General features: G+C 66.0%; 105 protein-coding genes, 5 tRNA genes and 2 pseudogenes (2 of these 112 cut by a window edge). 61 read left to right on the top strand and 51 right to left on the bottom strand.

Annotated features, from left to right (window positions below):
- From BDW16_RS09375 to BDW16_RS09335, 9 genes are all read left to right on the top strand, one after another.
- Positions 1 to 739, top strand: the 3' portion of a protein-coding gene (locus BDW16_RS09375) for an SDR family NAD(P)-dependent oxidoreductase (protein WP_066578905.1). Its footprint begins 14 nt before the window's first position; 739 of the gene's 753 nt are visible here — the last part of the coding sequence; its start codon lies beyond the left edge, outside the window; the stop codon is at positions 737 to 739.
- Between the two features lie 28 nt (positions 740 to 767).
- The gene (locus BDW16_RS09370; protein ID WP_066578903.1) at positions 768 to 1,643 is read left to right on the top strand and encodes a rhamnogalacturonan acetylesterase; all 876 of its coding nucleotides are present in this window, start codon (positions 768 to 770) and stop codon (positions 1,641 to 1,643) included.
- Between the two features lie 163 nt (positions 1,644 to 1,806).
- Positions 1,807 to 4,659, top strand: coding sequence for a TonB-dependent receptor (locus BDW16_RS09365; protein WP_083954316.1), 2,853 nt, complete (start codon positions 1,807 to 1,809; stop codon positions 4,657 to 4,659).
- Between the two features lie 95 nt (positions 4,660 to 4,754).
- Entirely contained in the window at positions 4,755 to 5,501 is a 747-nt protein-coding gene (locus BDW16_RS09360; RefSeq protein ID WP_066578898.1) for a FadR/GntR family transcriptional regulator, read from the top strand.
- 155 nt (positions 5,502 to 5,656) lie between these two features.
- The gene (locus BDW16_RS09355; protein ID WP_066578896.1) at positions 5,657 to 7,231 is read left to right on the top strand and encodes an aldehyde dehydrogenase (NADP(+)); all 1,575 of its coding nucleotides are present in this window, start codon (positions 5,657 to 5,659) and stop codon (positions 7,229 to 7,231) included.
- Positions 7,232 to 7,378: 147 nt separating this feature from the next.
- Positions 7,379 to 8,440 (top strand): fumarylacetoacetate hydrolase family protein, encoded by a 1,062-nt coding sequence (locus tag BDW16_RS09350; RefSeq protein ID WP_100362854.1) that lies wholly within the window; start codon positions 7,379 to 7,381, stop codon positions 8,438 to 8,440.
- Positions 8,441 to 8,442: 2 nt separating this feature from the next.
- Positions 8,443 to 9,222 (top strand): D-xylose 1-dehydrogenase, encoded by a 780-nt coding sequence (gene xylB / locus BDW16_RS09345; RefSeq protein WP_066578892.1) that lies wholly within the window; start codon positions 8,443 to 8,445, stop codon positions 9,220 to 9,222.
- Positions 9,222 to 10,109 carry an SMP-30/gluconolactonase/LRE family protein gene (locus tag BDW16_RS09340; RefSeq protein ID WP_066578889.1) on the top strand — a complete coding sequence of 296 codons (888 nt, stop codon included), beginning with the start codon at positions 9,222 to 9,224 and terminating at the stop codon, positions 10,107 to 10,109. Before xylB ends, BDW16_RS09340 begins: the two co-directional genes overlap by 1 nt.
- A complete protein-coding gene (locus BDW16_RS09335) occupies positions 10,106 to 10,939 on the top strand; it encodes an aldose 1-epimerase (protein WP_174532062.1) in 834 nt (277 codons plus the stop codon). Before BDW16_RS09340 ends, BDW16_RS09335 begins: the two co-directional genes overlap by 4 nt.
- Positions 10,940 to 10,994: 55 nt before the next feature.
- Here BDW16_RS09335 and BDW16_RS09330 read toward each other — a convergent pair whose 3' ends face one another.
- Together BDW16_RS09330 and BDW16_RS09325 are read right to left on the bottom strand one after the other, a co-directional pair.
- Positions 10,995 to 12,395: a sugar porter family MFS transporter gene (locus BDW16_RS09330; protein WP_066578888.1), complete on the bottom strand. Its 1,401-nt coding sequence runs from the start codon at positions 12,393 to 12,395 to the stop codon at positions 10,995 to 10,997.
- A 79-nt stretch (positions 12,396 to 12,474) separates the two neighbouring features.
- Positions 12,475 to 13,524 carry a LacI family DNA-binding transcriptional regulator gene (locus BDW16_RS09325; protein ID WP_066578885.1) on the bottom strand — a complete coding sequence of 350 codons (1,050 nt, stop codon included), beginning with the start codon at positions 13,522 to 13,524 and terminating at the stop codon, positions 12,475 to 12,477.
- Between the two features lie 134 nt (positions 13,525 to 13,658).
- Here BDW16_RS09325 and BDW16_RS09320 point away from each other — a divergent pair, with 134 nt between their 5' ends.
- The 5 genes from BDW16_RS09320 to BDW16_RS09300 are packed head-to-tail and all read left to right on the top strand — an operon-like array spanning position 13,659 to position 17,778.
- A complete protein-coding gene (locus tag BDW16_RS09320) occupies positions 13,659 to 14,777 on the top strand; it encodes a glycoside hydrolase family 130 protein (protein ID WP_066578884.1) in 1,119 nt (372 codons plus the stop codon).
- A gap of 40 nt (positions 14,778 to 14,817) precedes the next feature.
- A complete protein-coding gene (gene pdxH / locus BDW16_RS09315) occupies positions 14,818 to 15,396 on the top strand; it encodes a pyridoxamine 5'-phosphate oxidase (RefSeq protein WP_066579112.1) in 579 nt (192 codons plus the stop codon).
- On the top strand, positions 15,393 to 16,310 hold the full coding sequence (locus tag BDW16_RS09310; RefSeq protein WP_066578883.1) for a cation diffusion facilitator family transporter: 918 nt from the start codon (positions 15,393 to 15,395) through the stop codon (positions 16,308 to 16,310). The genes pdxH and BDW16_RS09310 overlap by 4 nt, the downstream gene beginning before the upstream one ends.
- 2 nt (positions 16,311 to 16,312) lie before the next feature.
- Positions 16,313 to 17,104 (top strand): PhzF family phenazine biosynthesis protein, encoded by a 792-nt coding sequence (locus tag BDW16_RS09305; protein WP_066578882.1) that lies wholly within the window; start codon positions 16,313 to 16,315, stop codon positions 17,102 to 17,104.
- Complete coding sequence (locus BDW16_RS09300) at positions 17,101 to 17,778, top strand: GNAT family N-acetyltransferase (RefSeq protein WP_241230559.1); 678 nt, start codon at positions 17,101 to 17,103, stop codon at positions 17,776 to 17,778. Before BDW16_RS09305 ends, BDW16_RS09300 begins: the two co-directional genes overlap by 4 nt.
- A gap of 322 nt (positions 17,779 to 18,100) precedes the next feature.
- On the opposite strand, the gene mnmA is transcribed toward BDW16_RS09300, so the two are convergent.
- A complete protein-coding gene (mnmA, locus tag BDW16_RS09295) occupies positions 18,101 to 19,210 on the bottom strand; it encodes a tRNA 2-thiouridine(34) synthase MnmA (protein WP_066578875.1) in 1,110 nt (369 codons plus the stop codon).
- Positions 19,211 to 19,319: 109 nt separating this feature from the next.
- Between mnmA and BDW16_RS09290 the strand changes: the two genes are divergently transcribed.
- The 3 genes from BDW16_RS09290 (at position 19,320) to BDW16_RS09280 (ending at position 20,374) form a co-directional block, all read left to right on the top strand.
- Positions 19,320 to 19,580 carry a hypothetical protein gene (locus BDW16_RS09290; protein ID WP_307695227.1) on the top strand — a complete coding sequence of 87 codons (261 nt, stop codon included), beginning with the start codon at positions 19,320 to 19,322 and terminating at the stop codon, positions 19,578 to 19,580.
- 100 nt (positions 19,581 to 19,680) lie between these two features.
- The gene (sciP, locus tag BDW16_RS09285) at positions 19,681 to 19,980 is read left to right on the top strand and encodes a CtrA inhibitor SciP (protein ID WP_066578869.1); all 300 of its coding nucleotides are present in this window, start codon (positions 19,681 to 19,683) and stop codon (positions 19,978 to 19,980) included.
- Between the two features lie 130 nt (positions 19,981 to 20,110).
- Positions 20,111 to 20,374, top strand: coding sequence for a GlsB/YeaQ/YmgE family stress response membrane protein (locus tag BDW16_RS09280; RefSeq protein WP_066578866.1), 264 nt, complete (start codon positions 20,111 to 20,113; stop codon positions 20,372 to 20,374).
- 102 nt (positions 20,375 to 20,476) lie between these two features.
- On the opposite strand, the gene BDW16_RS09275 is transcribed toward BDW16_RS09280, so the two are convergent.
- Together BDW16_RS09275 and BDW16_RS09270 are read right to left on the bottom strand one after the other, a co-directional pair.
- Positions 20,477 to 21,181 (bottom strand): SIMPL domain-containing protein, encoded by a 705-nt coding sequence (locus BDW16_RS09275; RefSeq protein WP_174532061.1) that lies wholly within the window; start codon positions 21,179 to 21,181, stop codon positions 20,477 to 20,479.
- Positions 21,182 to 21,280: 99 nt separating this feature from the next.
- On the bottom strand, positions 21,281 to 21,541 hold the full coding sequence (locus BDW16_RS09270; RefSeq protein WP_066578862.1) for a GlsB/YeaQ/YmgE family stress response membrane protein: 261 nt from the start codon (positions 21,539 to 21,541) through the stop codon (positions 21,281 to 21,283).
- A gap of 265 nt (positions 21,542 to 21,806) precedes the next feature.
- Between BDW16_RS09270 and BDW16_RS09265 the strand changes: the two genes are divergently transcribed.
- The 3 genes from BDW16_RS09265 (at position 21,807) to BDW16_RS09255 (ending at position 27,507) form a co-directional block, all read left to right on the top strand.
- Positions 21,807 to 23,015, top strand: coding sequence for an efflux RND transporter periplasmic adaptor subunit (locus tag BDW16_RS09265; RefSeq protein ID WP_066578859.1), 1,209 nt, complete (start codon positions 21,807 to 21,809; stop codon positions 23,013 to 23,015).
- Positions 23,016 to 23,036: 21 nt separating this feature from the next.
- Positions 23,037 to 26,171: an efflux RND transporter permease subunit gene (locus tag BDW16_RS09260; protein WP_066578857.1), complete on the top strand. Its 3,135-nt coding sequence runs from the start codon at positions 23,037 to 23,039 to the stop codon at positions 26,169 to 26,171.
- Between the two features lie 130 nt (positions 26,172 to 26,301).
- Complete coding sequence (locus BDW16_RS09255; protein WP_066579108.1) at positions 26,302 to 27,507, top strand: DUF445 domain-containing protein; 1,206 nt, start codon at positions 26,302 to 26,304, stop codon at positions 27,505 to 27,507.
- 8 nt (positions 27,508 to 27,515) lie between these two features.
- Here the strand turns inward: BDW16_RS09255 and BDW16_RS09250 are convergent, their stop codons facing one another.
- Positions 27,516 to 27,974, bottom strand: a complete 459-nt coding sequence (locus BDW16_RS09250) for an ASCH domain-containing protein (protein ID WP_157926337.1) — start codon at positions 27,972 to 27,974, stop codon at positions 27,516 to 27,518.
- Positions 27,975 to 28,580: 606 nt separating this feature from the next.
- Between BDW16_RS09250 and BDW16_RS09245 the strand changes: the two genes are divergently transcribed.
- Positions 28,581 to 28,907: a hypothetical protein gene (locus BDW16_RS09245; RefSeq protein ID WP_066578855.1), complete on the top strand. Its 327-nt coding sequence runs from the start codon at positions 28,581 to 28,583 to the stop codon at positions 28,905 to 28,907.
- Between the two features lie 25 nt (positions 28,908 to 28,932).
- Here the strand turns inward: BDW16_RS09245 and BDW16_RS09240 are convergent, their stop codons facing one another.
- Positions 28,933 to 29,607 carry an HAD family hydrolase gene (locus BDW16_RS09240; RefSeq protein ID WP_066578853.1) on the bottom strand — a complete coding sequence of 225 codons (675 nt, stop codon included), beginning with the start codon at positions 29,605 to 29,607 and terminating at the stop codon, positions 28,933 to 28,935.
- A gap of 97 nt (positions 29,608 to 29,704) precedes the next feature.
- On the opposite strand from BDW16_RS09240, the gene BDW16_RS09235 reads away from it, so the two are divergent.
- Genes BDW16_RS09235 through BDW16_RS09220 form a run of 4 tightly spaced genes read left to right on the top strand, consistent with a single transcriptional unit; the run spans position 29,705 to position 33,229 of the window.
- Entirely contained in the window at positions 29,705 to 30,811 is a 1,107-nt protein-coding gene (locus tag BDW16_RS09235) for an ABC transporter permease (RefSeq protein ID WP_066579105.1), read from the top strand.
- On the top strand, positions 30,811 to 31,632 hold the full coding sequence (locus BDW16_RS09230) for an ABC transporter ATP-binding protein (RefSeq protein ID WP_066579102.1): 822 nt from the start codon (positions 30,811 to 30,813) through the stop codon (positions 31,630 to 31,632). The genes BDW16_RS09235 and BDW16_RS09230 overlap by 1 nt, the downstream gene beginning before the upstream one ends.
- An 8-nt stretch (positions 31,633 to 31,640) precedes the next feature.
- Positions 31,641 to 32,612: an MlaD family protein gene (locus BDW16_RS09225; RefSeq protein WP_066578850.1), complete on the top strand. Its 972-nt coding sequence runs from the start codon at positions 31,641 to 31,643 to the stop codon at positions 32,610 to 32,612.
- A gap of 2 nt (positions 32,613 to 32,614) precedes the next feature.
- Positions 32,615 to 33,229, top strand: coding sequence for an ABC-type transport auxiliary lipoprotein family protein (locus BDW16_RS09220; RefSeq protein ID WP_066578844.1), 615 nt, complete (start codon positions 32,615 to 32,617; stop codon positions 33,227 to 33,229).
- Here BDW16_RS09220 and BDW16_RS09215 read toward each other — a convergent pair.
- Complete coding sequence (locus BDW16_RS09215) at positions 33,226 to 34,080, bottom strand: peptidylprolyl isomerase (RefSeq protein WP_066578841.1); 855 nt, start codon at positions 34,078 to 34,080, stop codon at positions 33,226 to 33,228. The two genes, BDW16_RS09220 and BDW16_RS09215, sit on opposite strands and share 4 nt — an antisense overlap.
- 86 nt (positions 34,081 to 34,166) lie before the next feature.
- On the opposite strand from BDW16_RS09215, the gene BDW16_RS09210 reads away from it, so the two are divergent.
- A tRNA-Ser gene (locus BDW16_RS09210) sits at positions 34,167 to 34,257 on the top strand.
- Positions 34,258 to 34,398: 141 nt separating this feature from the next.
- Entirely contained in the window at positions 34,399 to 35,424 is a 1,026-nt protein-coding gene (locus BDW16_RS09205; protein ID WP_083954323.1) for a tyrosine-type recombinase/integrase, read from the top strand.
- Here BDW16_RS09205 and BDW16_RS09200 read toward each other — a convergent pair.
- A complete protein-coding gene (locus BDW16_RS09200) occupies positions 35,367 to 37,454 on the bottom strand; it encodes a polynucleotide kinase-phosphatase (protein ID WP_066578838.1) in 2,088 nt (695 codons plus the stop codon). The two genes, BDW16_RS09205 and BDW16_RS09200, sit on opposite strands and share 58 nt — an antisense overlap.
- Positions 37,455 to 37,535: 81 nt before the next feature.
- Here BDW16_RS09200 and BDW16_RS21315 point away from each other — a divergent pair, with 81 nt between their 5' ends.
- Positions 37,536 to 37,703: a hypothetical protein gene (locus BDW16_RS21315; RefSeq protein ID WP_157081407.1), complete on the top strand. Its 168-nt coding sequence runs from the start codon at positions 37,536 to 37,538 to the stop codon at positions 37,701 to 37,703.
- A 141-nt stretch (positions 37,704 to 37,844) separates the two neighbouring features.
- Here BDW16_RS21315 and BDW16_RS21945 read toward each other — a convergent pair whose 3' ends face one another.
- Positions 37,845 to 38,054: a hypothetical protein gene (locus BDW16_RS21945; protein WP_066578836.1), complete on the bottom strand. Its 210-nt coding sequence runs from the start codon at positions 38,052 to 38,054 to the stop codon at positions 37,845 to 37,847.
- 449 nt (positions 38,055 to 38,503) lie between these two features.
- On the opposite strand from BDW16_RS21945, the gene BDW16_RS09190 reads away from it, so the two are divergent.
- The gene (locus BDW16_RS09190) at positions 38,504 to 40,150 is read left to right on the top strand and encodes a hypothetical protein (protein ID WP_066578833.1); all 1,647 of its coding nucleotides are present in this window, start codon (positions 38,504 to 38,506) and stop codon (positions 40,148 to 40,150) included.
- An 18-nt stretch (positions 40,151 to 40,168) separates the two neighbouring features.
- Here BDW16_RS09190 and BDW16_RS09185 read toward each other — a convergent pair.
- The 3 genes and pseudogenes from BDW16_RS09185 to BDW16_RS09180 all read right to left on the bottom strand — a co-directional run.
- Positions 40,169 to 40,779 (bottom strand): annotated as a pseudogene (locus tag BDW16_RS09185) (IS110 family transposase); the annotation flags it as partial.
- Between the two features lie 316 nt (positions 40,780 to 41,095).
- Positions 41,096 to 41,230, bottom strand: a complete 135-nt coding sequence (locus BDW16_RS21790; protein ID WP_255265776.1) for a hypothetical protein — start codon at positions 41,228 to 41,230, stop codon at positions 41,096 to 41,098.
- A gap of 6 nt (positions 41,231 to 41,236) precedes the next feature.
- Complete coding sequence (locus tag BDW16_RS09180) at positions 41,237 to 41,401, bottom strand: enolase C-terminal domain-like protein (protein ID WP_083954410.1); 165 nt, start codon at positions 41,399 to 41,401, stop codon at positions 41,237 to 41,239.
- Between the two features lie 329 nt (positions 41,402 to 41,730).
- Here BDW16_RS09180 and BDW16_RS09175 point away from each other — a divergent pair, with 329 nt between their 5' ends.
- Together BDW16_RS09175 and BDW16_RS09170 are read left to right on the top strand one after the other, a co-directional pair.
- On the top strand, positions 41,731 to 43,659 hold the full coding sequence (locus BDW16_RS09175) for a TonB-dependent receptor domain-containing protein (RefSeq protein ID WP_066580761.1): 1,929 nt from the start codon (positions 41,731 to 41,733) through the stop codon (positions 43,657 to 43,659).
- Between the two features lie 48 nt (positions 43,660 to 43,707).
- Positions 43,708 to 44,451, top strand: a complete 744-nt coding sequence (locus BDW16_RS09170; protein WP_066580763.1) for a LytTR family DNA-binding domain-containing protein — start codon at positions 43,708 to 43,710, stop codon at positions 44,449 to 44,451.
- A 1-nt stretch (position 44,452) separates the two neighbouring features.
- On the opposite strand, the gene BDW16_RS21310 is transcribed toward BDW16_RS09170, so the two are convergent.
- Positions 44,453 to 44,623, bottom strand: a complete 171-nt coding sequence (locus tag BDW16_RS21310) for a hypothetical protein (RefSeq protein WP_157081429.1) — start codon at positions 44,621 to 44,623, stop codon at positions 44,453 to 44,455.
- A 127-nt stretch (positions 44,624 to 44,750) separates the two neighbouring features.
- On the opposite strand from BDW16_RS21310, the gene BDW16_RS09160 reads away from it, so the two are divergent.
- The 7 genes from BDW16_RS09160 to BDW16_RS09130 all read left to right on the top strand — a co-directional run bounded on the left by BDW16_RS09160 (position 44,751) and on the right by BDW16_RS09130 (position 55,886).
- Entirely contained in the window at positions 44,751 to 47,126 is a 2,376-nt protein-coding gene (locus BDW16_RS09160; RefSeq protein ID WP_066580769.1) for a TonB-dependent receptor plug domain-containing protein, read from the top strand.
- Positions 47,123 to 48,448, top strand: coding sequence for a dicarboxylate/amino acid:cation symporter (locus BDW16_RS09155; protein WP_066580771.1), 1,326 nt, complete (start codon positions 47,123 to 47,125; stop codon positions 48,446 to 48,448). Before BDW16_RS09160 ends, BDW16_RS09155 begins: the two co-directional genes overlap by 4 nt.
- Positions 48,449 to 48,574: 126 nt before the next feature.
- The gene (locus BDW16_RS09150; RefSeq protein ID WP_066580773.1) at positions 48,575 to 49,186 is read left to right on the top strand and encodes a TetR/AcrR family transcriptional regulator; all 612 of its coding nucleotides are present in this window, start codon (positions 48,575 to 48,577) and stop codon (positions 49,184 to 49,186) included.
- Between the two features lie 335 nt (positions 49,187 to 49,521).
- Positions 49,522 to 49,929 carry a hypothetical protein gene (locus BDW16_RS09145; RefSeq protein WP_066580776.1) on the top strand — a complete coding sequence of 136 codons (408 nt, stop codon included), beginning with the start codon at positions 49,522 to 49,524 and terminating at the stop codon, positions 49,927 to 49,929.
- Entirely contained in the window at positions 49,926 to 51,200 is a 1,275-nt protein-coding gene (locus BDW16_RS09140; RefSeq protein ID WP_066580778.1) for an efflux RND transporter periplasmic adaptor subunit, read from the top strand. The genes BDW16_RS09145 and BDW16_RS09140 overlap by 4 nt, the downstream gene beginning before the upstream one ends.
- A 73-nt stretch (positions 51,201 to 51,273) precedes the next feature.
- A complete protein-coding gene (locus tag BDW16_RS09135; protein WP_066580780.1) occupies positions 51,274 to 54,447 on the top strand; it encodes an efflux RND transporter permease subunit in 3,174 nt (1,057 codons plus the stop codon).
- A 23-nt stretch (positions 54,448 to 54,470) separates the two neighbouring features.
- Complete coding sequence (locus tag BDW16_RS09130; RefSeq protein ID WP_174532074.1) at positions 54,471 to 55,886, top strand: efflux transporter outer membrane subunit; 1,416 nt, start codon at positions 54,471 to 54,473, stop codon at positions 55,884 to 55,886.
- 138 nt (positions 55,887 to 56,024) lie between these two features.
- Here BDW16_RS09130 and BDW16_RS09125 read toward each other — a convergent pair.
- Positions 56,025 to 56,099: transfer RNA gene (locus tag BDW16_RS09125), tRNA-Thr, on the bottom strand.
- Positions 56,100 to 56,202: 103 nt separating this feature from the next.
- Here BDW16_RS09125 and BDW16_RS21785 point away from each other — a divergent pair.
- Entirely contained in the window at positions 56,203 to 56,328 is a 126-nt protein-coding gene (locus BDW16_RS21785; protein WP_255265777.1) for a hypothetical protein, read from the top strand.
- A 61-nt stretch (positions 56,329 to 56,389) separates the two neighbouring features.
- Here the strand turns inward: BDW16_RS21785 and BDW16_RS09120 are convergent, their stop codons facing one another.
- Positions 56,390 to 58,192 carry an aminopeptidase P family protein gene (locus BDW16_RS09120; protein ID WP_066580781.1) on the bottom strand — a complete coding sequence of 601 codons (1,803 nt, stop codon included), beginning with the start codon at positions 58,190 to 58,192 and terminating at the stop codon, positions 56,390 to 56,392.
- Positions 58,193 to 58,435: 243 nt separating this feature from the next.
- On the opposite strand from BDW16_RS09120, the gene BDW16_RS09115 reads away from it, so the two are divergent.
- Complete coding sequence (locus BDW16_RS09115) at positions 58,436 to 59,083, top strand: L,D-transpeptidase family protein (RefSeq protein ID WP_241230561.1); 648 nt, start codon at positions 58,436 to 58,438, stop codon at positions 59,081 to 59,083.
- A 79-nt stretch (positions 59,084 to 59,162) separates the two neighbouring features.
- Positions 59,163 to 59,642, top strand: a complete 480-nt coding sequence (locus tag BDW16_RS09110; RefSeq protein WP_066580783.1) for a methylated-DNA--[protein]-cysteine S-methyltransferase — start codon at positions 59,163 to 59,165, stop codon at positions 59,640 to 59,642.
- 6 nt (positions 59,643 to 59,648) lie between these two features.
- On the opposite strand, the gene BDW16_RS09105 is transcribed toward BDW16_RS09110, so the two are convergent.
- Positions 59,649 to 61,904, bottom strand: coding sequence for a penicillin acylase family protein (locus BDW16_RS09105; RefSeq protein WP_066580786.1), 2,256 nt, complete (start codon positions 61,902 to 61,904; stop codon positions 59,649 to 59,651).
- Between the two features lie 112 nt (positions 61,905 to 62,016).
- On the opposite strand from BDW16_RS09105, the gene BDW16_RS09100 reads away from it, so the two are divergent.
- The 3 genes from BDW16_RS09100 to BDW16_RS09090 are packed head-to-tail and all read left to right on the top strand — an operon-like array spanning position 62,017 to position 64,959.
- Positions 62,017 to 64,083, top strand: a complete 2,067-nt coding sequence (locus BDW16_RS09100) for a S9 family peptidase (protein ID WP_066580788.1) — start codon at positions 62,017 to 62,019, stop codon at positions 64,081 to 64,083.
- Positions 64,084 to 64,085: 2 nt separating this feature from the next.
- A complete protein-coding gene (locus BDW16_RS09095; protein ID WP_066580790.1) occupies positions 64,086 to 64,706 on the top strand; it encodes a DJ-1/PfpI family protein in 621 nt (206 codons plus the stop codon).
- A gap of 52 nt (positions 64,707 to 64,758) precedes the next feature.
- The gene (locus BDW16_RS09090) at positions 64,759 to 64,959 is read left to right on the top strand and encodes a hypothetical protein (protein ID WP_066580792.1); all 201 of its coding nucleotides are present in this window, start codon (positions 64,759 to 64,761) and stop codon (positions 64,957 to 64,959) included.
- 79 nt (positions 64,960 to 65,038) lie between these two features.
- Here BDW16_RS09090 and BDW16_RS09085 read toward each other — a convergent pair whose 3' ends face one another.
- Positions 65,039 to 65,248, bottom strand: a complete 210-nt coding sequence (locus BDW16_RS09085; RefSeq protein WP_125958841.1) for a SecDF P1 head subdomain-containing protein — start codon at positions 65,246 to 65,248, stop codon at positions 65,039 to 65,041.
- On the opposite strand from BDW16_RS09085, the gene BDW16_RS09080 reads away from it, so the two are divergent.
- Positions 65,238 to 65,690, top strand: coding sequence for a hypothetical protein (locus BDW16_RS09080; protein ID WP_125958842.1), 453 nt, complete (start codon positions 65,238 to 65,240; stop codon positions 65,688 to 65,690). The genes BDW16_RS09085 and BDW16_RS09080 overlap by 11 nt on opposite strands.
- A 49-nt stretch (positions 65,691 to 65,739) precedes the next feature.
- Here the strand turns inward: BDW16_RS09080 and BDW16_RS09075 are convergent, their stop codons facing one another.
- Positions 65,740 to 65,949, bottom strand: coding sequence for a hypothetical protein (locus BDW16_RS09075; RefSeq protein WP_125958843.1), 210 nt, complete (start codon positions 65,947 to 65,949; stop codon positions 65,740 to 65,742).
- A gap of 210 nt (positions 65,950 to 66,159) precedes the next feature.
- On the opposite strand from BDW16_RS09075, the gene BDW16_RS21480 reads away from it, so the two are divergent.
- A complete protein-coding gene (locus BDW16_RS21480; protein WP_241230562.1) occupies positions 66,160 to 66,648 on the top strand; it encodes a thermonuclease family protein in 489 nt (162 codons plus the stop codon).
- 102 nt (positions 66,649 to 66,750) lie between these two features.
- Here the strand turns inward: BDW16_RS21480 and BDW16_RS09065 are convergent, their stop codons facing one another.
- From BDW16_RS09065 to BDW16_RS09050, 4 genes are all read right to left on the bottom strand, one after another.
- Positions 66,751 to 67,077 (bottom strand): hypothetical protein, encoded by a 327-nt coding sequence (locus BDW16_RS09065; protein WP_066580798.1) that lies wholly within the window; start codon positions 67,075 to 67,077, stop codon positions 66,751 to 66,753.
- A gap of 218 nt (positions 67,078 to 67,295) precedes the next feature.
- Positions 67,296 to 67,937, bottom strand: coding sequence for a dihydrofolate reductase family protein (locus BDW16_RS09060; RefSeq protein WP_066580800.1), 642 nt, complete (start codon positions 67,935 to 67,937; stop codon positions 67,296 to 67,298).
- 59 nt (positions 67,938 to 67,996) lie between these two features.
- Positions 67,997 to 69,523 (bottom strand): M20/M25/M40 family metallo-hydrolase, encoded by a 1,527-nt coding sequence (locus BDW16_RS09055; RefSeq protein ID WP_066580802.1) that lies wholly within the window; start codon positions 69,521 to 69,523, stop codon positions 67,997 to 67,999.
- 63 nt (positions 69,524 to 69,586) lie between these two features.
- Positions 69,587 to 69,928 carry a hypothetical protein gene (locus tag BDW16_RS09050; RefSeq protein ID WP_066580803.1) on the bottom strand — a complete coding sequence of 114 codons (342 nt, stop codon included), beginning with the start codon at positions 69,926 to 69,928 and terminating at the stop codon, positions 69,587 to 69,589.
- Between the two features lie 489 nt (positions 69,929 to 70,417).
- On the opposite strand from BDW16_RS09050, the gene BDW16_RS09045 reads away from it, so the two are divergent.
- From BDW16_RS09045 to BDW16_RS09025, 5 genes are read left to right on the top strand one after another with little or no spacing between them, the layout of a single operon-like run.
- The gene (locus BDW16_RS09045) at positions 70,418 to 72,364 is read left to right on the top strand and encodes a ribonucleoside-diphosphate reductase subunit alpha (protein WP_066580807.1); all 1,947 of its coding nucleotides are present in this window, start codon (positions 70,418 to 70,420) and stop codon (positions 72,362 to 72,364) included.
- A 60-nt stretch (positions 72,365 to 72,424) separates the two neighbouring features.
- Positions 72,425 to 72,736 (top strand): hypothetical protein, encoded by a 312-nt coding sequence (locus tag BDW16_RS09040; RefSeq protein WP_066580809.1) that lies wholly within the window; start codon positions 72,425 to 72,427, stop codon positions 72,734 to 72,736.
- Positions 72,733 to 72,918, top strand: a complete 186-nt coding sequence (locus BDW16_RS09035; protein ID WP_066580811.1) for a hypothetical protein — start codon at positions 72,733 to 72,735, stop codon at positions 72,916 to 72,918. The genes BDW16_RS09040 and BDW16_RS09035 overlap by 4 nt, the downstream gene beginning before the upstream one ends.
- 22 nt (positions 72,919 to 72,940) lie before the next feature.
- Complete coding sequence (locus BDW16_RS09030) at positions 72,941 to 73,993, top strand: ribonucleotide-diphosphate reductase subunit beta (RefSeq protein WP_066580813.1); 1,053 nt, start codon at positions 72,941 to 72,943, stop codon at positions 73,991 to 73,993.
- Positions 73,994 to 73,998: 5 nt separating this feature from the next.
- Positions 73,999 to 75,378 (top strand): ATP-binding protein, encoded by a 1,380-nt coding sequence (locus tag BDW16_RS09025; protein WP_083954414.1) that lies wholly within the window; start codon positions 73,999 to 74,001, stop codon positions 75,376 to 75,378.
- On the opposite strand, the gene BDW16_RS09020 is transcribed toward BDW16_RS09025, so the two are convergent.
- The 10 genes from BDW16_RS09020 to BDW16_RS08975 all read right to left on the bottom strand — a co-directional run bounded on the left by BDW16_RS09020 (position 75,335) and on the right by BDW16_RS08975 (position 83,832).
- Positions 75,335 to 75,649, bottom strand: a complete 315-nt coding sequence (locus BDW16_RS09020; protein ID WP_066580814.1) for a GIY-YIG nuclease family protein — start codon at positions 75,647 to 75,649, stop codon at positions 75,335 to 75,337. The genes BDW16_RS09025 and BDW16_RS09020 overlap by 44 nt on opposite strands.
- A 181-nt stretch (positions 75,650 to 75,830) precedes the next feature.
- Positions 75,831 to 76,163, bottom strand: coding sequence for a DUF1905 domain-containing protein (locus BDW16_RS09015; RefSeq protein ID WP_083954415.1), 333 nt, complete (start codon positions 76,161 to 76,163; stop codon positions 75,831 to 75,833).
- A gap of 62 nt (positions 76,164 to 76,225) precedes the next feature.
- Positions 76,226 to 76,627 (bottom strand): hypothetical protein, encoded by a 402-nt coding sequence (locus BDW16_RS09010; protein ID WP_066580815.1) that lies wholly within the window; start codon positions 76,625 to 76,627, stop codon positions 76,226 to 76,228.
- A 223-nt stretch (positions 76,628 to 76,850) separates the two neighbouring features.
- On the bottom strand, positions 76,851 to 78,458 hold the full coding sequence (locus BDW16_RS09005) for a phytoene desaturase family protein (protein ID WP_066580817.1): 1,608 nt from the start codon (positions 78,456 to 78,458) through the stop codon (positions 76,851 to 76,853).
- 9 nt (positions 78,459 to 78,467) lie between these two features.
- Positions 78,468 to 79,859, bottom strand: a complete 1,392-nt coding sequence (locus BDW16_RS09000) for a M20/M25/M40 family metallo-hydrolase (RefSeq protein ID WP_066580818.1) — start codon at positions 79,857 to 79,859, stop codon at positions 78,468 to 78,470.
- Positions 79,860 to 79,928: 69 nt separating this feature from the next.
- Positions 79,929 to 80,768, bottom strand: a complete 840-nt coding sequence (gene fghA, locus BDW16_RS08995) for an S-formylglutathione hydrolase (protein ID WP_066580820.1) — start codon at positions 80,766 to 80,768, stop codon at positions 79,929 to 79,931.
- Entirely contained in the window at positions 80,765 to 81,628 is an 864-nt protein-coding gene (gene purU, locus BDW16_RS08990) for a formyltetrahydrofolate deformylase (protein ID WP_237241243.1), read from the bottom strand. The genes fghA and purU overlap by 4 nt, the downstream gene beginning before the upstream one ends.
- Positions 81,625 to 82,008, bottom strand: coding sequence for a VOC family protein (locus BDW16_RS08985; protein ID WP_066580821.1), 384 nt, complete (start codon positions 82,006 to 82,008; stop codon positions 81,625 to 81,627). The genes purU and BDW16_RS08985 overlap by 4 nt, the downstream gene beginning before the upstream one ends.
- 18 nt (positions 82,009 to 82,026) lie before the next feature.
- On the bottom strand, positions 82,027 to 83,139 hold the full coding sequence (locus tag BDW16_RS08980) for an S-(hydroxymethyl)glutathione dehydrogenase/class III alcohol dehydrogenase (RefSeq protein WP_066580823.1): 1,113 nt from the start codon (positions 83,137 to 83,139) through the stop codon (positions 82,027 to 82,029).
- A 69-nt stretch (positions 83,140 to 83,208) separates the two neighbouring features.
- A complete protein-coding gene (locus tag BDW16_RS08975) occupies positions 83,209 to 83,832 on the bottom strand; it encodes a DNA-3-methyladenine glycosylase family protein (RefSeq protein WP_066580824.1) in 624 nt (207 codons plus the stop codon).
- A 78-nt stretch (positions 83,833 to 83,910) separates the two neighbouring features.
- On the opposite strand from BDW16_RS08975, the gene BDW16_RS08970 reads away from it, so the two are divergent.
- A complete protein-coding gene (locus BDW16_RS08970) occupies positions 83,911 to 84,228 on the top strand; it encodes a 2Fe-2S iron-sulfur cluster-binding protein (RefSeq protein WP_066580826.1) in 318 nt (105 codons plus the stop codon).
- Between the two features lie 653 nt (positions 84,229 to 84,881).
- Here BDW16_RS08970 and BDW16_RS08960 read toward each other — a convergent pair.
- Both BDW16_RS08960 and rlmB read right to left on the bottom strand, forming a co-directional pair.
- Complete coding sequence (locus BDW16_RS08960) at positions 84,882 to 85,649, bottom strand: hypothetical protein (protein ID WP_066580831.1); 768 nt, start codon at positions 85,647 to 85,649, stop codon at positions 84,882 to 84,884.
- 12 nt (positions 85,650 to 85,661) lie between these two features.
- A complete protein-coding gene (rlmB, locus tag BDW16_RS08955) occupies positions 85,662 to 86,420 on the bottom strand; it encodes a 23S rRNA (guanosine(2251)-2'-O)-methyltransferase RlmB (RefSeq protein WP_066580834.1) in 759 nt (252 codons plus the stop codon).
- Positions 86,421 to 86,514: 94 nt separating this feature from the next.
- Here rlmB and BDW16_RS08950 point away from each other — a divergent pair.
- Positions 86,515 to 86,600 (top strand) — tRNA-Tyr (locus BDW16_RS08950).
- A gap of 32 nt (positions 86,601 to 86,632) precedes the next feature.
- Positions 86,633 to 86,706: transfer RNA gene (locus tag BDW16_RS08945), tRNA-Gly, on the top strand.
- A gap of 26 nt (positions 86,707 to 86,732) precedes the next feature.
- Here BDW16_RS08945 and BDW16_RS08940 read toward each other — a convergent pair.
- The 3 genes from BDW16_RS08940 to gluQRS all read right to left on the bottom strand — a co-directional run bounded on the left by BDW16_RS08940 (position 86,733) and on the right by gluQRS (position 88,491).
- On the bottom strand, positions 86,733 to 87,302 hold the full coding sequence (locus tag BDW16_RS08940) for a cob(I)yrinic acid a,c-diamide adenosyltransferase (protein WP_066580835.1): 570 nt from the start codon (positions 87,300 to 87,302) through the stop codon (positions 86,733 to 86,735).
- Between the two features lie 105 nt (positions 87,303 to 87,407).
- Entirely contained in the window at positions 87,408 to 87,638 is a 231-nt protein-coding gene (locus tag BDW16_RS08935) for a twin transmembrane helix small protein (RefSeq protein ID WP_066580836.1), read from the bottom strand.
- Positions 87,639 to 87,648: 10 nt separating this feature from the next.
- A complete protein-coding gene (gene gluQRS, locus BDW16_RS08930; RefSeq protein WP_066580838.1) occupies positions 87,649 to 88,491 on the bottom strand; it encodes a tRNA glutamyl-Q(34) synthetase GluQRS in 843 nt (280 codons plus the stop codon).
- 98 nt (positions 88,492 to 88,589) lie between these two features.
- Here gluQRS and BDW16_RS08925 point away from each other — a divergent pair, with 98 nt between their 5' ends.
- From BDW16_RS08925 to BDW16_RS08910, 4 genes are all read left to right on the top strand, one after another.
- Entirely contained in the window at positions 88,590 to 89,156 is a 567-nt protein-coding gene (locus BDW16_RS08925; protein ID WP_066580840.1) for an HNH endonuclease, read from the top strand.
- A gap of 197 nt (positions 89,157 to 89,353) precedes the next feature.
- Positions 89,354 to 90,865: a serine hydrolase gene (locus tag BDW16_RS08920; protein ID WP_066580842.1), complete on the top strand. Its 1,512-nt coding sequence runs from the start codon at positions 89,354 to 89,356 to the stop codon at positions 90,863 to 90,865.
- Positions 90,866 to 90,928: 63 nt separating this feature from the next.
- The gene (locus tag BDW16_RS08915; protein WP_066580844.1) at positions 90,929 to 92,980 is read left to right on the top strand and encodes a S9 family peptidase; all 2,052 of its coding nucleotides are present in this window, start codon (positions 90,929 to 90,931) and stop codon (positions 92,978 to 92,980) included.
- Between the two features lie 84 nt (positions 92,981 to 93,064).
- The gene (locus tag BDW16_RS08910; protein WP_083954417.1) at positions 93,065 to 95,170 is read left to right on the top strand and encodes a transglycosylase domain-containing protein; all 2,106 of its coding nucleotides are present in this window, start codon (positions 93,065 to 93,067) and stop codon (positions 95,168 to 95,170) included.
- On the opposite strand, the gene BDW16_RS08905 is transcribed toward BDW16_RS08910, so the two are convergent.
- A complete protein-coding gene (locus tag BDW16_RS08905) occupies positions 95,167 to 96,042 on the bottom strand; it encodes a bifunctional helix-turn-helix transcriptional regulator/GNAT family N-acetyltransferase (protein WP_198585784.1) in 876 nt (291 codons plus the stop codon). The genes BDW16_RS08910 and BDW16_RS08905 overlap by 4 nt on opposite strands.
- A gap of 108 nt (positions 96,043 to 96,150) precedes the next feature.
- Between BDW16_RS08905 and BDW16_RS08900 the strand changes: the two genes are divergently transcribed.
- Positions 96,151 to 96,708, top strand: coding sequence for a hypothetical protein (locus BDW16_RS08900; protein WP_066580852.1), 558 nt, complete (start codon positions 96,151 to 96,153; stop codon positions 96,706 to 96,708).
- Positions 96,709 to 96,760: 52 nt separating this feature from the next.
- On the opposite strand, the gene BDW16_RS08895 is transcribed toward BDW16_RS08900, so the two are convergent.
- The 8 genes from BDW16_RS08895 to BDW16_RS08865 form a co-directional block, all read right to left on the bottom strand.
- Positions 96,761 to 97,429: a glutathione S-transferase family protein gene (locus BDW16_RS08895; protein WP_066580854.1), complete on the bottom strand. Its 669-nt coding sequence runs from the start codon at positions 97,427 to 97,429 to the stop codon at positions 96,761 to 96,763.
- A 54-nt stretch (positions 97,430 to 97,483) separates the two neighbouring features.
- Positions 97,484 to 98,278: a protein phosphatase 2C domain-containing protein gene (locus BDW16_RS08890; protein WP_066580856.1), complete on the bottom strand. Its 795-nt coding sequence runs from the start codon at positions 98,276 to 98,278 to the stop codon at positions 97,484 to 97,486.
- Positions 98,279 to 98,391: 113 nt separating this feature from the next.
- Positions 98,392 to 102,918 (bottom strand): glutamate synthase large subunit, encoded by a 4,527-nt coding sequence (gene gltB, locus BDW16_RS08885; RefSeq protein ID WP_066580858.1) that lies wholly within the window; start codon positions 102,916 to 102,918, stop codon positions 98,392 to 98,394.
- Positions 102,896 to 103,483 carry a DUF2059 domain-containing protein gene (locus tag BDW16_RS20990; RefSeq protein ID WP_066580859.1) on the bottom strand — a complete coding sequence of 196 codons (588 nt, stop codon included), beginning with the start codon at positions 103,481 to 103,483 and terminating at the stop codon, positions 102,896 to 102,898. Before BDW16_RS20990 ends, gltB begins: the two co-directional genes overlap by 23 nt.
- On the bottom strand, positions 103,480 to 104,112 hold the full coding sequence (locus tag BDW16_RS20985; RefSeq protein WP_066580860.1) for a DUF2059 domain-containing protein: 633 nt from the start codon (positions 104,110 to 104,112) through the stop codon (positions 103,480 to 103,482). Before BDW16_RS20985 ends, BDW16_RS20990 begins: the two co-directional genes overlap by 4 nt.
- The gene (locus BDW16_RS08875) at positions 104,112 to 105,578 is read right to left on the bottom strand and encodes an NAD(P)-dependent oxidoreductase (RefSeq protein ID WP_066580861.1); all 1,467 of its coding nucleotides are present in this window, start codon (positions 105,576 to 105,578) and stop codon (positions 104,112 to 104,114) included. Before BDW16_RS08875 ends, BDW16_RS20985 begins: the two co-directional genes overlap by 1 nt.
- Positions 105,579 to 105,720: 142 nt before the next feature.
- On the bottom strand, positions 105,721 to 106,521 hold the full coding sequence (locus BDW16_RS08870; RefSeq protein ID WP_066580862.1) for an undecaprenyl-diphosphate phosphatase: 801 nt from the start codon (positions 106,519 to 106,521) through the stop codon (positions 105,721 to 105,723).
- A gap of 58 nt (positions 106,522 to 106,579) precedes the next feature.
- Positions 106,580 to 107,512 (bottom strand): complex I NDUFA9 subunit family protein, encoded by a 933-nt coding sequence (locus BDW16_RS08865; RefSeq protein ID WP_066580864.1) that lies wholly within the window; start codon positions 107,510 to 107,512, stop codon positions 106,580 to 106,582.
- A gap of 134 nt (positions 107,513 to 107,646) precedes the next feature.
- Between BDW16_RS08865 and BDW16_RS08860 the strand changes: the two genes are divergently transcribed.
- Positions 107,647 to 107,733 (top strand) — tRNA-Leu (locus BDW16_RS08860).
- A gap of 48 nt (positions 107,734 to 107,781) precedes the next feature.
- Positions 107,782 to 108,204, top strand: a complete 423-nt coding sequence (locus BDW16_RS08855) for a hypothetical protein (protein WP_100362739.1) — start codon at positions 107,782 to 107,784, stop codon at positions 108,202 to 108,204.
- Positions 108,205 to 108,300: 96 nt separating this feature from the next.
- Here the strand turns inward: BDW16_RS08855 and BDW16_RS21940 are convergent.
- From BDW16_RS21940 to BDW16_RS21090, 4 genes and pseudogenes are all read right to left on the bottom strand, one after another.
- Positions 108,301 to 109,326: pseudogene (locus BDW16_RS21940) on the bottom strand (recombinase family protein); the annotation flags it as partial.
- 59 nt (positions 109,327 to 109,385) lie between these two features.
- Positions 109,386 to 109,559 (bottom strand): hypothetical protein, encoded by a 174-nt coding sequence (locus BDW16_RS21305; protein WP_157926336.1) that lies wholly within the window; start codon positions 109,557 to 109,559, stop codon positions 109,386 to 109,388.
- 46 nt (positions 109,560 to 109,605) lie between these two features.
- Positions 109,606 to 111,024 carry a hypothetical protein gene (locus BDW16_RS08835; RefSeq protein ID WP_100362737.1) on the bottom strand — a complete coding sequence of 473 codons (1,419 nt, stop codon included), beginning with the start codon at positions 111,022 to 111,024 and terminating at the stop codon, positions 109,606 to 109,608.
- Positions 111,021 to 111,301, bottom strand: partial view of a hypothetical protein gene (locus BDW16_RS21090; RefSeq protein ID WP_125958885.1) — the 3' portion only. 4 nt of this gene lie beyond the right edge of the window; only the last 281 of its 285 coding nucleotides appear in the window; its start codon lies beyond the right edge, outside the window; it ends in the stop codon at positions 111,021 to 111,023. The genes BDW16_RS08835 and BDW16_RS21090 overlap by 4 nt, the downstream gene beginning before the upstream one ends.

The following is a 111,301-nucleotide window of genomic DNA, read 5'->3' as shown; positions in this document are numbered from 1 at the left end:
CAAGGTCGCGATCGTCACCGGCGGTGGACGCGACATCGGCAAGTCGATCTCGCTGCGGCTCGCCGCCGAGGGCGCCAAGGTAGTCATCAACTATCGCAGCGACGAGGCGGCGGCCAAGGCGACGCTCGACGCGATCGAGGCAGCGGGCGGCACTGCGCTACTCGCGCGCGCCGACGTGACCAAGGCCGACGAGGTCGTCGCGCTGGTCAAGGCCGCGACCGACGCGTTCGGCGGCAAGGTCGATATCCTCGTCAATTGCGCGGGCGGCATGGTCGCCCGGAAAACGCTCGCCGAGATGGACGAAGCCTTCTTCGACACGGTGATGGACCTCAACCTCAAATCGGCCTTCCTCGTCACCAAGGCGGTGCTCCCGCACCTCGAAAGCGGCGCGGCGATCGTCAACATCGCCTCGCAGGCCGGGCGTGACGGCGGCGGGCCGGGCGCGAGCATCTATGCCGCGTCCAAGGGCGCGCTGATGACGCTGACGCGCAGCTGGGCGAAGGAGCTTGGGCCGCAGGGCATCCGCGTCAACGCGCTCAACCCGGGCCTGATCGGCACCAGCTTCCACGACATCTTCTCCAAGCCGGAAGGCCGCGCCGCGGTCGCCGGCAATACCCCGCTGCGCCGCGAGGGGCATCCGGACGAGGTCGCGGCCGCGGTCGCCTTCCTCGCCTCGGGCGACGCCTCGTTCCTCACCGGCACCAATGTCGACATCAATGGCGGGCTGTTCTTCTCGTAACGGCGGCACCGCGAACTGGGAGAGAGAGATGAAGAAACTCGCCATGGCGCTTGCCGTGCTGGCGCTGCCCGCTGCGGCGCAGGCACAGTCGGAGGCCCAGCCCGCGCTGGACAAGCGCGAAAAGCGCACCGATGCGGCACCGATCGATGCGTTCAAGGTCATCCTGGTCGGCGATTCGACCATGGCGCCGGGCAGCGGCTGGGCGTCGATGTTCTGCGCGATGCACGTGAAGTCGAGCATCGCCTGCCTCAACCTCGGCCGCGGCGGGCGCTCGACGCGCAGCTACCGCGCCGAGGGGTCGTGGACCATCGCGCTCAACGAGGCCAGGGTCGCAGGCTACAAGAAGACCTGGGTGCTGATCCAGTTCGGGCATAACGACCAATCGACCCGCGCCGAGCGCTGGACCGACCTCAACGGCGAGTTCGGCGCCAACCTGCGCCAGATGGTGGCCGATGTGCGCGCGGCGGGCGCGCACCCGGTGCTGGTGACCCCGTTGACGCGGCGCGAGTTCCGCGATGGCAAGCTCAACAACACGCTTGCCGCATGGGGGGATGAGGCGCGCAAGGTCGGCGCGGCGCTGCAGGTGCCGGTGATCGACCTCAATGCGCGCAGCGCCGCCGCGGTGCAGAAGCTGGGCGCAGCGGATTCGACGGCGCTCGCTCAGGTTCCGCCTTTGCCCGAAGAACTGGAGGCAGCGCGCAAGGGCACGACGCTCAAGCCCCGTCCCGCCGAGGAAGCGCGCGCACCCGCGGTCGAGCTGCCCAAGACCGGTCCGCGCGGCCAGCTGCGTCCCAAGTTCGACTATACCCATGTCGGCGAGGCCGGCGCGCGCGTGTTCGCCAAGATGGTAGCGCACGACCTGGCCACTGCCGCACCCGAGTTGCGCAGCCACCTGATGCCTTGATCAGGTGGCGAAAGGCGCGGGAGGGGCGTTCCTTGCCGGACCGGCCCTCCCGCTTCGCCGGTTTGTGGATATGCATACCAATTGGCAGGCCAATTGGATTGACAAATAGGCCGATCCACTTCTAGAGATTGGTCTATATAAAAGAATGGGGAGGATTTCCGTGATGGTTGCTGTCACTCGCTCGGGCCGGTTGCGCCATGCGTTGCTCGTCGGCGGATCGCTGCCGGTGCTGCTTCTGGCCGCTCCGGCAATGGCGCAGGACACGGCGCCCGCCGATGATGCGAGCGCGGCCGAGGACATCATCGTCACGGGGATCCGCGAGACGATCCAGACCTCGATCCAGGCTAAGCGCGATTCGGATACGATCGTGGATACGGTCTCGTCCAAGGAGATCGGCGAGCTTCCCGGCCAGTCGGTGGGTGAGGTGATCGCGACGATCACCGGCGCGACGATCGACCGCGCCAATTACGGTCCGACGGAAGTCTCGATCCGCGGGCTCGGTTCGGGCCTGAGCATGACGACGTTCAACGGGCGCGAGGCGACCAACGGGTCGGGCGATCGTGCGGTCAATTTCGGCCAGTTCCCGTCCGAGCTGTTCAACGCGATCAAGATCTACAAGACGCAGCAGGCGGACCTGATCGAGGGTGGCGTCGCCGGCCTGATCGAGATGGAAACGCGCAAGCCGCTCGATTACGGCCGCCGCAGCATCCAGGTCGAGGCCAAGGCCAATTTCAACCCCTATCAGGACAAGATCACCGGTGAGGGCGCGTGGGGATGGCGCGGCACTGCCAGCTATATCGACCAGTTCGAACTTGGGGGGCTGGGTGACGTCGGCATCTCGATCGGCGTTCAGCGCAACGACGTGAACGATCCGGTCGAGCGCTTCTACACCAGCACGACCTGGTACACCTGCAACGCGGCGGTCGTTTCGAGTTCCAACTGCACCGAAGTCACGCGCCAGCAGGGCAATGCCGGCACGCCCTTCTTCCATGCGTCCAATTCTTACCTCAATCGTCAGATGACGACGTCGGATCGTCGCGATGCGATCTTCGGTGCACTCCAGTGGCAGCCCAGCCCGACGATCGACATCAATCTCGACGCCCAATATTCGCGCCGCGACTATAGCGAGCGTCGCAACGATTTCGGCACGGCGGAGGGGCGTTACAATCTGCGCAACGTCGTGATCGGCGACAATAACCAGCTGTTGTCGGCCACTGGCTCGGCGACGATGCAGACCATTTCGGGCCTGTTCATGCGCGACGAGCGCTATCTGGGTCTGGGCGGCAATATCGAATGGAGCCCGTCGGATCGCCTGACGGTCAGCATCGACGGCGGCTATTCGCGGACGAAGCGCCTCGACATCACGCGGCAGGTGCGGCTGCGCACCGACCCGTTCAACATCTATGGCGTGCGTACCGCGATCAACAATCAGCGCATCCCCTATTCGGTCGACATGACCCAGGGCTATCTGCCGGTCTTTACCTATGACGCCCGGTTCAATCCGCGCGACCATGACGTGTTCAGCGACGATGCGCGCCTTACCCGGTCTCAGGACGGGCGCACCGACGAAATCTGGTCGCTGCGCGCCGACGCCAGCTACAAGCTCGACGGCTTCATCGAGCGGATTGCTGTTGGCGGGCGCTGGGCTAGCCGCAAATTCTTCGGCTACAGCAACGACGTCAATATCGACCAGACCGACCTGGCGGTCGACCGTCGCGTCAATCTCGCCTGCCGCACGCCCTTCCCGCAGACCGGCTTCCTCGCGGACGCCTCGTCGCCGTCGATCGGCAGCTACGCGACCTTCGACGTGCTGTGCCAGTTCCGCGAATATCTCGGCACCGAAGATCCGGGCAACAGCGGCAACCTGGACTCGGTCGACAATGCGCAGGTCACCGAGAAGACATGGGCCGGCTATATCATGGCGACCTATTCGGGCGAGCTGGGCAATATCCCGGTTCGCGGCAATTTCGGTGTGCGCGGCGTGCGCACCGAAGTGACCGCCGATGGCTTCCGGGCGGATCTCGACGTGATTACCCGCGCCGACGGAACGATCCAGCTGGTGGCGACCAACGACCTCACGCCGGTTCAGATCAAGTCGAGCTCGACGCGCTGGCTGCCCAGCTTCAACGCCATCTTCGACCTCAGCAACAAGATGCGCGTGCGCACCGGCGTCTATCGTGCGATGTCGCGCCCTGCCCCCAGCGCGCTCGGCGCTGGGCGTCGTATCGCGCTTGAGGCCGATCCCGGCACCGGCTTCACCTCGGTTACTGACGCGATCGACAACATCGCCGCGACGGGCAGCCCGCGGCTCAAGCCGACCATGTCGTGGAACGCCGATCTCGCGCTCGAATATTATGCGAACAAGGAAACGCTGCTCGCCGCGACGCTCTACTACAAGCGTTTCACCGGCGGTCTGATGCCGTTCATCACCGATGAGGAATTCAACATCGGCGGCACCAGCTACATGGTGCCAGTCACCCAGACGACCAACAGCGACGAGCAGAGCGACCTGTACGGGATCGAGGTGACCGCGACCAACCGCTTCACCTGGCTACCTGGCCCGCTCAAGGGGCTGGGCGCAAAGCTCAGCTACAATTACGCCTGGTCGGACTTCAAGACGCAGGACATCCGCTACGGCGATGTGATCGAATCCAACGGGACGGTGACCCCGGGCCTGATCCCTCCGGCCGGGCTCAGCGGCTATTCGAAGCATACGCTGTCGCTGCAGGGCTTTTATGAGGTCGGTCCTTTCTCGCTGCAGGGCATCTACCGCTATCGCTCGCGCTATTATCAGGCGTTCACCTCGAACAACACGCAGCTGCGCTATGTCGAGGGCACCGACACCTTCGACATGACCGCTTCGTTCCGGGTCAATCGCCAGGTCGATTTCCGGCTTCAGGCGCTCAACCTCTTCAACGAACCGCGGATCGAGTACATGCCGGTCGTCGGCAGCACGCGGAACGTCGAATTCTACGGACCGCAGTATTTCATGAGTGTCCGCGTCCGCCTGCGGTAAGCTGCGCCGTCCGGCCTTGCGGACCAATTGCCTATTCCAAATGGAAGGCGGCTAGGGCATTCGGAGGGCCGGACCGGATCGAACCGAGGAATTGCATGGCCGAACGCCGCCTGTTTCAGGAAGTCGCCGAGCGTATTGCCGCGATGATCGCGGGGGGCGCTTATCCCCCCGGATCGCGGCTGCCCGGCGAGCGCGAGATCGCCGAGCAGCTCGGCGTCAGCCGGGTCACGGTACGTGAGGCGGAAATCGCGTTGCAGGCGCGCGGACTGGTGACCATCAAGACCGGGTCGGGCGTCTACGTCACCGATGGCAAGACTGCGCGCGGCGACGAGCCGCCTGCGGTCAGCGCGTTCGAACTGACCGAGGCGCGATCGCTGTTCGAATCGGAAGCCGCGGCACTGGCGGCCTCGACGATCACGCCCGAAACGCTCGACCGGCTCGACGAACTGCTCGAGATCATGGGCCATGACGATGGCGACGATGCAAGATCGACCGAGGCGGATCAGGAGTTCCACCTGCTGATCGCGTCGGCATCGGGCAATCAGGCGATCATCCATGTCATCAAGTCGCTGTGGCGGATGCGCACCGACGTGCCGGAAGTGCGCACCACCTATGCCAGCGTCTGCCAGCATGACGGCCGCACCCGTCAGCAGGAGCATGCCGCGATCGTCGATGCACTGCGGGCCGGCGATCCGGGCGCGGCGCGGATCGCGATGCGTGCGCATTTCAACCGGCTGCTCGAAGCGATGCTCGACGCGACCGAGGAGCGCGAAATCTCCGAACTGCGGCGCAAGGCGGCAGAGAGTCGTGAGCGCTTCCTGATGAGCGCACGGCTGCGCTGACATCGCGAACATTGCCCGCGCGAACGCCGCGCGAATTGACCCTGTGCATTGGTAGCGCTACCAATCACATCCGTCCGGGTTGAAAATTCGTATGATGTTTGTAGATGGACGGGACTGCCGCATCGCGTCGCGGCCGCCGATCTACGGAGACGAGCATGGAACTGACGGGCGGACTCTTCATCGGCGGCGAACGCCGTCAATCTGATGCGCGCTTTCACGCCTATGATCCCGCCGCCGGCGCGGACATCGCCGATGCCGGCTTTGCCAGCGCCAGCGAGCAGGACGTCGCCGACGCCTGCGCGGCCGCCGAAGCCGCCTTCCTGCCCTATTCGACCAAGCCGCTCGAAGCGCGTGCGCGTTTCCTCGAAACGATCGCCGACGAGATCGAGGCACTGGGGGATGTGCTGATCGAGCGCGCCTGCCGTGAATCGGGCCTGCCCGCCGCGCGCATCACCGGCGAGCGCGGCCGTACGGTGGGCCAGCTGCGTCTGTTCGCAAAGGAAGTGCGCGATGGCGCCTGGCAGAAATTGCGCATCGACCATGCCGATCGGGAGCGTACGCCGCCCAGGCCCGACCTGCGCCTGCGCATGGTTCCGCTCGGCCCGGTCGCGGTGTTCGGCGCCTCCAACTTCCCGCTCGCCTTCTCGACCGCAGGCGGCGACACCGCCTCGGCATTCGCCGCGGGCTGCCCGGTGGTGGTCAAGGGCCATCGCGCGCACCCCGGCACCGCCGAGCTGATCGCGACGGCGATCATCCGCGCGGTCGAGACGTGCGGCATGCCGGCCGGCACGTTCGGTATGGTCAACGGCACGTCGCGCAAGGTGGGCGAGACGCTGGTCGCCGATCCGCGCATCCAGGCGGTGGGCTTCACCGGATCGCGCGGCGGCGGCGAAGCGCTGATGCGCATCGCCGCGGCGCGTCCGCGCCCGATTCCCGTCTATGCCGAGATGGCGGCGATCAACCCCGTCATCCTGATGCCCCAGGCATTGAAGGCACGCGGCCCGGCGCTGGCCGAGGCGTTCGTCGCCAGCCTGGCGATGGGCGCGGGCCAGTTCTGCACCAACCCCGGCCTCGTCATGGGTATCGATGGCCCCGAACTGGACGCGTTCGTCGCACGTGCCGGCGAGGTGCTGTCGGGACAGGCGGCGCAGGTGATGCTGACCGACGGCATCTGGGAAGCGTTCGAGAGCGGCAAGGCCAAGCTCGCGGGCAGTGCGTTCGTCACCAAGGTTGCCGAAGGTGTCGAGGCCGATGGCCCGAACCGCGGCCGGGCGGCGCTGTTCAGTGTCGCTGGCAAGGACTTCCTAGCCGATCCGGTACATCTGCACGAAGTGTTTGGCGTCTCCTCGGTCGTGGTGCGTTGCGCGAGCCTGGAAGAACTCAAGGCGGTTCTGGGCGAACTGGAAGGCCAGCTGACTGCGACGCTTCAGGTCGATGAAGGCGATTATCCAGAGGCGCAGGCTCTGCTGCCGGTGCTTGAGCGCACCGTCGGCCGCGTCATCGCCAATGGCTGGCCGACAGGCGTCGAGGTGACCCATGCGATGGTGCATGGCGGCCCCTATCCCTCGACCTCGGATCCGCGCAGCACCTCGGTCGGCACGCTGGCGATCGACCGCTTCCTGCGCCCGGTAAGCTATCAGGATTTGCCGGAGGCGTTGCTGCCTGCAGCGCTGCGCGAGAACGCGCAGGCCGGTACCGTCGCGCGGATCGACGGCAGCTGGACGATCTGAAGCTGCGCCCCTTGTGAGCGTGCAAGAGTGATGATAGCGCTATCATCACCCGTTTCCAAACGGGCGAAGGAGAGAGTTGTGCCTGAAGCTTTTGACGTGTCGGCGCTTCCCGAAGATGCCGGGCAGGCGACGCTTGCCGGCCGGGTGATGCTGGCCGAAGGGCCAGTTCCCGTGATCGTGCGCGAAGGCCGCGTCCATGACGTGTCGACGGTGGCCGCGACGACGGCGGATCTGTTCGACCTGCCCGATCCCGCGAGTGCGGCGGGCAAGTATCTCTGCGATGTGACGGACCTGACCATCGGCGGTGGCGCCTATGCGCTGCTGGCGCCGATCGATCTCCAATGCGTCAAGGCGTGCGGCGTGACCTTTGCGGTATCGGCGCTAGAGCGTGTGATCGAAGAACGGGCGCGGGGCGACGCGGGCCAGGCCGCGGCGATCCGAGCCGAACTGGAAGAGAAGATCGGCGGCGGCATCCGATCGGTGGTCCCGGGCAGCGCGGACGCCGCGAAGCTCAAGGCCGTGTTGATCGATGCGGGCATGTGGTCGCAATATCTGGAAGTCGCGATCGGCCCGGATGCCGAGGTCTTCACCAAGGCGCCGGTGCTGTCCTCGGTCGGCTGGGGCGCGGAGATCGGCATCCGTTCGGATTCGAGCTGGAACAACCCCGAGCCGGAAGTGGTGGTGATTGCCAATGCCGCGGGCAAGGTGATCGGTGCGACCCTTGGCAACGACGTCAACCTGCGCGACTTCGAGGGGCGCAGCGCGTTGCTGCTCGGCAAGGCCAAGGACAATAATGCAGCGTGCGCGATCGGGCCGTTCGTGCGGCTGTTCGACGCGCAGTTCGGCATCGACGACGTGCGCAATGCCGAGCTCGACCTGCTGATCGAGGGGCCGGAGGGCTATCGCCTCGAAGGGCATAGCTCGATGAACCAGATCAGCCGCGATCCGCTGGAACTGGTCCGCCAGACGCTGTCCGAGCATCAATATCCGGACGGGTTCGCACTGTTCCTGGGCACGCTGTTCGCACCCGTGCAGGATCGCGACGATCCCGGCCGCGGTTTCACGCACAAGATCGGCGACACGGTGCGCATCCGTTCGCGGAAGCTCGGCACGTTGACCAACCGCGTCACCACCTCGAAGGACGCGGCGCCCTGGACCTTCGGCATCCGAGAACTCTATCGCAGCATCGCAGCGCGGACGGCCGCCTGAACATGACCCAGCCGGCAGCAGCATCCGCCGCGGCGGTCTATCCGAGCCTCAAGGGCAAGCGGGTGCTTGTCACCGGCGGCGGTTCGGGGATCGGCGCGGGCATTGTCGAGGGGTTTGCTCGGCAGGGCGCGGACGTGACCTTCTTCGACATTGCCGGGGCGGAGTCGCAGCTGCTGGTCGAGCGGTTGAGCGCCGATGGGCACAAGGCGTGTTTCGAGCGCGTGGACCTGACCGATGTCGCGTCGCTCCAGGCGGTGATCGCTCGGCTGATCAAGGGGGCGGGCGGGTTCGATATCCTCGTCAACAACGCCGCCAATGACGATCGCCACGCGATCGACGAGATCACCGAAGCCTATTGGGACGAGCGGCTGAGCGTGAACCTCAAGCACATCTTCTTCTGTGCGCAGGCGGTGGTGCCGGCGATGCGCGCGAGGGGCGGCGGGGCGATCGTCAATCTCGGTTCGATCTCCTGGCATCTCGGGCTCAGCGACCTGGTTCTCTACCAGACGTGCAAGGCGGCGATCGAAGGACTGACCCGCAGCCTTGCCCGCGATCTGGGCCGCGACGGCATCCGCGCGACCTGCGTCATCCCGGGCAATGTCCGCACCCCCCGCCAGCTGAAATGGTATTCGCCCGAGGGCGAGGCGGAGATCGTTGCGGCGCAATGCCTTGACGGACGCCTCGCGCCCGAAGACGTTGCGGCGATGGTGCTGTTCCTCGCCTCAGACGATGCGCGTCTGGTGACCGGGCACAGCTATTTCGTGGACGCGGGCTGGCGCTGATGGGCGTCGTGCTGACCGCGCCGGAGCCGGTCTGGGCGCTCGGAGCGCCGTTGCTCGAGGGCCCGGTCTGGGTGCAGCGCGACGCGGCCTTGTGGTTCGTCGACATCAAGTCGCACAGGATCCACCGGTTCGATCCGGCGAGCGGAGAGAGGCGCAGCTGGGACGCGCCGGCGCAGGTCGGTTTCTGCCTGCCGGCTGCGAACGGCAAATTCGTCGCGGGGCTCCAGACCGGGCTTGCGATCTTCGATCCCGCCGATCGCAGTTTCACACCGCTGACGGACCCCGAGCCTGCCTTGCCTGGCAACCGGCTCAACGACGGCACCGTCGATCCGGCGGGGCGGCTGTGGTTCGGCACGATGGACGATGGCGAGAGTGAAGCGACCGGGCGCATCTATCGCCTTGGCGGCGATGGCCGTTGCGTCGCGGAGACGGCGGCGGTGAGCATCTCGAACGGCCCGGCGGTGAGCCCGGACGGGCGCACGCTCTATCATGTCGATACGCTGGGCGGCGTGATCCACTCGGCGGCGATCGGGGATGACGGGATTCTGGGGGACTCGCGCGTGTTCGCGACGATCCCGAACAGCGAAGGCTTTCCCGACGGCCCGGCGGTGGATGCCGAGGGCTGTGTGTGGATCGGTCTCTATAATGGCGCGGCGGTGCGGCGCTATTCGCCCGCGGGTGAGTTGCTGGACGTGGTCGCATTCCCGGTCGGCGCGATCACCAAGGTCGCGTTCGGCGGGCCTGACCTGCGTACCGTCTATGCCACCACCGCCAGCAAACATCTCGACGCGGATGGTCGCGCCGAGGAGCCGCATGCGGGTGACCTGTTCGCATTTCGGGTGTCCGTTCCCGGCATGCCGGGGACCGAGGTCTCGGTCGGGCTGTGAAGCTTGGCGGCCATGGCTGGGAACTGGCATTGTTGCCGGAGACCGGCGGTGCGATCGCGGCGTTGCAGCACGATGGGCGTGACGTGCTGCGCCGTGCGCCCGAGGGGACCGCGGACGTGCTCGCCGCCGCCTGTTTTCCGCTGGTGCCTTACGCCAACCGGATCGCGAACGGGCAGTTCGCAGCCGGCGGGGAAACCTATCAACTCCCGCTCAATTTCGGCGATCATCCGCATAGCCTGCACGGGTTTGGCTGGCAGTCCGGCTGGGCGGTCGAAGACGCGGGCGCGGATCACGCAGTGCTGGTTGATGCGCATGACGGAAGTGCCGGCTGGCCCTGGGCCTACCGGGCGGAGCAACGCTTCGCGCTGGCCCCGGGCGCGGCCCGGATCGAGCTTTCGCTGACCAATTTGGCGGACACGCCGATGCCTGTCGGGCTTGGCCTGCATCCCTATTTTCCCTGCGATGCAGACACGCGATTGCGCTTCGAGGCCGAGACCCTGTGGCTGGCGGACGCCACGATGCTGCCGGCTGAAACGGCCCCAGCGGCGTATTTCGGGGACTGGGCCGGGGGCGCGGCGGTCCGGGGCGATGCCCTGATCGACAATAGCTATGAAGGCTGGGACGGCCTGGCGCAGATCGAGCAGCGCTGGGGGCGTATCGCGATCCAGGGTGAGGGCGCTGGCGTGCTGCATCTCTTCCGCCCGCCCGGCGCGGACTTCTTCTGCGCCGAGCCGGTGAGCCATCTGCCCGATGCGATCAATCGCGGCGGGATGGATGCGCTCGCGCGGGGCGAGACGAGCAGGCTGGCGATGACACTCAGCGTCAGGTGATGGTGCCGCGGCGCGGCGAACCCTTCGCGCGAGCGGAAGGCGCGCGCCGGGGCCGTCATCCCTGCATGTCCTCGAGTTCTACCCCCTTGGTCTCATGGATGAACTTGCTGACCAGGAAGAAGCTGATCACCGCGCACACTGCATAAAAACTGTAGCTGACGGCGAGGCCGAGGCCCGCGGCCATGATCGGGAAGCTTTGCGCGATCAGATAGTTGGAGAACCATTGCGCAAAGCCGCACACGGCGAGCGCCGATCCGCGGATCTGGTTGGGGAACATCTCGCCCAGCATCACCCACATCACCGGACCCCAGCTGACATTGAAGAAGACGACGTAGAGATTGGCGGCGATCACCGCGATGATGCCGAGCTGCTGCGAGAGGACGAGCTTGCCCTGCGCGTCGAGCGATCCCCGGCTGAACGCGAAGACCATCGCGAACAGGGCGACCGCCATGCCTGCCGATCCGATGAGCAGCAGCGGCTTGCGCCCGATGCGGTCGACCAGCGCGACGGTGACGAAGCAGGCGGCGATCGAGACGAAGCCCGAGACGATGTTGATGAGCAGCGCATCATTCTCGGTGAAGCCGGCGAGCTGCCACAGCGTCGCGCCATAATAGAAGATGACGTTGATGCCGACGAGCTGCTGGAACACCGCGAGCAGCAATCCCGCCCAGACGATCGGGCGTACCCCGCCCTTCACCGGATCGAGGATGTCGCGCAGTGTGGGGCGGTGGTCGGAAAAGCTCGCCTGGATCTCGGTGAGCTTGTTTGTCGCGGTCCCGGCGCCGAACAGGCTGGTGAGTACGCGCGTCGCTTCCGCGTTGCGGCCCTTGGAGACGAGATAGCGCGGGCTTTCGGGTATGAAGAACAAGGCGATCAGGAACACGGTCGCCGGGATCGCCTGCATCCAGTACATCCAGCGCCACGCCTCGTACCCGCCCCAGAAGAGGTTGGTCGAGGCGCCGGCGGTCTTCGCCAGCCAGTAGTTCACCACGAACGCGGCGGTGAGGCCGGAGATGATCATGATCTGCTGGATGGTGGTCATCCGCCCGCGGATATTGGCTGGCGCCACCTCGGAGATATAGGCGGGGGAGAGCACGCTCGCCGCGCCCACCGCCATGCCGCCGGCAATGCGCGCGGCGACGAAGATCCATTGTTCGTGGCTGAATCCCTGGATCAGCGCGCCGATCAGGAACAGCACGGCCGTCAGGATCATCACGTTGCGGCGGCCGATCAGGTCGGCGAGGCGGCCGGCGAGAAAGGCACCGATGAAACAGCCGATCAGCAGCGATCCGACGGTGAAGCCGAGGCCGCCCTCGCTCAGGGCAAAGGCCGATTTGAGCCCGTCCTGGGTGCCGTTCACGGCGCCGCTGTCATAGCCGAACAACAGGCCGCCGATCGTCGCGACTGCGACGATTGCCATGATCAGCCCCATATTGGCGCGGCTTTCCCCGTTCATCCATCTCTCCCGACAGCGTCTCGATATGCGCTGTTAGCGGTAACTAATGCCGCCGCGGCTGCGCACCGGCAAGCGTAAACTAGCGGGTTCGCGGTCCGGCGGATTCGCGCAGCACGAGTTCGTAGGGCAGCACCTCTTCCTCGGTCGCTTCGGCCTCGCCGGGGCGTTCGCGCAGGCGGCGCAGCAACATGGTGATCGCGGCCTCGGCCATTGCGGAGATCGGCTGGCGGATGGTGGTGAGCGCTGGCCAGATGCTGGTCGCGATGGCGGTATCGTCGAAGCCGACGATGCTGAGGTCGCCGGGCACGTGCAGTCCGTGTCGATGCGCGACCCCGACCGCCGCGGCGGCCATGTCATCGTTCGACGCGAAGATCGCGGTCGGTGCGCCGGACGCGGCGAGGATGCGCTCGGCGGCGTCGATGCCCGAGCGATAGGTGAACAGCCCTTGCTCGATCCGTGCGGATGCGGGGTCGATCCCTGCTTCCTCCAGCGCCGCGACGAAGCCGCGGTGCCGTTCGGCGCTCGCGACCTGATTGGGATGACCCCTGATGAAACCGATCTCGCGATGGCCGAGCTCGATCAGATGGCGGGTGATTGCGCGTGCGGCCTCGAAATCGTCGATCCGGACGTTGAGCGTCCCCGCTTCCTGCGATCCCATCGCGATCGCCGCCCAGGGAATCCCGGCCTGGGCGAGCGCGGTGCGTACGACCGCGGATTCGGAGAGCGGCGGCGGAAGCACCACGCCGCGCACCCGGGCATCGATCAGCTGGCGCACCGCCTCCGCCTCTGCCTGGGGGCTATCGTCCTCGCAGGCTTCGAGCACGAGGTGGCTGCCCGCGCGGCGCGCCGTCTCCAGCGCGCCGATCAGGAACTGGCTGAGATAGCCTGCCGACGGATTGGCGTAGAGCAGGCCGATCTGGGCGATGCCGCCCGCCGCGAGCGAGCGCGCGGCGGCATTCGGGCGGTAATCGAGCTGATCGACCGCGGCGAGGACCGCCTTGCGCGTGTCGGCGCGCACATTGGTGCCGCCATTCATCACGCGTGACACGGTCATCGCGGAAACGCCTGCGGCGCGCGCCACATCCTGTACGGTAACGCCGCCCATGGTCTTGCGTGTCGAACGGCTCATCCAAATCTCCCGCGCACGGGATATGGGTGCGATGCGGACATTGCAATCGGGCGGCCCGGAATGGAACCTGGGGCGATGTGGCGGCTTGAGGTGAGACGTGCAGCAAAGGAGCCGCCCATGCCGGATACCGTCGCATGACCCGCTTCGCGATCGACCGGCTGGTCTTCGGCCCGGCGGACGTGGATCTGGCGCATTCGCCGCTCGCCGGGCAGCTCGATGCCGAAACCTATGTGCTTGGTGCGTTCAACCCGGGGCTGATGCGGCTCCCCAACGGCAATCTGCTGATGATGGTGCGTGTCGCCGAGGCGCTGCGCGAGCCGGTTCGCGATGGGCACGCTCATGCGATCCGCTGGCAGGATGGCCGCTACGTCCTCGACGCCTGGCCGCTCGACCTCGTCGATACCGCCGATCCGCGCAAGTTCATGCTGCATGGCGGGGGCTGGAAGGTCATGGCGCTGACCTCGCTGTCGTGGCTGTTGCCGGTGGAGTTGTCGGTGGACGGGCTGGAGGTGGTTGCGGTTCATTATGACCGGGCGATCGCGCCGCAGAACGATGTGCAATGCTACGGCATCGAGGATGCGCGAATCAGCCGGGTCGGCGATGAGTGGCTGATGACGACCTGCTCGGTCAGCCCGGAGCGGCATTCGACCACGCTCTACGCTTCGGACGACGGTTTCGACTGGCGGTTCGAGGGCGTGGTGCTCGATCACCAGAACAAGGACATGCTGATCTTCGAAGGCAAGCCGGGCGAGCGGTATTGGGCGCAAACCCGGCCGCTGGGCGACCTGTACTTCGCCTATCCGCCTGGCAGCGCGTGGCGAGCGGGGCCGTCGATCAACCTCGCCACCTCGCCCGACGGACGGCACTGGAAGCCGTATCTGGCGCCCGGCATCCGTCCGCGTGCGGGAAGCGTGGCGACCGCTCGGATCGGCGGGGGCGCGCCGCCGATCCTGACGCCGCGCGGCTGGCTGACCTTGTGGCACGGGGTCGAGCCCAAGGAGGTGGTCGGCATCTACCGCACCTATTGGTCGCTGCTCCACCGCGACGACCCTTCGATCACCCTGCAGACCAGTGCAGCGCCTCTGCTCGAGGCCAGCCCCGACCTCACCGCACCGCTCGCCGATCGCATGTACATCCATGACGTGGTGTTCACGACCGGCATCGCTGATGCGGGCGACCACTATGTCGTGGCATCGGGCGAGGCGGACCTCGCGTGCCGGATCACGCATATTCCCAAGTCCATGTTCGCCTGACCCCTCCCGCCGCGCGCGACGATTGGCTATGAAGCCGCATATGACGACCGATCCCTTTGCCCTGTTCGATCAATGGTATGCCGAGGCCCGGGCGACCGAGCCGAACGATTCGAACGCCATGGCGCTGGCGACGGTGGACGCCGCAGGGCAGCCTTCGGTACGCATGGTGCTGCTCAAGGGCCATGGCCCGGACGGCTTCGTCTTCTACACCAACCGCGAGGGCCGCAAGGCGGGCGAACTGGCGGCGGTGCCCAAGGCCGCGTTGCTGTTCCACTGGAAATCCCTGCGCCGGCAGATCCGGATCGAGGGGGCGGTGAGCCTTGCAAGCGACGCCGAATCCGACGCTTATTTCGCCAGCCGCAGCCGGGATTCGCAGCTGGGCGCCTGGGCGAGCGACCAGTCGCGCCCGCTGGCCGATCGTGCGACTTTCGAGGCGCGGTACGAAGCGATGCGCGCGCGGTTCGACGGGCAGGATGTGCCGCGCCCGCCGCATTGGGGCGGCTATCGCGTGACGCCGCAGCGCATCGAATTCTGGCAGGATCGCGAGCACCGGCTTCACGAGCGCCGCGTCTTCACTCGCATCGCCGACGGCTGGAGCGAAGGGCTGCTTTACCCGTGAGCAATCTTGCCCGCCGGGCCGCGATTGCCAGCGTCTGTGCGGCGGTGCTGCTCGGTGCGCTCAAGGCCTGGGCGGCGTGGCGCACGGGATCGGTGGCGATGCTCGCCAGCCTTGCCGACAGCCTGCTCGATCTGGTCGCCTCGCTGGTGACACTGGCCGGGGTGCATATCGCCGCGCAGCCCGCCGATGCCGAACATCGCTTCGGTCATGGCAAGGCGGAGGCGCTGGCGGCACTGTTCCAGGTTGTGCTGATCTCGGTCTCCGCTTGCCTGATCGCGGTGCGTGCGGTGCAGCGGCTGAGTTCGGGCGATGTCGCGGCGGATGCCGAATCGGGGATCGCGGTATCGATCGCGGCGATCGTCGTAACGCTGTTGCTCACCGCCTATCAGCGCCGCGCGATCGCAGCGACCGGATCGGTGGCGATCAAGACCGACCGGCTGCACTATCAGTCGGACCTGCTGCTCAATGCCGCAGTGATCGCGGCGCTGGTGTCGGACCAGTATCTCGCCCTCACTGGTGCCGATCCGCTGTTCGGCATCGCCATCGCCGCGTGGCTGCTATGGGGTGCGTGGCGCGGAGCGAGCGAGGCGATCGCGCAGTTGATGGACCGCGAATGGCCCGATGAGAAGCGTCGTGCCTTTGTCGAGGTCGCTGCGCGCGAGCCGGGCCTCGAAAGCCTTCACGATCTGCGTACCCGCACCAGCGGATCGCAGGATTTTGCGCAGTTCCACATCGCCCTGCCAGGCACGACATCGGTCAGCGACGCGCATGCGCTGGTGGAAAATCTCGAAGCCCGGCTTGAAGCGGCATTCCCCGGCACCGAAATCCTGATCCATGTCGATCCGGCGGGGCATGTCGATCATCCCGGGAACGCCCTGCGCGAGACCGACGAGATCGAACAGTTGAAAGCGTGACGATGCAGCTTCCCTTTGCCCAGATCGATGCCTTTGCCGACCGCCCCTTCACCGGCAATCAGGCGGGGGTGATGCCGCTCGACACCTGGCTGGACGACGATGTGCTGCAGGCGATCGCCGAAGAGAACAACCTCGCCGAAACCGCCTTCATCGTGCGCGATGCGAGCGGCGAGGCCGATTGGGAACTGCGCTGGTTCACGCCGACGGTCGAGATCGCGCTGTGCGGTCATGCGACGCTGGCGAGCGGCCATTATCTGCTGACGCGCGATCCCGCGCTGGAGCAGGTGCGCTTCCGAACCCGCAAGGCGGGTATCCTGACGGTGACGCGCGAAGGGGAGGGCTATGCGCTGGCGCTGCCCGCCTATCCGGCCGGGCCCGCCGATATCCCCGGTCTGCTCGAAGCGCTGGGCGTATCGCACGGCACGGTGCTGCATCATCCCAAGGGTTATGACCTGACCGTGCTGGAGAGCGCCGAGACGGTGCGTGCGCTTGCGCCCGACTTCCGCGCGCTTGCGGCGCTGGGTGACACGCTCAACATCGTGACCGCGCCGGGCGACGGGACGGACATCATCAGCCGCGTCTTCGCGCCCGCTGCGGGGATCGACGAGGACCCTGTCACCGGCTCGGCGCACAGCGTCCTGATCCCCTATTGGGCCGAACGGCTGGGGCGCAACCGCTTCACCGCATTCCAGGCGAGCAAGCGCGGCGGCTATCTCGATTGCGAGGCGGCGGGCGACGATGCGATCCTGCGCGGCACATGCGTCACGGTGATCGAAGGGGTGTTCACGCTGTGAGCCACCCGCTCGATCGTCCTGTCTGGACGGCGCTGAGCGGGCGGCAGGCACGGTTCGCCGCTGGCGGCCCATTGGCGCTGCGCTATCGTCCGGAAATCAACCTTCTTGCAGCTGCGGCCGATGACACGCCCGAGGCACTGGCCGCGCTTGCCGCGCTGGTCCCGCCGGGCGGCAAGATCGCGACGGTCGAGGGCGCGGAGACTCCGGTTCCGCCGGGTCTGACGGTGTTGAAGCGGGCGATGCTGGCGCAGATGGTGCTTGAGCGTCCGGCGACTGCCGAGCCGGTCGACTATCTCGACCTTGGCGATGCCGACGCGCCCGAGATGCTCGCGCTTGCCACACTGACCGAACCGGGGCCGTTCGTGGAAGCGACGCACCGGCTTGGCGCGTTCATCGGCGTGCGCATCGACGGCCAGCTTGTCGCCATGTCGGGCGAGCGGATGCGCGCGCCGGGCCTGACCGAAGTCAGCGCGGTGTGCACCCACCCCGACTGGCGCGGCCGCGGGCTGGCAGGCAAGCTGATGCGCGTCGTGATGGACCGCATCGTCGCGCGCGGCGAGACGCCGTTCCTGCACAGCTATGCCAGTAATTTGGGCGTGATCGCGCTGTACGAGAAACTGGGGTTTCGCGTGCGGCGTGAGGTGATCGCGACGTTTCTGGAGCGGCAGAAGTGAATCGGTCGTCTCCGGCGGGCAGCAAGCTGCCGCGAAGTTGACGAAGTTGACGAAGTTGCGGGAAACCCGATTTATTCTGTCAACTTTGTTGCCTTTGTCCGCGGCGGTCAGGGGATCTCATTGAACCCGGGGAATCAACGCAATCAAAGAGCGGCCGCCATATGGCGGGTCGATGCAAGCAAACCAATTCCAACATTGCAAGCCGGGCAGCCAAAGTGGAGGTGGAGGAATGTCCACTATGGGGTCGATGGCGGTCATCCGGCTTCTCCGTCATCCCCGCCCGGTGCCGGGATGACGATCTGCTCGTGAAGCGCCGCTCTTCTCAGACCGCTACCAGCTCCGCCCGCTCGGTTTCTCTGATCCAGCCGCCGCCCAGCACCCGCTCGCCGGCATAGAGCACCGCGGCCTGACCGGGGGCGACGCCATATTCGGGCGTGTCGAACACCACGCGGCCGCCTTCCATCCGCGCCGGGGCGGGCCTGGCCATCGAGCGGACCTTGGCGGTCATCGGCCCGTCATAGCTTCCGCCGAGCCAGTTGATCCCCTCGATCCGCGCGGCGCGGACGGCGAGCGCGGCCTTGGGCCCCACCACGACCTCGCGGCGCTCGGGGTCGAGGCGGATGACGTAGAGCGGCTCGGGGCTGCCGCCGATCTCGAGCCCGCGGCGCTGGCCGACGGTAAAATGGATCAGGCCGCGATGCTCGCCCAGCACGTTGCCAGCCTCATCGACGATCTTGCCCGCCGTATCGGCCTCGGGCCGCAGCTTCTTCACCAGCCGCGCATAGTCGCGGTCGGGGACGAAGCAGATGTCCTGGCTGTCGGGCTTGGCTGCGACACCCAGTCCGATCTCGGCCGCGATCTCGCGTACGCGTGCCTTGGGCATCGCGCCCAGCGGGAAGCGCAGGAAATCGAGCTGGTCGCGCGTAGTGGCGAACAGGAAATAGCTCTGGTCGCGCGCGGGATCGGCGCCCTTGTGCAGCTCCGGACCCTCCGGCCCGACCACGCGCTGCACATAATGGCCGGTGGCGAGGCAATCGGCGCCCAGATCGCGGGCGAGCGCGAACAGATCGGTGAACTTGGGCCCCATGTTGCACTTGACGCACGGGATCGGGGTGCGCCCGGCGAGATACTCGTCGGCGAAATCGTCGATCACCTGCTCGCGGAAGCTGCTTTCATGGTCGAATACATAATGCGCGATGCCGAGCCGGTCGCACACGGCGCGGGCGTCGCGGATGTCGCGGCCGGCACAGCAGCTTCCGGAGCGGCCGGTCGCTTCGCCATGGTCGTAGAGCTGGAGGGTGACGCCGATCGTCTCCGCGCCGGTGCGCGCGGCGAGCGCGGCCACCACCGAGGAATCGACGCCGCCCGACATGGCGACGACGATCCGCCGCTTCTCAAGCGGTCCGCTCAACTGAAAATCGGGTCCGGTCATCGCGCCGCCACATAGGGATTTGCAGGCCCGGATGCAAAAAAGCGCCGGCGTTTACTCCCCCTTCAACCTTCGGCCTTATCCAAAATGGGTGGATTCGACCTCAAGGTGAGTGGCGTACGTGGACCTGAGCTTCCGATTCGACCGGGACGTCGCGGTGATGACCGCCATCCCCACCGAACTCGCGGTGCTGATGGTTGGCATCGTCGCGCGTCAGGCGGCGAGTCCGACCGCACAGCTTCAGGCGGCGCTCGACCGGCCCTTGCCGGCCGGTGCGCTGCTGACTCCGGTGCACGGTGCGTTCAACCGCGCCGTGGAAGTCGTGCTGACTGCTTCGGCAAACACCGCGCTAACCGGCTGGAAAGAGCAATGAAGGCGGCGTTTACCGTGCCGCTTAGCCGATGCTCAAGCCGGGACGACTATGGTCGTTACAGAACAAAGACGGGGACCCCCCGCCCTGATCGAGGTAGGTAATGATTGAAAACCAGAAGATCCGCCCGGCAAAGGTGATCGGACCGCTCGGAGAGCCGTTGACGCTCGACACACTGCCGCCGCCCGAAACGACCCGTTGGGTGGTTCGCCGCAAGGCCGAGGTGGTCGCGGCCGTCAATGGCGGACTGCTCACCGTTGACGAAGTGTGCGACCGCTATGGTCTCACTGTCGAGGAATTTGCCGGCTGGCAGCGCGCGATCGACCGGTCGGGCATGCCAGGGCTGCGCGTCACGCGCATCCAGCATTATCGTTCACTGTACGAGCGGCAGCAGAAATACTGACCGCATAACCGCCATTCGAGTTCTCCCATCCGCCCGCGCCTCGAAACGCGGGCGGAACCATTTTAGGCTCTGGCGAGTCTTCCCTTCGCAGGCCCCGCAGCGAGGCGGGTGCAAAAGATGGAGGAAAATCATGGACCTCGTCGGAATCATCGTGTGGCTGGTGGTTGGCGGTGTCGTAGGCTGGCTTGCCAGCCTGGTGATGCGGACCGATGCGCAGCAGGGCATCCTGCTCAACATCGTTGTGGGTATCGTCGGCGCGTTTATCGGCGGGCTGATCTTCAGCGGCGGATCGATCAACAGCGGGGTGACGGTGTACAGCTTCATCGTGTCGCTGGTCGGCGCGATCATCCTGCTGGCGATCGTGAACCTGGTCCGCCGGGGATCGGTACGCTGATGTATCGAGTGCGGTAGCGGGCAGATACCGCCTGCGGTTCATCCGCGCTGAACCGCATGAGAGAGCAAAGGGCCGCCCGGCGACCGGGCGGCCCTTTCTGTTCTACTTGAGCAGGAAGCGCACGCGGACGGTGACGCCGACGCGCTGCTCGCCCGGAATCAACTGGGTCGAATCCTTGGCTTCGGCGCGGGCCATCATCACCGGCATCGGGCCGGGCATGCCGCCGTCATTGCCTTCGCTCAGCGACACCAGCCGCTCGACCCGCATCCCGAGCGCACGGGCATAGAGGTCGGCGCGGGCGCGGGCGCGCTTGACCGCATCGGTCCGCGCCTCGTCCTGCGCAGCTTCGATCTGATCGATCGAGAGATTGGGTCCGTCGATCTGGTTCGCGCCCTGCTTGACCAGCGCGTCGAGGATATTGCCGCTCTTCGCGATGTCGCGGAACTTGACCGAGACGGTGTTCGACGCCTGGTAGCCGGTGATCACCGGCGGCTGGTTGTCCGCATAGCGATATTGCGGGTTGAGCGAGATGTTCGCCGTCTGCACGTCGCGGTCGGCGACGCCCGCGGCGTTGAGCGCGGCGATCACACTCTTCATCTGTGTCGCGTTGGCTGCGAGCGCGGCGGCCGCGGTCGGCGCCTGCGTCACCACGCCGGCACGGATCGTGGCAATGTCGGGAACGCGAGTCGCCTCGCCCTCGGCGACGACATCAAGCAGGGTGCCGTCAGACATGGACGCACCCGGCGCTGCCACCTGCGCGGCTGCGGTCAGGGGAAGCGCGGCGGCAACGGCCGCGAGAGTCAGCATTCGAACCATTCAATGGGGCCTTTCCAGCTTGTTGTTCCGCCGCGCTAACGGTCGGCGGAACAACGAAAGCTGAACGGACCCAAAAAGGTGAACCCGTAATCAGGCTGCCCGGCGGGCGATGACGACCCGATACAGTGCCAGCAGCACGACCGCACCGATCGTGGCGGCGATATAGCTGGCGAACTTGCCGGTCAGGCTGATGCCGATGGCCGGCGCGATGAAAGCGGCGAGCAATGCGCCCGCGATACCGATCAGGATGGTAACGATGATGCCGCCCGGATCCTTGCCGGGCATGATCAGCTTGCCAAGAGCGCCTGCAACCAGGCCAATGAGGATCCAACCGATAATACCGTCGGGCATGCTTTCCTCCTGTTTTGCGGCTTCCGCCGGGGAAGCCGCGCGGGAACTTGCCTGAGGATGCGGGCGCTGCAAACCCCGATTCGACCGTGCGCCGCAGCATGGGTTCACGGCCTGTCCCCTTGCGGAACAAGACGAAAACGGGCAGTGAGTCCGGCACTGATCCGGGTGGGGTGACGACGGCTCTTGAGGCCGGTGATTTATTCAGATAATACAGCGCGACGGAAATGGCCCGCGCAGGCCGTCTAGGCCGGGGAAGGGGTCGCGCATGAACTATGAGGCACGGATGTTTGGCAGGGACGAGCAGCTGGCGATTGCCGGTGAAGGGGAAGTGCGGTCGCGTCGGCGCTGGTGGATTATCGGTGGGCTGATCGCGCTCGCCGTGCTCGCTGGCGCCTGGTTTGCGTTCGCCTCCGGCAAGGCGGATGGCGAGAAGTCCGCCGCGGCTGCCAAGGGCGCCGGGGGTGAAGGCGGTGGTCGCCAGCTTCCGGTGGTGAGTGTCGCCGTCCCCGGTCGTCAGGAAGTCGATCGCGTGATCAGCGGCACCGGCTCGCTCGCGGCGCGCCGCGAAATGCCGGTCGGCGTTGCGGGCGAAGGGGGCGAGGTAACGCGCGTGCTGGTCGAGCCGGGCGACTGGGTCGCCGCCGGACAGGTGCTCGCGACCGTCGATCGTTCGGTCCAGTCGCAGACTGCGCAGTCGCAGGCTGCCAACATCCGCGTCGCGCAGGCCGATCTCGGCATCGCGCAGGCTGAGCTCGACCGCGCCAAGCAGCTCGTCGCGCGCGGCTTCGTCTCCAAGGCCGATATCGATCGCAAGACCGCAACCCGCGATGCCGCGGCGGCGCGCGTCCGTGTCGCCCAGGCGCAGCATTCGGAAACCGCCGCGCGCAACCGCCGGCTCGATATCCGTTCGCCTGCGGCCGGACTGGTCCTGACGCGCACGGTCGAGCCGGGGCAGATCGTCAGCGCGGGTTCGGGCACGCTGTTCCGGGTCGCGCAGGGCGGACAGTTCGAGATGCGCGTGCAGCTGAGCGAAGCCGATCTGCAGCGCGTTCCGGTTGGTGCGCGCGTCGATGTGACGCCGGTCGGCACTGCCGAGAAGTTCGCTGGCCAGGTGTGGCAGGTGTCGCCGGTGATCGATCCGCAGACGCGCCAGGGCATCGCGCGCGTCGCGTTGCCCTACAACAAGGCGCTGCGCCCCGGCGGATTCGCCAGCGCGAGCATTCATTCGGGCGGCGAGGTTGCACCGATGCTGCCGCAATCGGCGATCCAGAGCGATTCCAAGGGCAATTTCGTCTATGTCCTCAATGCCAAGGACGAGGCCGAGCGCCGTGCAATCACCACCGGCGACGTTTCCGACGCCGGCGTGGCGATTACCAGCGGCCTGCAGGGCACCGAGCGTGTCGTGCTGACCGCGGGCGCCTTCCTCAATCCGGGGCAGAAGGTGAAGCCGAACCTGACGAAGCTGCAGCGGTGACGCGGACTTAAGGACTAGATCATGGGCTTTCGCAACATCTCGGCCTGGTCGATCCGGAACCCGGTTCCGCCGATCGTGCTGTTCATCGCGTTGACGATCGCGGGTTTCGTCAGCTTCTTCCGGATGGATGTGAACAACGATCCGGATATCGATTTCCCGATCGCGATCGTCACGATCAGCCAGCCGGGCGCGGCGCCGACCGAGCTCGAGACGCAGATCACCCAGCGCGTCGAGTCTGCGGTGCGTGCATTGCAGGGCATCGACCAGATCGAATCGAACGTGACCGAGGGCAACTCGACCACGGTCATCCAGCTCGACATCGGCACGCCGATCGACCGTGCGGTCAACGATGTGCGCGAAGCGATCAACCAGATTCGCGGCGACCTGCCCGACGGCATTCTCGAGCCGCAGGTGTTCCGCGCCAACACCACCGACAACGACATCGCCAGCTTCACCGCCATCGCCACCGACATGACGATGGAGGAGCTCTCCTGGTATGTCGACAATACGGTGGCGAAGGAGCTGCTGTCGGTTTCCGGCCTGACCGCGGTCGATCGCGTCGGTGGCGTCAGCCGCGAGATCCGCGTGATCCTCGATCCCGCCAAGGTCCAGTCCTATGGGCTCACCGCGAGTCAGGTGAACCAGCAGCTGCGCCAGGTGAACCTCAACGCCGCGGGCGGACGCGCGGAGATTTCGGGTACCGAACAGTCGGTCCGCGTGCTCGGCAACGCTGCCAATGCGCACGCGCTCGGCCAGACCCAGATCGCGATCGGCGGCGGCCGCACCGTGCGCCTGTCCGACATCGCGCAGGTCAAGGACCTCTATGCCGAGCTGCGCAGCTCGGCCGAATGGAACGGGCAGCAAGTGCTTGCCTTCGACATCAAGCGCGGCAAGGGCGCGTCGGATGTCGCGGTCTTCCACGAGGCGGAAAAGAAGCTCAAGCAACTTCAGGAGCGCAATCCCAAGGTGCGTTTCGAAGTGTTGTTCAACAACACCGAATATGCCGAATCCCAGTATGAATCCGCGCTGTGGGCGCTGATCGAGGGGTCGGTCCTCGCGCTGATCGTGGTGTTCCTGTTCCTGCGCGACTGGCGCGCGACGCTGATCTCCGGCCTCGCAATCCCGCTCTCGGCGATCCCGACCTTCTTCTTCATGGAGCTGCTCGGCTTCAACCTAAACCAGATGACGCTGCTCGCGCTCAGCCTGGTGGCGGGTGTGCTGGTCGATGACGCGATCGTCGAGATCGAGAACATCGTCCGCCACATGCGCATGGGCAAGACCGCCTATCAGGCATCGATCGACGCGGCCGACGAGATCGGCGTCGCGGTGGTCGCGACCACCATGTCGATTGTCGCGGTGTTCCTGCCCGTCGGCATGATGCCGGGCATTTCGGGCCAGTTCTTCAAGAATTTCGGCCTCACCGTCGTCGCGGCGGTGCTGATGAGCCTTGCCGTCGCGCGCCTTATCTCGCCGATGATCGCTGCCTATTTCCTCAAGGCGAAGGGTCACGCCACCCATGGGGAAGGGTGGATGATGGACCAGTATATGAAGATTTTGCACTGGACGTTGCGTCACCGGTGGTCGGCGATCGTGGGAGGCATTGTCAGCCTCGCGCTGACGGTGATGTTCTTCGCCATCCTGCCCAAGACCTTCCAGCCCAATCTGGACCAGGATGCGGTGACCGCGACGATCGAGATGGTGCCCGGCACCACGCTCGAGCAAAGCAAGGCGGTGGTCGATCGCGTCCGCGATCTGCTCGCCGCGCAGGAGGGCGTCGAGAACACCTATTCGCGTGCATTCGTCGGCAACGGCCGCGTCACCGCGATGCTGGCCGACGAGCGCGACTTCAAGAGCGACGAGTTCGAGCGCCGCATGACGCCCGCGCTCGCCGCCATCCCCGACGCCCGCGTGTCGTTCCGCAACCAGCAGGGCTGGGGCGGATCGGGCCGCGCGCTCACGATCACGCTGGGCGGCGAGGATCCGGCGCTGCTGACCCGCACCGCGCAGAAGATCGTCGAGGAGATGGAAGGCCTCAAGATCATCGTTGCGCCGCGCGTGTCGGGCGATCTTCAGCGGCCGGAGATCGTGATCCGTCCGCGGATGGATCTCGCCGCCAATCTCGGCGTCACCACCGCCGCGCTCTCGAGCGCGATCCGCATCGCGACGCTGGGCGATATCGACCAGAACAGCGCGCGCTTCTCGCTTTCAGACCGTCAGATCCCGATCCGCGTCGCGCTGGAAGAGGATGCGCGCGCCAAGCTGTCGACGATCCAGAATCTGCCCGTGCAGACCCAGTCGGGCGGATCGGTGCCGCTCAGCCTCGTCGCCGATATCGGCTTCGGGGCGGGTCCGACCCGCATCGACCGGATCAACAAGCAGCGCCGCATCATGATCGGTGCCGACCTTGCCCCCGGCGTGGTCAGCGGCGATGCGATGAAGCAGATCGACGCCCTGCCCACGATGAAGAACCTGCCGCTCGGCGTCGGCAAGCTCGAGGTCGGCGCCGCCAAATGGCAGGCCGAGATGATCCAGAACTTCATCATCGCGGTGGTGGCGGGTATCTTCCTCGTCTTCGCGGTGCTGGTGCTGCTCTATCGCCGCTTCGTCTCGCCGCTGGTGAACATGGGATCGCTGCTGCTCGCCCCCTTGGGCGGGCTGCTGGCGCTGTGGATCGCGGGTCAGCCGATCTCGATGCCGGTCTATATCGGCATCCTGATGCTGCTCGGCATCGTCGCCAAGAACTCGATCCTGCTGATCGACTTCGCGATCGAGGAGATGGAGAAGGGCGTCGACAAGATGACGGCGATCGCCGACGCCGGGCATAAGCGCGCCCAGCCCATCGTGATGACCACGGTGGCGATGGTGGCCGGCATGGTGCCGACGGCGATCGCGCTGTCGGGCGATGCTGCCTGGCGTGCGCCGATGGGCGTCACCGTGATCGGCGGCCTGATCCTGTCGACCATCCTGACGCTGCTGATCGTTCCGGCAAGCTTCAGCCTGGCGATCGGGGTCGAGAAGTGGATGGGGCCGCGCCTGCGCCGCCGTCTGCTCACCTACACCCCCGGCGACGAGCATGGCCCGCAGGGCGGCGCCGCGATCGAGCAGCAGGGCCGTCTTGGCCATCAGGGCGGGGAGGGTACCCAGCCTGCCGAGTGAACCAATTGCGCGCGGGGGGATTGTTGCGGGCATGAACCCGTCTCCCCGCGCGTTTTCGGGCCGCGCGCGCGCCGCCCCCCTGCTCAATGGCCGCTTGCGCCGCGAGCCCGCTCCGCCGGGTTTGCGGCGCATGCGTTTCATCGCGACCGGCCTGCTGGTGGCGATGGCCGCGGTCTATCTCGCGGCGCGGCAGTACGAGCCGATCCATCCGGCCGCGGGGTTCGTCCGGGCCTTTGCCGAGGCGGCGATGGTCGGCGGCCTTGCCGACTGGTTCGCGGTCACTGCCCTGTTCCGTCATCCGCTCGGCCTGCCCATCCCGCACACCGCCATCATCCCGCGCAACAAGGAACGGATCGCCACCGCGCTCGCCAATTTCCTGCGCGACAATTTCCTGGTGCCGCGCGTGGTCGCGCGGCGGATGAGCGGGGTCGATGTCGCAGGCGCGGCGGGCAAATGGCTGGCGCAGCCCCCCGAAAGCTCGGGCCGCCTGCGCCGCGGCGCATCGCGCATGGCGGCGAGCCTGCTCGAATCGCTCGATCAGGAACAGCTTGGCGGCATGATCAAGAGCGCCGTCGCAACCCGCCTGCGCCAGACCGACATCGCCCCGCTGATGGGGCAGGCGCTGGGCGCGGCTATCGCCGAGGGCCGCCATACCCCGCTGATGGACGGCACGTTGCGCTGGCTCGCCAAGGTGGTGGACCAGAACGAAGCGCTGATCCGCAAGATGGTGCACGAGCGCGCCGGCACGATCATGCGCTGGACCGGGCTAGACGAGACTTTGGCCAACGCGATCATCGACGGCCTCTACAAGCTCGTCGCCGACGTCGCCGAAGACCCCGGCCATCCGCTGCGCGCCAAGGTCGAGGAGGGGCTGGAGAAGCTTGCCTTCGACCTCCAGTTCGACATTCCGACGCGGATGAAGGTCGAGGAATTCAAGGCCGACCTGCTCGACAATCCCGCACTCGCCCGCTGGATCGAGGGGATGTGGGAACAGGGCCGCGCGGCGTTGCTGCGGGTGGCGCGCGATCCCGACGCGGCGCTGGCCGGTAAGCTTGGCGACGCGTTGCGCCAGCTGGGAACGACGTTGCAGAGCGACCCGCGGCTTGCGCACATGATCAACCGCTTCGTCCGCCGTGCCGCGGTAGGCACCGCCGCCGATTACGGCGACGGCATCGTGCGGCTGGTGTCCGACACGGTGCGCGGCTGGGATGCGCGCACGATCACCGGGCGGCTGGAGAATGCGGTCGGGCAGGACCTGCAATATATCCGCATCAACGGTACGCTGGTCGGGGGACTGGTCGGCCTCATCATCCACACGCTGCACACGGTGCTGTAGGGGCAGGCTCAGGCCAGCAGCACGACCTCGAATCGTTCGCACGCGATCAGCAGATCGTCGTCGACGGTGTAGCCGCTGCCCGCCAGCACGCGCTCATAATAGGCCCGGTGGGCGGCGCGCCACCATTCAAGCGTCAGGTCGCCCTCGCCTTCGGTGCGCGCAAAGTCCGCATCGACGTCGGCGAACCTGCGGATGTCGACCGATGTGGTCCGGATCACCGCGCGCGCTTCACCGTTCCAGCCGGTGATGATCGAATAGTCCCCGGTCTTCGGCAGCGGGAGCCCGGCGCTGTCGAGTTCCGCCAGCGAGGACGCGGTCGCGCGCTTGCGTCCCGCGGCGACGAGGTCGGCGCAGATATCGGCGTCCTCCTGATTGTCGCAGAAATGGAAGACGGCGGATGCTTCCGCCGGAGCGGCCGGATCGATTTCGCGGTAGCGCCGCCAAAGCGCGGATGGGGAAGCAAGCATGTACATCCGCTAACAGTATGAAGAGCGCTGCTCAATGGCGCGCCTGAACCCGTATGGAGGGGAAGCGATGTCGTCGGGTCGAGAGCGCCGCGCGATCCATACGCTGTCGTGATGCAGGATAGCAGCGCCGTGGCATCCTGCATCACGGATCAAGGCGTGGTTCTACCCCATATACTCGCAGGTGACGTTTCCATCGCCTACTTCTCGGCAAATCCAGAAGCCGATGCCGCCCCCGCCGCTCGTTTCAGGGGGGCAGAATTGAATCTGATCGTTCGTGCAGGCCACGAGACTGGGATAGCCTTGCTGCGCCCAGCCTGCCTTGCACCTTGCGATCGTATGAGCCACGCATCTGTTCGGCAGTTGGGCGACTGCCTGCGTGCTTACAATGGTCGCGGCAAGCAATGATCCCGCCGCCATAAGCGTCTTCAGATAGCCCCTTTTCGGTTCAACCATGTTCGCTTCTCCCTTTGCAGGAGCAATGAGTGTTTCAAAGCTTCTCGGCACGGTCAATCGGGCGCGGATCGCTTCGACCCCGGACGCCATCGCAGGGCCGGGCGAGCCGGCGGCCCATCGACGGAGCCGATCGAACCGCTAGACTGACAGATCATGCTGGACATCTATTTCGCACCGCCGTCGATGACCTCCGTACCCGTGGACCCTGATCATCTGGAGTTCGCAGGGTCCATCGACCTCGATGCGCATCGTTCGCTTGCGATCCTGTTCGAAAGGGGCCGGCAGGCCGGCGCTGACCTTCCATACTTCCGGGATTCGATCCTGACGCCGGCGCAGACGAGACTCCTGCTGGAAACCTTCCTGGCAAAGGGTTCGGACCCATATGGAAGTCAGCGGGGGTGCGCTGCTTTCGATGACATGCGGCAGCTTCTCGAGAAAGCAGCGGGCAGAGGTATGGGGGGCGTGGCGTTCAGCGATTGAATGCCGCCGGAGCCCCCGCCCCGTCCTATCCCTCCCAGTCCAGCACCGTCCAACCCTTCGCCGCCGCCAGCTTGCGCAGCGGCCCGTGTGCGTTGACCGCGAACGGCTCGTCGGCCCATTCGAGCACCGGGGCGTCGGAGACATGATCGCTGTAGAAGCGGATGCGGAGATCGCTCCGGGTGAGCCCTTCGCGCGCCATCCATGCCTCGATCAGCCGGAGCTTGGCCGGGCCGTAGCAATTCTCGCCCTCGATCCCGGCGAGGACGTTGCCGTCCGCGTCGCGCCGCGCCTCGGTCGCGATCACCTGGGCGATGCCGAGCCGCGCGGCGATCGCACGGGCGTAATAGCCATGGCTCGCGGTCGCGAGCACGGGCTCCCAGCCCGCTGCGCGATCGGCTTCGACTCGCTTGCGTGCGTCGGCGAACATGTTGGACGCAGCGACGCTGTCCGCGAAGGCCTGTGCCACCGCTTCCAGATCGGCGGGCGGGATGGTGCGGCCGAGCATCAACCGGTGGGTGACTTCCTTGAGCCAGGCGCGGTCGATCGCCCTGGCGAGGTACAGGAGCGATGCGATTCCGGCCGCGGGCAGCAGCGCCAGCCGCCAGGGCGCACGCGCCATCGCGGCATGGATCAGGAAGGGCGTCCAGGTCGCCTTTCGCGTGATCGTCTTGTCCATGTCATAAATTGCAACACTTCGCATCGGAACCTTCAGCGCGCTTCCGGGATTGGGTCGAGGACGAAACATCTGTAAAGGCAAGCGCTTGCCGTACCAGCCCGAATAAACCATGGATGAGCGGATGAGCGCGCCAGCCGACTTCCAGCACGATGCGGCCGATGGGGGCACGCTCCGCTTCAGCGGCAATCTGTCGCTGCGTTCGATCGGCGACCTGCCCGAGCGGCTTGCCGCAGTGAACGGGCCCGTCGCGCGGCTCGATATGAGCGGGATCGACCGGATCGACACGGTCGGCGCCTGGCTGATCCATCGCTTCGCGCGCGATCACGACGCGGCGGTCTCGGGGCTGGGCACGGATTCGCAGCATCTGTTCGATCAGGTCGCGGGCGCCGACCGGCCGGTCGAGATGCGCCCGGGCCAGCTCGGCACCTTCAAGCGCCTGCTCGCCGAGATCGGCGAGGCGGTGATTCAGGCGTTCCGGACGCTGTACGGCCTGCTCGGCTTCATGGGCGCGACCGCGATGGCGTTCGGCCGCGTGCTGCTCAACCCGCGCAGCTTCCGCTTCCACGCCACCGTCCACCGGTTCGAGGTGGTGGGCGTGACCGCGCTCGGCATCATCGGCCTGATGAGCTTCCTGATCGGCATCGTCATCGCACAACAGGGGGCGGTGCAGCTGCGCCAGTTCGGTGCCGAGGTGTACACGATCAACCTGCTCGGGCGGCTGACGCTGCGCGAGCTCGGCATCCTGATGACCGCGATCATGGTCGCGGGACGATCGGGATCGGCCTTTGCGGCGCAGCTCGGCACGATGAAGCTGACCGAGGAAATCGACGCGATGCGCACCATCGGCGTCAATCCGATGGAGGCTCTGGTGCTGCCGCGCGTGATCGCGGCGGTGGTCATGCTGCCGCTGCTCGGCTTCTACTCATCGGTCATCGCGATGATCGGCGGCGGGCTGCTCTGCTGGATCTCGCTCGATATTCCGCCAATCACTTTCGTCCAGCGGCTGCGTGAGGTGGTTCCGATCACCGATCTCTATGTCGGGCTGGTCAAGGCGCCGGTGTTCGCCGCGATCATCGCCATCGCCGGCTGCTATCAGGGAATGCAGGTGGAGAGCGACGCCGAACAGGTCGGCACGCGCACCACCACCGCGGTGGTGCAGGCGATCTTCCTGGTGATCGTGCTCGACGCATTCTTCGCCGTGTTCTTCACCGAAGTGGGGTGGAACTGATGAACCCCGGTTCCACTGGGCCGATCTTCGATGGCGAGGCGGTCATCCGCGTGCGCGGCCTGCGCAACAGCTTTGGCGAGCAGGTGGTGCACGAGGGACTCGACCTCGACGTGCGGCAGGGCGAAATCCTGGGCGTGGTCGGCGGATCGGGCACCGGCAAGTCGGTGCTGATGCGCTCGATCATCGGCCTGCAGGAGCCCGATGCCGGATCGATCGAAGTGTTCGGCGAGGATGTGCAGCATCTCAATACCGAGGAGGCAATCGAGCTGCGCAAGCGCTGGGGCGTGCTGTTCCAGGGCGGCGCGCTGTTCTCGACCCTGACCGTGGCCGAGAATGTGCAGGTTCCGCTCAAGGAATTCTACCCGGCGTTCGACCAGGCGCTGCTCGACGAGATCGCGGCGTACAAGGTGGTGATGACCGGGCTGCCGTCGGATGCCGGGCCGAAATACCCGGCCGAGCTTTCGGGGGGCATGAAGAAGCGCGCGGGCCTTGCCCGCAGCCTGGCGCTCGACCCCGAACTGCTGTTCCTCGACGAGCCGACGGCGGGGCTCGACCCGATCGGTGCGGCGGCGTTCGACGAGCTGACCCTGGCATTGCAGCGCACCCTTGGGCTGACGGTGTTCCTGATCACCCACGATCTCGACACGCTCTATGCGATCTGCGACCGGGTGGCGGTGCTGGCGGACAAGCACGTGATCGCGGTCGGCACCATCGACGAACTGCTCGCGCTGGATCATCCCTGGATCCAGGAATATTTCAACGGCCCGCGCGGCCGCGCCGCAGTCAGCAGCGTGGAACGCGCGGAGGCCAGGGCGACATGAGGCACTAGATGGAAACCCGGTCAAATCATGTGCTGGTCGGTGCGGTGGTACTGATCCTGCTCGCCGTGCTGGCGCTGTTCACCGTGTGGCTCGCGCGGCTCAACACCGCCGCGGAGAAGGAGTATGACATCTTCTTCAAGCAGGCGGTCGATGGCATCGCCAAGGGATCGTCGGTCGCCTTTTCGGGCGTGCCGGCGGGGCAGGTCAAGGAGATCGCGCTGTTCCCGCCCGACCCCAGCCTGGTGCGCGTGCGGATCGCGGTGAACCGCGAAGTGCCGATCCTTCAGGGTACTACCGCGACCATCCAGGGCGTGGGCTTCACCGGGGTCAGCCAGATCCAGCTCGACGGCGCGGTCAAGGGCGCGCCGGCGATCGAGTGCCCCGAGGTCAATCCGCGCAGCGTCTGCCCGCTCGGCGTGCCGGTGATCCCGACCAAGCAGGGCGGGCTCGGCGCGCTGCTCAACACTGCGCCGCGGCTGCTCGAGCGGCTGTCGACGCTGACCGAGCGGCTGACCGAGTTGCTGTCGGACCGCAATCAGGCGTCGATCGCGGGCATCCTCGAGAATACCGACAAGATGACCGCTGAGCTCGCGAAGGGTGCGCCCGACCTGCGCGCCGCGATCGGCGAGCTGCGCAACACGGTGAAGCAGGCCGGCTTCGCGGCCGAACAGATCGGAAAGCTGTCGGGCACGACCGATCAGGTGCTGGCGAACGAGGTCGGCCCGGCGATGAAGGATCTGCGCAAGGCGATCGCCTCGGCCGACGGCAGCATGAAGGCGCTGGAGCGCACGCTGGGCAAGGCCGATGCGGGGCTCGACCAGGTTTCGACGCAGACCATCCCCGAGGTGAACCAGCTGATCCAGGACCTGCGCCAGATGGCGATCGCGCTGCAGTCGGTGGCCGAGAAGGTTGATCGCGGCGGCGCCGGATCGCTGATCGGCGGACCCAAGCTGCCCGACTATGAACCCAGAAAGAAGTGAGCATGACGATGAAAAAGCTCGCCCCTCTCGCGCTTGTGCTGGCCTTGGGCGGTTGCATCCGCTTCGGCGCCGAGGCGCCCCCGTCGCTGCTCACCCTCACCCCCGACGCGTCGATCGCGGTGGGCGAAACGGTGAGCTCGGCGACTGCCAGGTCGATCAGCATCGCCGCGCTCAACGTGCCGCAGGAGCTGGCGGTGGCGCGGGTGCCGGTGCAGTCGAACGCGACCAACATTGCCTATCTCAAGGACGCGCACTGGGTCGAGCCGCCCAGCCGCCTGTTCGCGCGGCTCCTGTCGGATACGGTTTCGGCGCGGACCGGACGGGTCGTGCTCAGCCTGCGCCAATCCTTCTCCGATCCGGGCGCTCGGCTGGGCGGCGAGTTGCGCACCTTCGGGATCGACGCCACGACCAATGAGGCTGTCGTGACGTTCGACGCGACGCTGGCGCGCGATCGCCCGGCGGACGCCAATGGCGCTCGCGCACCGCAGGCTTTCGAGCGCCGCCGCTTCGAGGCGCGCGTGCCCGTCGCCGCGATCGATGCGGCATCCGCCGGCACCGCGCTCAACCGCGCGGCCAATCAGGTTGCGGGGCAGGTTGCCGACTGGGTCGGGCGCTAAGGCGTCCGGCGCACCGGCGGCATCGCATTGCAGATATCGGCGCCGCCTGAAGGCAGGTTGAAGAAGGGCGGTTCGCGATTCTCGCGCGCCTTCACCCATGCCGCGAAGCGCGCATTGTCCGCGGCGCGATACTGGAAATGCGGGCGTTCCGCGGCGGGCAGGTCGCTGGCGAGGCGGACGCTGACGATCGGCACGTGCTGGCGCTTGTCCTTGTAGAGGCCAAGCCCGCCTTCGGTGCCGCGCGGGAGCGACGAGAGATGCTCGATCCCCTCGAGCACGCGGCCGACGATCGCGATGTTGCGGTCGAGATGGCGCGGGCCATGGCCGATTACCACATAGAGATCGCCGCCGCTCCCGGTACTGGGCGCCAGATCGCGCGCCACGCCGACCATGGCGTAGCAATGCGGAAGCCAGGCGACCTTGCCGTCGGTGGCGAGCGGCCAGCCATCGGCGCTGTGGCCCGTGGCGGTCGAATAGGGGTCGCTGCGGGTAAGCTTCGTCACCGCATCATAGACCGGCCAGTCATATTCGGCGGGCGGCTGCGCGATCACGCCCGCGGGCAGCGGCTTCTTCTCGGTCGGATCCCCCCATTGCACGACATAATTGTCGTGGACCCGATAGACGCTCTCGCCATCCCACCAGCGCGCCGCGGCGAGCTTGCGGATGTTGGCGGCGTGCACCGGCGTGTAGCGCGGCGCAAGGCGGATATAGACGCGCCGGTCGCCCGCAAGCGTCATCACCAGCAGCTCGTCGTCGGGCACCGGCTTCCAGTCCGCGGGCAGCGGATCGGACGGCTTGGGTGCCGCGGCAGGAGTGGCCTGAAGGGCGAGCGCGAGAGCGAGCGTCAGCATGGCGCGCAGGCTGGCACGACGGCCGGTTGCGCGCAACGCTTGCGATGATCGCCGCAAGCCACTAGGGCAGCGCGTTCCTGGCATGCGGAGCGGTGGCCGAGTGGTCGAAGGCGCTCGCCTGGAAAGTGAGTATACGTCAAAAGCGTATCGAGGGTTCGAATCCCTCCCGCTCCGCCACCGGCGCCCTTTGAAGGGGTCGCCAAACTCCCTAGAATCTGCTAGAAAGCCGCAGAAATCGGCGGTTTTCTCGTCCCGCTGCGTTTCACTCAATCCGACACGATCTCACACAAAGTGTGGGGAGGAATGAGGCGGGATGCCATGGGAAAGCTCACTGCGGCCAAAATCCGGTCTCTGACCGAACCCGGCCGATACTCCGACGGCGACGGACTATTCCTCGAGATCAATGGCAAAGGAGCCGCCAGCTGGATTCTCCGCATCCAGAATAATGGAAAACGACAGGATATCGGGCTGGGCTCGACAAAGTCGGTTTCTCTGAAGGATGCACGCGATGCGGCCTTCGCCACGCGGCAGAGAATCGCGCAAGGAATCGATCCGGTCGCAGAACGCAAGCAGGAGCGCCAGGCTATCCCGACGTTCCGCGAAGCGGCCAAATTGGTTCATGAAGAGCATGAAAAGGCGTGGAAGAACGGCAAGCATCAGAACCAGTGGATTGCGATCCTAACGATCTACGCCTTTCCCAAGATTGGCGACCTGACCGTCGATAAGATCGAGGGGCCAGCGATTCGAGAGGTGCTGATCCCGATCTGGCTGTCCAAGCCAGAGACTGCGAGGCGAGTACGGCAACGTATTGGCACGGTTCTCGATTGGGCTTGCGCCAAAGGGTTTCGGGCCACCGAAGCGCCGATGCGGTCGCTTTCCAAAGGATTGCCTCGCCAGCCCAAGAAGGACGGCCATTTTGCCGCTATGCCCTATGCCGACGTTCCGGCTTTCGTCGAAAAGCTTGGAGAACGTGAATCCGTCGGGCGGCTTGCGTTGGAAGCGCTCATTTTGACCGCCACCCGATCGGGAGAGATCCGCGGCGCGACCTGGGCGGAGCTTGATCTGAAAGCCGCCCTAGGGACCATCCCAGCTGCACGCATGAAAATGGGTAGGGTCCATATCGTGCCGCTGTCGCCGCAGGCCGTCGCCGTATTCGAACGCGCCCAGACGTATAAAGCCGGGATCAGCGACCTCGTGTTTGCTGGCCAAGTTCGAACCACTGGCGGCATGAATCTGGCTGGCCAAAGTCCGCAATCGCTGGCCCGGCTCCGGAGGGGCCATCGCTATTACAACCGCGGATCGACCGGCTCGCTCTCCATCGCCAGCACGCCGAACACGCATTGATGCACCCGCGTCAGGGGTGCGTGCTCCACGAAGCGATGCAGCGCTTCCAGCCCCAGCGCGAATTCGCGAAGCGCCATGGAGCGCTTGTGCCCCACGCCGCGCTTCTTCAGCCGTTCGAGGTTCTCCGGGCGATCATAGTGGGGGCCGTAGATGATCTGCAGATACTCCCGGCCGCGGCATTTGATGGCGGGCTGGAGTAGTCCCTTCTGCCCACGCGCCACAAAGTCCAACGGCTTGACCACCATGCCTTCGCCGCCGCCGGCGGTCATCGCCTCCCACCATGCGATCGCGTCAGCCACCTGTGCCGGCTCGTCGAGATCGATCCGGCGATATTGCGTCGCCAGCAGCAATGCGGGATCGGCCGCGGCCAGACGGTGCGCGGCCGCCATGTGCCAGAGATGATCCTTGCTGTCGTGTACCGCGGCTTCGCTCGCGAGCAGGTGGAACGGGGCGATCCGTAGATCCTCGATCCCGGCGAAGGGCGCGACATAGCGGTTATAAGCCGCGCGATAGCGTGTCGCGTCGTCGAGGCGCGCCGCGGTTGCGGTCGCGAGCTCGTCTATCGGCACACCACGCGCCCGAGTTGCCGCGAGCGCCGTGTCGAGCGCGCTCAACCCGGCGATCGCCGCCGATCCCACCGCGGCATATTGTCCACGCACCAGCGACCCTGCCTTCATGCTCCACGGCAGGATCTCGGCGTCCCAAAGCACCCAGTCGCTATCGAGCTCTGACCAGAGCCCCGATGTTTCCATTGCCAGGTCGAGGCGATGCAGGGCCGCCGCTTCCAGCTCGGCGTCGTTGAAGAAGCGCCGTCCGGTGCGCGTGACGATCACGCCGCGCGCGCCGTCATGCACGCCGAACCGCTTCGCAGCCGCCTCCTGCGTCCGCGACAACACGATCAGCCCGCGGGACCCCATGTGCTTTTCTTCAGCCACCAGCGTCCGCACGCCTTTGCTGCCGTAATAGGCAAAGGCTTCCTCGGGGCGCTCCAGCCAACCATCCTGTGCGCTGGTCTCCGCCGGCGACATGGTCGGCGGCAGGTGAATCAGCCAGCGCGGATCGACCGCATAGCGACTCATCACCTCAAGCGCGGCCGCGGCGTTCTCCTCGCGCACCGTGACATGATGATAGTGTCGCGTCTCGATGACCTGCTTGCCGAGCACGTCGGAGAGGTTGAGCTGGTTCGGCGCCATGCCGGTATCCGCCGCCGGCGATGCCAACGGCCGGATCGGCTCGTAATAGGTGCGCTGCGCGGGCACCTCGACCAGGTCGAGCTCGGGATAGCGCAACGCAGTCAGCTTTCCGCCGAACACGCAACCGGTGTCGATGCAGATCGTGCCGTTGACCCAGTTCGCCTCGAGCACGGGTGTATGTCCGTAAACGACCTTCGCCTTGCCCTTGTAGTCCGCGGCCCAGTCCCAACGCACCGGCAGGCCGAACTCGTCGATCTCGCCGGTGGTCTCGCCATACATGCAGAAGCTGCGCACCGCGCCAGAAGCGCGGCCTTGCATCTCCTCCTTGAGCCCCGCGTGGGCGACGACCAGCTTGCCGCCGTCGAGCACATAGTGGCTGATCAGGCTGTCGAGCCATTTGCGCATCTCGGCCGCGAACTCGGGCGGCTCCTGGGCAAGCTGCTCGATCGTCTCGGCGAGCCCATGGCTGACCTTGACGTTGCGACCATCGAGATGACGCTTGAGCTTGTCGTCATGGTTGCCGACGACGACCATGCCGGTGCCGGCGTCGACCATGTGCTTCGCGATGCGCAGCACGTCGGGTGAACGCGGGCCACGGTCAACGAGGTCGCCTACAAAGACCACGCGACGGCCTTCGGGCGGCGTGACCGTCACCTCCTTGCCGTTCCAGGTCACGGCATAGCCGAGCTCGCCGAGCAGCGTCTCGAGCTCATCGGCGCAGCCGTGCACGTCACCGATGATATCGAACGGGCCGGTCTCTTCGCGGCGATCGGTCCACAGCCGCGTGCGCACGACCCATGCAGACCAGTTGTGGGCGGCCGGAGCCTCCGCTGGCATCACCTTTCAACGTGGCCTCGATATCAACAACAAGCTCAGGACGGCCTTGTTGCCAGCCTCAACTATCTTTACCTTGCGATGGTGTCCGGCAAGGGTCCCGATATAGATCGGTTCGAGGGCAGCCTCGCCTATCGCTGGTGGAGCGACGATGTCGGATTCGACATTGGCCTGACCTATGTCGATGGCATCGAACGCAAGTCGCTGGCTGATGAACATCGTTTCGGGATCACGATCGGAGTGATCTACTAGCCACGATTAAATTGCAGGCGGCCTCGCCATGGATACGCTCAATTGCCAGCGCCTCGGCCCAGCGTTCTTCGTTCGGGGTCATAGTTTCTGTGCAGCTCTGATTTATCGCTTTCCTACATCGCTGGTTTGAACTCAAACAGGCTATGGGTGATCGCCCGGACTGGCGCCCCAAGATAGTGGGCCTGCCTCGATCCCGACACGCCGGTAGTCCACACCCGATGACACGAGCAACGCCACAATGTCATCTGGCTCGGAGGCAACCTTCCGTTCCAGCGTCACCTCGCCGGCGCCATCGACGACGCACACCGCCGTCTCCTTCACCGAAACATCCAGACCTACGAAATGCGCCATCGCAATTGCTCCTTCTCTCGATGCCCGAGGTCAGGCTCGACCCCGATCCAGGCATGCTATGTGAAGGGCTGCAACCCCACCTACCGCTGGAGCGTAGCCGCCGCGATACACCATCTTTTGGGACTACCAGGGGAACCGCTGAATGGCGGCTATGAGGGCGCTTAGCCGCCGAGTGTGTCGGCTTCCCGGGGTGAGGCCGCGGGTTTAAACCGTCTGAGCAAGCCTTTGCGCAAAAAAGAACTGACTATGGCCCACGACCTCGCGCTACTCGTAACACCGGCGCAACCAGTGGCAAGGTGAGGCAGGACCAGTGCGCCAGTGGGCATTCTGTCAGGAGCACAAGTGCAGGGGTTTCTGGATTGCCGCTCCCCGACAATCCGGATTAGACATCGCTTCGCCGTTAGGTGCGAAGCACTTGCGGAATAGGGGCTGCAAGGGGGTTGCACAATATGAAAGCGATGTTCGCCCGCGCCGGGCTTACTGCGCTTGCGCTCGGAATCGCCGTGCCCGCATATGCGGGCGTATCGGAGGATTTCTCCGAATGCGACGGGCTTAAGAAACCCAAGGGCAGCGATGACGGAATGCGGGGCGAGGCGACTTTCCCTTCTTACAGCTTCGGCGGTCGCGACGCACCCAGCCTGACTCTGGCCGCGTGCAACCGCGCACTACAAAGCGGGAAACTGCTGCCCCAACAGACACTGCGCCGCGCCCACATGATGCGCGCCCGCGCTGCGGCTAAGCTGCAGCTCGGGGATGCCGTCGGCGCGCTCGCCGATCTCGACGCCGCCCAAGAGGCAGCTAAGGCTTACGCCGGCGATTTCTTCTACAGTCGCAGCATGGGCGTCTCGCTCGATCTGCTGCGCGCCCTTGCGTTGAACGAAACGGGCGACCGTAAGGCAGCGCTGGCGTTGGCTGAAACGGCTGCGGCCAAGCGCACCTATGCGCTCGAGGTCCAGCGGGTCGCAGGCATGCTCCGCGCCGCCAATGGTGACAAGCCGGCCGATCCGGCGATCTGGCAGGGCCTTGCCCGCATCGATCCAGCTACTCGGGGCATGTTCTCGCAGCTCGCGTCCAAGCCCGGCGACCTCGCCAAACTGGCGGCCTCGGCTGGAACTCCCTCGGTGGTCATGCCCGAAGCACCTTCGCTCAACGCGATTATGACCAATGGCGGGAATATCGCACCGCTGTTGTCCGAGTGGTCGGCCCCCGTCAGCGGGGCAATGACCAAGGCCTATGCGCTTGCCGCCCATGGCAAGCCCGCAGCCGCCCGTGCCTGGGTCGAGGCGACCCGCGCCGCGCTCGACGCCGCCGGCCCGGCTGGGAATTCACAGGGCAAGGACGGCAAGCCGGCTCCTAAGGATATCGTCACCTTGTTGGTCGAAATGGTGCGCGCCGAACATTTCGAACCCTTGGCCGGTCTGGTCGATGCCCGCGTTGCCATCGCCGAGGGCCGGCTCGCCGATGCAGCCGCCGCGCTTCAGGGCAAGCAATTGCGCGCGACCCCGGTGACGGAAGAATTCCACGCCGCTTATGCCGCCGCACGTGCTGCGGGCGCCGTGGGCTCACCTGATCTGCCTGCACTGGGGCCTGCTGCCAAACGCGGTCCGGCGCACCTTTCCCGAATGGCGAGCAGTCTGCTGATCCGTCCCGAGTCGCAGCGCAAGTTGATCGACTACGAGAAATCGCGCCCGAATATCCTCGGCGCGCTAGTCGGCGCGGCGGTTTCGATGGGCACGAGCTTGCTCGGCGGGGTTGACCGCACGGCGGGCTTCCGCTCGACCCTGAACGAGGACGGTTCGGTCAAGGTAGAATATACCGGTAACACCACCTCCGGCGCGGTGGTTCAGGAAATGACCCTGCTTCGGGCTGCCGAACTCGCGCGGGAGGCGGGCAAGGCGCATTTCCATGTCATCGCGCGGAACGATTACCAGCGTTATCTAACGCAGACGAGAAACGGCGTGCCGATGAACCAGACGCTGACCGGCTATAAGACCGAACTGACCATCCGTCTGCTGGGCGATGGCGAGGGTCAAGTCGACGCGCTCAATGCCGTCTCTGTAATCGACGCGTTGGGGCCGGTCTATTACGAGAGCTGAGCGTCAGATGATGGAGCTAAGCTCGTCGAGCCGCTCCGCCGATCCCGGCGCATTGGTTCATAAGTTGTGATACCCTGCGAGAAGAGCAGGCCTTTGATCCGGTTGATGTGCCGGGTGCGCTCGCCCATCAACACGCTGCGCTCGCGGTTCACGCGTCGCTGATCCTCCTCGGCGACACTCGGCGCGCGAACCATCGCGCAGACACGCGGCTCGTCTCGCTTGTAGGCAAGCAACGCCCGCACCAGCGCTTCGCCGTCGATCTTGTCGGTCTTGGCACGACGCCGGCGACGTGACGTCGCGATCGATGCGGGGTCGACGACATGGCTCTCGATCCCTTCTTCCTGCAGCACACGATGGATCCAGAACCCGTCGAGACCTGCCTCGTGGATAACGATGACAGCGAAGTCTTGTCCGGCTCGCTTCTTCGCCTTCGCCCTCAGCTGGGCAAAACGCTCAAAGAGCTCAGCGACGTCGCCGGCACGGATCGTGTGCCTCGACATCCGCTCGCCCGCACCAGGCGATAGCGACGTCACCAGCCAAGTCGATTTACTCAGTTCCATCGAAACGAAGATCGCGCCAAGATCAGTCCGGATAGCGACGGGCGCGAGGGGTCGATCTGCTACAAGCATGGTTGCCTCCACAGAGTTAGGGTCAGCAACCGCACTCTGACAGAGCGTCAGCCGCTATCCACCCTCGCCATGGGATCTTTCAGGACGCACCGCGGGCAGGGCGAACGGCTGGAATTGGGGCGCAAAGCGGACGCGAGTCGTGTCGCCCTGCGACGTGAAATCTCGCGCTAAAGTGTGGAGAGAAATGTGAGGGAGATGAGAATGCAAGAAATTATTCGTATGAAAAACCAATGCGTTACTAAAGAAGTGGAGATTTCTCCCGCTCCGCCACCTACGCCCTCCGCGGGCTTCATCGAATCCGGACCCGCCGGCGCAGTCAGGCGCGGAAAATGCGCTTCGAGGTGCGGCTGTCCTCGACCCGGTCCCAGTCGATGTCGCTCCCTAAGCCCAAGTCTTCGAGAACATGGATATTGCCGTCGACGTCCATCATGTCGCGCAGGCTCTGCTTCATCGGCAACTAGAAGGTGTCGTCGGGCAAGAACAGCTTGAAATACTCCAAGTTCCGCACCGCACAGGCGACATGGATGCTGGCGACGTCCATCGGCCCCATCGTGGTGATGTGCAGCTCGCAGTTCATGCCGTGCGCCTCGGCAATATGGCAGGCCTTGAGCGTGCCGGTGATCCCGCCCTTCGGACAGCGCCGGTCAGGTTCGCGTGCGAAGCGGCGGCGCCAACATCAAGCTCGCGCTCAAGAAGGGCGAGCGAGTGCGGATCGTCCCCGATTCCGGTGGACTGCGCGCGATGCGCCTTGCTCGATAGCTTGCGGCTGACAAGCCGGGTTTGAGTGGGGCCGACGAAAGCCTTTTGCCAACCACATGCTTGGTCCTCCGGGGCGCATCGGTTTTTCGTCCCTTCGTCACAAGTTTCGTCCCGCCGCACCAGCGCGATTGCTGGCTGACGCGCGCTGAGCAAGCGCTGCCCCGGACCCCTATTCAAGAGGATGTTCCGGCCATGTCGATTTCTGCCCAGACCCGCTTCTGCGGGATCGCCGCCCTGCTGCTCGCAACCCCAGCCGCCGCTCAGGACGGCGAAAGCGGCGCGCAGGATAGTGCCGCGACCGCCGCCGAGGACGCGTTCGGTGCCAGCGTCGGGATCAATCAGGTCGGGCTCTACAGCCCCTATCAGACGCGCGGGTTCGATCTGATCTCGACCGGCGGGTCGTTCCGGATCGACGGCTTCTATTTCCACCCGGCGGCGTTGCCGTCGGAGTCGCTCGTGTCCGGTTCGTCGATCAATGTCGGTATCGCGGCAACCGCGCTCGACCTGCCCATCCCGACTGGCGTGGTCGGTTACCGGCTCCGCGAGCCGGGCGAGCAAAGCGCGCTGTCGATCACGGCGGGGAGCCGCGGGTTCGGCTCGCCGAGTGTCGAGGCGCTGGGAAGCCTGGTGAGTGGCAATGGCGAATGGGGGCTGGTTGCGCACAGCTTTGTCAGCCCGGACGAGAAATGGTCGGCCGGGCAGGAGGGCGCGCGATACGATGCGGGTGCGGTGCTGCGCTGGTCGCCCGCGCCTGCAACGCGCCTGCGCATCTTCGGCGGGATCAGCCGCCAGTCGCATGACGGGGATCTTGCGGTGCTTGCTGATGGGAGCGGGATGCCGCCGCCGCTGCGCGACCGGCACAATTACAGCCCGGACTGGGCCCGCGCGCGTGTCCTGAGCCGCAACTTCGGTGCGCTGATCGAGCACCGGACGGGCGGGTGGACGCTGGGTGTATCGGCAGTGCGGTCGATGCGCGATTCCGGGCGTAGCGACACCACGGTGCTGGCGATCGATCGTGCCGGCAACATCACCAGCACCCTGTACCATACGCCCGCCGCCGATGCGCGTTCGGACTCGGTCGAGGTAAAGGCGTTCCGCACCTTTGCCTTTGGCGGGGCTACGCACCGTGCCGGGGTGGCGTTGCGGCACCGCAATTCGGTGAGCCATCGCGCCGATGCTATCGCCGTTCCCGCAGGGCGCTTCACGGCCGCGGACGGACCCGTCGCCGTTGCGCGGCCGATGCTGCCGGTGGACGTGCCGCTGAGCCGCGATCAGGTGGACCAGACCATTCTAAGCGCGACCTATGAACTAGCGGCGGGCGATGCCTTCGAGCTCCGTCTGGGCGCCCATCGTAACCGCTATGCGAAAAGCTTACGCGATACGCGTGGGGGCCGGTCGGCGCAGACCGACGAAAGCTGGCTCTACAGCGCGTCGGCGCTGTGGCGCCCGGCGGCGAGATGGCGGGTCTTCGCCAGCTACGTCTCGGGGCTGGAGGAGTCGGGGATCGCCCCCGATGCGGCGGCCAATCGCGGCGCGGTGCTTCCTCCGGTTGAGGCGCGCCAGTACGAGATCGGCGCGCGGTTCGACATCACGCCGGGTCTCGGCTTCATCCTCGCCGGGTTCGACATCCGCAAGCCGATCTACGGCCTCCGCCCGGATTCGGTCTACGCGCCGGTCGGCACCGTCCGTCATCGCGGCGTGGAGGCTTCGCTTACCGGACAGCTGACGCGCGCGACCACCGTGGTGCTGGGCGCCAACCTCCTTCAGGCCCGGGTTTCCGGCGCATTGGTCGATGCCGGGGCGGTGAATCCGATGGCACCCGGCGTGTCGCGTTTCAACGCGACCGTCGCGTTCGAACACCGATTGACCGACCGCTGGAGCCTCGACGCCTATCTGCTCTACGAGGGGCGCCGCCGCCGCGACAATGTGAGCACGACTGAGGCGGCGGGCGTGCCGTTCGGCTATCTCGGCGCACGCTACGACTGGACCGGTACCGGTCTCTCGCTGCGGGCGCAGCTCGTCAACATGTTCGACCGCAAGGGCTATTATGCCACGCCTTATGGTCCGCTGGTGCCGGTCACCGGCCAGCATTGGCGTATTTTGGTCACCAAGCGGTTCTGAAATGGTAATGCCGGGCGATGATCCGTCATGGGAAGGGATGCGGGAACGATGACAGACGGCATTGTGCGCTTCGCAGAGGTTCCGGGCCGCGCCGGGGCTGCGCCCGGGCTGCTCAGGCAGCTTGCGCCGCTGGCGCTGTTCCCCGCGGGAATGGCTTATTGCCTGCTCTACGAACTCGCTTTCACGGAAGAGCGCTCGGGGCTGGCCGGGAGCCTGTTCTGGGCGCTGGCGACGCTGAGCCCCTGGGTCGCGGGGGCGATGTTGTTCGAACGCGGCGCGCGAACGGTTCGCGGACGCTCGCGGTTGCTTGTCCTCGGTCTTGGATTGGGCTGCATCGCCTATGCTGCCAGCGCTGCCGCTGCGCTGAGGCTCGGGTCCGATCTGGAAGGGGCCTTTTTCAGCCGGTTGCCGTTGCTCGGAGCGGCGCTGCTGGGGGCGCTGCTCTACCCGCTCGCCATACCCGCGCAGGCGGCGCGCGACCTGACCCCGGCGGGGGACGATCCGCCGGTCGCGCCCGCCGAGATCCTGTTCGCAAGCGCAGCCGGAAATTATGTCGAGCTCTACACCGAACAGCGGACGGTGGTGTGGCGGCAGACCATGGCCAATGCCGAGCGCGTGTTGCGCAAGGCAGGGTTCGTGCGGGTCCATCGCTCCTATCTGGTGCCCTGGCGCAATATCGACCTGCTGGTGCGCGACCGTAAGGGCGTGGTCGAGGTCGCGCTGCTCAACGGCCGCAGGCTTCCGGTCTCCAGCCGCTACGCCAACAATCTCGCGAGCCGCACGCTGCAATGAGCTAGATTTCGGCCAGTGCCCGTTCGATCCGGATCACTTCGGATCGGAAGCCGGCGAGACAGGAAAGCTCGCGCGCGCGGACGAGCAGCGTACGCGCGGAGATTTTCGACGTCTCGATCTCTTCCGCCTCGACGATATCGGCGGTGCCGACGAGCGCTGCCAGCTCGATCACGCGGAGGCGCCACGGCCGGTGCGCCGCCGTGGCCGGCAAAGTTGGCGTTGAACGGCGGACATCTTTTCTAGGCTTCAAATCATATCCTCGAAGTATGATTTGAATGCCCTCATTGAAAGGGGTTCCCATGCGTAGACTCAAGTTCCAGCTCGCCGCCACCGCTGCTGTGGTGGCGTGGACGCCCGCCTATGCCGCTGCGCAGGAAGCGGAGAGCAATGCCGCGGCCGGCCAGGCCGGTTCGGGTGAAGAGATCGTCGTGACCGGCACGCGCGCCGCCGGCCGTTCGCGGCTCGACACCGCTTCGCCGGTCGATGTGCTCTCGGTCAACGGCCTGCGCCAGCAGGGCACCACCGAACTCGCTCAGGCGTTGTCCAACCTCGCGCCCTCGGTCAGCTTCGCCCGTCCGGCGGCGACCGATGCCACCGATGCGATCCGCCCCGCGACGCTGCGCGGCCTGTCGCCCGATCAGACGCTGGTCCTGATCAACGGCGTTCGCACCAATGCGTCGGCCTCGCTCAACGTCAACGGCACCGTCGGGCGCGGCGCGGCGGCAGTTGATCTCAACACCGTGCCGACCGCAGCGCTCGACCGGGTTGAGGTGCTGCGTGACGGCGCGTCGGCGCAGTACGGATCCGACGCGATCGCCGGCGTCATCAACCTCCGGCTGCGCGAAGCGCGCTCGGGCGGCGGGGCGACCGTCACCTATGGTTTCTATAACACCGATGTCGAAACGGCCCGGGCGAACCGGAGTGTCAGCGGCGAATCCGCCGTCACCGTTGCCGGCTGGCAGGGGATCGCGCTCGGCGCCGAGGGCTTCCTGACGCTGTCGGGCGAATATGTGCATCGCAACCCGACCAACCGTTCCGACGCGCCCGCGCCCAACGCCCCCACCGGTGCCAACGGCATTGCGCCGCAGGGCCGCTTCGGCGATCCCAAGGTCGATCAGTACACGCTGTTCGCCAATGCCGGCGCGCCATTGGGCGACGAATGGGAAGTCTATGGCTGGGCGGGCTATCAGCAGCGCGACACGTCGAGTGCGGCCTTCCCGCGCCCGAACAATGCCGCCGCCGTGCAGTATCTCGCCGCGGTCGGCTATCCCAACGGGTTCTTGCCGCTGATCGAGACGCGTTCGGAGAACCTCACTTCCGCGCTCGGCATCAAGGGCGAGGTCGCTGGCTGGTCGGTCGATCTGACCGCGGGCTATGGCCGCAACAAGGTCGGCTTCCGCACCGAAAACTCGGCGAATTTCTCCTGGGGCGCTGCCTCGCCGCACAGCTTCTACGATGGCGCGGTGATCTACGACCAATGGACCGCCGGCCTCGACGTGGCGCGCCGGTTCGACGTACTGGGATCGCTTAACGTCGCCTGGGGTCTCGAAGGGCGGCGCGAGGGCTACAAGATCACGCCGGGCGAGCCGGCTTCCTATTCGGCGCCTGCGACTGGAGCGGTCCCTGGCGCGCCGACGATCGCGCAAGGCTTCGCCGGCTTCTCGCCGCTCAACGCGATCGAGCGCAGCCGCCGTTCGGGCAGCATCTATCTCGATCTTGAGGCCCAGCTCACCGACAGCTTCCTGATCGGACTGGCGGGCCGTGCCGAAACCTATTCGGATTTCGGCGAGATCGCGACCGGCAAGGTCTCGGCACGCTACGACATCACCCCGGCCATCGCGCTGCGCGGGACCGTGTCGACCGGCTTCCGCGCACCGTCGCTGCAGCAGCAATATTTCACGTCGATCTCGTCGGTCATCTCCGGCGGCAATGTGATCGAGACCGGCACCTTCCCGTCGAACGATCCGCGCGTCGCCTCGCTCGGCGCACGCGCGCTGAAGCCCGAGCGTTCGACCAATTTCTCGGCGGGCACCGTGCTGCGCTTCGGCGGGTTCGACCTGACCGTGGACGGCTATCTGATCAAGCTGCGCGATCAGATCGCGCTGTCGGAGAACATCCCGGTCACCACGATGCCCAACATCAGCGCCGCGCGCTTCTTCATCAACGGCCTGCGCTCGACGACCAAGGGTATCGACGTCGTCGCGCGCTACAAGCTGCCGACTGCGGCCGCCGGGACCTTCGACTTCACGCTCGCCGGCAATTTCAACGATGTCGAACTGACCCGCCGGCCGAGTACCGCTCTGTTCGGCCGCAATCGCGTGCTGACGCTTGAGGAAGGCACGCCGCGGGAGAAGGTTTCGGGTGCGATCGACTGGGCCAACGGCCCGCTCGGGGCGACGGTGCGGGCGACCTACTACGGCGACGTGACCCAGCCTGGAACCACCCCTGCGGGCGACATCCACACGGGCAAGCATACGATCACCGATCTCGAACTCCGCTATCGTGCGCAAAAGGGTCCTGAGATCGCGCTCGGCGTGAACAATCTGTTCGACGTCTATCCCGACCGGGTGTCGGCCGCCCTGAATGCGCCCAGCGGCGTGCTCGGTTTCCCCTATTACTCGCCCTTCGGGTTCAACGGCCGCTACCTCTACGCACGCCTGGGCCTGAGCTGGTGAGCGACGCGACGGCAGCCGGTGCGCGGCGGCGGCTGCCGTCGTTCGGGGTCCAGGTGCTCGCGGGCATGGCGCTCGGGCTGCTGCTCGGGCTTGTCGCGCGGACGCTCGGCCCCGATCAGGTTGCGGGCGCGGCATTGGGGGAGGGGCTGCGCACGATCGGGCAGATCTTCGTCCAGCTGCTGAAGGCGCTGGTGCCGCCCCTGGTGTTCACCGCGATCGTCGCTTCTATCGCGGCGCTGCGCGATCTCGACAATGCCGCGCGGCTGGCGTGGCGGACCTTGTTCTGGTTCGCGGCAACTGCGCTGATCGCCGTCACGATCGGGATCGTGCTCGGTCTGGTCATGCAGCCCGGGCTGCATGCCGGGATCGATCCGTCTGCGGCCAGGGCACCTGCGGCGAGCGGATCGTGGCTCGATTTCCTCAAGGGGCTGGTGCCCGCCAACTTCCTGGGCATCACTGCCTCGACCACGCTGACCGACGGCGGGGCGACCACCACGCTGTCGTTCAACATCCTGCAGATCATTGTCGCAGCGGTCGCGGTCGGCGCAGCGGCAGTGCGGATCGGCGAGAAAGGGGAGCCTTTCCTTGCCTTCAACGCCTCGGCGCTCGCGCTCTTCCGCCGGCTGCTGTTGTGGGTGATCGCGCTGACCCCGATCGGCAGCGCGGCGCTGATCGGCGATGCGGTCGCGCGTTACGGCTGGGACGCGCTGTCGGCGCTCGGTGCGTTCGCGGGGGCGGTCTATCTCGGCCTGCTGCTGGTGATCGCTCTGGTCTATCCTGCACTGCTCGCCGCCAATGGACTGAGTCCGCTGCGCTTCTTCGCTGGCGCATGGCCGGCGATCCAGCTCGGTTTCGTCTCGCGCTCCTCGCTCGGCACGCTGCCGGTGACCGAGGCGGCCGCCGAGCGGCTCGGCGTGCCGCGGGCCTATGCCGCCTTCGCGGTTCCGCTCGGTGCGACGACCAAGATGGACGGCTGCGCGGCGATCTACCCCGCCATCGCCGCGATATTCGTCGCGCAGTTCTACGGGATCGCACTGACCCCTGCGAGCTATGCTCTGATCGCCTTCGTATCGGTGATCGGATCGGCGGCGACCGCAGGACTGACCGGTGCGACGGTGATGCTGACTCTGACCCTATCGACCCTTGGCCTTCCACTTGAAGGCGTCGGTCTGCTGCTCGCGATCGACCCGATCCTCGATATGGGTCGGACCGCGGTGAACGTCGCGGGGCAGATTCTGGTGCCGGCCATCGTGGCGAGGCGGGAGGGGGTGCTGGACGAAGCGCGCTTCGATGGCGTCGGGCCGCTGCCTCAACCCGTCTGACCGCTATCTGGCGCAGCTTCCGCAGTGCGCGGCTTTCAGTGTGTGAAGTCAAGCAATTGGCAGGGGCTGTTACGGTCCTCGACCGGAGTTGTATTATGGGCTCCATTGAATTATATACCGCCCGATATGGAAAGCGTTGCTACTCTCCCCGCCAAAGGTCGTCCGCGGGAATTCTGCGTCGATGCCGCACTCGCTGCGGCGCTCCGCGTATTCTGGAGCAAGGGCTATGAAGGCGCCTCGCTCAACGATCTGACCGAGGCGATGGGGATCACCCGTCCCAGCCTCTATGCCGCGTTCGGCAACAAGGAAGCCCTGTTCCGCAAGACGCTCGACCTCTACGAGCAGGAGAAGCTCTGCTATATCGGCGCGTCGCTCGAACAGCCGACCGCGCGTGAAGTCGCGCGGCACCTGCTCAACGGCAGCATGAGGAACCAGACGAGCAAGAGCGAGCCGCATGGCTGTCTCGGTGTGATCAGTTCGGTTGCGTGCGGCGAGGAGGCGGAGTGCATTCGTCAGGAAGTCCTCGAGCGGGGCAAGGTCGCGCGCCGTGCGCTGGTCGAGCGGCTCGAACGCGCCAAGGCGGAGGGCGATCTGCCCGCCAGCGCCGATGTCGAGGGGCTGACCAGCTTCCTCTACGCGATCATGCAGGGGATGGCGGTTCAGGCAGGGGCCGGCGCGACGCGTTCGGACCTTGAGCGGCTGATCGACACCAGCATGGCGATGTGGCCGTCCAAATAAGGGCTTTCAGCCGCTATCGATAAAAATATATCGAGCGGTACGAAAAGCCATTGACGCAACGCAGCACGATTTCTATACCGGGTGGTATAGAAGATGGGTGAACCTTCCGGGGGCGCCCCAGGGCATCGAAAGGGAAACGATGCGGCGATGTACGATTTCCTGAAGGCTGACATCGGGCGCTGACGCCCGGTCCATCCGACATCCACTTCCGGCCGCAACCCGGTGAGCATGTGCTTCGCCGTGTGAGGGTTTGCGTCCGCCGGAAAGCAAAACCGAAAACACCGCGTGCCGGTGAGCGATGGCGCTCGCCCGGTGCGCAGAGAGGAGACACGACCATGGCCTATCTCGCTTTTGCCCAAGCCGGCGCGGACCTTCCGGCCGCTGTCCCGCCCGCGGCACCGTCCCCCAAGACCGCCAACCTCGCTGCACGCGCGCAGTTCACTGCGCTCGAATGGTCGGTGGTCGCCCTTGCCGAGCGCGATCCGCTCTCCACCTTGCGGAACCCCAGCCGCATGGCGGTCGCGCTCGGCAACCTTTTCGGGGACGCCCGAAATCCCAAGCTCGCCGACCCGAAGCTGGAGGCGCTGCGCCGCCTCGCGGTGCTGACCTGGCACCATGGCTATCGCGTTGCCGAATCCGCCGTGCGTGCGTTCGTCGCCGCCGGCTTCACCCTTCAACAGTACGAGCTGCTTGCGGGCAGCATCGTCAGCGCGCGCGTCAAGCGCCGGAGCAATTCGCGATGAACATGATCACCCGTATCGAACCCATCGAAGATCTTCCCAAGCGCCGTTTCCGTGACCTGCCTTTGTGGCAGCGCGCGTCGGCGGTCGTGCTGCCGCTCGTCGCCATCGGCGTCGGCGTCGGCGTCTTCAACCGCGAGAGCCCGGCGATTGCCGCGCCGCCCCCGCCCACCGTCACCGTCGCGACGCCGCTGGCACGCGACCTCACCCAGTGGGACGACCATGTCGGCCGCTTCGAAGCGTCGAAGAGCGTCGAGGTCCGTCCACGCGTTTCCGGGGCGGTGACCGCGGTGCACTTCACCGACGGCGCGATCGTGCAGAAGGGCCAGCTGCTCTTCACCATCGACCCGCGTCCGTTCACCGCCTCGCTCAATGAAGCGCGGGCTGGCGTGGCACAGGCGCAGAGCGATCTCGCGCTGGCCGATGCCGATCTCGCGCGTGCCAGCCGCTTGCTGACCGAGGATGCGGTGTCGAAGAGCGATTACGATCGTCTCGCCGCCCGCGTCCGCGCGGCGCGCGCTTCGCTCGCGGCAGCGCAGGCCCGCGTCGGCGGCCGTGCGCTCGACGTGCAGTTCACCCAGGTCCGCGCGCCGATCACCGGACGCATCTCCGATCGTCGCGTCGATGCCGGCAACCTCGTCTCCACTGCGGATGCCGGCGGCGGCACGCTGCTGACCACGATCAATGCGCTCGACCCGATCTACTTCACCTTCGACAGCTCCGAAGCGCTCTATTTGAAGGCGCAGCGCGAGCGATCGAAGTCCGGGGCCGCGCCGCAGCAGGTCGAGATCCGGCTACAGGACGAGAGCGGCTATAACTGGAAGGGCCGGGTCGACTTCACCGATAACGGGATCAGCGCCCAGTCGGGCACGATCCGCGCGCGTGCGGTGATCGACAACCCCGATTACTTCCTGGCCCCCGGCATGTTCGGCAACATGCGCTTGACCGGCGGATCGCCCGAACGCGCGCTGCTGGTTCCTGATGCCGCCGTCCGCACCGATCAGGCGCGCAAGGTCGTCTTCGTCGTCGGCAAGGACGGCACTGTAACCGCAAGGCAGGTGACGCCGGGTCCGCGCATCGGCAATCTCCGCACCATCCGCGCCGGCCTCGCGCCGACCGACAAGGTGGTGATCCAGGGGCTGCAGATGGTCGCGCCGGGCGCCAAGGTGACCGAGCGCATGGGCAGGATCGAGCTGCCGCGCGCTCCGGCCGCCCAGCCGCCCTCAGTGATCAACGAACCCGCGGCCTCGCAGGCGACCATCGCCGCGCGCTGACGCCGCCGCACATTGACGACGAAAACCACCCCGCCCGCGTGATCGCGGGCGGGGCCAGCCAAGGCTTTGCCCGATGCGCTTCAGTCATTTCTTCATCCGCCGCCCGATCTTTGCGGGCGTGATCGCGATCCTCATCACGATCATCGGCGCCTTTGCCTATTTCGGGCTGCCGGTGTCGCAATTCCCCGCCGTCGTGCCCCCGACGGTCACGGTCAGCGCCAATTATCCCGGCGCCTCGGCCGAGACCGTGGCGGACACCGTGGCCGCGCCGATCGAGCAGCAGATCAACGGCGTCGACAACATGCTCTACCAGTCGTCGCAGTCGACCGGTGACGGGCGGGTCACGATCACCGTCACGTTCAAGCTCGGCACCGATCTCGATACCGCTCAGGTGCTGGTCCAGAACCGCGTCGCGCTCGCCGAGCCCAGCCTGCCGGAGGAAGTCCGGCGGCAGGGCGTGGTGGTGCGCAAGACCTCGCCGTCCTGGCTGATGGCGGTCAACGTGCTGTCGCCCGACAACTCGCTCGATCGCGGCTACGTTTCCAACTATGCGCTCACCCAGATCAAGGACCGGCTGACCCGTATCGACGGGATCGGCGACGTCCAGGTGTTCGGCGCGCGCGACTATGCGATGCGTGTGTGGATCGATCCGGGCCGTACCTCGGCGCTCGGCCTCACTGCAGGTGAAGTCGTCGCGGCACTGCGGGCGCAGAATATCCAGGTCGCGGCCGGCACCGTCGGCCAGCCCCCGTTCGATACCGGCGCCGCGCAGCAGCTCAGCGTCGAGACGCAGGGCCGCTTCAAGACTCCGCAAGAGTTCGCCGACATCATCGTCCGCACCGATCCGTCGGGCGCGATCACGCGCGTCCGCGACGTGGCGCGCGTCGAGCTCGGCGCCGAGGATTATGGCGTCAACGCCTATCTCTCGGGCCAGGATTCGATCATCATGGGCATCACCCAGCGGCCGGGCACCAACGCGCTCGCCGCGGCTGAGGGCGTCAAGGCCGAGCTGGCGGCAGCGTCGCAGAGCTTCCCCAAGGGGCTCGAATACCGGATCATCTGGAACCCGACCGAGTTCATCAGCGAATCGATGGACGCGGTGGTGAAGACGCTGTTCGAGGCGGTGCTGCTCGTCGTCCTCGTCATCCTCGTCTTCCTGCAGAGCTGGCGTGCCGCGGTCATCCCGATCGTCGCGATTCCCGTCTCGCTGATCGGTACCTTCGCGGTGCTGGCGGGGCTGGGATACTCGCTCAACACGCTGTCGATGTTCGGTCTTGTCCTCGCCATCGGTATCGTCGTCGACGACGCGATCGTCGTGGTCGAGAATGTCGAGCGCAACCTCGAACACGGTCTCTCTCCGCGCGAGGCATCGCACAAGTCGATGGACGAAGTGTCGGCGGCGCTGGTCGCGATCGTGCTGGTGCTGTGCGCCGTGTTCGTGCCCACCACCTTCCTCACCGGCATCACCGGCGAGTTCTATCGCCAGTTCGCGGTGACGATCTCCGCCGCGACGATCATCTCGCTGATCCTGTCGCTCACGCTGTCGCCCGCGCTTGCCGCGCTGCTGCTCCGCCCCAAGGCGGAAGAGGCGCCGGCAAGTGGCTGGCGGCGTGTGGTGTGGCGGGCCGGCAACTGGTTCAACCGCAACTTCGACCGGCTGGGTGACTGGTATGCCGGCATCACCCGGCGCTTCGCTTCCGCCCCCAAGCGGATGTTCGCCACCTATGCCGGCCTCGTCGTCGCAACCGGCCTGATCTTCACCGCGACCCCCGCCGGGTTCATTCCCGCGCAGGACCAGGGCTATGCGCTCGCCGCGATCCAGCTGCCCGCGGGCAGCTCGATCGAGGAGACCGACCGCGTGCTCAAGAAGGCGGTGAAGAAGCTGCTCGAGGTGCCCGGCACCGAGGCGGCGGTGATGTTCTCCGGCTTCGACGGTGCGTCGGGCACTCAGGCATCCAACGCCGGTGCTGCCTATGTCACTTTCAAGCCCTTCGCCGAGCGTGCCGGCACCGACCGCACCGAACTCAACATCGAGAACGACATGCGTGCGGCCCTCGCCGACATGAACGAGGCGTTCGTCTTCGTCATTCCGCCGCCCGTCATCCAGGGCGTCGGCAATGGTGGCGGCTATCGCATGATGGTGCAGGACCGCAGCGATGCCGGCTATCAGGCGCTCGAAGCGGCCGCAGGCGGCGTGATCGGGGAGGCGCACAAGAGCAAGGAACTCGCCAACGTCTTCACGCTCTACAACACCGCCACACCGCGCATCTATGCGAACATCGACCGCGCCAAGTCCGACATGCTCGGGGTGCCCGCGAGCCGCGTGTTCGAGGCGATGCAGGTCTATCTCGGCTCGTCCTATGTCAACGACTTCAACCTGCTCGGCCGCACCTTCCGCGTGACCGCACAGGCGGATGCGCAGTTCCGCGACGATCCGGCGGACATCGCCCAGCTCAAGACGCGCTCCAACGCAGGCGGGATGGTGCCGATCGGTGCGGTCGCGACCTTTGAGGACCGGACGGGGCCGTACCGCGTCACGCGCTTCAACCTCTTCCCCGCGGTCGAGGTCGATGGCGACACCGCGCCGGGCTACTCGACCGGCCAGGCGCTGGCGAAGATGGAGGTGATCGCCAAGAATCTGCCGCAGGGTTTCTCGGCTGAGTGGACCGATCTCGCCTTCCAGCAGAAGGCAGCGGGCAATATCGCGGTGCTGATCTTCGCGCTGTCGGTGGTGTTCGTCTTCCTGGTGCTGGCGGCGCAGTTCGAAAGCCTGATGCTGCCGATCTCGATCATCCTGATCGTGCCGATGACGCTGCTCGCCGCGATGCTGGGCGTCAACTTCCGGGGACTGGACAACAACATCCTCACCCAGATCGGCCTGATCGTGCTGATCGGCCTTGCCGCGAAGAACGCGATCCTGATCGTGGAGTTCGCCAAGCAGGCCGAGGAACGCGGTGCCACCGCGCTGCAGGCGGCGGTCGAGGCGGCACGGGTCCGGCTGCGGCCGATCCTGATGACCAGCTTCGCCTTCATCCTGGGCGTGCTGCCGCTGGTGACGGCATCGGGTCCCGGCTGGGAGCTGCGTCAGGCGCTGGGCACCGCGGTGTTCTACGGCATGATCGGCGTCACCGCTTTCGGCCTGATCTTCACCCCGACCTTCTACGTCGCGTGCCGCGCGCTCGCCGACCGGATCAAGCGCCGCCCGCGCGGCGGTACCCCGGTGGCCGAAGTGCAGCCCGCCGAGTGAACCGAGAAAGGAAGGAGCAAATCATGCTTCGCAATCTGATGACTGCCGTCTCGGCGCTGACGCTTGCCGCCTGCGCCACCGGCCCCGACTATGCCGCCCCCCAGACACCGTCCGCGGCAGCGGGCAAGTTCGTCGCCGCTACCGGCCCCGCGGTCGATCCGCTCGCCCCGGTGCAGGGCGAGTGGTGGAAGCTGTACGACGATCCCGTGCTCGACCAGTTGATCGCCGACGCGCAGGCGGCCAACACCGACATCCGCGTCGCGGTCGCCCGGCTTGATCGGGCGCGCGCGGCGCTGCGGGCGGTCAAAACTGACCGGCTGCCCGACGCGGGCGTCAGCGCCGGCGCCAACTATGGTCGCTCGCCTGCGGGGCAGCGGGCGCCGGGCGCGCCGCGGGAGGACTGGTCGATCGATGCTGGCCTCGAGGTCTCCTATGAAGTCGACCTGTTCGGCCGCGTGTCGCGCGGCGTCGAGGCGGCACGCGGCGATCTCGGCGCAGCGGAAGCCGATGTCGAAGCGGTGCGCGTCGCGATCACTGCGGAGACTGCGCGGGCCTATGCCGATGCGGCTGCGACCGCTGAGCGGATCGCGGTCGCCGAACGCATCGTCGCGCTGCTCGACCGGTCGCTGGCGCTCACCGAGCGGCGCCATCAGGTCGGGCTGACGACCAGCCTCGACACCGCGCGGATCGCGACGCTGCGCAACCAGCGCCGGGCCGACATTCCCGCGCTCGCCGCCGAGCGCGATGCCGCGCTGTTCCGCCTCGCCACGCTCACCGGCCGCGTGCCGGCCGATCTGCCGCAGATCGCGGCGCAGCGCGTCGCGACGCTGCGGCTCGATCAGCCGATCCCGGTGGGCGACGGTGCACAATTGCTCGCACGTCGTCCCGACGTTCGTGCTGCCGAGCGCCGTTTGGCTGCTTCGACCGCACGGATCGGGGTGGCGACCGCCGACCTTTATCCGCGTGTCACGCTCGGTGGCTCGATCGGATCGACCGGACCGGATATCGGCGACGTGTTCGGCGGCGGGCCGCTGCGCTGGCTGCTCGGTTCGCTGATCAACTGGTCGTTCACCGGCCATGAGCGTGCCCGCGCTCAGGTTGCCGGAGCGGAAGCCGACAGCCGCGCGGCGCTCGCCGAGTTCGACGGCACCGTGCTGCGCGCGCTGCAGGAGACCGAGACGGCGCTGTCGGCCTATGCCCGCACGCTCGACCGGCGCATCGCGCTCCAGGCCGCGCGGGATGCCGCGGAGAAGGCGGCACGCATCGTCCGCGCGCAGCAACGTGAAGGGCAGGTCGATGGCCTCGTCCTGCTTGACGCAGAGCGCAGCTTCGCGGAGGCCGAGGCCGAGCTGGCCGCGATCGATGCCGGGATCGCGACCACGCAGATCAATCTGTTCAAGGCGTTGGCAGGCGGCTGGGGAGCGCGCGCGGTCAGCTGATCGTACCTGCTCTCGTCAGGCCTGTCCCGGCCGGCTCTGCACCGCTTCGGCGGCTGCGGGGCCGGCCGGTCGCGATTCATGCGGCGCCGATCGCTCAGCTGCGCCCGAAGGCGAAATCATTCCGATGCGTCGGGAAAATGGTGCTGCCGGTGAGGATTGAACTCACGACCTCAGCCTTACCAAGGATGCGCTCTACCACTGAGCTACGGCAGCACTCGGCGGGCAGGGCCCGCGCGGGAGCGGCCCTTTTGCGCAGGGCCAGCCGCTTGTCAACCCGGTTGTCAGGGCGCGTGCCCCGGGTCTATCGCATCGCGCCATGAATGATGCCGAGAAGAAGGCCCGCCTTGCCGCCGCGCTCCGCGAGAATCTGCGCAAGCGCAAGGCGCAGGCGCGGGCGGTTGATACGCAGGACCGCGAAGCATCCAAGCGGGACGAGGACTGAGTCCCCTGCGTCACCCCCGGTCTTGGGCTGGGAGCCGGCACAAGACCGGGGTGACGGGTTGCTAGCGCGCGGTAATCGGCCGGCACTTGGCCTCGAGCCACACGCGCTCATCGGGTGAGAGCTGCGGCCCGAGGACCTCAAGAACCTTGGCATGATAGGCGTCCAGCCAACGGCGCTCGTCCTCGGTGAGCAGCGCCGGCTCGATCAGGTCGCGCTCGATCGGGGCGAAGGTCAGCGTTTCGAAGCCGAGCATCGGCGATTCGGCGCCGGGGATGTCCTTCTCGATCACTAGCACCAGATTCTCGATGCGGATGCCGAACTCGCCCGCCTTGTAATAGCCGGGCTCGTTCGAGAGGAACATGCCCGCACGCAGGGGTTCGGCGGGGCCGCCGCCCGGATAGTTGGGCGCGGCGATGCGCTGCGGCCCTTCATGCACCGACAGATAGGCGCCGACGCCATGGCCGGTGCCATGGCCATAGTCGCAGCCGACTTCCCAAAGCGGGCGACGGGCAAAGCTGTCGATCTGCCCGCCGGTCGTGCCCGCCGGGAACACTGCGGTGGCGATCGCGATATGGCCCTTGAGCACGCGGGTGAACCGGTCGCGCATTTCCTGCGTCGGCTCGCCGACCGGGATCACGCGCGTCACATCGGTGGTGCCGTCCTCATACTGGCCGCCCGAATCGACCAGATAGAGCTGGCCGTTCTCGACCGGCAGGCTCGACTCTTCAGTCACCTTGTAATGGGGGATTGCGCCATTGGGGCCGGTGGCCGAGATGGTGTCGAACGACAGGTCCTTGAGCAGACCGGTTTCCTCGCGGAATGCCTGCAGGCGGTTGGCCGCCGAGATCTCGGTCACGCCGCCCTTGGGCATTTCCGCCTCGGCCCATTTGAGGAACCGCGCGAGCGCCGCGCCGTCGCGCGCCTGCGCTGCCCGGTGGCCCGAGATCTCGGCCTCGTTCTTGATCGCCTTGGCGAGCACCACCGGATCGCGCACCGCCAGGATCTTCGCGCCGCCCGCATCGAGCGCGTCGAAGATCGCTGCCACCGACCCGGCCGGATCGGCCGCGACGCGCTTGCCAGCGAACTGCTGGAGCGCCGGGGCAAAGGCACTGCGGTCGTGGACGCGCACCGCATTGCCCAGATGCTTGGCGACGTCCTCACCCACCTTGTCCTTCGCCACGAACAGATCGGCGGTGCCGTCCGAATTGACGATCGCATAGGCGAGCGCGACCGGGGTGTGGCTGACGTCGGTGCCGCGCACGTTGAACGCCCAGGCGATCGAATCGAGCGCGGAGAGCACCACCGCGTCGGCCTTGCGCTCGGCCAGCCAATCGGCGATCCCGGCGCGCTTGGCGGCGCTGGTCTGCCCGGCGGCATCGTCGCTCTGAACGCTCAGCTTCGCGTCGGAGGGCAGGGGCCGGTCGTCCCACACCGCGTCGATCGGGTTGCGCTCCACCGCGACCAGCTCGGCGCCCTTCTCGGCCAGCGCCTTGCGCGCTTCCTCGACCCAGCCGCGCGTGTGCAGCCAGGGGTCATAGCCGATCCGCCCGCCCTGCGGCGCATGCTCGCCCAGCCAGCTGGCGATGCTTACCTGCGGGACCGGGACATATTCCCAGTGATTGCCGTCGACCTGCTGGCGCACCTGCAGTGTATAGCGGCCATCGGTGAAGATCGCCGCCGCTTCGGGCAGCACCACTGCGCTGCCAGCGCTGCCCTGGAATCCGGTCAGCCAGCCCAGCCGCTGCGCATAGCCACCGACATATTCGCTCATATGCTCGTCGGTCAGCGGCACGACGAACCCGTCGAGCTGCTCACGCTTCAGCTGCGCACGCAGTGCGTTCAGGCGATCGGCATAGGTGGACATTCTCGTGATCCTCAAAAGCGCGTGGTCCGGCGGCTCCATCCCTTATCTGGGTGCGGCGGTGCCGCCTGTGAAGCCGTCCGGGCAATGGCGAATGGCTAGGCCGATCGCGTGCCATTGGGAAGGGGGCGAAGGGCCCGGTTAACGGCTCCTCGGCCTGTGCCAGCATGGAACGCCGGGAAATCGGGGGTGGCCCCCGCCGCCCGAATCGCGGATCATGGCGGGACGTTTTGCAGGAGTCGGCGCGTGCGTTGGAGTGGTTGGGCGATCAGGACCGGGCTTCTCGTCGGCGGTGTGGCCGCCGCGATGGGTGCCGCCGCACTCGTTCCCGGCAGTTCGCCTGCGCCCGCCAGGCCTGTCGCCGCCGCACCGCAGCCCAGGCCCGTTGCCAAGCCGCCCGCCCCCAAACCTGCGGAGCCGGCGGCCGAGCCTCAGCTTGTTGTCAAGCGCATCCTCGACATCCCCGGTCCGATCCGCTTCGGCGAGTATTTCTGGAACACCGACGATGTTCCGGCCGACGGCCCGCTGACGATCACCATCGATCTGGAGGCCGAGACGATGTCGGTGTTCCGCGACGGGTACGAGATCGGCGCCACTGCGATCCTCTACGGCGCGGACGAAAAGCCGACGCCGCTCGGCGTGCACAAGATCACGCAGAAGAAGGTGCACCATATCTCCAACCTCTACGGCGCGCCGATGCCGTATATGATGCGCCTCACCAATGACGGCGTCGCGATCCACGCGTCGGAGGTCGAGATGGGCGCGGCGACGCATGGCTGCATCGGGGTTCCTCTGCCCTTCGCCAAGCTGATCTTCGCGCAGGCGAAGCTCGGCGATCGCGTGATCATCACCCGCGGCAAGCGCCTCGGCATGGGCGGCGTGATCGGCAACTGATCGGTTTGCCCGCAACCTGCGGGAAGCAACTCATTTGCAAGACGCCTAACTTGCGGAGCATATCCGCAGGAGATTTCTCATGACCCTCGCCCACAAGGACATCGCCTCGCCCGTCGGCACGCTTCGCCTGGTCGCCAGCGACACGGGCCTCGTCGCCATCCTCTGGCCCAATGAGCGCCCCGGCCGCGTGCCGCTCGGCCCCACGGTCGAGGACGCCGGTCACCCGATCCTTGCCCGCGCCGCTATGCAGGTCGACGGCTATTTCGCCGGCACGCTGCGCGCCTTCGACGTGCCGCTCGATTTTCGCGGCACCGACTTCCAGCGCAGCGTGTGGCAGGCGCTGCTCACCATCCCGTTCGGCGAAACGCGCAGCTATGCGCAGATCGCCGACCAGATCGGCCGCCCCACCGCCAGCCGCGCGGTCGGCGCCGCCAATGGCCGCAACCCGGTCTCGATCATCGCGCCATGCCATCGTGTGATCGGCGCCAACGGCGCGCTCACCGGCTTTGCCGGGGGGCTCGAGGCCAAGCGCCTGCTGCTCGACCTCGAAGCCGCCTGACGCCGCCTACTCGCTAATCGTCACCGCTTCCCCGACCTTCGCCGCTTCGATCTGCGCCGGGGTGAAGGGGAAGCGGACCCACGCCTTCCTGGCATAGAGATGCGTCTGGTCGGCATACCAGGGCGATGCCGGGTTCGGGGACTGCGAGTAGCTGAGCACCGTATCCGCCACCGGCCCCTCGGCGTCGAAGCCGACCACCTGCACATAGCTCGATCCGTGCCGGGGCGAGACGCCGCCGGGTGCCGGATCGGATATCTGCACGTTGAGCACGCCCAACTGCCCGTCGCCGCCATGGACTGGGATCCGGTCGGTTCCGCGCGGGGCATATTGGACCTCGCCCCAGCGCGCATCGAGCGCCACGCCCGCCTTGGTCACTTCCTCGGCCGCCGCCTTGAGGGTCGCGATCAGCTTCGTTGCCGTGTCACCCGTGGTCACCAGGTCGCGCGGCGTATGCAGCGGGTCCTTGACGTCGAACGGCACAGACCAGATGCCGGCGATGTTCCGCGCCTTCATCCAGAAGCGGTCGAACAGCCACGCGCCGCGGCTGTCATTCTCGAAGCGCCCGTCCCATTTGGCCAGCGCCGTGCACGCCTCGGCCACGTCGGCCTTGCCGGCGCACAGCGTCAGCAGCGGTTTGAGCGCGAGATCGGCGGCCAGGCTCTTGTTGGCGAAGGCCATGTCCTGTGCGCGCTTGTGGTCGACCTTGCCCCCCGCGATCAGCGCGTCGGTCTCGATGAAGCCCGATCGCGTGCGCAGGCTCACCTGCTGCTCCGCCGCGCCGAGGATCGGCGACAGCGGTGGGTGCGGGACGCGCGGATTGCTCAGCCAATAGCTGTCGTTCATGTTCGCGACGTAATCGCGCCGCTGGTAGATCGCCTGGTCGCGCGCCGGCATCAGCCCCGCCACCGATGCCCCTGCTGCCTCATCCCAGGCACAGGCGGATTTGGACCCGTCGAGCAGCACCGCCGCTCGCGCCACGGCGGGTGAGAGCGGGGTCGCGCACGCCTTGATCTTCGCGGCCGGGACATTGGGCACCGCGGTCACATCGGCGTGCAGCGCGTCGCCATGCCGGTCGGCGGCGATGGTATTGACCCATGGGATCGCCAGGCTCTGCGTCACCGCGTCGCGGATCTCGCCCACATTGCGGGCGCGGGCGATCTTCAGCCAGGTGCCGACCGCGCGCTGGTTGCCGCGATTGGCGTCGCGCACCGCGAAGGCGATTCTGTCGGTCCAGTTCACCATCGCCTGCGGCATCGTCACCACCGGCCCGAAGCGTGTCGAATAGAGCGTCCGCTCGACCGATTTGCCGTCGGGCAACGGCACGCGGATCGTCCGGGCAGTCATCTTCTCCGGCTTGCCGTCGACCAGATAGGATGTCGGATCGGCGGGGTCGAGCGCGACCTGATAGAGGGTGAAGTGCCGCGCCGCGGTCACCGTATGCGTCCAGGCGATGTCGCGGTTGAAGCCGAGGGTGGGGAAGGGCGTTCCCGCGATCCCCGCACCTGCCGCATCGATCTTGCCGGGGATGGTGACGTGCATCTCCCAGAAGCGGCTCGGGCCGTGCCAGGGGAAATGCGGGTTGCCGACCAGCAGCCCCTGGCCGTCGGCGGTGACGTCGCCGCCGAACGCCCAGCCGTTGCTCGCGATTTCGAGCTTGTTGAAATCGGGCAGCACCGCACGGCTCAGCGCCGCTAGCTTGGCCGTTCCCGGCGGCACCGCATTGGCGATGCCAGGGGCCAGCGCCAGCGAACTCGCCAGAAGCATCTGCTTCTCGTTGAGCCGCAGGGTATCGTCAGCGGTGATCGGCCGCACCCACGTCTTGCCCCTGCATTCGGCGGGCACGCCCTGCGGCCCGATGTCGCGGAGGTAGCGGTTGTAGCCCGCGATATAGCCCTGGACGATCGCCATCGCCTCGGCGCCCTGCGCCCGTACGCCCTTGCGCAGCGCGGGCAGGTCGATCGCGCTGCGGAAGAAGAGGTCGGAGCTCAGGTTGTCGACTTTCTGGAAGCCCAGCGTCGCGCTCTCCTTCGGCCCGAAATGCAGCGATCGCTCGCCCGCCACGGTCGCGAATTCCTCGGCGATCATGCACAGGTTGTCCTGCGCATAGGCATAGCCGATGCCGTAGCCCGCGCCGCGCCAGTCCTTGGCGGTGATGTGCGGGATGCCATGCTGGGTGCGGACGATCCTCGCCTCGTAGCGTTGCGCCTGCGCCGTCCCCGCCAGCGCCACCAATGCTGCGCCCGCCATCATCGCCCGCTTCATACGCCTGCTCCTGTTCGTTTCGGTCATGATGCGCGGGGCTTACGTTCGCGGCAAGAGCACGGTGAGCAATGCCGCCTCGACTTGGACGAAGGCGAGCGGCTAGAGCCATGCCATGACCGATCTTCCCAAGCCGCCTGTCGCCGCCACCCGTCCCTACAGCTTCGAACGTCATGGCGTGACGATCGACGATCCGTGGAACTGGCTGCGCGATCCGGGCTATCCCAATGTCACCAGCGAAGAGGTTCTCACCTATCTCAAGGAAGAGAATGCCTATTACGAAGCGGTGATGAAGCCGCTGAAGCCGCTCGCCGACACGCTGTTCGCGGAGATGCGCGGCCGCATCAAGGAAGACGATGCCACCGTCCCCCAGAAGGACGGCGACTGGCTCTACTGGACCGATTTCGAGCAGGGCGGCGAATATCGCCGCTGGTGGCGCAAGCCGGTTGCCGGGGGCGAAGACGCCCTGATCCTCGACGAACCGGCGCTGGCCAAGGGCAAGGAATATTTCCGTCTCGGCGGCTTCTCGGTCTCCAACAACGGCCGCTGGCTCGCTTATGCCTATGACGACAACGGTTCGGAGCGCTTCCTCGTTCGGGTCAAGGACCTCGAGACGGGCGAGCATCTGCCCGACGAGATTCCCGGCATGCTTTCCGACATCGTCTGGACCGCCGACGATGCCGGCTTTCTCTACGGCCTCGCCAATGACCAGTGGCGCACCGACAATGCCCGCTACCATCGTCTCGGCAGCGATCCCGCGGAGGACGTCGAGCTCTATCACGAGGAGGATGAGGGCTATCGCGTCGGCGTCGGCGAGACCCAGTCGCGCAAGTGGATCGTCATCTCGACCGGCGATCACGTGACCAGCGAGGTGCGCCTGCTCCCCGCCAACGATCCCTTCGCCAGGCCGATCCTCGTCGCTCCGCGCCAGGAAGGGCGCGAATATGATGTCGAGGAGCATGACGGCACCCTCTTCATCCACACCAACGACACGCACACCAATTTCCGGCTGTGCACCGCCAGCATCGACGCGCCCGGCGAGTGGGTCGAGCGGATCGCGCCCTCGCCGCATTTCTACATGACCGGCGTCACCACCTTCGCCGATTTCTTCGTCGTCGAGGGGCGCGAGGACGGCCTCGATCAGATCGAGCTGCATCAATATTCAGGCGGTGAAGGCAAGCGCATCGCCTTCCCCGAGGCGAGCTATGTCGCCTCGCTCGGCGACAATCCCGAATATGCGATGGACGTGCTGCGCATCGGCTATGAATCGATGGTCACGCCCGGCACCGTCTATGACTATCACGTCGCGACCGGCGAACTCGAAGTGCGCAAGGTCCAGATCATTCCATCGGGCTATGACGCGAGCAAGTACGCGACCGAGCGCCTCAAGATCACCGCCCGCGATGGTACCGAGGTTCCCTGCTCGATCGTCTACCCCAGGGACTTCCCGCGCGACGGCACGGGCAAGGTCTATCTCTACGCCTATGGCGCGTACGGCATCGCGATCCCGCCGGGCTTCTCGACCTCGCGCATGTCGTTCCTCGATCGCGGCGTCGCCTTTGCCATCGCGCATATCCGCGGCGGCGACGATCTCGGCCAGCAATGGTATCTCGACGGCAAGCTCAAGAAGCGGACCAACACCTTCAACGACTTCGTCGACGTCGCAAAGGGGCTGATCGACCGCGGCTTCACGCACAAGGGCGGCCTCGCGATCGCGGGCGGATCGGCGGGCGGCGAGCTGATGGGCGCGGTGATCAATTCCGATCCCGACCTGTGGGGAGCGGTGGTCGCCGACGTGCCGTTCGTCGACGTGCTCAACACGATGCTCGACGATACGCTGCCGCTCACCCCGGGCGAATGGCCCGAATGGGGCAACCCGATCACCGATGCCGAGGCGTTCGAGCTGATCCGCGGCTATTCGCCGTACGACAATGTGAGGCCCCAGGCCTATCCGCCGATCTTCATCTCGGGCGGTCTCAACGATCCGCGCGTCACCTATTGGGAGCCGGCCAAATGGGCGGCGAAGCTGCGCGCGACCAAGACCGACGACAATGTCCTGCTGCTCAAGACCAATATGGGCGCTGGGCATGGCGGCAAGTCGGGCCGCTGGGAAAGCCTGCACGAGGCGGCGGAAGAGAATGCCTTCGTCCTGTGGCAGCTTGGTTTGAGTGAAGTGGAGTAACGATGCAGATCGCCGTCCTCACCCTCGAAGGCTATAACGAACTCGATTCGTTCATCGCCGCCGCGATCCTCAACCGGATGCGGGCGAAGGGCTGGGCGGCGTACATCACCTCGCCGGCCGAGGAAGTGACGTCGATGAACGGCGTCACCGTCCGCGCCCAGCGTGGTCTCGACTTTCTGGAAGAGGCCGATGCCGTCCTGATCGGCAGCGGCATCCGCACCCGCGATCACGCCACCGATGCCGCGTTGCTGTCGGCGATCCGCCTCGATCCCGCGCGCCAGCTGATCGGCGCGCAATGTTCGGGCACCTTGCTCCTCGCCAAGCTCGGCCTGGTCGGCGACCTGCCCGCCTGCACCGATCTCACCACCAAGCCGTGGGTGATCGAGGCAGGGGTCGATGTCATCGACGCACCCTTCATCGCGCATGGCAATGTCGCGACCGCCGGAGGCTGCCTCGCCTCGCAATATCTCGCGACATGGATGATCGCGCGGCTGGGCTCGCTACAGGATGCCGAGGAAGCCATCCACTATGTCGCGCCGGTCGGTGAAAAGGCGGAGTATGTGGACCGCGCGCTTGGCGTGGTCAGTCCCTTCGTTGCGCAGGTCCCTGCACAGGCGGCTTGAACATCAGGCGGTTCCCGTTGACCTGGCCCTTCCGGTGGGTCAGTCTCGGGCGATGCAGAAAATCCTGATCCGGCTTGTCGAGATGGGACTCTTCGCCGCATTATTCGTGGCGGCGAAGCCCTTACTGGATTTCCTCATCCTGCCGCCACCCGAACAGGCGCGACAGTGGATGATTACGGTCATTGCGCTCGGCGCTGCCGGTGGACTCTATGTCGCGCGTCGCAACCTTGGCGCCGATCAGCAACAGCCCTGAAGCTTCCACGGCCTCCCATTACGAAAAAGTACCACCCTGGCAGTGGGCCAGGGTGGCGTAGGAGAGGTTTCGACAGGCCCTAACAGATGTCCGCGACGAGCGTCTGTGCTCGCTCAAGGGTTTGCGAATCCGTCGCCTGGATATGGAACGTGTCGCCCTGAATCGGCTCGTTGATATGAGGCTCGAAAACGATGCGGCCATCGACGCGCACCGCCAAAGCCTTCCCCACAGCGCGCCCGGTCAGATCGAAAAGCGCGCTTCGGCTGCTCGCCGTCAGCGTGATCCGCAAGGCGGGTTCGCCGTTCCACTCGGCCGTGACGATCTCTGCCCGCGACACCGTATCCCGGCACAGCCGGAACGCGCCGGCCCAGGCCCGCGCGTTGATACACAGCGGCCAGCGAGAGGCTCTGCTCAATCTCGCCAAGCTTGGCGGTGGCATTGTCGAGCGCGGTCTGGACCTGCGCTTTGCGGCACCGGCGACGCTTCTCGGGAAAGAAGGCCTCGGTAAAGAAATGTTCGGAGATTGCGGCATCACCCTCTGCCGATCCCCAAATTCTGATGACTTCGCGACGTGTGGCCCAGTACCGACGATCAAGCTGTGCAAAACGCGGATCGGTTTGGTTGCCGTCCCCCTGATCGAGGCAGTTGCCAAGGAACTCAACGTCGATCGCAATCGACGTGAAGGTGTCGGTCAGCCGATCCGGGGCACGCAGATGCGGATCCGGGGGTGAACCCTGCAGGATGGCGCCGATCGCGACCGACAATGCCGCACCCCCCATCCTACTCCCCCTCCACCTTGCGCTGCTCCAGCTGCGTCCGCCGGTGGCAGCGATGGCAAAAGGCATAGTCGAACATCTCGGCCAGCACCCAGGCCTGCGTGTCGACATCCCAGGCCGCCCATGCCTCGCGCGTCACGCCCGGCGTGCCGCAGCCCTCGCATACAAAGATGATCCGCTCGCTCACCCGCACGGCATTAGCGGCTGGTCGCACCGATTTGGGGATAGTCCGCTCCGTTATGGATGCATCCTCGGTTGCTCCGAAATGGCGGCAAGCCGCTCCGCATCCGCGCTGTCCCGAAGGGATTTGACGAGGATTCGCAGCTAGATAGCGGCGATGAATTTCGACAATCGCTGGCACCGGGATCGGGCTCGCCGGGCCTGGCATGCCCCTCGTTTAGAGCGCCGTCCGCGCGCGCGCCGCTTGACTCGCGCCGCGCTGATCCTGACCGCGCTGGCCGGTATTGCCGGGGGGCTGGGCTGGGCGGCGTATCCGCTCGTGCCGGGCGAGGCGCGCGCGGTGGCGGACAGGTCGGCCGGGTTGTCCGGCCGCCCGGTACCGATCGCGCGCTTCACCCTCTGCCATAGCGGCGGGGGCAGCAACTGCGTCGTCGATGGCGACACCTTCCGGATGAACGGCGCGAAGATCCGGATTGCCGATATCGACACGCCCGAAACCCATCCCGCTCGCTGTGCCCGCGAAGCGGAACTGGGCGCGGCCGCGACGCGGCGGCTTCATGCGCTGCTCAATTCGGGAACGGTTTCGCTCGAGACTGTGGGGCGCGATGCCGACCGCTACGGCCGAAAGCTGCGGCTGGTATCGGTCGACGACCGCGGCGTCGGCGAGACGCTGGTGGCCGAGGGCCTCGCCCGCCCCTATTCCGGAGGCTATCGCGCGGGATGGTGCGACTAAGGGCGGAAGCCGCGTCCGCGAAATGCTGTCCGCGCGGAGGCTGCTCCCGCCCTCCCGAACCGTGCGGGCCCGGGCCATGTAGCTTGCTAGATCGACGCCACATCAACGCGGCGTGTACATCGACACCTCGGTCTCCACGCTCACCCGCCCGGCTGGGATGCGGATGCCGCGTTCGGCCATCTCCTTGCGGAAATCCTTCTCCGCATCGGCCAGCTCGGCCTCATATTCGGCATAGGCGTCGACGCGGTCGGCTTCGTCATCGGCGTCGGCCAGATCCTTGCGCAGCTCGCGCTTCGCCTCGCTGATCGACGTCTTGTAATCCAGATAATGGCTGTTGCTGTCGTCGAAGACCGGCTTCACGCGGTCGCGCGCCATTGCCGGGACGGCCAGCACCGCAAGCGCGGCGGCGGTCAGCGTCAGGGTTCGCATCGTTCGTCTCCTCATGTTGCCATGAACCGGGAAAGGAACGGCTGCCCGCACCGCCCGGTTGCCGCTCGAAACCAACGCTGCCGCGGGTTTCTATGAGCGGGCCGGGATGAGCCGTGGCGGGGAAGGGGCGGGCCGAACGTCACGAAAAATGGCGGCGGACGACCCCTTTCACCTGGGGTTCAGCCCGCCGCCACAATGCCGCCCGAATTGGCGCAGGCTCAACCGCGCGTCAGGACCAGATGCAGCGCTTGCTCGCCTGGTACGCGCTCGGTGACGCTATAGCCCAGCGCGGGAAGGTCGATCCCCGCGAACAGCGCCTCGCCCTTGCCCAGCAGCGACGGCGCGATCGCAATATGCGCTTCATCGATCGCGCCCGCTTTCAGATAGTGGCGCACCGTTGCGATGCCGCCGCCGATGCGAATGTCCCGGTCGCCCGCCGCCGCGCGCGCCAGTTCCAGCGCCTTGTCCGGCCCTTCGGTGACGAAGTGGAACACGGTACCGCCATCCATCTCCAGCGGCGCGCGGGCATGGTGAGTCAGCACGTAAACCGGGCAGTGATAGGGCGGGTTGTCGCCCCACCAGCCCTTCCATTCGCCGTCGGGCCACGGCCCGCGCACCGGGCCGAACATGTTGCGTCCCATCACCCATGCGCCGAGCCCGGCCATCGATCGCTCGGCGAAGGCGTTGTCGATGCCTTCCGCACCGCCGTCCTGACCGATCATCGTCTTGAAGTAGCGGCTGCTGACCAGCCAGTCGTGGAAGTTGGCGCCCCTGCCCAGCGGGTTCTCCAGGCTCTGCCCGGGTCCCGCGCCAAAGCCGTCGGCCGAGATGCTGAACCCGTTTACGCGCACTTTGCTCATCGCCAGTCTCCCATCGTCCGCTGCCGCGCGCGTCCCAACGCGCGGGGCGCCATGCCGGATCAGGCCGTCGCGGCGACCTGATAGAGGAAGTCGACGAAGCCGAACGTGGCCGCGTCCATCCCCATCACCTTGGGGTTGCTGCTCTCGATCACGAAATACTCGTTCGGGGCGTGCGCGCCGCTGCCATGGCCGAAGCCGAACTGGCCGGCGGGCAGATTCAATGGCGGGCCGGTGAAGATCACCCCCGGCCAGCTTCCCGCAAGGCGCGGGTGCAGCGTCGCCGGCACGCCCAGCCGCGCACACGTCGCCAGCTCGGCGCGGATCAGCGCGCTGTTCTCATCGGTCTGGGTCGGGCCGTATCCGCCCGTCACGTTGATCTCGACATCGGTGAAACCGCGCTTGTCGAGATGCGCGCGCAGCTTGGCGAGCGTGTCGTCCTTGGTCATGTCGGGCACCAGCCGCATCTCGATCTTGGCAGTCGCCTTGCCCGGCAGCACGGTCTTGCCGCCCGGGCCCATATAGCCCGAGACCAGCCCCTGGATGTTGACCGTCGGCACTTGCGCCAGCCGCACCATCGACTCTTCCCAGCCCATGTCGTCGATCCAGCGCGACACGCCCAGCTGCTTCTTGGCGTCCTCCTCGCGCGTGTTGGCGGCAGTCTGGGCGATCAGCTGTCTTTGGCGCGCGGTCAGCGGCTGGACCTTCTCCTGGATGCCGTCGATGACGACGGTGTTGCCGTCCTTTGAGACGAGGGTGGAGAGTGCCGCGACCAGCCGCCAGGGCGGGCTGTCGACGCGCGCCTTCTCGCTCGAATGGATGTCGCCCTTGGGGCCGCGGCCCCATTTCTCGCCCGACACCGTCAGCTCGAACTCGACCGCGCCCTTGGCGCCCAGCGCCAGCGTCACCCCGCCCGTCGTCGGGCTCTGCCAGCCGGTCGGGATGATCACGCCGACGGTCTTCCTGAGCGCGGCTGCGACCTGCGGTGCGGTCACGATCTCGTGGAAATTGGGGGAAGCGATCTCCTCCTCGCCCTCGGCGATCAGCACCAGATTGACCGGCAGCGTGCGCCCCGCCGCCTTCATCGCGTGCAGCGCCGCCAGGAAGGTCGCCTGCGGCCCCTTCTGGTTCACCGCGCCGCGGCCCATCACCACCTTGCCGAAACCGGGCTTGTCGACCAGCCGCGCCTCCAGCGGCGGGTTCTCCCACTCCGCCGGGTCGAACTGCTTGACGTCGTACATGAAATAGATGCCGAGCGTCTTCCTGGCGCCCGCGTCGAGCGTCGCGAACACGCCGGGCTTGCCCTTGGACGGCACGATTTCGGCATGCTGGAAGCCGGCGTCGAGCGCCAGTTGCTTCATATAGTCCGGGCCTTCGGGATAGCCGCGGTCCTCGGCGGCGATCGAGGGCAGACGGATCCAGTCCTGCAGGCGCTTCACCGCCGCATCGTGGTTGGCGGCGATCGCCTTCTTCACGTCCGCCATTGTGTCGGCGGCGGCAAGTGCCGCGCCCGGTGCCGTGAGCGCTGCGCCTGCTGCCGCGGCCTTGAGCATCGCACGCCGTCCGATCGTGCCGTTGGTCTCGTGCATCCTGTCATCCCCTCTTGGCCAGTTTCGCGGCCAGCCTAGCGGGGCGGGGGTGGACTGCAATCGCTAGCGTTTGCCGCTTCGCTTCGCGCCCGTGACGCTACGCAATGCCGCCACCCGCGATTCGAGCTCGGCGCGCTCGGATTCGGAAAGCCCGCCGCGCGCATATCGTTCCTCCAGCACGGCGATCTGACGGCTCTCGCGGCGCAATTGCCGCGCTTCCCGCCTGGAAAGCTGGCCGCTCTCGCGTCCCTCGCGGATGTTGCGGTCGGCCTGGCCCAGCTCGCGTGCCACGCCGGGCAGCGCCGGGCGCGGCGCGGGCCAGCGCACGCCGCCCGACGGGTCGCGGATTTGCGCTGTAGCGGGCGCGCTCAGCGCGGCGATGGCGGCAAGCAATGCGATTCGCATGGATTCGGCCCTCCGGCCCGGATCGGGCCCTGAATCCGGATCATTCACCGCGCATGCTTTCGCGAAGCTGACCGGCCAGCCTCAACATCTTGTGCCAGATTCCTGTGGATGAATCGGTGCATGAAAAATTTGTGAGTTCCGCCTTCGTTCTCTTGTCTTTTGAAAAGGTGAGGAAGGTCCGCGCGTCGCGTACGATAAACCGTGGCCGAGCGCCGGTGAACCGACTCAAATCAGCGACGAAACGAGTCTTCAAACTTTCATTTACGGTCTTGCCTCCGACGCCGATCTGCCACAATCTCTAGTGGTCACACAGGGGGACAAGCCCAAGCACTGGTGGAACGCCGCCCGCGAACCTATATTCGCGGCAAGGCTTCCTACGTGCCTGGCAGGGCGGATGGACATCTTTTGTTCTCACGCCCGCGCGCGTGCGGTGGTACCATCGCCGGATGCCCCCGAGTCGTGATCTGGACGGTTTAGGGGCGAGCGACGATGGACTTCAGGGAACAGCAGGAAGCAAGCGTGAGTGAGACCGTGACCGATACCGCAGAAGCGATTTCCGACGCCAAGGCCCAGCCCGAGAAGGATTCCGAAAAGGCTGCGCCCAAGGCCAAGAAGAAGCTCGATACCAAATCGGTCGCCCCGCGCATCTTCCCGGTCGAGGTCGATCATTCGCGTGACGCGCTGCTCACCGAATTCGGCAAGGAAACGCTCAAGGACCGCTATCTGCTGCCGGGCGAGAATTTCCAGGACCTGTTCGTCCGCGTCGCCTCGGCCTATGCCGACGATGCCGCGCACGCCCAGCGCATCTACGACTATATCTCGCGTCTGTGGTTCATGCCCGCCACCCCCGTTCTGTCGAACGGCGGCACTGGCCGCGGTCTGCCGATCTCATGCTTCCTCAATTCGGTGCCCGACAGCTTGAACGGCATCGTCGACACCTGGAACGAGAATGTCTGGCTCGCCTCGCGCGGCGGCGGCATCGGCACCTATTGGGGCAATGTCCGCGGCATCGGCGAGCCGGTCGGCCTCAACGGCAAGACCAGCGGCATCATCCCCTTCGTCCGCGTGATGGACTCGCTGACCCTCGCGATCTCGCAGGGCTCGCTCCGCCGCGGCTCGGCCGCCTGCTATCTCGACATCTCGCACCCTGAGATCGAGGAGTTCCTCGAGATCCGCAAACCCTCGGGCGACTTCAACCGCAAGGCGCTGAACCTGCACCACGGCGTGCTGATCCCCGACGCCTTCATGGAAGCCGTGCGCAACGGTGAGGACTGGACGCTGCGCTCGCCCAAGGACGGGTCGGAGCGCGGCACGGTCAACGCCCGCGCGCTGTTCCAGAAGCTGGTCGAGACCCGCCTCGCGACCGGTGAGCCGTACATCGTGTTCGCCGATCACGTGAACAACAACATGCCCAAGCATCACCGCGATCTGGGCCTCAAGGTCTCGACCTCGAACCTCTGTTCCGAGATCACGCTGCCGACCGGCAAGGACCATCTCGGCAACGAGCGCACCGCGGTCTGCTGCCTCAGCTCGCTCAACCTCGAGACGTGGGACGAGTGGAAGGACGAGAAGGGGTTCATCGAGGACGTGATGCGCTTCCTCGACAACGTCCTGCAGGACTATATCGACCGCGCCGAGCCCGGCATGGAGAAGGCAGCCTATTCGGCGGCGCGCGAGCGTTCGGTCGGCCTCGGCGTGATGGGCTTCCACTCCTTCCTCCAGGCGCGCGGCCTGCCGTTCGAAGGCGCGATGGCCAAGACGCATAACCTGCGCATCTTCAAGCACATCAAGGCGCAGGTCGACGAAGCCTCGATGCAGCTCGCGGTCGAGCGCGGGCCGTGCCCCGACGCCGCCGACATGGGCGTGATGGAGCGTTTCTCGTGCAAGATGGCGATCGCGCCGACCGCGTCGATCAGCATCATCTGCGGCGGCACCTCTGCCTGCATCGAGCCGATCCCGGCCAATATCTACACGCACAAGACGCTGTCGGGCAGCTTCTCGGTCAAGAACCCCTATCTCGAGAAGATCTTCATCGAGAAGTCGAAGAACTCGGACAATGTCTGGAACTCGATCCTCGAGCGCGGCGGCTCGGTCCAGCATCTCGACTTCCTGACCCAGGAAGAGAAGGACTGTTACAAGACCAGCTTCGAGATCGACCAGCGCTGGCTGCTCGAGCTCGCCGGCGACCGCGCGCCGTACATCGACCAGGCGCAGTCGCTCAACCTGTTCATCCCCGCGGACGTGGAGAAGTGGGACCTCCTGATGCTCCACTTCCGCGCGTGGGAGCTCGGCATCAAGTCGCTCTACTATCTCCGCTCGAAATCGGTGCAGCGCGCCGGCTTTGCGGGCGGCGTGGAAGCCGACAACACGATCGACGCGCCGCAGTTCAACCTCGGCGAGAGCACCGATTATGACGAGTGCCTGGCTTGCCAATAAGCGCCCGCACGCGCTGAGCGCCTTCTTCCCGGCGGGGAGAAGGCAGATGGAGACTGTCCCATGACCCGATCCCTCCGCCTCCTCCCGCTGCTGGCCCTCACCCTGCTCGCCGCCTGCGCGCAGCAGGCCGCGACCGCGGTCGAGCCCGGCGCGCCCGGCTTCCTGCTCGGCCTGTGGCACGGCTTCATCTTCCCGGTCGCCTGGGTGCTGTCGCTCTTCATGCCCGACGTCGCGGTCTATGCGGTGCCCAACAATGGCGGCTGGTATGATTTCGGCTTCTTCCTCGGCATCGTCGTGTTCGGCGTCGGGTCGTGGCGCGGCAAGAAGGTCGTGGTGCGCGAGAAGGTGGTGAAGGTCCGCGACCCTTCATGACCCGTGCGCTCGCCCTTCAGGCCGGGATCGGCATCGTCAGCGGCGTCGCCGGCCTCGCTTTGCTGCGCCGCCGCGCCGCCACGCCCGAGGGCGTCTACGCCACGCGCATCGCCGGCATGATGCTGGTCGCGCTCTGCCTCTTCCTCACCGGCTTCGCGCTGGTGTTCGCCTATTCCAACTGATCTACGCCCAAGGACTGAACCCATGCCCCTTCTCGAAGCCCGCAAGACCTACAAACCCTTCGAATATCCCTGGGCATTCGAATTCTGGAAGCGTCAGCAGCAGATCCACTGGCTGCCCGAAGAGGTGCCGCTGGGCGAGGATTGCCGCGACTGGGCGCAGAAGCTGACCGATCACGAGCGCAACCTGCTGACGCAAATCTTCCGCTTCTTCACCCAGGCGGACGTCGAGGTGCAGGATTGCTACCACGAGAAATACGGCCGCGTGTTCAAGCCGACCGAGATCAAGATGATGCTCGCCTCCTTCTCCAACATGGAGACGGTGCACATCGCCGCCTACAGCCACCTGCTCGACACGATCGGCATGCCCGAGAGCGAGTACGGCATGTTCCTCGAATATTCGGAGATGAAGGACAAGCACGACTATCTCCAGAAGTTCGGCGTCGACAATGACGAGGATATCGCCAAGACGCTGGCCATGTTCGGCGGCTTTACCGAGGGGCTTCAGCTCTTCGCGTCGTTCGCGATGCTGATGAACTTCCCGCGCTTCAACAAGATGAAGGGGATGGGGCAGATCGTCAGCTGGTCGGTCCGCGACGAGAGCCTGCACTGCGAGGGCATCACCCGCCTGTTCCACGCCTTCGTCAAGGAGCGCGACTGCCTGACCAAGGCGGTGAAGGACGACATCATGGACGTCTGCCAGACGACCGTGCGGCTCGAGGACGCGTTCATCGACCTGGCGTTCGAGCAGGGCCCGGTCCCCGGCATGACGCCCAAGGAGATCAAGAAGTATATCCGCTTCATCGCCGACTGGCGCCTCAACCAGCTCGGCCTCAAGCCGATCTACATGATCGACGAACACCCGCTCCCCTGGCTCACCCCGCTGCTCAACGGCGTCGAGCACGCCAACTTCTTCGAGACCCGCGCGACCGAGTACTCGAAGGGCGCGACCAAGGGGAACTGGAACGAGGTCTGGGATTCGTTCGACAAGCGGCAGAAGGCGAAGGCCGGGCCGGCGGCGAACGAGGATGGCGCCGGCGAGGGCGGGCTGTTCGATGGGACCGTGGCGGCGGAGTGAGCTAAATGGAGGTCATAGAAATATCCCCGAGCGAGGCAAATGACGTCATATCGCGCAGCGAGGGGCATTTTGTCGATTTCAAGTCCAAGCGAATTGCTCCCGCAAAGCTATCTCGGACCGTGGCAGCTCTTGCAAATGCCGAGGGTGGAGAGGTCTATATCGGCATAGAGGATGCCGACACTGCTGGTGATCGATGGGACGGATTCTCGGTAGAGGAAGATGCGAACAGCACCCTTGCGGTTCTGCACGACCTCTTCCCGCAAGGTGAAAGCTTTTCATACCGATTCTTGCGCTCTTCTGGTCGCAAGGGACTGATACTAGCGTGCGAGATATTCAAGAATCAGTACGTTTGGAAGGATTCTCAGGGCGATATTTATCTGAGAAAGGGCGCTCAGAGTCTTAGGCAGGATACATTTGAGAAGCAGGAGCGCCTTCGGTTAAACAAAGGGATATCTTCTTTTGAAGATTCTAAAGTTGACATTGACGAGGGCGAGCTATCTGAATCGAATACTTTCGCACTCTTTAGTTCTACTATTGTTCCACAGGCTGAGCCCGTGTCATGGCTACGAAAACAAAAGATCGTACGTGATGGGAAGGCTACGGTAGCCGGGATAGTGCTTTTTGATGATGAGCCGCAAGCGGTGCTTCCGAAGGCTGCGATCAAGGTTTCTAGATATCGCACATCTGATGAACCTACGCGCGCGACTTTAGAAGGGCTCCCGGCTACTATTGAAGGCCCAGTGGTCACCTTGATTAAAAGCGCTGTCGATAAGATCGTTGAAATCGTAGAAAAGATTCCGGTTATGAAGGATTCTGGTCTAAAGGCTGTTCAGTATCCTAGGGATGCGATACATGAAATAATAACTAATGCGGTTATCCATAGGGATTACAGTATCAATGACGATGTTCATGTGAGAATTTTTGACAATAGGATAGAGATATATAGTCCGGGCCCGCTTCCTGCTCATGTAACTGTCAGCAACATTCTTGACGAGAGATTTGCTAGGAATCAAAAGATCGTCCGCCTTGCCAATAAATTTCCTGATGCTCCGAACAAGGACGTGGGGGAAGGGCTTAATACGGCATTTGAGGCTATGAGAGAGCTTCAGCTAAAAGATCCGATTGTCAGTCAGACGGGGGCTGGGGTTTTAGTCACACTTCGACACGAAAAATTAGCTGAACCAGAGCAGGCAATCATAAATTTTCTTAAGAATAATGATGAGATAAATAATTCTGGCGCTCGCGCCATTACTTACATCGGGTCTGAGAATAAAGTTAAGAACATATTTCGGAAAATGATGGACGCGCAGATTATCGAGCGTATACCTGGGAGATCCCAAGCTAAAACCGGGTATCGTAAGGGAAGCAAATTCCCCTTGGATTGAGATAATTGTGGCATGCTGAGCAGTTGGCGTGCTGCATTGCGATGTTGCGCCGGTAGCGCTTGACCTGCTTCTCCCGCGCGATCGCGGCCTCCATGCTCTCGCCGACCTCGAACCACACCAGCCGGTACACGCCATAGCGCCGCGTGAAGCCGTCGAACGTTCCCTCGCGATGCTGGATCACCCGGCCGATCAGGTTGGAGGTCACGCCGACATAGAGCGTGCCGTTAACCCCGCTGGCGAGGATGTAGACGCAGGGGAGGCGCTCTCTCATCGGCGATACGGCGTGCCGCCCGGTGGACCCCGGCACAAGGCCGGGGTGACGGGTTGAGTTCAAAGTGGCGGTTTCTCCCCTTGGCCACGCCCCTCACCATTCTTCGTCATCCGGTCTTGTGTCTGGATCACTGCGCATATCATCGTGGACCTGCAGGCAATTGCGCGGACTGTCCGGCTTGTCACAGCCACAGCCCGACCGTCACCGTCTCCCCCTCGCTGATCCCGGCGGCCTTGCGCACCGCGGCCTTGACCGGGATCAGATATCCGCCGCTGGTCTTGTGGGGAAAGGCGGAGGTCTCGAACTCCGCCCCGTCGACGCTCGCGCGCACCCGCACCGATCCGAACCCGCGCGTTCCGCCCAGCGCGCGCCGCTCATACCCCAATGCGCGGATCGCGTCGGCCGCTTCGCCGGTGATCGTCACGAAATACCAGCTCGCCTTGGCCGGCGGCTCGGGCGTCCAGCGCCACAGCTCGGCCTCGATCTCGAACACAGGGTCGCCGTCATGCGTCATGCCACCGGGTCTAGCCCGATCGCCGCCTCCCCGAAAGCCGCGCGATGCCCCGGCGCGGCGGCTCAGTGCCACCGCGTCGGGGTCGCCGCGTCGGGCTTGGCGACGATCTGCCAGTCGTCGCGGTACAGGATCGTGCCCGGCCGGTGCGTCACGTGACGCGTCACCGGCACGCCCAGCTCGTGCAGCAATGCCGCCAGCACATGGGCGTGCGCGATCATCGCGCGCGCGTCGTCGCGGAACCAGCAGATGCCGTGCGCCCGCCAGCGCCGCTTCGATCGTACCCAGAAGGCGCCACGCCGCGGCACCGGCAGCTCGTCCTCGAACCAGTGGATCTCGTGCCACAGGGCACGCGCGATGCCCTCGGGCGTCTCCGCGTCGCGGGCGTGATGATAGGCCGGGCCGAACAGGCCACGGTCCACGCCGCGGCGGACCTCCCACCCCGGCGCGATGAAGCGCAGATACATGACGATGCTCCCCCGCGCGCTGCGCGGGATGGTCGATTGTCGGGAAAACGGGGCCGGCCGCTCGGGGCCGGCGGGCTACACAGCCGTAGCTGGTCGCCGCGTTTCAGCGAGCGCGGAAACGAGTTTAAACATGTCCGCCCTCCTCAATCGAGTCCGGCCAATCCGGACGAGCGCGCCGCCGTTAGCAGCATCGGAGGTGGAAATAAAGTCGCGGGCGAAACGATCAGCGCCGCAGCCAGCGCCCGATCAGGCTCCGGTCGCGCAGGATTTCCTTCGCCGCATTGTGCCCCGGCGCGCCGGTCACGCCGCCGCCCGGATGCGTGCCCGCGCCGCACATATAGAGGCCCGCGATCGGCCCGCGATAATCGCCATGCCCCAGCACCGGCCGCGCCGCCCACAGCTGGTCCAGCGACATGCGCCCGTGGAAGATGTCGCCGTCGACCAGCCCGAACTTGCGCTCAAGGTCGGTGGGCGAATGGATCTGCCGGGCGATGATCGAGTCGCGGAAATTGGGGGCATGTTCGGTGATCGTGTCGATGATGTCGTCGGCCGCCGCCTCGCGCTCGTCGTCCCAGCTGCGGCCATTGGGCAGCACCGGCGCGAAATGCTGGCAGAACAGGCTGGCGACATGCGCGCCCGGCGGGGCCAGGCTGTCGTCGACGGTCGAGGGGATGGTCATCTCGACGACCGGCGCGTTCGACCAGCCATAGGTCACCGCGTCGGCATGTGCGCGGTCCATATAGTCCATGGTCGGCGCGATGATGATCCCGCTGCGATGGTGCTCCCCGTCCTTGCCCGGCAGCACGGTGAAGTCGGGCAGTTCGGATAGCGCGACGTTCATCCGGAAGCTGCCCGATCCGGTCTTGAACCCCGCGATCCTTCGCCGGAAATCCTCGTCCAGGTCGCTCGGGTCGATCATCTGCCGGTACAGCAGCGCCGGCCCGACATTGGCCACGACCAGCTTCGCCGCGATCTCCTCGCCGCTCGCCAGCCGCACGCCGGCGACCTTGCCGCCGTCGACGAGCACCCGCTCGACCGGCGCCTCCAGGCTGATCTCGACCCCGGCCTCGCGTGCCGCATCGGCCATGAACCCGGTGATCGCGCCCATCCCGCCGATCGGGTGGCCCCAGGCGCCCTTCTTGCCGTTCACCTCGCCGAATACGTGGTGCAGCAGCACATAGGCCGATCCCGGCGCGCTCGGCCCGGCGAAATTTCCGACCACCGCGTCGAACGCGAACGCGGCCTTGATGTGCTCGTTCTCGAACCACTGGTCGAGAAACTCGCGCGCCGACTGGACGAACAGCGCCAGCGCGTCGCGCTGCCCGGCGATCGGCATCTTCGCCAGCTCGCGGCCCTGCGCCGCCGCGGCGAGCAGCGCGGCAACCCCGCCGCCGGCATTGGGCGGGGTCTTGAGCGCCATGCTCCGCAGCATCTCCGCGACCCGCTCCAGCGCGTCCGAATATCCGGGCAGTGCCGCGGCGTCCTTCATGGAGAAGCGCGCGAACTCGCCTTGCGTGCGCGCCGCCCCGCCGCCCAGGGTCAGATGCCCGTCCTCGAGCGGGAAGAAGTTGCTGACCGGCCGCTCGATCACGCGATACCCGCGCTCGGCGAGCTTCATGTCGGCGATGACTTTCGGCTGGAGGAGGCTGACCGTGTAGCTCGCCGCCGAATTGCGGAATCCCGGGTGGAATTCCTCGGTCACCGCCGCGCCGCCCACCACGTCGCGTCGCTCCAGCACCCGCACCTTCAACCCCGCCCGGGCGAGGTAGAAGGCGCAGGTGAGGCCGTTATGGCCCCCGCCGATGATCAGCGCGTCATAGCGGACGGTCACCTCAGCGGGTCACTTGGACAGCTCGGCCACCACCCGCCGGAAATAGGTGACCGCCGGCGCCAGCTCGCTCAGCGGCGTGCGTTCGTTCAGGCCATGGGCGAACTGGTCGGACTGTTTCATGAAGATCGGCGCGATGCCGTAGCTCGGCACCCCGCGCCCGCGGAAATGCATCGAATCGGTCGCCCCGGCGGACATGCTCGGGATGACCTTCACCGTCGGGAAGCGCGCATGGATGCCATCGGTCACGGCCTTCATCACATCGGGCCGCAGCGGCGATGCCGGGCCGGGCTTGCCGCCGCTGTCGTCCTTGACGATGGTCAGGCCCGGCTCGGCGGCGACGTCCTTGAGCCTGGCCTGGATGCTCTCGATCGAATTGCCGGGGAAGATGCGGCAGTTGATGTTGGCGGTGGCGCGCTGGGGCAGGGCGTTCTGGGCGTGGCCGGCATTGACCATCGTCGGCACGCAGGTCGTGCCGATCTGCCCGACCAGCCCGTAATTGGCGCGCAGCACCTTGAGCGCGCCGTCGTCCTGCGGGTTGGCCAGAAAGGCACGGATCGCCGCCGCATCCTCGGGCTTGGCGGTCTCCGCCGCGACGGCGAGCGAGGCCTTGGTGATCTCGTTCACCTCGGGCGCGAACTTGTAATTGCCGATCCGCTCCACCGCCCGGGCCAGCGTGACGATCGCGTTCACCGGCCGCGGCGCGCTCGAATGCCCGCCGGGATCGGTGACGGTCAGGATGAAGTCGGCATAGGTCTTCTCCGCCGCCTGCAGCCCGTAATATTCGGCCTTGCCCTCGGGCGAGTAGCGGCCGCCGCCGGCATCGATGTTGAGCAGCAGTTCGAGCCCGGTATATTTCTCCGCCAGCGCGGCGGTGGTCTTCATCTCGGTTTCCTCGTCGCCCGATCCCATGAAGATGATGTCGCGCCTGGGCTTGAACCCGTCCTTCTTGAGCTGGATCAGCGCCGCGACCATCGCCGACACGCTGAACTTGTTGTCGGTCGATCCGCGGCCGAAGATATAGCCATTCTCGATCACCGGGGTGAACGGATCGCGCTCCCAGTCCTTGGGGTCGGCGGCGACCACGTCCATATGGCCGATGATGCCGATCGGCTTGGCGGTGCCGGGCTTCGCGGTTCCGCGATAGCGGGCGACGAGCATCGCGGTGTCGCCCAGCCGCTCGACCGTCACGTCCTCCGCCGCGAACCCGCCCGCGATCAGCGCGTCGCGCAGATAATTGGCATAGTCGGGCGTCTGGTTGCCGGGGCCTTCGACGGTGCGGAACGCGATCGCCCGCTTGAGCAGCTCCAGCGCCTGTGCATCGGCTTCGGGCGCAGCCTTCTGCGCATGTGCGACACCTGCCGCCGCCACCGTCATCGCCAACGCCGCAATCATCGAACGCATACACTTTCCCCTCGCTATTCTGCGGGCAGGCTAGAGGCGCGAACGCGGATCAGCAATGCGGGTCGGGCATCATTTCAGTCGGGCGGCGTGCCAGGCGACATGCTCGGGCAGGAAGGTCGAGATGAAATAATAGCTGTGGTCGTATCCCGGCTGCATGCGCAGGGTCAGGTCGATCCCCGCATCCTGGCATGCCTGGGCCAGCAATTCGGGCTTGAGCTGCTCGCTCAGAAACGCGTCCGCATCGCCCTGATCCACCAGCAGCTCGGCAATCCTCAACCCGTCCGCGATCATCGCGCAGGCATCATAGGCACGCCAATCCTCGCGGTCGCCGCCGAGATAGCCGGTCAGCGCCTTCTCGCCCCAGGGGCATTGGCTCGGCGCGCAGATCGGGGCGAACGCGCTCACCGAGCGGAACCGGTCGGGGTTGCGCAGCCCGATCGTCAGCGCGCCATGCCCGCCCATCGAATGACCGGTGATCCCCTGCCGCGACAGATCGGCCTGCGGAAACTCGCGCAGGATCAGCGCGGGCAGCTCGTCCTCGACATAGGACCGCATCCGGAAGTTCGCCGCCCAGGGTTCTTCGGTCGCATCGACGTAGAAGCCCGCGCCCTTGCCGAAGTCGTACGCCTCATCGTCCGGCACCGCGTCGCCGCGCGGGCTGGTGTCCGGCGCGATGAAGATCACGCCATGCTCGGCACAGGCCGCGCGATACTCGCCCTTTTCGGTGACGTTGGCATGGGTGCAGGTGAGGCCGGAGAGGTACCACAGCACCGGCAGCTTCGCGCCCTCGGCGTGGTCGGGGACGAAGACCGAGAAGGTCATCGGCGTGCCCGTGGCCGTGCTCGCGTGGCGATACACGCCCTGCGTGCCGTCATGGGCCTTGTTGGTCGAAAGCGTTTCGAGGGTCATCTGAACACCAATGTCCGGTTGCCGTTGAGGAACAGGCGCCGCTCGCCCAGCGCATCGACGGCACGGGCCAGCACCTGCGCCTCGATGTCGCGGCCGATGCGGATCAGGTCGTCGACGCTGTCGCGGTGATCGACCCGCTCCACCGCCTGCTCGATGATCGGCCCCTCGTCGAGGTCGCTGGTGACGAAATGCGCGGTGGCCCCGATCAGTTTCACGCCGCGCTCATGCGCGCGATGATAGGGGCGGGCGCCCTTGAAGCCGGGCAGGAAGCTGTGATGGATGTTGACGCAGCGCCCCGCCAGCCGGTCGGCGAACGCCGGGGTCAGCACCTGCATATAGCGCGCGAGGATCAGGTAAGGCGCGGCGGCCTCCTCCATCACCGCCTCGATCGCGCGCTCCTGTTCGGCATTGCCGCCCTCACCGACGGGCAGGTGGTGATAGGGCACGCCGTGCCATTCGGTCAGGCTGCGCAGTCTGTCATGGTTGGAAACCACCGCGACGATCTGCGCCGACAGCGTTCCCGATTGCTGGCGATGGAGCAGGTCGTTCAGGCAGTGCGACCCCTTCGACACCGCGACCACCAGGCGCGGCTTCTCGTCCGACGCGGACAGTCCCCAGTCCAGCTCGAACTCGGCCGCTACGGGCAGGAACGCCGAGACCAGCGCGTCCCGCCCCTCGGGAAAGCCCGGCCCGCCCGCTGTGAAGACGACACGCATGAAAAAGCGCCCCGTCTCCAGATCGGCATATTGCTGGCTGTCCAGGATGAAGCCGTCGTTCCGCGCCAGGAACCCGGTCACGCCCGCGACGATCCCCACCCGGTCGACGCAGGTGAGGGTGAGGATCCAGCTCGCTTGGTTCACGCAGGCATCCGGTACATGGCGCACACCTTGTTCCCGGCCGGATCGCGGAGATACGCCAGGTACAGCTTGCCGAACGCGCCCTCGCGAATACCCGGCGGATCCTCGATCGCGGTGCCGCCATGGGCCAGCCCCGCGGCGTGCCACGCATCGACGGCCTCTGGCCCGTTCGCGGCAAAGCCGACGGTGCCGCCATTGGCGTGGCATGCGGGCTGGCCGTCGATCGGGTTGCTCAGCATGAAGACGCCGCCATTATGCATGTAGAAGGCGCGCCCCTTGGGATCGGTGCGACCCGGCTGGGCACCCAGCGCGCCGAGCGTGGCGTCGTAAAATGCCTTGGATTCCTCGACGTTGTTGGCGCCGAGCATGACGTGACTGAACATGGCTCCCCTCCTTCTTGGTCAGTAGACGACGACGCTGCGGATCGACTCACCCGCATGCATCAGGTCGAACCCCTTGTTGATCTCCTCGAGGCTCAACACATGCGTGATCATCGGGTCGATCGCGATCTTCCCGTTCATATACCAGTCGACGATCTTGGGCACGTCGGTCCGTCCCTTGGCGCCGCCGAATGCCGTGCCCTTCCATACCCGGCCGGTGACGAGCTGGAAGGGGCGGGTGGCGATCTCCTTGCCCGCCTCGGCCACGCCGATGATGATGCTCTCGCCCCAGCCGCGATGGCAGCATTCCAGCGCGGTGCGCATCACCTCGGTATTGCCGGTCGCGTCGAAGCTGTAGTCGGCGCCGCCATCGGTCAGCGCCAGCACTTCGGCGATCACGTCCTCGCGGCTCTTGCCCTTGCCGTTGATGAAGTGGGTCATGCCGAACTTGCGGCCCCATTCCTCACGATCGGGATTGATGTCGACGCCGACGATCACGTCCGCACCGACCATCTTCGCGCCCTGGATGACGTTGAGGCCGATCCCGCCAAGACCGAACACCACGACCGTCTCGCCGACCTGGACCTTTGCGGTGTTGACCACCGCGCCGACCCCGGTGGTGACGCCGCAGCCAATATAGCAGCTGGTCTGGAACGGCGCGTCCTCGCGGATCTTCGCCAGTGCGATCTCGGGCAGCACGGTAGAGTTCGAGAAGGTCGAGCAGCCCATATAATGGAAGATCGGCTGCCCCTTGTAGCTGAAGCGCGTGGTGCCGTCGGGCATCAGCCCCTTGCCCTGCGTCGCGCGGATCGCGGTGCACAGGTTGGTCTTGCCGGACAGACACGATTTACACTGGCGGCATTCGGGCGTGTAGAGCGGGATGACATGGTCGCCCGGCTTCAGGCTGGTGACGCCCGCGCCGACTTCGCGCACCACGCCCGCGCCCTCATGCCCCAGTACCGAGGGGAAGATCCCCTCGCTGTCGAACCCGTCGAGCGTATAGGCGTCGGTATGGCAGATGCCCGTCGCCATGATCTCGACCAGCACCTCGCCGGGCTTGGGGCCTTCCAGATCGAGCTCGACGATCTCGAGCGGCTTCTTCGCCTCGAAGGCGACGGCGGCGCGGGTCTTCATGGGGTCAGGCCTCCTTGCTGTCCCGCGCTCTTTGGCAAGGGACGGGCAGGGGCGCCAGCCCTAGATGTGCTAGATGACGTCCATGTCGGCCTTGTAGTGATGCCAGGCCAGGATCGCCGCGGCGCCGCGATGCGGGCGCCAGGGTTCGGCGATCTCGCGGGTCAGCTTCTCCGAAGGCCGCTCGGCATGGCCCATGATCCGTCCGACCTCGATCTGCACGGCAAGGTCGCCGGCGGGCCAGATGTCGGGCCGTCCCTCGGCGAAGAGCAGATAGATTTCCGCCGACCAGCGGCCGATGCCCTTGATCCGGGTCAGCTGAACGATGGCTTCCTCGTCGTCGGCGGGCAGGTTGCCAAGGTCGAGCCGTCCGCTCGTCACCTCCTCGGCGAGGCTGCGGGCATAGCTTGCCTTTTGCCGCGAGAGGCCGGCGGCGCGCAGCGCGTCGTCGGACGCGGCGGCGACGATCTCGGGGCTGGTCAGGTCGCCCAGCGCGGCGCCTAGCTTGGTCCAGATCGATGCTGCCGCCGCGACGCTCACCTGCTGGCCGACGATGGTGCGCAGCAGCGTCTCATAGCCGCGGTCGCGGATGCGCGGTTCGGGATAGCCCACCCGGGTGACCGCTGCCGCGATGAGGGGTTCGGACACGCCCAGCGTATCCAGCGAAGTGCGAAGCTGTTCGGCGCTAAGGCCCATCAGGCGAAACCTTTGAAGCGTGAAACTTGAAAGCCGGGACGTTCCCCGGCATTGGCGCGACATAGACAGGAGAATCCGATGCCCAAGCTTATCGTCGTCACGCGTGAAGGAGAAGAACGCGAAGTCGAGGGCGAGGTGGGCCTTAGCGTCATGGAAGTGATCCGGGACAATGGGTTCGACGAACTGCTCGCCTTGTGCGGCGGCTGCTGCTCGTGCGCGACCTGCCACGTCCATGTCGATCCGGAATTTGCGGACAAACTGACGCCGATGAGCGAGGACGAGAACGACCTGCTCGACAGCTCGTCGGACCGCGACGACCGCTCGCGCCTGTCCTGCCAGATCCAGTTCACCAGCGCGCTCGACGGCCTCAAGGTGACGATCGCCGCCGAGGATTGACCGCGGGCGGGGCCGTCAGGGGGCGCGAAGGCCCTGGCGGATCGCGATCATCGCAAACCATCCGTCATCCCGGCCTTGAGCCGGGATCCGCGGCGCCTCGTGCGATGCAATGGAAGACGGAGCGAGGGAACGACCGCTAAGGACCGCCATTGCCGACCTAGATGGATGGATTAAGCTCGCCGGCGCTCATGGGGAGCCAGGAATGTCCAAGGCTGCGTCTATCGCACGCATTACCGCCGCCACGGTCTCGGCGTTCTATATGCTAGTTCTGCTCCCGCATTTTGGAGCCATAGAAGCAGCGCATTTTAAGTCCGGATGGTTCCTTAGCGCGCTAGCCGTTTCGCTCGTTTGGATTCCGCTTCTGCTATTCCGCCGTTATCTCGCCATAGGAGGCATGCGTCGAATGACGTTCTCGGTCGCTCCGTTGGTCTTGATGGTCGCTTATTTCGGTGCTCTCCTTAGCCTTGCGGGCTAAGGTCCGCTTCCCACCCCATAACCGCCGCTTGCAATGTTGGATTTCATTTGCTTGCGTCGTTCTGCCGCTCGCGGCCGCTCTTTGATCGCGTCGATCCGCCTGGCCTGACACCCGCCGGACAAAGGCGACGAAATTGACAGAATGAATCGCGTTTCCCGTACCTTCGTGAACTTCGCCTTCAGGGCAGCGGCGCGACCTTGACCACCGCCATCGGCGCATCCTTGCTCAGCGGGGTCGCCTTCCAGACCACGGTCTTGCGGCCGTTCGCGCTGGTCGCGCCATCCTCGTTGTTCTGGCTCACCAACTCGCCGTCGGTGACGAGGGTGAAGGTGCCGTCGAGCTTGGCCTTGCTGTCGTCGCCCTTGCCCTTGGCGGGCGAATCATCGTCGCCGAACGCGGGTGCCTTGACCCGTATTTGGTCCTTGCCCCGCATCTCGACCACCACGAAGGGGAAGATCACCTCGGCGTCGATATTGTACGGCCACAGGAAATTGTGGGTGAGCTTGCCGCTGATCTGATAGTCGATCAGGAACACGCCCTTGCCCTTGTAGGTGACCGATCGGTAGCCGGCTTCCTTGGTCAGCGCCTCGCCGATCGCCTTGAACTTGGCTTCCTTCTTGGCCTCGTCCTCGACGGAATCGTCCTCGCCGCCCGGCTTGGCTTCGTTCGCGGCATCCTTGTCCTGCCAGGTCGCCGCGCGCAGCATCGCGGTCGTGCTGGTGCCTTCCTTCTTCTGCTCGTCGTCGTCCTTGAACGCGTCGCCCATGCCCTTGGCCATCTCGCTGGCGAAGTCGACGGCGATCACCTCGCCCTGATAGCTGAAGGTGAAGCTGCGGTCGGCAAGCAGGGTGAGCGAGGAGGTGAACTTGCCCGGGCTGAACGCGCACCCCACCAGCACCAGCGGGGCGACCAGCACCAGCGCGATGCCCTTGATTCGTTCGAACATCGCTTTCCCCTCTCAGCGCGAGACCGCGGCGTACAGCGCGATCGCGGCGGCGTTGGATACATTCAGGCTCTCGACCCTAGGCGAGATCGGCAGCCGCGCAAGCTCGTCGCAATGCTGCGCGGTGTTGTGGCGCATGCCTTCCCCCTCGGCGCCGAGCACGAGCGCCGGCCGGGTATCGCCCATCACTTCGGCGAGCGTGCCCTTCGCCTCGCCCGCCAGACCGATGCGCCAGAAACCGGCTTCGCCGATCTCGTCGAGCGCGCGGGCAAGGTTCACCACGCGTACCCAGGGCACCAGCTCGAGCGCGCCCGATGCGGAGCGGGCCAGCGATCCCGATTCGGGCGGCGCGTGCCGGTCCTGCGTCACGATCCCCAGCGCGTCGAACGCCGCGGCCGAGCGCAGGATCGCGCCGACATTGTGCGGATCGGTGACGTGATCGAGCACCAGCAGCGGCCGCCGGTCGTCGGCGCCCGATTCGAGCAGGTCGCCCAGCCAGATTTCCTCGAGCGGGTCGACCTCGATCACGAGGCCCTGATGCGGCGCGTCGCTGGGTACCATCCGGGCGAGGTCGGCGACATCGGCATAGGTGATCGGCAGCACCGGCGGCAGGTCGAGCGCCGCCAGCGCCTCGCGCGTGCCCCACACCTTGCGCACCGTCCGCTCCGGATTGGCCAGCGCCGCGGTCACGGCGTGGCGGCCCCAGAAACGGGGGCGGTTGCTGCTGCCCGAATTGCCCGATGGGCGATGCCCGCGACGTGGTCCCTTGCTCATCGCGAGACGCTAGGCGGCACAAATCTCCCGCGCAAGGCGTTGACAGGGGCGGCGCGCTTCGGCAATGGGCCGCACTCGCTTCGGCGTGCCGCATGGAAGGGTGGCCGAGTGGTTAAAGGCAGCAGACTGTAAATCTGCCCGCGTGAGCGTACACTGGTTCGAATCCAGTCCCTTCCACCATCTCCCCTCGCGGGATATGCTGCGCTCCATGGGCGGGTATAGCACAATGGTAGTGCAGCAGCCTTCCAAGCTGAATACGCGGGTTCGATTCCCGCTACCCGCTCCAGCCCTTCCTCCGGAAAATTCCAGAGCTTAACGGTTCGCGCCCGGCTTCCACAGCACGTCGCCGCCACGGTTGAGGTTCGCCGCCCGCGCCAGCACGAACAACAGGTCCGACAGCCGGTTGAGATAGGCCAGCGCCTGCGGGTTCAGCGAAACCTCGCGCGATGCCGCGACGGCGGTGCGCTCGGCCCGGCGTGTGACCGCGCGGGCAAGGTGGATCGCCGCCGCGCGCTCCGATCCGCCGGGCAGGATGAAGCTGCGCAGCGGTTCGAGCCCGGCATTGGCCTCGTCGATCGCAGCCTCGATCCGCGTCACCTGCGCGGGAACGATGCGCAGCGTCATTTCGTCCGGGGCGAAATCCTCGCCTGGCGTCGCCAGGTCGGCGCCCAGGTCGAACAGGTCGTTTTGCACGGTTTCGAGCAGATCGGCGGGATAGCCGCCGCCGATCGCCGCGATCGCGACTCCGATCGCGCTGTTCGCCTCGTCGACATCGCCGATCGCCGCCATGCGCGGATCGTGCTTGGCGACGCGCGATCCATCGACAAGGCCGGTGGTGCCGTCGTCGCCGGTGCGGGTGTAGATCTTGTTGAGCTTGACCATTTGCTGGGTTCCGCACCGGCCCGCTCCCCCACCCGGTCACCCAGCGCCATTATCCTGTGGGCGGCCGGGCGGGGGAGCGGGCCGGTGCCGCTTTGAATGAAGGCTCTAGCCGCTGCTCGCCATCAACAGCAGGACCGCGACGATCGCGATCGCGATACCCTGGAACAGGATGCGCTGCTGCATCATCTTGTTCGACTTGAGCGCCGATGCGCTCGGGCCGTTGCCGCCCTTCAGATCCGCCTCGGTGACGCGGAGGAAGGTGATGATGCCGCGGACCAGCGCGACCACGGTCGCGATCATCGCCGCGATCAGGAGCAGGATGAGGAACAGTTTCATGAATGTGACTCTAGGCCTTTGCCGCGGCGAATCCAATCGGGAGTTCGCCCCGGCGCAGCGTCTCCGCCAACGCCCGCCCGTCCTCGCCCGCTTCGCGCAGTGCCGCAAGGGTAGGGGCGCCGTGCCGCTTGGCCAGCCGTTCGCCGTCCGCGCCGGTGAGCAAGGCATGGTGGTGGTAACGCGGCACGGGCAGGCCGAGCAGCGCCTGCAGCAGTCGGTGGACATGGGTCGCCGCGATCAGGTCCTCGCCGCGGACGATATCGGTGACCTGCTGCGCCGCATCGTCGATCGTGACGGCAAGATGATAGGAAGCCGGCGCGTCCTTCCGCGCGAGCACCACATCGCCGTGCGACAGCGGATCGGCCTCGACCCGGCCCCGCCCGCCCTCCTCGAACGTCAGCGGCGTGGAAACCGTCGCGAGCGCCTTTGCCATATCGATCCGCCAGCAGTGCGGCCGCGACAGGTCTGGCGACACCAGCGCCCGGCAGGTCCCGGGATAGACCGGCCCCTCCGGCCCGTGCGGGGCGCTCACGCTCGCCGCGATATCGGCACGGGTGCAGAAACAGGGATAGAGCAGCCCCGCGGCCCTCAACCGGTCCAGCGCCGCTTCGTAGCGCGCCAGCCGCTGCGACTGGAACACGACCTCGCCGTCCCAGCCCAGCCCCAGCCATTCGAGATCGCGCAGGATCGTCTCGACATGCTCGGGGCGGCTGCGTGTGCCGTCGATATCCTCGATCCGGACCAGGAAGCGGCCATTGCGCTCGCGCGCGAAGTCATGCGCGCGGATCGCCGAGAAAGCGTGGCCCAAATGCAACCGTCCGGTGGGACTTGGCGCGAAACGCGTGACAATCATGAACGCGGCCCTTGACCGCGAGTCGCGGCATATGTTGTCATGACGGCGTAACGCTTCGTGGCGAGAGGCGGATAGGCGTAACGGGCACGAGGGGGACCATGTACCATCCCGATCTGATCCGCCATCCCGACGGGTGTCCTGCCCTTGTGCTGAATGCCGATTATACCCCGCTCTCCTATTATCCGCTGAGCGTGTGGCCCTGGCAGACGGCGATCAAGGCGGTGTTCCTCGATCGCGTCGATATCGTCAGCCATTACGAGCGGGAGGTGCGCAGCCCGACCGCGGCGATCAAGCTGCCGTCGGTGATCGCGCTCAAGCAATATGTGAAGCCGTCGCAATTTCCGGCCTTCACCCGCTTCAACCTGTTCCTGCGCGACAAGTTCGAATGCCAATATTGCGGTAGCCCGCGCGACCTGACTTTCGATCACGTCATCCCGCGCGCGCAGGGCGGGCGGACGACGTGGGAGAATGTCGCGACCGCCTGCGCGCCCTGCAACCTGCGCAAGGGCGGGCGCACGCCGCGGCAGGCGGCGATGCCGCTGCACGTCGCGCCGATCCGGCCGACCAGTTGGCAGCTGCAGGAACATGGCCGGCGATTCCCGCCCAACCATCTGCACGAGACCTGGCACGACTGGCTCTATTGGGACGTCGAACTCGAGGCATAGGCTTTTGATCCCTCCCGGGCTTGTTCCCGGGTTCGGCTGGCGGCAAGGTCATCTCCAGAGGCGCCATGGACTCCGGCAGATGGCCGGAGCGACGGATCTGGAGGGGTTTCAATGAGTGGTTTGACGATTGACCGGCGCAGTGCGCTGGTGCTGGGCTGGGCGGTGTTGCCGGGCTGGCACTGCCCGCCTGGGCGCAGGTGCCGGCCGGGCTGGACACTGCGGTCGACGCGATCGTCGGCAATTTCATGAAGGCGTTCGAGACGCCCGGCATTGCCGTCGCGATCGTCCGCAAGGGCCAGGCGCCCTGGCTCAAGGGCTATGGCGTGCGGACGATGGGCAAGACCGATCCGGTCGACGCCCATACGCGCTTCGGCATTGCGTCCAACTCGAAGGCGTTCACCGGCGCCGCGCTGGCGATGCTGGTGGAGGAGAAGAAGATCGGCTGGGACGAGCCGCTGGTCAAATATCTGCCCGAGTTCAGGATGGCCGATCCGGCGGTGACCGGCATGTTCACCGTGCGCGATCTGCTGGTCCACCGCTCCGGGCTGCCGCTCGGTGCCGGCGATCTCATGTATTTTCCGCAATCGACCGCCGACGCGGCGCAGGTGATGCGGGCGCTCCGGTTCCTCCGCCCGGCCCGCGGTTTCCGCGCGGGCTATGATTATGACAACATCCTCTACATCGTCGCAGGCATCCTGATCGAGAAGATGTCGGGCCTGTCGTGGCGCGATTTCATTGCGACGCGCATCCTCCAGCCGCTCGGGATGGCCGATGCGGTGCCGTCCCGCGACATGCTGCGGACGCCCAATGTGGCCGGCCGTCACGCGCGGCTCGGGCCGCCGGCGCGCGGGATCGGCCCGATGAAGGTGATTCAGCCCGACGAAGGGCCGCTGATCGACGCGGCTGGCGGGATCAATGCCAGTGTCGCGGATGTCGCCAAATGGCTTGAGGTGCAGCTGGCGCTGGGCACGTTGCCGGACGGCAAGCGGCTCTGGACCGCGGAGTCGGCGGTGGAGATGTGGAAGCCGCAGGTGATCGTCTCGTCGAGCGATGGCGGGACCGACGTCAATCCGGCACGTCCCGTGATGTCGGGCTATGCGCTCGGCTGGTTCGTCCAGGATTTCCGTGGCCGCCGCCTCATCAGCCACTCGGGCGGCCTGTCGGGACAGGTGACGCAGACCGCGATGATCCCGTCTGCCGGGATCGGCGTCGTCGTGCTCAGCAATACCGAAGACAGCGTGTCGGGCGGGATCCGCAACGCGATCCTCGATCATCTGCTGGGCGCCCCGGCCTATGACTGGGTGGGAAGCTATGTCGCGCGCACCAAGCAGGCGCAGGACAGTGCGATTGCGGGTCTGGCCGCAGGCGAGGCCAGGCCGCCCGAAGGCAAGCCGAGCCTGCCATTGTCGGCCTATGCGGGGCGCTACCGCGATGCCTGGTATGGCGACATCGTCGTCACCGCCAAGGGCCGGGGGCAAGCGGCCCGCCTGCACATCGATTTCGTGCCGACGCCCGTGTTCAAGAGTGCGCTCGAACCCTGGGGCACCGACACGTTCCGCACGCGCTTCCCTGCCGGGGCGGGCGAAGATGCGGTGGTCAGCTTTGTGGTGGCCGACGGCAAGGTCGCCGGCGTCAAGATGAAGGCGCTCTCTCCCCTCGCCGACTTCAGCTACGATTTCCACCATCTCGACTTCGTGCCGGTGCGATAGGCGTGTTATTGCATTAACACACTGACGGGTTTAGGCTCGCCGGGTCAACGGAGGGATCAATCGATGAAACGCCTTGCCATTGCGTTGTTGTCCGGGGCCGTACTGCTGAGTGCGGGCGCCGCCGTCGCTACGCCGCCGCAGGGGGGTGCGGACACGCTCATCCCCCGTGCGAAGATCTTCGGCAATCCCAGCCGTGCCGGCGGGCAGATCAGCCCGGACGGCAGGCATGTCAGCTGGCTGGCGCCGGTGGGCGGCGTGATGAACGTGTGGGTGGCGCCGATCGGCAATCTCGGCGCAGCCAAGGCGGTGACCAGGGAGAGCAAACGCGGGTTGCAGAGCTATTTCTGGGCACCCGACGGCGCGCATATCATCTATCTTCAGGACAGCGGCGGGAACGAGAATTTCCGCGTCCACTCGGTCGAGATCGCAACGCTCAAGGACGTCGCGCTGACCAAGGCGGGGGACAAGGTCCGCGCGCAGATCCAGGGGGTGAGCAAGGAACGGCCTGATGTCGTGCTGATCGGCCTCAACGACCGCAATCCGCAATTCTTCGATCTCTACGAGGTCGATTACAAGACCGGTGCGAGCAAGCTGGTGATGGAAAATCCCGGCTATGGCGGGTTCGTCACCGACAATCAGCTGAAGCCGCGCTTCGCCTTCCAGCAGGTGCCCGGCGGCGGCAGCAAATACTTCCGGCTCGGTGCGGACGGCAAATGGGCGGAGGCGTTCGCGATCGCCAACGAGGATTTCTTCACCACCAATCCGGTCGGCTTCAACAAGGATGGCAGCGTCCTCTACTGGGCGGACAGCCGCGGGCGCGACAAGGCGGCGCTGGTGAAGATGGATGTGGCGACCCTCAAGACCGAGGTGATCGCGGCGAGCGACAAGGCCGATATCGCCGGGCTGCTCACGGATCCGGATACCTATGAGCCGATCGCCTATTCGGTGAACTACCTCAAGAACGAGTGGACCCCGCTCAACGCCGCGGCGAAGGCGGATCTCGAGTTCCTGAGGTCGAAGCTGCCGGGCGAGGTCGCGATCACCTCGGCCACCGATGACGGGTCGAAGCTGATCGTCGCGGCGAGCGCGGCGGAAAGGCCGGCGACCGCCTATATCTACGACCGCAAGGCGAAGACGCTGACCAAGCTCTACGAGACGCGGCCGGACCTTGCGGCCTACAAGCTGCGGCCGCTGTGGCCGGTCGAGATTCCGTCCGGCGACGGCAAGACGCTGGTCAGCTATCTGACGCTCCCCGCCGGGGCGGACGCCGACAACGATGGCAAGCCCGACAAGCCGGTGCCGCTGGTGCTCGCCGTCCATGGCGGCCCCTGGGCGCGCGACAGCTACGGCTATATCAGCACCCACCAATGGCTCGCCAACCGCGGCTATGCGGTGCTGTCGGTCAATTATCGCGGTTCGACCGGCTTTGGCAAGGGGTTCATCAACGCCGCGATCGGCGAATGGTCGGGCAAGATGCATCAGGATCTGCTCGACGCGGTCGACTGGGCGGTGAAGGGCGGCATCACGACAAAGGACAAGGTCGCGATCTTCGGCGGCTCCTATGGCGGCTATGCAACGCTGGTCGGCCTAACCTTCACCCCCGACAGCTTCGCCTGCGGCGTCGATATCGTCGGCCCGTCGAACCTCAGGACGCTGATGGAGAGCTTCCCGGCCTATTGGCGTCCGATCCTTGAAGGCACGTTCTACAAGCATATCGGTGATCCGGGTAAGCCCGAGGATCTGAAGCGGATGATGGCGCAGTCGCCGATCAGCCGCGTCGATGCCATCCGGAAACCGTTGCTGATCGGGCAGGGTGGCAACGACCCGCGCGTCGTGAAGGCCGAAAGCGACCAGATCGTCGCCGCGATGAAGGCCAAGAACCTGCCCGTCACCTACATCAACTATCCCGACGAAGGGCATGGCTTCGTACGGCCCGAGAACCGGTTGAGCTTCTTCGGCATCACCGAGGGCTTCCTCGCCAAGTGCCTGGGAGGCAAGTCGCAGCCGATCGGCGGCGACTTCGCCGGATCGAGCCTGCAGGTGCTCGAAGGCGCAAGCTATGTGCCGGGCCTCGCCGAGGCGGCGCCCAAGGTCGCGGCTCCGGCGGCCAAATGACGACCGCGCCCGCCGCCTTGCCCGATGCGGGGCGGCGGGTGCTTGTACGCGCTGTCGTGGCGAGGTAAAACAGTGGCCGGTTCCATGCGCTACGACACACTCTATCCCGAGGTCGCGGATCCGCGCGCGCCCGCGGTCCCGCCCCTTGATCCCTTTGACGGCCTGGGTGGTGGCGGCGACGTGCCGCCGGCCGGCCCGCGGCTTCCGCTGCGTCGGCGTCCCTGGTGGCGCTGGACGATGCGCGGGATTGCCGCCTTCATCGTGCTGTTCGTCGTCACGATCGGCTGGCTGGTCTTCACCGCGCCGCTGTCGAAATCGCTCGAGCCGCCAGTCCCGCCCTCGATCACCCTGCTCTCGGCCGAAGGCACGCCGATCGCGAGGACCGGCGCGGAGGTCGGCAAGCCGGTGGATGCCACCAAGCTTCCCGCGCATGTCGTCGATGCCTTCATAGCCGTCGAGGACCGGCGGTTCCGCAGCCATTGGGGCATCGATCCGCGCGGCATCACCCGGGCCTTCGTCAACAATGTCTTCACGAGCAAGAGCTCGCAGGGCGGCAGCACCATCACCCAGCAGCTTGCCAAGAACGCGTTCCTCAGCTCCAAGCGCACCTTCGGTCGCAAGTTCCAGGAAGTGCTGATCGCCTTCTGGCTCGAAGCCTGGCTGACCAAGGACGAGATTCTCTCGCGCTATCTCTCCAACGTCTATTTCGGCGACAACCAGTACGGCCTCGACGCTGCGGCACGCCATTATTTCAGCCGCCCCGCGACTGAACTTACCACCGGACAGGCCGCGATGCTCGCGGGCCTGGTCAAGGCGCCGTCCCGGCTTGCGCCTTCGGGCAACCTCAAAGGTGCGCAGGAGCGGCAGGCAGTAGTGGTCGGCACGATGGTCGATGCCGGGCTGCTGACCGAAGCCGAAGCCAGGGCGATCGGTCCGGCCCGTCTGCGGCTGGCGCGGAGCAAGGCGCTCCCCAGCGGAACCTATTTCACCGATTGGGTGCTGCCCGAGGCACGCGATCAGGCGGGCGAGTTGGGTGCAGTGCGCGAGGTGACGACGACGCTCGAAACGCGGATGCAGCGCGCCGCCGAGCGTGCGGTGCGCAATGCCGGTCTGCGTCAGTCGCAGATCGCGATCGTCTCGATGCGTCCCGACGGCCGCGTGATCGCGATGGTCGGCGGCAAGAATTACGGCGAATCCCCCTTCAACCGCGCGACCCAGGCACGGCGCCAGCCGGGTTCGACCTTCAAGCTGTTCGTCTATCTCGCCGCGCTGCGCAGCGGGATGACGCCGGACTCGACCGTGCTCGACGAGCCGGTGACGATCGGCGAGTGGAAGCCGAAGAACAGCGACGGCCGCTACCGGGGTGAGATCACGCTGCGGCAGGCCTTTGCAAGGTCGAGCAATGTCGCGGCGGCGCGTCTTACCAAGGATGTTGGCCCGGCCGCCGTGATCCGCGCGGCCCGCGATCTCGGCATCTCGACCCCGATTGCGGAAGAAGCCTCGATCGCGCTCGGTACATCGACCGTGTCGCTGCTCGAACTCACCGCTGCCTATGCCGCGATCGCGAATGGTGAGGCGCCGGTACGCCCGCGCGGACTGTCCGAAACCGACGAGCCGGGCTGGTTGGACCGCTTCACCGGATCGCAGCGCCCGATCGGAAACCGCGAACTGGCGGGGATGCGCGAGCTTCTCAACGCGTCGGTGCACGAGGGTACCGGCCGCGGCGCGGCCCTGTCGGTCGAGACCTTCGGCAAGACCGGGACGACGCAGGACAATCGCGACGCGCTGTTCGTAGGCTATGCCGATGGCATCGTCACCGCGGTTTGGATGGGCAATGACGACAACACCCCGAACCCGGGCCTCGCCGGCGGAGGCGCGCCGGCGCGCGTGTGGCGTGACTTCATGGCGCGGGCGCTGGGCGTTGCGGTGCAGGCCAGGCCCGAGCCCGTGGTCGAGAATCTCTCGGAAGTGATCGACGACGTTGGCGCGAATGTGATCGACGAGCCGATAGAGATAGAAGGCAGTTTCGGTGGCCAGGCGGTCGGAGTGCGCGTCAACCGCGACGGCAGTCTCGAAATGACCCGGCCGGGACGCGATCCGGTGGAGGGGGAGCCGCAGCAGCTGGATCCGCCGCCGCCGCCCGAACGTGACCGGCGCCGGCGCGAGCCCGTCCCGGGCGAAGGCTTCTAGAGCCGCTTCTCGAAGAAGAGCTCAGCATAGGGATTGTCGTTGTAGCGTTCGATCTCGGTCCAGCCGGCGGTGCGGTAGAAGCGCTCGGCTTCAGGCAGCGCACGGTTAGTATCGAGCCGCAAGGTATCGATGTCGAGCGCGCGTGCCGTATCTTCGGCTGCGGCCATCAACTGCTGGGCAAGGCCCAGGCCGCGTGCGCCGCGATCGACCCAGAGCCGTTTGATCTCGGCACGGGATTCTCCTTCCCCTTTCAACGCTACGCAGCCCACCGGCAAGCCGTCCGATATGGCCACGAAGAACGCGCCGCGCGGGCGGATCATGGCCTTCGCATCTGGATCGCGCGATCGCGACACCTCGAATCCGGCGGGAAAACGGGCGTCCAGTTCGGCATAGTAGCGCGTCAGACAATGGCGTGCGGCTTCGCTCACCGGGTCAACTTCTTCGATCGCGATCAGCTCGCGCCCGAAGGCTGCCGCAATCAGGTCCATCGCATCGAGCAGTGCGTCGCGGTTCGATGCGCCGTCGAGGAACGACGCTGCTCGCATATCCGACAATGCCTCATAGGCGCGAAACTCCTCGATCCCGTCCGCGGTCAGCACCGCGACCCGCCGCCGGGCATCGTCCGGATGCGGGGTGGTCCGGATCAGGCCCTCGTCCTCCAGCCCGCGGAGCAGGCGGCTCATCAGCCCGGAATCGAGATCGAGATAGGCGCGCAGATCGGCGACGTCGCTGCGACCCGATCCGATCGCGTTGATGACGCGTGCAGAGCCCAATGGCCGGCCGCGCCCAAGGAACGACGTGTCGAGCGCACCCACCTCGCGGGTCACCGCTCGGGCAAATCGGCGAAAGCGGCGGATCGGATCTGTGATCATTTCTCTGACTTAAGTCAGATAATCAGCTCGGGTCAACCAGGCCGATACTGGGTGGCGGCATCGGCAACGTTATGCGAAGGAACGCGTGCCAGAGCGGGAGTAGCGTAGATGACAGGCTTCACGATGATCGCGTCGATGCTTCTGGCTGTCGCGCCGCAACCTGCGGGGCAGGACGAAGCAGCGGAAGCGCTCCGCCCTGGGACGGTAGCGATCGAGCCCGTCGCGGATGAAGCCGTTCCTGCCCCCGCCAGGCAGCTATTCGCCGATGCGGTCGAGCGGGCGCTCGCCGATATGCGTTTCACCGCGCTGCCCGCGACCAGCCGCAGCCGTTACATCGCGCGGGTCAAGGTGACCCGTGCGGCGCGTGGCGCGGTGACGTCCAAGGCGAAGTCGCCGGGGCCTGCCGCAGCGGTCGGCAATTGGGGTGCGGCGATCGGCGTCAGCATGCCCTCGAACAAGCAGACACTGCGCGGCCTGATCGTCACCGAACTTGAAGTCGAGCTCGTGTTGCGCGACGGGATGAAGCCGGTGTGGCGTGGCCGCGCATTGACAGCACAGGCCGAAGGGACGCGGGCTGACGCGCCTGAGACGCTTGCGCCGAAGCTCGCCAGTGCAGCGGTTCGCAGCTTTCCGGCCGAGCAGCCTGAGGCGATCTCGATCCCCTAGAACCGGATCAGCGGGCTGGTGCGGCCGCGTCTCAGCTCAGCCAGAACGGACTCTAAAGATCCAGCTTTTCATATTCGGGCGGCGGGTTGATCCCCTCCATCCGTTCGGCGAGCAGTGGGCGGAAGCTGGGGCGGCTTTTCATTCCGACATACCAGCGCTTGGCCTGCTCGTGGCTCTTCCAATCGATCCCGCCCAGATAGTCGGCGACGCTGATCTGCGCTGCGGCGGCGAGGTCGGCGAGGCTCATCGTCGCACCGCCCAGCCAGGTGCGGTGATCGAGCAGAAAGTCGATATAGTCGAGATGCGCCACCGCTGCCTTCATCGCTTCGCGCAGCGCGGTCGAATCCGGGGTTGCGCGTTGAACGATCCGCTTGAGCATCCGCTCGTGCAGCAGCGGTCCGGTGATGTCGCGGAAGAACTGGACGTCGAACCAGGCGACCAGGCGGCGAATCTCGGCGCGGTCCGCCGCGGTTCCGTTGAGCAGTGCGGCCTTGCTGACCGTTTCCTCGAAGAACTCGCAGATCGCGACCGAATCGATCAGCACGACGCCGCGATCGTCGGCCATCACGGGGGTCTGCCCCGCGGGGTTCATGTCGAGAAACTCGTCGCGCCGCGCCCAGGGGGATTCGCGTACCGGCTCATAGCCGACTCCCTTCTCACCAAGGACGAGCCTGACCTTGCGCGAGAAGGGGCAAAGCGGAAATTGATAGAGCTGCCACATGGCCCAAGGCTTTAGGCGGCGGAGACGGGCGGCGGCAAGCGCGGGTTTTGCGGATCAGGCGGCGATGCGTAGCCACAATGCGGTGGCATCGTCGCTTCGTTTGAAACGCGGATAGCGTGCCCGATCCGCATCCTCGGCCTCGATCGCGCGCAGCCGGGTGGCGAGCGCGGCCAGTCCGTCCGCGCGCAATGTCGCGAGGAATGCATCCGGCTGCATGCCGTAGTCGTCGATCAGTGCCGCCATCCCGTCGGTCATCAACAGGATCTCGTCGCCCGGTTCCACCCGGACACGCAGCGATTCGACAAAGGCGCGATGGGCGGGGTCGACGCCCAGGATATAACGCCCTGGCCGCATCCGCTTCGTGCGCAGCATCGCCAGCGGCCGTTCTTCGCCCGTCGCGTACACCCGCGCTTCCTCGGTCTCATCGGTGCTCGGCTGAGAGCCAAGGCGGGTGACGGTATCCCCACGCAGCACCAGACATACGCAATCGGCCAGCCAGCCGAGGTCGAGCGCGTCGCCGGCCAATGCCATCGCCAGAAAGGCGGCACTCGGCAGTTCCCAGTCGTCGACGGGGGGGCGGGTTCGCTCGGTCGCATAGGCGGCGGCGGTCCGGGTGAAGACATGGTCGAGAATGTCCGGAAGCGTCTCTGCCGCGGCGCCTGCGAACGCGCGCGAAGCGGTCGCGGCGAGCCATGCCGCGCCTGGCTGGCTGCCCATCAGGCCGGGTGGGCCCAGATCGGTCGCACCGTCGATTATCCAGGCAAGGCGCGCTGTGGCGCCGCAGCGATCGTCATTGGGCGTCGTGGCGGAGCCGGCAAGGCTGATGCTCTGGATCAGATCGAAATGCATGGCACCCGCTATCGCGCACTTGTGACGCGTCCGCTACGGTGCCCGCACCTGTTCCGCAAAAATGAAACGAGGCCCGGCTACGCCGTCGCCAAGCGACAGGCGCAGCCGGAGGCTCATTCCGCAGCCGCCAGCACCTGCGTGTCATCCAGTGGATGCGGCAACCGTTCGAGCATTTCCTTCGGCACCACCTGCCAGAAATGGCCGCTGATGCGGTCCCAATCCTCGAGTAGGCCGCCCGACCAGCTGCTGTCGGTCGCGGCATGATGCTCGGTGACCAACGTCTTGAGCACGCCCTCCCAATGCGCTGCGGACAGGCGCTGCCACATGATGCTGTCGGGGTTGGCATTGGCTTCGAAAACGCCGTCCTCGTCATAGACGAATGCCATACCGCCGGTCATGCCGGCGCCGAAATTAGTTCCGGTCTTGCCGAGCACCACCGCGACGCCTCCGGTCATATATTCACAGCCATTGGCGCCGCAGCCCTCGACCACGACCTGCGCGCCCGAGTTGCGGACCGCGAAGCGCTCGCCCGCCTGACCCGCGGCGAACAGCTTGCCGCTGGTCGCGCCGTAGAGGACGGTGTTGCCGATGATCGTGTTATCCTGGCTGGCCAACGGCGAGCTGACCAGCGGACGCACCACGATGGTGCCGCCGGACAGGCCCTTGCCGACATAGTCGTTGGCGTCGCCGAACACCTCCAGCGTCACCCCCTTGCACAGGAACGCACCGAGCGACTGTCCTGCCGACCCGCGCAGCCGGACCTGGACGTGGCCGTCGTTGAGCTTCGACATGCCGAAGATCCGCGTGATCTCGCTAGACAAGCGCGTGCCCACCGCACGGTGCGTGTTGCGGACATTGTAGGCGAGTTGCATCTTCTCGCCCCGCTCGAACACCGCCTTCGCATCGGCGATGATCTGCGCGTCGAGGCTGTCGGGCACCGCGTTGCGCCAGGTGTCGAGGCTGAAGCGGCGCTCGGTTTCGTCCGCATCGACCTTGGCGAGGATCGGGTTGAGGTCGAGATCATCGAGATGCTCGGCGCCGCGGCTGACCTGGCGAAGCAGCTCGGTGCGGCCGATCACTTCGTCGAGGCTCTTGACCCCGAGCCGGGCCAGGATCTCGCGGACCTCCTCAGCGATGAAGGTCATCAGGTTGATGACCTTTTCCGGCGATCCGGTGAACTTCTGGCGCAGGCGCTCGTCCTGCGTGCACACGCCGACGGGGCAGGTGTTGCTGTGGCACTGGCGCACCATGATGCAGCCCATCGCGACGAGCGAAAGCGTGCCGATGCCGAATTCCTCGGCGCCCAGGATCGCGGCGATGACGATGTCACGCCCGGTCTTGAGCCCGCCATCGGTGCGCAGCTTCACGCGGCCGCGCAGGCCGTTGAGGGTCAGCGTCTGGTTGACTTCCGAAAGCCCCATTTCCCAGGGGGTGCCGGCATATTTGACCGACGTCTGCGGCGAGGCACCGGTGCCGCCGACATGGCCGGCGACCAGGATGACGTCGGCATGCGCCTTGGCGACGCCCGCCGCGACCGTGCCGATGCCGGCCGAGCTGACCAGCTTTACGCAGACCCGCGCGCGCGGGTTGATCTGCTTGAGGTCATAGATGAGCTGCGCCAGGTCCTCGATCGAGTAGATGTCGTGGTGCGGCGGCGGGCTGATCAGCGTCACCCCCGGCGTCGCATGACGCAGCTTCGCGATGAACTCGGTGACCTTGAACCCGGGCAGTTGGCCGCCCTCACCGGGCTTGGCCCCCTGCGCGACCTTGATCTCGACCTCGTCGCAGGCGCCCAGATATTCGGCGGTGACGCCGAAACGGCCCGATGCGATCTGCTTGATCGTCGAATTGGCGTTGTCGCCATTCTCGTAGGGCTTGTAGCGGATCGAATCCTCGCCGCCTTCGCCCGACACCGCCTTGGCGCCGATGCGGTTCATCGCGATCGCCAGCGTCTCGTGCGCCTCGGGGCTGAGCGCGCCCAGCGACATGCCCGGGGTCACGAAGCGCTTGCGGATCTCGGTGATCGCCTCGACCTGATCGATCCCGACGCCTTCAGCCGGGAAATTGAACTCGAGCAGATCGCGCAGGTAAACCGGCGGCAGATCGCGTACCCCGCGCGAGAATTGCAGATAGGTCGAATAGCTGTCGGTCGCGACCGCAGTCTGCAGCGTATGCATCAGCTGCGCCGAATAGGCGTGCGTCTCGCCGCCATGGCGCTGGCGATAGAAGCCGCCGATCGGCAGCGTCGCGACGCCCGTGTCGAACGCGGCGTCATGGCGCAGCTTGGCGTTGAGGTGCAGCGAAGCATAGCCCTCGCCCGAGATCTTCGCGGGCATGCCCGGGAAGAAGTCGTTGACCAGCGCGCGGGAGAGCCCGACCGCCTCGAAATTGTAGCCGCCGCGATAGCTGGAGATCACCGCGATCCCCATCTTCGACATGATCTTGAGCAGACCCTCGTCGATCGCCTTGCGATGGTTCTTGAGGCACTGGTCGAAGCTCATGTCGCCGAACAGGCCGCGCGCATGGCGGTCGGCGATCGACGCTTCGGCGAGATAGGCGTTCACCGTGGTCGCGCCGACGCCGATCAGCACCGCATAATAATGGGTGTCGAGGCACTCGGCCGAGCGGATGTTGACGCTGGCATAGCTGCGCAGCCCCTTGCGGACGAGATGCGTGTGCACCGCCGCGGCGGCAAGCACACCCGCGATCGCGATCCGGTCCGGCCCGACATGCTCGTCGGTCAGGAACAACTCGGTCGCGCCCGCGCGCACTGCCTGTTCCGCCTGGAAGCGGATGTCGGTGATCGCCGCGCGCAGCGTCTCGGGCCCGCCGCCGGCGGGGAAGGTGCAGTCGATCTCTGCGGCCAGATCGCCGAAATGGCCCTTGAGGCGTGCCCAGTCATTGTTGGTCAGCACCGGGCTTTCGAGCACCAGCACCTTGTTCGCCGTCTCCCCGGTGTCGAGGATGTTGGCAAGGTTGCCGAAGCGCGTCTTGAGCGACATCACGTGCCGCTCGCGCAGCGAATCGATCGGTGGGTTGGTGACCTGGCTGAAATTCTGGCGGAAGAACTGGCTGATCAGGCGCGGCTTGTCGCTGATCACGGCGAGCGGCGTGTCGTCGCCCATCGAACCGACGGCTTCCTTGGCGTCGGTCACCATCGGCGAGAGGATCAGCTCCATGTCCTCGAGCGTCTGGCCCGCCGCGACCTGGCGGCGTGTCAGCTCGGCGCGGTCGAACGCTGGCCCTGCTTCATCGACGGCAGGCAGTCCCTCGATGTCGACGAACTCGCCGATCATCGAGGCATAGTCATATTCCCCGGCGATACGGTCCTTGACCGCGCCGTCCTCATAGAAAACACCCTCTTCCAGATCGACCGCGATCATCTGGCCCGGCCCCAGTCGGCCTTTGGCAACAACGGTGGATTCGGGAATCTGGACCATGCCGGTCTCCGATCCGACGACAAGCAGCCCGTCGGCGGTGCGTGTGTAGCGCAACGGGCGCAGTGCGTTGCGATCGACGCCCGCGACCGCCCAGCGGCCGTCGGTCATCGCCAGCGCGGCGGGGCCGTCCCACGGCTCCATCACCGAGGCGAGATACTTGTACATATCGAGATGCTTCTGCGGCATCGCGTCGACCAGCTGCCAGGCCTCGGGCACCAGCATCAGCTTCGCGGTCGGCGCGTCGCGGCCGGAGCGGCAGATCGCCTCGAACACGGCATCGAGCGCGGCGGTGTCGCTCGCGCCCGCCGGAATCACCGGCTTGATGTCCTCCGAATCCCCGCCGAACGCCAGGCTCGCCATCTTGATCTCGTGGCTGAGCATCCAGTTCTTGTTGCCGCGGATCGTGTTGATCTCGCCATTATGCGCAAGGCAGCGGAACGGCTGTGCCAGCCACCATTGCGGGAAGGTGTTGGTCGAATAGCGCTGGTGGAAGATCGCGACGCGGCTGACGAAGCGCTCGTCCTTGAGATCGGGGTAGAACTCGCTGAGGCTCTCCGCGAGGAACAGCCCCTTGTAGATCACCGAACGGCAGCTGAGCGAACAGATGTAGAAGCCGCTGATCTGCGCCGCGATGATCCGCTTCTCGATCCGGCGGCGGACGAGGTAGAGGTTCTTCTCGAACTCGTCCTGCGACACCTCGTCGGGCATCGGCCCGGCGATCATGATCTGCTCGATCTCGGGCCGGGTCGCCTGCGCCTTCTGGCCGATCACCGAGACGTCGACCGGCACCTGGCGCCAGCCATAGATGGTGTAGCCCGCCTCGATGATCACGCTCTCGACGATCGTGCGGCACGCTTCCTGCGCGCCGAGATCGACGCGCGGCATGAAGATCATGCCGACCGCGAGGCGGTTGGGCAGCACGCGATGGCCCGACGCCAGCACCGCATCGTCGAAGAAGCGCAGCGGCAGATCGACATGGATGCCCGCGCCGTCGCCGGTCTTGCCATCGGCATCCACGGCGCCGCGGTGCCACACAGCCTTCAGCGCGTCGATCGCGCTCTGAACGACACGGCGCGATGGCTGGCCGTCGATCGCCGCAACCATGCCGACGCCACAGGCATCGCCCTCGAATTCGGGGCGGTACATGCCGTGTTCGGCAAGGCGAAGGCGTTCCTGCTCAAGAGTTGGACGGCTGGGCATCGTGCTTTTCCATAAGGGGGGTCAGTTCATCTATCAGGCGGCGCAGCTCGGCTTCTTCGCGCGCCTGGGCTTTCGCGAACAGCTTGCGCTGCCATTCGGCGACGGCGGGATCGTTGAGGATTTGCGTGCCGGCCTGAAAGAAGCGCGCACCGGTCGGAGTCGCCACAAAGGCCTCGACTTCGGTCAGCTCGGCCAGCGAGAAGCGTTTCGCATAAGCGCTGGCCATCGCCTCGACCATCTCCGGACCGGTTTCGGTAAGGTCCTCCAGCGCCAGCTTCTTCTGCCGTTCAACGAAGCTGGCGAGCAGCTTGGCGGCCTCGGTGTTCGTCTTGAGCGACTTGGCGAGCTGTGGATCGCCCTGCATCATGCCCCCGATCATGTTCGACATCATCGCGTCGAGCATCTGGTGGAACATCTTGTCGCGCTGCTCGATGGGCATCGAAGTCTCGACGATGATCCGCGCCTTAGCGAGACGTGTGTCCAAGTCGGCGGCGGTCTGCGCGGCGGGCGCCGGCACTGGCGCAGTCTGGGGGGTGGCGAGCAGCAGGAACAGCGCAGCGATCATTGCGCGCCCTTCGGCTCGGGCGGCGCCGGCAGATGGGCGGTGGCCTTCTCCACCTTCGCCATTATCGCCGGCATCGCCTTCATCATCTCGGGCATCGCCGCCATCATCTCCTGCATGACCTCGGGGTCCATGAAGGTCGTGAGGTACTCGTTGGCAAACGCCTTGCCCGCCGGGGTGGCGAAGAACGCGTTCTGTGCATCGAGCTGTTCGATTGTGAACTTGCGGGCGAAGGCGCGCGACAAGCCGGTCCGGACGCGCGGTTCGATTTTCTCGAACACCGTGCCCATCTCCTCGCCCATCACGCGCGTCATGATCCGCATGCGCTCCTCGAAGTGCGGATCGGCTTTCGCAGCGGTCTCGCGCATCGGCTTGTCGCCATCGGCGCCGGCCTCGGGCATGCCCATCTCGTTCGGGGTCTGGCCCATCATCTGGGCCATCATCGCGTCCATCATGCGCGGGAACTGGTTGCGCATCATCTTCATATAGATGCCTTCGGGCACCAGCGATGCGACAGCCTTCTCCGCAGCGGCAAGCCGCGCAGGATCGGCAGCAGCGGCAGTGGCAGGCGCGGTCTGGGCGATCGCGGGCGCAGCAAACGCAAGCGCGGCAGCGGTAAGCGCAGTACGCATCATGCCGCCTCGCGCGCCTTGCGGACCGGTGCGGTCGCTTGTGCCTTGAGCCAGTTGTGCATCCTCTCGCTGACATCGCGACCGTCGCGGATCGCCTGAACGACCAGGCTCGCGCCCTTGACGATGTCGCCTGCGGCGAACACGCCGTCGAGGTTGGACATCATCGTGCGCGCGTCGGTGCGGATCGTGCCCCAACGGGTGACGCCCAGCTCGCTCGCGCCGAACAGCGTAGGCAGGTCTTCGGCATCATAGCCCAGCGCCTTGATCACCAGATCGGCGGGGACGTCGAACGCCGAGCCGGGATCGGGTTCCGGTGCGCGGCGGCCGCTGGCGTCGGGCGCACCGAGGCGCATGCCGACCGCCTTGACCGCGGTCACCGCGCCATTCGTTTCCGGGCCAGCCGCAAACGCCTCGGGTGCGGAGAGCCAGACGAACTCGACGCCCTCTTCCTCAGCATTGGCGGTCTCGCGCTGGCTGCCCGGCATGTTGGCGCGGTCGCGGCGATACAGGCACTTCACCGATGCAGCGCCCTGGCGCACTGCGGTGCGGACACAGTCCATCGCCGTGTCGCCACCGCCGATCACGACGACATTCTTGCCCTGTGCATTCAGGCTGCCGTCGTCGAACGCCGGGACCGTGTCGCCGAAGCTCTTGCGGTTCGACGCGATCAGATAGTCGAGCGCCTCGACCACACCGTCCGCGCCGACGCCCGGCGCCTTGATCGCGCGCGCCTTGTACACGCCGGTCGCGATCAGCACCGCGTCGTGCCTGGCGCGCAGCTGCTCGAGCGTCGCGTCGCGGCCGACCTCGAAACTCTGGTGGAAGACGATGCCGCCCTCGGCCAGCCGGTCGGTGCGGCGCATCACCACGGGTTTCTCCAGCTTGAAGCCGGGAATGCCGTAGGTCAGCAGCCCGCCCGGCCGGTCGTGCCGGTCATAGACATGCACTTCATAGCCGAGCTTGCGGAGATACTCGGCGGCGGTCAGGCCTGCGGGGCCAGCGCCGATCACGCCGACCGACTGGCCGCGCGCGGGGCCGGGGACGAGCGGCTCGACCCAGCCCTCTTCCCAGGCGGTGTCGGTGATGAACTTCTCAACCGAACCGATCGTGACCGATCCGTGTTGCGAAAATTCGATGACGCAATTGCCCTCGCACAGTCGGTCCTGCGGACAGATGCGGCCGCAAATCTCGGGCATGGTCGATGTGCTGTTGGACAGCTCATAGGCTTCGCGCAGCCGCCCTTCCGCAGTCAGGCGCAGCCAGTCCGGGATATGGTTGTGCAGCGGGCAATGCACCGAGCAATAGGGAACGCCGCATTGCGAGCAGCGCCCGGCCTGTTCCTCCGCGGACGGGGGCGCATAGCGTTCCGCGATCTCGCGGAAATCCTGCGCGCGCAACTGAGCCTCGCGCTTGGGCGGAAACGCCTGCGCACGGTCGACGAATTTGAGCATGACCTCGTTTGCCATGCCCGCGCAACTGACATGTTGCGGAGGGGGAGTCACGTGAAAACCGGCGATTAGGTCAGCTATACTGACTTATTTAGCAATAATCGATCAGGATTTAACCCGTAGTTGCGAGCGGTTCGCGATAATAATGGCCGATACGGCCTTATCTGGCGAGGAGCCAGATCAGGGCGGCGCTTCCGACAATGATTCGATACCAAGCGAAAGGGGCGAATCCGTAGCGGCCGACCACCTTCACGAATGCCCGCACCACCAGCAGCGCAACCACGAATGCCGCGCCGAATCCGATTCCGATCGCGCTCAGATCGTCGAAGCTCAGCAGATCGCGGTCCTTCCACAGGGAGTAGGTCGTCGCCGCCAGCATGGTCGGCACAGCGAGGAAGAAGCTGAACTCGGCGGCGGTCTTGCGCTCGACGCCCATCAGCAGCGATCCCATGATCGTTGCGCCCGACCGGCTGACGCCGGGCAGCATCGCCAGGCATTGAACCACACCGATCGACACGGCGGTGCCGGTCGGGATCGCCTCGACGCGCTGGTAGCGCACGGTCTTCACCATCCGCTCGATCAGCAGAATCATGACACCGCCGACGATCAAAGCGACGGCGACGATCACCGGAGTCTGCATCGCCGCGCGAATGGCGTCATAGGCGACGACGCCTATCGCGAGCGCCGGGGCAAAGCCGATCAGGATGTTGCGCACGAACGCCAGCGATTGCGGTTCTCCGCGCAATAGGCCGGTGCCACGATCCCAGAAGGTGCGCCAATAGGCAACCAGCACCGCCAGGATCGCGCCGAACTGAATGGCGATCTTGAAGGTGATCGAGCTGCTGTCGTTGAACCCGAACAGCTCGCCCGCCAGGATCAGGTGCCCGGTCGAGGAGACGGGCAGGAACTCGGTCAGCCCCTCGATGATGCCGAGGAGGATATAGGTAAGCGTGTCACTCATGCCGGATGGTTCCCCTGCCGGGGGTCACCCGGTCTTGAATGTGCCGGAAGCTCTGGATTCAGGCGGCTTGATGCGCGCCAGCGAAGCGCCCGTGGCGACGATACTGGACCAGCCAGCCGGGGGCGACCGCATCGAGCAGCGTCGGTTCGATGCCGAGTTGTGCCAGCCCGTCTTCAGCTGCGACATTGTCGGTCTGCAGCATCAACCACTGATCCCAAGTGATTGGCATCCCTGGCAGGAAGCCAAGGGTCGCGATCCCCGCACCCGCGAAATCGGGCAGGTCGACCAGCAGTGGATGGCGGCCGATACCGTCGGACAGGCGCTGGTGGAACTGAGCAAAGGTGATCACCTCGGGTCCGCCCAATTCGAGCGTCTTGCCGCCGAACGCTTCCGGGTCGGCAACCGCCTTGACTATGGCTGCCGCGACATCGGCGACATAGACCGGCTGCATCCGCATCGCGCCGCGCAGCACGGGCACGACCGGCGCGCGTGCGATCAGGCCGGCAAAGCGGTTCACGAACTTGTCTTCCCGACCAAAGATGAAGGAAGGGCGCAGGATCGTCGCTGTGGGGAAGGCGGCGCGGACCAGCACTTCGCCCTCCCCCTTGGAGCGGCCATAGTCCGATTGGGCTTCGATGTCGGCGCCGATCGCGGAAACCTGCACGAATGCGGCCGCGCCGGCGGCTGCTGCGGCTTTGGCCGCGTTCTCCGCACCGATAGCGTTGATCGCTTCTGCATCGCGTCCGAATGCGCCGGCGAGGTTCACTACCGCGTCCGAACCCGCAAGCGCGCGCGCGAGCGAAGCAGGCCTGCGGATATCGCCAGCGACGAACTGGGTCTGGCCCAAGCCGCCCAGCGGCTTCAGGAACCAGGCCGAGCGGGGGTCGCGCTGGACGATGCGGACGCGCGCTCCCGTCTTGAGCAGCGCCTGTGCGACATAGCGTCCGACGAACCCGCCGCCGCCGATCAACGTCACCAGCCTGTCCTTCATCACGCCCTCGAAAGTCTTTCTCACTACATCCCCCATGCCGCGCGCCGCAGCAAAGGGCAACCTTGTGAAAATCAGTTGCGAGAAGCGGTTGACAGGCCCCCCGACCCTCCCCTAGAGGCGCCGGCCTACCCCGTGCCCAGATGGCGGAATTGGTAGACGCACCAGCTTCAGGTGCTGGCGGTCGCAAGGCCGTGGAGGTTCGAGTCCTCTTCTGGGCACCATTCCCGGTCAAAACTGGGCACTGACGTGAGCGAGCCGGTCTCGCCCTTATGGGCACCGGCTTCGAGCGCCGCCCTGGACCCCGCGACAAGTATTTCGTTGTCGTTGACGACGACCCCCGACACGAAGATCCGCAGATAGGCGCGCCGCAATTCGGTGTTGGCGCCAGTGATCTCGGCGCGGAGACGCTCACCGAACCGCTTGACCGCGGCGTCGTCGATCCGCCCCGCCTTGCGGCCAATCTGCTTTGCGAGGCTGCGCTCGGTTTCGGAAAGCGCCGCAATCGATGCACGCGCCTCAGCCAGCTTGGCGGCGAATACCGGTTCGCGCGGACTCATGATTTCCTCAGCGACGAGATCAAGCAAACGGCTAAGCCGCCCTTCGGCAGCGATGCGCTCGCGCCGCACACGATCGTGATCCTTGCGGCGACGTTCTTCAGCCTCGTCGGACCGGTCGAGCACATCGGCAAGTAGAATGCGAAGCCGCGCCGGGGCCAGTACACGCTTCAACAGCCCGTCGAGAACAATCTGATCTAGCGCCTCCTCACGGATCGGTTTGCTTTTGCAACGTTCGGCACCTGCAGTCGCCTTGGCATTGCAGGTGTAATAGCGATAGGCACCGGCTTTTCCGGAGCGGATCACAAGACCGGCTCCGCACCCGGGATGACCGCACGTGGCAACCCCGCCGAGCAATACTGGCGAGTTGGTTATGCGTGGGGCCCGGACACGCGGCGCGGACTTCGCACGGGTGGCAGCAACCTGCGCCATCAGGTCCGGCTCGATGATCTGCGGGCACGATACGATTACCGGGTCGCCGCCGCCGGCGGGCAAGGCCTGAGCGTTGGTCGGGCGATGCAGGTATGCGCCAGCATAATGCTGGCGTCTCAGAATGCCATCGACATTGCTGTTGTGAAACCGTCGACCCCGCAGACTGTAGCCGTTGTCATTGAGATAGGCAGCAATCGCACGGGTGCCCATCGGCCGGCCGTGCAGACCTTGCAGAGCAAGGTCGAAGATCAGCCGGACAATGCGAGCTTCGTCCTCGCGGATGAAGAGCTTCTTACGCTCTTTGCGGTCAAAAACACTAACGACGCGCGATTCATAACCGAGCGGGATCGGGCCGCCGTTCCAGTGGCCGCTGATGGCATTGCCTCGCCGATCGCGGGTCGTAAACACCGAGGCGTCGTGAACGTATTTCTCGTTCATGACCGCGACCATGGCCCGCCCCATTTTGCCATTTGAGTCGTTACCGAAGTTTTCGGTTAAACTGAGCAGACTCACACCGGCTTCGGCCAGCCTGTGCTCTGACACGACCTGAGTCAGCAATCGCCTGGCGAAGCGACTGAGTGCATATACGATGATCATATGGACTGGGCGATCCGGCGCCGTAGCCTGGGTCATCATCCTGTCGAATTGCTTGCGCTGGAGCTTGCGACCAGAAACGTTCAGTTCCTCGAATATCGTGACAAGCTCGATACCCTCGCGTTCGGCGTGGGCGCGGATCGCGGCGCCTTGAGCGGAAATGCTGGCATTCTGGCCGCCCTCTTCATCGACGCTGACGCGGACATAGCCATAAGCGCGGAGAGCGGGTTTCATCTGATTTTTTCCTTTCTGCAGGGCCGACGATCGTCGATCGCCGCCCATCTGGCCAGCGGCTAATGATCCTCGTCCAGGATCGCGGCGAGATCTGCGCCGAGGTGAAGCACGATCAACGCGACCTCATCAGTCAGGACGGGCAGCACATCAGGTGCGTCGGTGAGCGCGACCAGCAGGGAAGCCTCGTCACGCGGTTGCGGTCCTTGTTCTGTTGATTTGTCTTCGGTTGCCATGTCGCGGTCATGGCGGAGCGAAAACAGGCGATTGGAGGAGAGGAAGCTACAGTCTCAGCCGAAACCACAGGCGGCCCTGCGCTTCGATAAGAATTCGCCGGTGCAGCCGATCTGTTGGATCGGACGACGCCCTTGCGATCAGCGCATTACCTTCCTTCGACGCCTCAACGAGGAACCGCGAGCCATGATTCTTGCCTTCGAGCGCGAGTCCCTCGACGACCTTTTCAAAGGTGTAGGGTTCCTGCCAACAAGCATCGGTGTTGCCTGTTGCCCGTTCCCTCGCTGCGGCATCGGAAAACTTCTTCGGGATAGCATCTTCGTCCTGCACGACGTCGATCCGCAACCTGTGGCATAAGAGGCGTGGCAATTCCGCTGGAAGCGTAAAATCTTTCGGCATCAAATCTCTTGGCGGATTGCCCTGAGCGGTGTCGCGAACGATCTGCTCTGCCCAGCTAATCTCATTGCCGGAGCGGAAACGCTTGGCTTCATCTGGGATTCCTACACCAACATCCACACGGCTAACAGCGGAATGAACCTGTGCCGCGCGCAGCACGCTATTCCACAACAAAGGAATAGCCGGCGTTTGCAACCAGCGATGCACTTCCTGAAGGCTCCACTGCTTGGTGCGGCGGCCATCCAGCGATTGAACGAGGTGGTCCGTCCCCGCCTGCCCCTCCTTAAGCAAGACGGCCAGCAGGCCAATCAGCTCGGGGTCGCTCGGAGCCATGCCGTGTCGCTGCGCGACAGCACGATCGTTCAGCCCTAATGCGCCGACCCATTCTGAGTCCTCCTGAGACGCGATGGGTCCGGAATTCCGGAAGATCGTGTGAACTTCGCTTGCACGTGTCCAGGCTTCCCGCAGACTGTGTGCTAGTGCCCCGTTCCGTGGAACCTTGTTCGTGGCGAGCGCATGAATATAGAGTTGGAGCGGATCGCGTAGCCGGAGTTGGGCGTCTCGAGCGGCACGATAGGCGCTATCGAGCGCGTGGAACGCGACAATGTTTGTTAGGTCGAACACAGCTTTCGGATCGGTGGCCATCACCATTTGAATGCCGGTTCCCAGCTTACCCTGCATCATCAGGCCCGCCGCCTCGGGATAATCCTTGCGCACGATCAGCCAAGAACCTGTCATTTCATCGGGTTCTGGTCCGTGCGCCACACTATGATCTAAGCCGCTGACCGGTATCGCGACGTCGGCGCAGAGACGTGAAAGACAGCCGATCGACCAATCCACCGAGCTGACGTCGCGCAGGATTCCCGCACGCTCCATCTTCTCGTCAGCGATCAAATAATGTTCAGTTTCGAATGTAGGTGCCACTGATGCCAGCCACGACCAGATCTGATTGACGCTGCAGTGGTCATCGATGGCCGCTTGAACATTCGCAGTGAACGACTCGAGTGGCTTGATCTGTCCATTGGCTGGAGCTAGCACTGAGTTCGTCAGCCCTGCGCGCTTGTTCTTCATCTGCAATAATCCTCATCTTCATGCGGCGGGGGGATTGCGGAAAGATCATCGATCACGTCGTGGATCGCTATGAAAACCTCGACAAGACGCTCGTCAGCATCGACGATCGCAGCGGCGAGTTTTCTGAGATCGCTTGGCGATCGAACCGATCGATCGCGCTTCAACGCATCAAACTCGCGAACGAGCGCATCGCGCTTCTGAATGGCTGCCTCAGCTCGGTCGGTCATAGCTGAAAGTGCCGTAAATGCTTCAAGCCAGCGCGGATCGATTTCTGCCG

Source organism: Sphingomonas koreensis, assembly GCF_002797435.1.
GTDB lineage: Bacteria > Pseudomonadota > Alphaproteobacteria > Sphingomonadales > Sphingomonadaceae > Sphingomonas > Sphingomonas koreensis.
The sequence above is the reverse complement of the archived record's forward strand: the minus strand, read 5'-3'. Positions and strand labels throughout refer to the sequence as shown.

Excerpts from the sequence above, each read along its gene's own strand:
- BDW16_RS09370 (WP_066578903.1), top strand. The coding sequence starts at position 768 with ATGAAGAAACTCGCCATGGCGCTTGCCGTGCTGGCGCTGCCCGCTGCG.
- BDW16_RS09250 (WP_157926337.1), bottom strand. The coding sequence starts at position 27,974 with ATGCTTGCTTCCCCATCCGCGCTTTGGCGGCGCTACCGCGAAATCGAT.
- BDW16_RS09235 (WP_066579105.1), top strand. The coding sequence starts at position 29,705 with ATGAGCGCGCCAGCCGACTTCCAGCACGATGCGGCCGATGGGGGCACG.
- BDW16_RS08865 (WP_066580864.1), bottom strand. The coding sequence starts at position 107,512 with ATGAAGGACAGGCTGGTGACGTTGATCGGCGGCGGCGGGTTCGTCGGA.
- BDW16_RS09095 (WP_066580790.1), top strand. The coding sequence starts at position 64,086 with ATGCAGATCGCCGTCCTCACCCTCGAAGGCTATAACGAACTCGATTCG.
- BDW16_RS08875 (WP_066580861.1), bottom strand. The coding sequence starts at position 105,578 with ATGGCAAACGAGGTCATGCTCAAATTCGTCGACCGTGCGCAGGCGTTT.
- BDW16_RS08890 (WP_066580856.1), bottom strand. The coding sequence starts at position 98,278 with ATGCATTTCGATCTGATCCAGAGCATCAGCCTTGCCGGCTCCGCCACG.
- BDW16_RS09045 (WP_066580807.1), top strand. The coding sequence starts at position 70,418 with ATGGACTTCAGGGAACAGCAGGAAGCAAGCGTGAGTGAGACCGTGACC.
- BDW16_RS08835 (WP_100362737.1), bottom strand. The coding sequence starts at position 111,024 with ATGAAGAACAAGCGCGCAGGGCTGACGAACTCAGTGCTAGCTCCAGCC.
- fghA (WP_066580820.1), bottom strand. The coding sequence starts at position 80,768 with ATGACCCTCGAAACGCTTTCGACCAACAAGGCCCATGACGGCACGCAG.
- BDW16_RS09215 (WP_066578841.1), bottom strand. The coding sequence starts at position 34,080 with ATGCTGACGCTCGCTCTCGCGCTCGCCCTTCAGGCCACTCCTGCCGCG.
- BDW16_RS09260 (WP_066578857.1), top strand. The coding sequence starts at position 23,037 with ATGGGCTTTCGCAACATCTCGGCCTGGTCGATCCGGAACCCGGTTCCG.
- BDW16_RS08910 (WP_083954417.1), top strand. The coding sequence starts at position 93,065 with ATGCGCTACGACACACTCTATCCCGAGGTCGCGGATCCGCGCGCGCCC.
- BDW16_RS09145 (WP_066580776.1), top strand. The coding sequence starts at position 49,522 with ATGGCCTATCTCGCTTTTGCCCAAGCCGGCGCGGACCTTCCGGCCGCT.
- BDW16_RS09330 (WP_066578888.1), bottom strand. The coding sequence starts at position 12,395 with ATGAACGGGGAAAGCCGCGCCAATATGGGGCTGATCATGGCAATCGTC.
- BDW16_RS08960 (WP_066580831.1), bottom strand. The coding sequence starts at position 85,649 with ATGTTCGAACGAATCAAGGGCATCGCGCTGGTGCTGGTCGCCCCGCTG.
- gluQRS (WP_066580838.1), bottom strand. The coding sequence starts at position 88,491 with ATGATTGTCACGCGTTTCGCGCCAAGTCCCACCGGACGGTTGCATTTG.
- BDW16_RS09175 (WP_066580761.1), top strand. The coding sequence starts at position 41,731 with ATGTCGATTTCTGCCCAGACCCGCTTCTGCGGGATCGCCGCCCTGCTG.
- BDW16_RS09305 (WP_066578882.1), top strand. The coding sequence starts at position 16,313 with ATGCAGCTTCCCTTTGCCCAGATCGATGCCTTTGCCGACCGCCCCTTC.
- BDW16_RS09220 (WP_066578844.1), top strand. The coding sequence starts at position 32,615 with ATGACGATGAAAAAGCTCGCCCCTCTCGCGCTTGTGCTGGCCTTGGGC.
- BDW16_RS08985 (WP_066580821.1), bottom strand. The coding sequence starts at position 82,008 with ATGTTCAGTCACGTCATGCTCGGCGCCAACAACGTCGAGGAATCCAAG.
- BDW16_RS09010 (WP_066580815.1), bottom strand. The coding sequence starts at position 76,627 with ATGTATCTGCGCTTCATCGCGCCGGGGTGGGAGGTCCGCCGCGGCGTG.
- BDW16_RS09355 (WP_066578896.1), top strand. The coding sequence starts at position 5,657 with ATGGAACTGACGGGCGGACTCTTCATCGGCGGCGAACGCCGTCAATCT.
- BDW16_RS09120 (WP_066580781.1), bottom strand. The coding sequence starts at position 58,192 with ATGTCCACCTATGCCGATCGCCTGAACGCACTGCGTGCGCAGCTGAAG.
- BDW16_RS09230 (WP_066579102.1), top strand. The coding sequence starts at position 30,811 with ATGAACCCCGGTTCCACTGGGCCGATCTTCGATGGCGAGGCGGTCATC.
- BDW16_RS09365 (WP_083954316.1), top strand. The coding sequence starts at position 1,807 with ATGGTTGCTGTCACTCGCTCGGGCCGGTTGCGCCATGCGTTGCTCGTC.
- BDW16_RS08895 (WP_066580854.1), bottom strand. The coding sequence starts at position 97,429 with ATGTGGCAGCTCTATCAATTTCCGCTTTGCCCCTTCTCGCGCAAGGTC.
- BDW16_RS09200 (WP_066578838.1), bottom strand. The coding sequence starts at position 37,454 with ATGCCAGCGGAGGCTCCGGCCGCCCACAACTGGTCTGCATGGGTCGTG.
- BDW16_RS09150 (WP_066580773.1), top strand. The coding sequence starts at position 48,575 with ATGGAAAGCGTTGCTACTCTCCCCGCCAAAGGTCGTCCGCGGGAATTC.
- rlmB (WP_066580834.1), bottom strand. The coding sequence starts at position 86,420 with ATGAGCAAGGGACCACGTCGCGGGCATCGCCCATCGGGCAATTCGGGC.
- BDW16_RS09160 (WP_066580769.1), top strand. The coding sequence starts at position 44,751 with ATGCGTAGACTCAAGTTCCAGCTCGCCGCCACCGCTGCTGTGGTGGCG.
- gltB (WP_066580858.1), bottom strand. The coding sequence starts at position 102,918 with ATGCCCAGCCGTCCAACTCTTGAGCAGGAACGCCTTCGCCTTGCCGAA.
- BDW16_RS09360 (WP_066578898.1), top strand. The coding sequence starts at position 4,755 with ATGGCCGAACGCCGCCTGTTTCAGGAAGTCGCCGAGCGTATTGCCGCG.
- BDW16_RS08940 (WP_066580835.1), bottom strand. The coding sequence starts at position 87,302 with ATGGTCAAGCTCAACAAGATCTACACCCGCACCGGCGACGACGGCACC.
- BDW16_RS09320 (WP_066578884.1), top strand. The coding sequence starts at position 13,659 with ATGACCCGCTTCGCGATCGACCGGCTGGTCTTCGGCCCGGCGGACGTG.
- BDW16_RS09130 (WP_174532074.1), top strand. The coding sequence starts at position 54,471 with ATGCTTCGCAATCTGATGACTGCCGTCTCGGCGCTGACGCTTGCCGCC.
- BDW16_RS09015 (WP_083954415.1), bottom strand. The coding sequence starts at position 76,163 with ATGACGCATGACGGCGACCCTGTGTTCGAGATCGAGGCCGAGCTGTGG.
- BDW16_RS09025 (WP_083954414.1), top strand. The coding sequence starts at position 73,999 with ATGGAGGTCATAGAAATATCCCCGAGCGAGGCAAATGACGTCATATCG.
- BDW16_RS09000 (WP_066580818.1), bottom strand. The coding sequence starts at position 79,859 with ATGCGTTCGATGATTGCGGCGTTGGCGATGACGGTGGCGGCGGCAGGT.
- BDW16_RS08855 (WP_100362739.1), top strand. The coding sequence starts at position 107,782 with ATGGGCACCGGCTTCGAGCGCCGCCCTGGACCCCGCGACAAGTATTTC.
- BDW16_RS09065 (WP_066580798.1), bottom strand. The coding sequence starts at position 67,077 with ATGCGAACCCTGACGCTGACCGCCGCCGCGCTTGCGGTGCTGGCCGTC.
- BDW16_RS09350 (WP_100362854.1), top strand. The coding sequence starts at position 7,379 with ATGCTGGCCGAAGGGCCAGTTCCCGTGATCGTGCGCGAAGGCCGCGTC.
- BDW16_RS09245 (WP_066578855.1), top strand. The coding sequence starts at position 28,581 with ATGCTGGACATCTATTTCGCACCGCCGTCGATGACCTCCGTACCCGTG.
- BDW16_RS09105 (WP_066580786.1), bottom strand. The coding sequence starts at position 61,904 with ATGAAGCGGGCGATGATGGCGGGCGCAGCATTGGTGGCGCTGGCGGGG.
- BDW16_RS08970 (WP_066580826.1), top strand. The coding sequence starts at position 83,911 with ATGCCCAAGCTTATCGTCGTCACGCGTGAAGGAGAAGAACGCGAAGTC.
- xylB (WP_066578892.1), top strand. The coding sequence starts at position 8,443 with ATGACCCAGCCGGCAGCAGCATCCGCCGCGGCGGTCTATCCGAGCCTC.
- BDW16_RS08870 (WP_066580862.1), bottom strand. The coding sequence starts at position 106,521 with ATGAGTGACACGCTTACCTATATCCTCCTCGGCATCATCGAGGGGCTG.
- BDW16_RS20990 (WP_066580859.1), bottom strand. The coding sequence starts at position 103,483 with ATGATCGCTGCGCTGTTCCTGCTGCTCGCCACCCCCCAGACTGCGCCA.
- sciP (WP_066578869.1), top strand. The coding sequence starts at position 19,681 with ATGATTGAAAACCAGAAGATCCGCCCGGCAAAGGTGATCGGACCGCTC.
- BDW16_RS09030 (WP_066580813.1), top strand. The coding sequence starts at position 72,941 with ATGCCCCTTCTCGAAGCCCGCAAGACCTACAAACCCTTCGAATATCCC.
- BDW16_RS08900 (WP_066580852.1), top strand. The coding sequence starts at position 96,151 with ATGACAGGCTTCACGATGATCGCGTCGATGCTTCTGGCTGTCGCGCCG.
- BDW16_RS09040 (WP_066580809.1), top strand. The coding sequence starts at position 72,425 with ATGACCCGATCCCTCCGCCTCCTCCCGCTGCTGGCCCTCACCCTGCTC.
- mnmA (WP_066578875.1), bottom strand. The coding sequence starts at position 19,210 with ATGACCGGACCCGATTTTCAGTTGAGCGGACCGCTTGAGAAGCGGCGG.
- BDW16_RS09240 (WP_066578853.1), bottom strand. The coding sequence starts at position 29,607 with ATGCGAAGTGTTGCAATTTATGACATGGACAAGACGATCACGCGAAAG.
- BDW16_RS20985 (WP_066580860.1), bottom strand. The coding sequence starts at position 104,112 with ATGCGTACTGCGCTTACCGCTGCCGCGCTTGCGTTTGCTGCGCCCGCG.
- BDW16_RS09135 (WP_066580780.1), top strand. The coding sequence starts at position 51,274 with ATGCGCTTCAGTCATTTCTTCATCCGCCGCCCGATCTTTGCGGGCGTG.
- BDW16_RS09265 (WP_066578859.1), top strand. The coding sequence starts at position 21,807 with ATGAACTATGAGGCACGGATGTTTGGCAGGGACGAGCAGCTGGCGATT.
- BDW16_RS21785 (WP_255265777.1), top strand. The coding sequence starts at position 56,203 with ATGAATGATGCCGAGAAGAAGGCCCGCCTTGCCGCCGCGCTCCGCGAG.
- BDW16_RS08925 (WP_066580840.1), top strand. The coding sequence starts at position 88,590 with ATGTACCATCCCGATCTGATCCGCCATCCCGACGGGTGTCCTGCCCTT.
- BDW16_RS09140 (WP_066580778.1), top strand. The coding sequence starts at position 49,926 with ATGAACATGATCACCCGTATCGAACCCATCGAAGATCTTCCCAAGCGC.
- BDW16_RS09170 (WP_066580763.1), top strand. The coding sequence starts at position 43,708 with ATGACAGACGGCATTGTGCGCTTCGCAGAGGTTCCGGGCCGCGCCGGG.
- BDW16_RS09020 (WP_066580814.1), bottom strand. The coding sequence starts at position 75,649 with ATGAGAGAGCGCCTCCCCTGCGTCTACATCCTCGCCAGCGGGGTTAAC.
- BDW16_RS08975 (WP_066580824.1), bottom strand. The coding sequence starts at position 83,832 with ATGGGCCTTAGCGCCGAACAGCTTCGCACTTCGCTGGATACGCTGGGC.
- BDW16_RS21945 (WP_066578836.1), bottom strand. The coding sequence starts at position 38,054 with ATGGCGCATTTCGTAGGTCTGGATGTTTCGGTGAAGGAGACGGCGGTG.
- BDW16_RS09225 (WP_066578850.1), top strand. The coding sequence starts at position 31,641 with ATGGAAACCCGGTCAAATCATGTGCTGGTCGGTGCGGTGGTACTGATC.
- BDW16_RS09035 (WP_066580811.1), top strand. The coding sequence starts at position 72,733 with ATGACCCGTGCGCTCGCCCTTCAGGCCGGGATCGGCATCGTCAGCGGC.
- BDW16_RS09280 (WP_066578866.1), top strand. The coding sequence starts at position 20,111 with ATGGACCTCGTCGGAATCATCGTGTGGCTGGTGGTTGGCGGTGTCGTA.
- BDW16_RS09255 (WP_066579108.1), top strand. The coding sequence starts at position 26,302 with ATGCGTTTCATCGCGACCGGCCTGCTGGTGGCGATGGCCGCGGTCTAT.
- BDW16_RS09270 (WP_066578862.1), bottom strand. The coding sequence starts at position 21,541 with ATGCCCGACGGTATTATCGGTTGGATCCTCATTGGCCTGGTTGCAGGC.
- BDW16_RS08915 (WP_066580844.1), top strand. The coding sequence starts at position 90,929 with ATGAAACGCCTTGCCATTGCGTTGTTGTCCGGGGCCGTACTGCTGAGT.
- BDW16_RS09055 (WP_066580802.1), bottom strand. The coding sequence starts at position 69,523 with ATGCACGAGACCAACGGCACGATCGGACGGCGTGCGATGCTCAAGGCC.
- BDW16_RS09090 (WP_066580792.1), top strand. The coding sequence starts at position 64,759 with ATGCAGAAAATCCTGATCCGGCTTGTCGAGATGGGACTCTTCGCCGCA.
- BDW16_RS08905 (WP_198585784.1), bottom strand. The coding sequence starts at position 96,042 with ATGATCACAGATCCGATCCGCCGCTTTCGCCGATTTGCCCGAGCGGTG.
- BDW16_RS09190 (WP_066578833.1), top strand. The coding sequence starts at position 38,504 with ATGAAAGCGATGTTCGCCCGCGCCGGGCTTACTGCGCTTGCGCTCGGA.
- BDW16_RS08935 (WP_066580836.1), bottom strand. The coding sequence starts at position 87,638 with ATGAAACTGTTCCTCATCCTGCTCCTGATCGCGGCGATGATCGCGACC.
- BDW16_RS09205 (WP_083954323.1), top strand. The coding sequence starts at position 34,399 with ATGGGAAAGCTCACTGCGGCCAAAATCCGGTCTCTGACCGAACCCGGC.
- BDW16_RS09275 (WP_174532061.1), bottom strand. The coding sequence starts at position 21,181 with ATGCTGACTCTCGCGGCCGTTGCCGCCGCGCTTCCCCTGACCGCAGCC.
- BDW16_RS21305 (WP_157926336.1), bottom strand. The coding sequence starts at position 109,559 with ATGGCAACCGAAGACAAATCAACAGAACAAGGACCGCAACCGCGTGAC.
- BDW16_RS09325 (WP_066578885.1), bottom strand. The coding sequence starts at position 13,524 with ATGAGCCGTTCGACACGCAAGACCATGGGCGGCGTTACCGTACAGGAT.
- BDW16_RS09100 (WP_066580788.1), top strand. The coding sequence starts at position 62,017 with ATGACCGATCTTCCCAAGCCGCCTGTCGCCGCCACCCGTCCCTACAGC.
- BDW16_RS09050 (WP_066580803.1), bottom strand. The coding sequence starts at position 69,928 with ATGCGAATCGCATTGCTTGCCGCCATCGCCGCGCTGAGCGCGCCCGCT.
- BDW16_RS09060 (WP_066580800.1), bottom strand. The coding sequence starts at position 67,937 with ATGAGCAAAGTGCGCGTAAACGGGTTCAGCATCTCGGCCGACGGCTTT.
- BDW16_RS09110 (WP_066580783.1), top strand. The coding sequence starts at position 59,163 with ATGACCCTCGCCCACAAGGACATCGCCTCGCCCGTCGGCACGCTTCGC.
- pdxH (WP_066579112.1), top strand. The coding sequence starts at position 14,818 with ATGACGACCGATCCCTTTGCCCTGTTCGATCAATGGTATGCCGAGGCC.
- BDW16_RS08980 (WP_066580823.1), bottom strand. The coding sequence starts at position 83,139 with ATGAAGACCCGCGCCGCCGTCGCCTTCGAGGCGAAGAAGCCGCTCGAG.
- BDW16_RS09340 (WP_066578889.1), top strand. The coding sequence starts at position 9,222 with ATGGGCGTCGTGCTGACCGCGCCGGAGCCGGTCTGGGCGCTCGGAGCG.
- BDW16_RS21790 (WP_255265776.1), bottom strand. The coding sequence starts at position 41,230 with ATGAAGCAGAGCCTGCGCGACATGATGGACGTCGACGGCAATATCCAT.